This is a genomic window from bacterium (genome assembly GCA_036382775.1).
GTDB lineage: Bacteria > Hydrothermota > Tepidihabitantia > SM23-42 > JAOAFX01 > DASVHD01.
Genome location: DASVHD010000029.1, coordinates 1 through 115,343, shown reverse-complemented (window position 1 = coordinate 115,343; position 115,343 = coordinate 1). Strand labels below are relative to the sequence as shown.

The 115,343-nt window shown below is 52.1% G+C and carries 123 protein-coding genes, 5 tRNA genes and 1 pseudogene (1 of these 129 running past the window's edge); 71 read left to right on the top strand and 58 right to left on the bottom strand.

All coding sequences use genetic code 11. From position 1 onward, the window contains the following. The 6 genes from VF399_05750 to VF399_05725 all read left to right on the top strand — a co-directional run. A protein-coding gene (locus VF399_05750) for a M23 family metallopeptidase (protein HEX7319841.1) crosses the window boundary here: on the top strand, positions 1–598 show its 3' portion. It extends 323 nt beyond the left edge of the window; 598 of the gene's 921 nt are visible here — the last part of the coding sequence; the start codon falls outside the window, past its left edge; it ends in the stop codon at positions 596–598. Positions 599–710: 112 nt separating this feature from the next. After that, the gene (locus VF399_05745; protein HEX7319840.1) at positions 711–1,736 is read left to right on the top strand and encodes a CapA family protein; all 1,026 of its coding nucleotides are present in this window, start codon (positions 711–713) and stop codon (positions 1,734–1,736) included. Then, positions 1,729–2,967 carry a sugar phosphate nucleotidyltransferase gene (locus VF399_05740; GenBank protein HEX7319839.1) on the top strand — a complete coding sequence of 413 codons (1,239 nt, stop codon included), beginning with the start codon at positions 1,729–1,731 and terminating at the stop codon, positions 2,965–2,967. The genes VF399_05745 and VF399_05740 overlap by 8 nt, the downstream gene beginning before the upstream one ends. Next, positions 2,964–4,223 carry a sugar phosphate nucleotidyltransferase gene (locus VF399_05735; GenBank protein ID HEX7319838.1) on the top strand — a complete coding sequence of 420 codons (1,260 nt, stop codon included), beginning with the start codon at positions 2,964–2,966 and terminating at the stop codon, positions 4,221–4,223. Before VF399_05740 ends, VF399_05735 begins: the two co-directional genes overlap by 4 nt. 588 nt (positions 4,224–4,811) lie before the next feature. Next, positions 4,812–5,579, top strand: a complete 768-nt coding sequence (locus tag VF399_05730) for an ABC transporter ATP-binding protein (protein HEX7319837.1) — start codon at positions 4,812–4,814, stop codon at positions 5,577–5,579. Positions 5,580–5,589: 10 nt separating this feature from the next. Then, a complete protein-coding gene (locus tag VF399_05725) occupies positions 5,590–6,393 on the top strand; it encodes an ABC transporter permease (protein ID HEX7319836.1) in 804 nt (267 codons plus the stop codon). A 4-nt stretch (positions 6,394–6,397) separates the two neighbouring features. Here VF399_05725 and purF read toward each other — a convergent pair whose 3' ends face one another. From purF to VF399_05660, 13 genes are all read right to left on the bottom strand, one after another. Next, a complete protein-coding gene (gene purF / locus VF399_05720) occupies positions 6,398–7,846 on the bottom strand; it encodes an amidophosphoribosyltransferase (protein HEX7319835.1) in 1,449 nt (482 codons plus the stop codon). Between the two features lie 52 nt (positions 7,847–7,898). Next, positions 7,899–8,387, bottom strand: a complete 489-nt coding sequence (locus tag VF399_05715) for an HIT domain-containing protein (protein HEX7319834.1) — start codon at positions 8,385–8,387, stop codon at positions 7,899–7,901. A 1-nt stretch (position 8,388) separates the two neighbouring features. Then, positions 8,389–9,342 (bottom strand): tRNA 4-thiouridine(8) synthase ThiI, encoded by a 954-nt coding sequence (locus VF399_05710; GenBank protein ID HEX7319833.1) that lies wholly within the window; start codon positions 9,340–9,342, stop codon positions 8,389–8,391. 6 nt (positions 9,343–9,348) lie between these two features. Further along, positions 9,349–12,039: a DUF2723 domain-containing protein gene (locus tag VF399_05705; protein HEX7319832.1), complete on the bottom strand. Its 2,691-nt coding sequence runs from the start codon at positions 12,037–12,039 to the stop codon at positions 9,349–9,351. 123 nt (positions 12,040–12,162) lie between these two features. Continuing rightward, on the bottom strand, positions 12,163–12,495 hold the full coding sequence (locus VF399_05700; GenBank protein ID HEX7319831.1) for a MerR family transcriptional regulator: 333 nt from the start codon (positions 12,493–12,495) through the stop codon (positions 12,163–12,165). Beyond that, positions 12,496–13,494 carry an NAD(P)H-dependent glycerol-3-phosphate dehydrogenase gene (locus VF399_05695; protein ID HEX7319830.1) on the bottom strand — a complete coding sequence of 333 codons (999 nt, stop codon included), beginning with the start codon at positions 13,492–13,494 and terminating at the stop codon, positions 12,496–12,498. It abuts the gene before it with no gap. After that, a complete protein-coding gene (gene plsY / locus VF399_05690) occupies positions 13,491–14,081 on the bottom strand; it encodes a glycerol-3-phosphate 1-O-acyltransferase PlsY (protein ID HEX7319829.1) in 591 nt (196 codons plus the stop codon). The genes VF399_05695 and plsY overlap by 4 nt, the downstream gene beginning before the upstream one ends. A 38-nt stretch (positions 14,082–14,119) precedes the next feature. Continuing rightward, entirely contained in the window at positions 14,120–15,406 is a 1,287-nt protein-coding gene (gene der / locus VF399_05685; protein HEX7319828.1) for a ribosome biogenesis GTPase Der, read from the bottom strand. After that, positions 15,394–16,695, bottom strand: a complete 1,302-nt coding sequence (locus VF399_05680) for a DUF512 domain-containing protein (GenBank protein ID HEX7319827.1) — start codon at positions 16,693–16,695, stop codon at positions 15,394–15,396. The genes der and VF399_05680 overlap by 13 nt, the downstream gene beginning before the upstream one ends. 9 nt (positions 16,696–16,704) lie before the next feature. Further along, on the bottom strand, positions 16,705–17,424 hold the full coding sequence (locus tag VF399_05675) for a hypothetical protein (protein HEX7319826.1): 720 nt from the start codon (positions 17,422–17,424) through the stop codon (positions 16,705–16,707). 106 nt (positions 17,425–17,530) lie between these two features. Beyond that, a complete protein-coding gene (locus tag VF399_05670) occupies positions 17,531–18,055 on the bottom strand; it encodes a 2'-5' RNA ligase family protein (GenBank protein ID HEX7319825.1) in 525 nt (174 codons plus the stop codon). A gap of 34 nt (positions 18,056–18,089) precedes the next feature. After that, a complete protein-coding gene (locus VF399_05665) occupies positions 18,090–18,803 on the bottom strand; it encodes a class I SAM-dependent methyltransferase (GenBank protein HEX7319824.1) in 714 nt (237 codons plus the stop codon). A 94-nt stretch (positions 18,804–18,897) separates the two neighbouring features. Next, positions 18,898–19,545: a hypothetical protein gene (locus VF399_05660; GenBank protein HEX7319823.1), complete on the bottom strand. Its 648-nt coding sequence runs from the start codon at positions 19,543–19,545 to the stop codon at positions 18,898–18,900. 549 nt (positions 19,546–20,094) lie between these two features. On the opposite strand from VF399_05660, the gene VF399_05655 reads away from it, so the two are divergent. The 4 genes from VF399_05655 (at position 20,095) to VF399_05640 (ending at position 23,478) form a co-directional block, all read left to right on the top strand. Continuing rightward, positions 20,095–20,176 (top strand) — tRNA-Leu (locus VF399_05655). Between the two features lie 83 nt (positions 20,177–20,259). Then, positions 20,260–22,188 (top strand): T9SS type A sorting domain-containing protein, encoded by a 1,929-nt coding sequence (locus VF399_05650; GenBank protein HEX7319822.1) that lies wholly within the window; start codon positions 20,260–20,262, stop codon positions 22,186–22,188. 15 nt (positions 22,189–22,203) lie between these two features. Next, entirely contained in the window at positions 22,204–22,491 is a 288-nt protein-coding gene (locus VF399_05645) for a hypothetical protein (GenBank protein HEX7319821.1), read from the top strand. Positions 22,492–22,590: 99 nt separating this feature from the next. Beyond that, positions 22,591–23,478, top strand: coding sequence for a hypothetical protein (locus tag VF399_05640; GenBank protein ID HEX7319820.1), 888 nt, complete (start codon positions 22,591–22,593; stop codon positions 23,476–23,478). A 125-nt stretch (positions 23,479–23,603) separates the two neighbouring features. On the opposite strand, the gene VF399_05635 is transcribed toward VF399_05640, so the two are convergent. From VF399_05635 to VF399_05600, 8 genes are all read right to left on the bottom strand, one after another. After that, positions 23,604–24,068 carry a hypothetical protein gene (locus VF399_05635; GenBank protein HEX7319819.1) on the bottom strand — a complete coding sequence of 155 codons (465 nt, stop codon included), beginning with the start codon at positions 24,066–24,068 and terminating at the stop codon, positions 23,604–23,606. A 17-nt stretch (positions 24,069–24,085) separates the two neighbouring features. After that, positions 24,086–25,861, bottom strand: a complete 1,776-nt coding sequence (locus VF399_05630; protein HEX7319818.1) for a right-handed parallel beta-helix repeat-containing protein — start codon at positions 25,859–25,861, stop codon at positions 24,086–24,088. Between the two features lie 90 nt (positions 25,862–25,951). Then, positions 25,952–26,245, bottom strand: a complete 294-nt coding sequence (locus VF399_05625; protein HEX7319817.1) for a GIY-YIG nuclease family protein — start codon at positions 26,243–26,245, stop codon at positions 25,952–25,954. Between the two features lie 137 nt (positions 26,246–26,382). Next, positions 26,383–26,453, bottom strand: a tRNA-Gln gene (locus VF399_05620). Between the two features lie 215 nt (positions 26,454–26,668). Continuing rightward, on the bottom strand, positions 26,669–27,913 hold the full coding sequence (locus tag VF399_05615) for a hypothetical protein (GenBank protein ID HEX7319816.1): 1,245 nt from the start codon (positions 27,911–27,913) through the stop codon (positions 26,669–26,671). Positions 27,914–27,928: 15 nt separating this feature from the next. Further along, positions 27,929–28,540: a hypothetical protein gene (locus tag VF399_05610; GenBank protein HEX7319815.1), complete on the bottom strand. Its 612-nt coding sequence runs from the start codon at positions 28,538–28,540 to the stop codon at positions 27,929–27,931. Positions 28,541–28,600: 60 nt separating this feature from the next. Then, complete coding sequence (locus tag VF399_05605; protein HEX7319814.1) at positions 28,601–29,029, bottom strand: thioesterase family protein; 429 nt, start codon at positions 29,027–29,029, stop codon at positions 28,601–28,603. A 12-nt stretch (positions 29,030–29,041) separates the two neighbouring features. Beyond that, a tRNA-Ser gene (locus tag VF399_05600) sits at positions 29,042–29,125 on the bottom strand. Between the two features lie 177 nt (positions 29,126–29,302). Here VF399_05600 and VF399_05595 point away from each other — a divergent pair. The 6 genes from VF399_05595 to VF399_05570 all read left to right on the top strand — a co-directional run bounded on the left by VF399_05595 (position 29,303) and on the right by VF399_05570 (position 34,073). Beyond that, positions 29,303–29,391 (top strand) — tRNA-Ser (locus tag VF399_05595). An 18-nt stretch (positions 29,392–29,409) separates the two neighbouring features. After that, entirely contained in the window at positions 29,410–30,852 is a 1,443-nt protein-coding gene (gene gltX, locus VF399_05590) for a glutamate--tRNA ligase (protein HEX7319813.1), read from the top strand. A gap of 2 nt (positions 30,853–30,854) precedes the next feature. Next, entirely contained in the window at positions 30,855–31,466 is a 612-nt protein-coding gene (locus tag VF399_05585) for a Mov34/MPN/PAD-1 family protein (protein HEX7319812.1), read from the top strand. Between the two features lie 16 nt (positions 31,467–31,482). Then, entirely contained in the window at positions 31,483–31,869 is a 387-nt protein-coding gene (gene acpS / locus VF399_05580) for a holo-ACP synthase (protein HEX7319811.1), read from the top strand. Continuing rightward, complete coding sequence (locus VF399_05575; protein HEX7319810.1) at positions 31,866–32,795, top strand: ACP S-malonyltransferase; 930 nt, start codon at positions 31,866–31,868, stop codon at positions 32,793–32,795. Before acpS ends, VF399_05575 begins: the two co-directional genes overlap by 4 nt. Positions 32,796–32,849: 54 nt before the next feature. Next, positions 32,850–34,073: a hypothetical protein gene (locus VF399_05570; GenBank protein ID HEX7319809.1), complete on the top strand. Its 1,224-nt coding sequence runs from the start codon at positions 32,850–32,852 to the stop codon at positions 34,071–34,073. A 75-nt stretch (positions 34,074–34,148) separates the two neighbouring features. Here the strand turns inward: VF399_05570 and VF399_05565 are convergent, their stop codons facing one another. From VF399_05565 to VF399_05515, 11 genes are all read right to left on the bottom strand, one after another. After that, positions 34,149–34,898: an energy transducer TonB gene (locus VF399_05565; protein ID HEX7319808.1), complete on the bottom strand. Its 750-nt coding sequence runs from the start codon at positions 34,896–34,898 to the stop codon at positions 34,149–34,151. Positions 34,899–35,042: 144 nt separating this feature from the next. Then, on the bottom strand, positions 35,043–35,945 hold the full coding sequence (locus tag VF399_05560; protein HEX7319807.1) for a transposase: 903 nt from the start codon (positions 35,943–35,945) through the stop codon (positions 35,043–35,045). Between the two features lie 95 nt (positions 35,946–36,040). Then, the gene (locus tag VF399_05555) at positions 36,041–37,174 is read right to left on the bottom strand and encodes a M48 family metallopeptidase (GenBank protein ID HEX7319806.1); all 1,134 of its coding nucleotides are present in this window, start codon (positions 37,172–37,174) and stop codon (positions 36,041–36,043) included. Between the two features lie 143 nt (positions 37,175–37,317). Beyond that, positions 37,318–37,587 (bottom strand): 30S ribosomal protein S20, encoded by a 270-nt coding sequence (gene rpsT, locus VF399_05550; protein HEX7319805.1) that lies wholly within the window; start codon positions 37,585–37,587, stop codon positions 37,318–37,320. 169 nt (positions 37,588–37,756) lie between these two features. Then, the gene (locus VF399_05545; protein HEX7319804.1) at positions 37,757–38,518 is read right to left on the bottom strand and encodes an energy transducer TonB; all 762 of its coding nucleotides are present in this window, start codon (positions 38,516–38,518) and stop codon (positions 37,757–37,759) included. A 2-nt stretch (positions 38,519–38,520) separates the two neighbouring features. After that, on the bottom strand, positions 38,521–39,090 hold the full coding sequence (locus tag VF399_05540; GenBank protein HEX7319803.1) for a biopolymer transporter ExbD: 570 nt from the start codon (positions 39,088–39,090) through the stop codon (positions 38,521–38,523). A gap of 1 nt (position 39,091) precedes the next feature. Further along, on the bottom strand, positions 39,092–39,781 hold the full coding sequence (locus VF399_05535; GenBank protein HEX7319802.1) for a biopolymer transporter ExbD: 690 nt from the start codon (positions 39,779–39,781) through the stop codon (positions 39,092–39,094). A 15-nt stretch (positions 39,782–39,796) separates the two neighbouring features. Continuing rightward, positions 39,797–40,633 carry a MotA/TolQ/ExbB proton channel family protein gene (locus VF399_05530; GenBank protein HEX7319801.1) on the bottom strand — a complete coding sequence of 279 codons (837 nt, stop codon included), beginning with the start codon at positions 40,631–40,633 and terminating at the stop codon, positions 39,797–39,799. Between the two features lie 67 nt (positions 40,634–40,700). Further along, a complete protein-coding gene (locus VF399_05525) occupies positions 40,701–42,107 on the bottom strand; it encodes a tetratricopeptide repeat protein (GenBank protein ID HEX7319800.1) in 1,407 nt (468 codons plus the stop codon). A gap of 100 nt (positions 42,108–42,207) precedes the next feature. Further along, positions 42,208–43,152, bottom strand: a complete 945-nt coding sequence (locus VF399_05520) for a phosphate ABC transporter substrate-binding protein (protein ID HEX7319799.1) — start codon at positions 43,150–43,152, stop codon at positions 42,208–42,210. 71 nt (positions 43,153–43,223) lie between these two features. Further along, positions 43,224–43,469, bottom strand: a complete 246-nt coding sequence (locus VF399_05515) for a hypothetical protein (GenBank protein ID HEX7319798.1) — start codon at positions 43,467–43,469, stop codon at positions 43,224–43,226. A gap of 152 nt (positions 43,470–43,621) precedes the next feature. Here VF399_05515 and VF399_05510 point away from each other — a divergent pair, with 152 nt between their 5' ends. The 14 genes from VF399_05510 (at position 43,622) to VF399_05445 (ending at position 55,131) form a co-directional block, all read left to right on the top strand. Then, complete coding sequence (locus VF399_05510; GenBank protein ID HEX7319797.1) at positions 43,622–45,061, top strand: NADH-quinone oxidoreductase subunit L; 1,440 nt, start codon at positions 43,622–43,624, stop codon at positions 45,059–45,061. Next, positions 45,058–46,923 carry a proton-conducting transporter membrane subunit gene (locus VF399_05505; GenBank protein ID HEX7319796.1) on the top strand — a complete coding sequence of 622 codons (1,866 nt, stop codon included), beginning with the start codon at positions 45,058–45,060 and terminating at the stop codon, positions 46,921–46,923. The genes VF399_05510 and VF399_05505 overlap by 4 nt, the downstream gene beginning before the upstream one ends. A 16-nt stretch (positions 46,924–46,939) precedes the next feature. Then, the gene (locus VF399_05500) at positions 46,940–48,421 is read left to right on the top strand and encodes a proton-conducting transporter membrane subunit (protein ID HEX7319795.1); all 1,482 of its coding nucleotides are present in this window, start codon (positions 46,940–46,942) and stop codon (positions 48,419–48,421) included. A 6-nt stretch (positions 48,422–48,427) separates the two neighbouring features. Then, positions 48,428–48,910 (top strand): NADH-quinone oxidoreductase subunit J, encoded by a 483-nt coding sequence (locus VF399_05495; GenBank protein HEX7319794.1) that lies wholly within the window; start codon positions 48,428–48,430, stop codon positions 48,908–48,910. Continuing rightward, positions 48,903–49,211 (top strand): NADH-quinone oxidoreductase subunit K, encoded by a 309-nt coding sequence (locus VF399_05490; GenBank protein HEX7319793.1) that lies wholly within the window; start codon positions 48,903–48,905, stop codon positions 49,209–49,211. The genes VF399_05495 and VF399_05490 overlap by 8 nt, the downstream gene beginning before the upstream one ends. Positions 49,212–49,214: 3 nt before the next feature. After that, positions 49,215–49,553 (top strand): hypothetical protein, encoded by a 339-nt coding sequence (locus VF399_05485; protein ID HEX7319792.1) that lies wholly within the window; start codon positions 49,215–49,217, stop codon positions 49,551–49,553. A gap of 1 nt (position 49,554) precedes the next feature. Beyond that, positions 49,555–49,974, top strand: coding sequence for an NADH-quinone oxidoreductase subunit B family protein (locus VF399_05480; protein ID HEX7319791.1), 420 nt, complete (start codon positions 49,555–49,557; stop codon positions 49,972–49,974). A 12-nt stretch (positions 49,975–49,986) separates the two neighbouring features. Beyond that, positions 49,987–50,457 carry an NADH-quinone oxidoreductase subunit C gene (locus VF399_05475; protein HEX7319790.1) on the top strand — a complete coding sequence of 157 codons (471 nt, stop codon included), beginning with the start codon at positions 49,987–49,989 and terminating at the stop codon, positions 50,455–50,457. After that, positions 50,454–51,665, top strand: a complete 1,212-nt coding sequence (locus VF399_05470; GenBank protein ID HEX7319789.1) for a nickel-dependent hydrogenase large subunit — start codon at positions 50,454–50,456, stop codon at positions 51,663–51,665. The genes VF399_05475 and VF399_05470 overlap by 4 nt, the downstream gene beginning before the upstream one ends. Beyond that, positions 51,653–52,624 (top strand): complex I subunit 1 family protein, encoded by a 972-nt coding sequence (locus tag VF399_05465; GenBank protein HEX7319788.1) that lies wholly within the window; start codon positions 51,653–51,655, stop codon positions 52,622–52,624. Before VF399_05470 ends, VF399_05465 begins: the two co-directional genes overlap by 13 nt. Continuing rightward, positions 52,621–53,025, top strand: a complete 405-nt coding sequence (locus VF399_05460; GenBank protein ID HEX7319787.1) for a 4Fe-4S dicluster domain-containing protein — start codon at positions 52,621–52,623, stop codon at positions 53,023–53,025. Before VF399_05465 ends, VF399_05460 begins: the two co-directional genes overlap by 4 nt. A 156-nt stretch (positions 53,026–53,181) precedes the next feature. After that, on the top strand, positions 53,182–53,676 hold the full coding sequence (gene hycI / locus VF399_05455) for a hydrogenase maturation peptidase HycI (protein ID HEX7319786.1): 495 nt from the start codon (positions 53,182–53,184) through the stop codon (positions 53,674–53,676). Beyond that, the gene (galK, locus tag VF399_05450) at positions 53,666–54,841 is read left to right on the top strand and encodes a galactokinase (GenBank protein ID HEX7319785.1); all 1,176 of its coding nucleotides are present in this window, start codon (positions 53,666–53,668) and stop codon (positions 54,839–54,841) included. Before hycI ends, galK begins: the two co-directional genes overlap by 11 nt. A 14-nt stretch (positions 54,842–54,855) precedes the next feature. Next, the gene (locus VF399_05445; protein ID HEX7319784.1) at positions 54,856–55,131 is read left to right on the top strand and encodes a hypothetical protein; all 276 of its coding nucleotides are present in this window, start codon (positions 54,856–54,858) and stop codon (positions 55,129–55,131) included. An 88-nt stretch (positions 55,132–55,219) separates the two neighbouring features. On the opposite strand, the gene VF399_05440 is transcribed toward VF399_05445, so the two are convergent. From VF399_05440 to VF399_05425, 4 genes are all read right to left on the bottom strand, one after another. Beyond that, on the bottom strand, positions 55,220–55,564 hold the full coding sequence (locus VF399_05440) for a VOC family protein (GenBank protein ID HEX7319783.1): 345 nt from the start codon (positions 55,562–55,564) through the stop codon (positions 55,220–55,222). Between the two features lie 236 nt (positions 55,565–55,800). Further along, complete coding sequence (locus VF399_05435; GenBank protein ID HEX7319782.1) at positions 55,801–56,589, bottom strand: GNAT family N-acetyltransferase; 789 nt, start codon at positions 56,587–56,589, stop codon at positions 55,801–55,803. A gap of 59 nt (positions 56,590–56,648) precedes the next feature. Next, positions 56,649–56,942, bottom strand: a complete 294-nt coding sequence (locus VF399_05430; protein HEX7319781.1) for a type II toxin-antitoxin system HicB family antitoxin — start codon at positions 56,940–56,942, stop codon at positions 56,649–56,651. 131 nt (positions 56,943–57,073) lie between these two features. Further along, positions 57,074–57,952, bottom strand: a complete 879-nt coding sequence (locus VF399_05425; protein ID HEX7319780.1) for an aminoglycoside 6-adenylyltransferase — start codon at positions 57,950–57,952, stop codon at positions 57,074–57,076. Positions 57,953–58,030: 78 nt separating this feature from the next. Between VF399_05425 and atpB the strand changes: the two genes are divergently transcribed. The 9 genes from atpB to VF399_05380 are packed head-to-tail and all read left to right on the top strand — an operon-like array spanning position 58,031 to position 65,160. Beyond that, the gene (atpB, locus tag VF399_05420; GenBank protein ID HEX7319779.1) at positions 58,031–58,771 is read left to right on the top strand and encodes a F0F1 ATP synthase subunit A; all 741 of its coding nucleotides are present in this window, start codon (positions 58,031–58,033) and stop codon (positions 58,769–58,771) included. 41 nt (positions 58,772–58,812) lie between these two features. Continuing rightward, positions 58,813–59,040, top strand: coding sequence for an ATP synthase F0 subunit C (atpE, locus tag VF399_05415; protein HEX7319778.1), 228 nt, complete (start codon positions 58,813–58,815; stop codon positions 59,038–59,040). Between the two features lie 7 nt (positions 59,041–59,047). Continuing rightward, complete coding sequence (gene atpF, locus VF399_05410) at positions 59,048–59,572, top strand: F0F1 ATP synthase subunit B (GenBank protein ID HEX7319777.1); 525 nt, start codon at positions 59,048–59,050, stop codon at positions 59,570–59,572. After that, a complete protein-coding gene (gene atpH / locus VF399_05405) occupies positions 59,547–60,062 on the top strand; it encodes an ATP synthase F1 subunit delta (GenBank protein ID HEX7319776.1) in 516 nt (171 codons plus the stop codon). The genes atpF and atpH overlap by 26 nt, the downstream gene beginning before the upstream one ends. 30 nt (positions 60,063–60,092) lie before the next feature. Further along, positions 60,093–61,607: a F0F1 ATP synthase subunit alpha gene (gene atpA / locus VF399_05400; GenBank protein ID HEX7319775.1), complete on the top strand. Its 1,515-nt coding sequence runs from the start codon at positions 60,093–60,095 to the stop codon at positions 61,605–61,607. Between the two features lie 3 nt (positions 61,608–61,610). Next, the gene (gene atpG, locus VF399_05395; GenBank protein HEX7319774.1) at positions 61,611–62,480 is read left to right on the top strand and encodes an ATP synthase F1 subunit gamma; all 870 of its coding nucleotides are present in this window, start codon (positions 61,611–61,613) and stop codon (positions 62,478–62,480) included. A 9-nt stretch (positions 62,481–62,489) separates the two neighbouring features. Beyond that, on the top strand, positions 62,490–63,875 hold the full coding sequence (gene atpD / locus VF399_05390; GenBank protein ID HEX7319773.1) for a F0F1 ATP synthase subunit beta: 1,386 nt from the start codon (positions 62,490–62,492) through the stop codon (positions 63,873–63,875). A gap of 36 nt (positions 63,876–63,911) precedes the next feature. Continuing rightward, positions 63,912–64,346 carry a F0F1 ATP synthase subunit epsilon gene (locus tag VF399_05385; protein HEX7319772.1) on the top strand — a complete coding sequence of 145 codons (435 nt, stop codon included), beginning with the start codon at positions 63,912–63,914 and terminating at the stop codon, positions 64,344–64,346. A 13-nt stretch (positions 64,347–64,359) separates the two neighbouring features. Continuing rightward, positions 64,360–65,160, top strand: a complete 801-nt coding sequence (locus tag VF399_05380; protein HEX7319771.1) for a tRNA (adenine-N1)-methyltransferase — start codon at positions 64,360–64,362, stop codon at positions 65,158–65,160. A 74-nt stretch (positions 65,161–65,234) separates the two neighbouring features. Here VF399_05380 and VF399_05375 read toward each other — a convergent pair whose 3' ends face one another. Next, complete coding sequence (locus tag VF399_05375) at positions 65,235–66,740, bottom strand: T9SS type A sorting domain-containing protein (GenBank protein HEX7319770.1); 1,506 nt, start codon at positions 66,738–66,740, stop codon at positions 65,235–65,237. 2 nt (positions 66,741–66,742) lie between these two features. Beyond that, the gene (locus VF399_05370; protein ID HEX7319769.1) at positions 66,743–67,288 is read right to left on the bottom strand and encodes a T9SS type A sorting domain-containing protein; all 546 of its coding nucleotides are present in this window, start codon (positions 67,286–67,288) and stop codon (positions 66,743–66,745) included. Positions 67,289–67,542: 254 nt separating this feature from the next. On the opposite strand from VF399_05370, the gene VF399_05365 reads away from it, so the two are divergent. The 32 genes and pseudogenes from VF399_05365 (at position 67,543) to VF399_05210 (ending at position 97,071) form a co-directional block, all read left to right on the top strand. Continuing rightward, positions 67,543–68,415, top strand: a complete 873-nt coding sequence (locus VF399_05365) for an SPFH domain-containing protein (protein ID HEX7319768.1) — start codon at positions 67,543–67,545, stop codon at positions 68,413–68,415. A 92-nt stretch (positions 68,416–68,507) separates the two neighbouring features. Further along, a complete protein-coding gene (locus tag VF399_05360; GenBank protein ID HEX7319767.1) occupies positions 68,508–69,500 on the top strand; it encodes a transposase in 993 nt (330 codons plus the stop codon). A 174-nt stretch (positions 69,501–69,674) separates the two neighbouring features. Then, positions 69,675–71,138 carry an IMP dehydrogenase gene (gene guaB / locus VF399_05355; protein HEX7319766.1) on the top strand — a complete coding sequence of 488 codons (1,464 nt, stop codon included), beginning with the start codon at positions 69,675–69,677 and terminating at the stop codon, positions 71,136–71,138. After that, a complete protein-coding gene (locus VF399_05350) occupies positions 71,119–71,874 on the top strand; it encodes a class I SAM-dependent methyltransferase (GenBank protein HEX7319765.1) in 756 nt (251 codons plus the stop codon). The genes guaB and VF399_05350 overlap by 20 nt, the downstream gene beginning before the upstream one ends. Before the next feature lie 49 nt (positions 71,875–71,923). Further along, complete coding sequence (locus tag VF399_05345; GenBank protein HEX7319764.1) at positions 71,924–73,147, top strand: endonuclease Q family protein; 1,224 nt, start codon at positions 71,924–71,926, stop codon at positions 73,145–73,147. A 61-nt stretch (positions 73,148–73,208) separates the two neighbouring features. After that, a complete protein-coding gene (locus VF399_05340) occupies positions 73,209–73,799 on the top strand; it encodes a polysaccharide biosynthesis/export family protein (protein HEX7319763.1) in 591 nt (196 codons plus the stop codon). Positions 73,800–73,838: 39 nt separating this feature from the next. Beyond that, a complete protein-coding gene (locus tag VF399_05335; GenBank protein HEX7319762.1) occupies positions 73,839–76,163 on the top strand; it encodes a polysaccharide biosynthesis tyrosine autokinase in 2,325 nt (774 codons plus the stop codon). A gap of 28 nt (positions 76,164–76,191) precedes the next feature. Then, positions 76,192–76,443 (top strand): septum formation initiator family protein, encoded by a 252-nt coding sequence (locus tag VF399_05330; GenBank protein HEX7319761.1) that lies wholly within the window; start codon positions 76,192–76,194, stop codon positions 76,441–76,443. A 29-nt stretch (positions 76,444–76,472) separates the two neighbouring features. After that, the gene (gene ricT, locus VF399_05325; protein ID HEX7319760.1) at positions 76,473–77,174 is read left to right on the top strand and encodes a regulatory iron-sulfur-containing complex subunit RicT; all 702 of its coding nucleotides are present in this window, start codon (positions 76,473–76,475) and stop codon (positions 77,172–77,174) included. After that, complete coding sequence (mazG, locus tag VF399_05320; protein HEX7319759.1) at positions 77,131–77,883, top strand: nucleoside triphosphate pyrophosphohydrolase; 753 nt, start codon at positions 77,131–77,133, stop codon at positions 77,881–77,883. The genes ricT and mazG overlap by 44 nt, the downstream gene beginning before the upstream one ends. Next, a complete protein-coding gene (gene rsmG, locus VF399_05315) occupies positions 77,883–78,533 on the top strand; it encodes a 16S rRNA (guanine(527)-N(7))-methyltransferase RsmG (protein ID HEX7319758.1) in 651 nt (216 codons plus the stop codon). The genes mazG and rsmG overlap by 1 nt, the downstream gene beginning before the upstream one ends. A gap of 52 nt (positions 78,534–78,585) precedes the next feature. Next, positions 78,586–79,293, top strand: a complete 708-nt coding sequence (gene uppS / locus VF399_05310; protein ID HEX7319757.1) for a polyprenyl diphosphate synthase — start codon at positions 78,586–78,588, stop codon at positions 79,291–79,293. Then, positions 79,277–80,083: a phosphatidate cytidylyltransferase gene (locus VF399_05305; GenBank protein HEX7319756.1), complete on the top strand. Its 807-nt coding sequence runs from the start codon at positions 79,277–79,279 to the stop codon at positions 80,081–80,083. The genes uppS and VF399_05305 overlap by 17 nt, the downstream gene beginning before the upstream one ends. Positions 80,084–80,106: 23 nt before the next feature. Beyond that, complete coding sequence (locus tag VF399_05300; protein ID HEX7319755.1) at positions 80,107–81,330, top strand: replication-associated recombination protein A; 1,224 nt, start codon at positions 80,107–80,109, stop codon at positions 81,328–81,330. 320 nt (positions 81,331–81,650) lie between these two features. Continuing rightward, positions 81,651–82,802 carry an NAD(P)/FAD-dependent oxidoreductase gene (locus VF399_05295; GenBank protein ID HEX7319754.1) on the top strand — a complete coding sequence of 384 codons (1,152 nt, stop codon included), beginning with the start codon at positions 81,651–81,653 and terminating at the stop codon, positions 82,800–82,802. A 65-nt stretch (positions 82,803–82,867) separates the two neighbouring features. After that, a complete protein-coding gene (tdh, locus tag VF399_05290) occupies positions 82,868–83,905 on the top strand; it encodes an L-threonine 3-dehydrogenase (protein HEX7319753.1) in 1,038 nt (345 codons plus the stop codon). 10 nt (positions 83,906–83,915) lie between these two features. After that, positions 83,916–84,302 (top strand): holo-ACP synthase, encoded by a 387-nt coding sequence (locus VF399_05285; GenBank protein HEX7319752.1) that lies wholly within the window; start codon positions 83,916–83,918, stop codon positions 84,300–84,302. Next, a complete protein-coding gene (gene acsA / locus VF399_05280) occupies positions 84,299–85,999 on the top strand; it encodes an acetate--CoA ligase (GenBank protein HEX7319751.1) in 1,701 nt (566 codons plus the stop codon). Before VF399_05285 ends, acsA begins: the two co-directional genes overlap by 4 nt. Positions 86,000–86,099: 100 nt before the next feature. After that, complete coding sequence (locus tag VF399_05275; protein ID HEX7319750.1) at positions 86,100–86,354, top strand: acyl carrier protein; 255 nt, start codon at positions 86,100–86,102, stop codon at positions 86,352–86,354. A gap of 2 nt (positions 86,355–86,356) precedes the next feature. Continuing rightward, a complete protein-coding gene (kbl, locus tag VF399_05270; protein HEX7319749.1) occupies positions 86,357–87,604 on the top strand; it encodes a glycine C-acetyltransferase in 1,248 nt (415 codons plus the stop codon). Beyond that, positions 87,495–88,720: pseudogene (gene tgt / locus VF399_05265) on the top strand (tRNA guanosine(34) transglycosylase Tgt). Before kbl ends, tgt begins: the two are co-directional and overlap by 110 nt. 76 nt (positions 88,721–88,796) lie before the next feature. Next, a complete protein-coding gene (gene pilM / locus VF399_05260; GenBank protein HEX7319748.1) occupies positions 88,797–89,837 on the top strand; it encodes a type IV pilus assembly protein PilM in 1,041 nt (346 codons plus the stop codon). A gap of 2 nt (positions 89,838–89,839) precedes the next feature. Then, entirely contained in the window at positions 89,840–90,460 is a 621-nt protein-coding gene (locus tag VF399_05255) for a PilN domain-containing protein (protein ID HEX7319747.1), read from the top strand. Next, the gene (pilO, locus tag VF399_05250) at positions 90,457–91,029 is read left to right on the top strand and encodes a type 4a pilus biogenesis protein PilO (protein HEX7319746.1); all 573 of its coding nucleotides are present in this window, start codon (positions 90,457–90,459) and stop codon (positions 91,027–91,029) included. The genes VF399_05255 and pilO overlap by 4 nt, the downstream gene beginning before the upstream one ends. Then, on the top strand, positions 91,007–91,396 hold the full coding sequence (locus tag VF399_05245; protein HEX7319745.1) for a hypothetical protein: 390 nt from the start codon (positions 91,007–91,009) through the stop codon (positions 91,394–91,396). The genes pilO and VF399_05245 overlap by 23 nt, the downstream gene beginning before the upstream one ends. A 12-nt stretch (positions 91,397–91,408) precedes the next feature. After that, positions 91,409–93,007 (top strand): secretin N-terminal domain-containing protein, encoded by a 1,599-nt coding sequence (locus VF399_05240; GenBank protein ID HEX7319744.1) that lies wholly within the window; start codon positions 91,409–91,411, stop codon positions 93,005–93,007. Between the two features lie 106 nt (positions 93,008–93,113). Beyond that, positions 93,114–93,647 (top strand): 16S rRNA (guanine(966)-N(2))-methyltransferase RsmD, encoded by a 534-nt coding sequence (gene rsmD, locus VF399_05235; protein ID HEX7319743.1) that lies wholly within the window; start codon positions 93,114–93,116, stop codon positions 93,645–93,647. A 72-nt stretch (positions 93,648–93,719) separates the two neighbouring features. Next, a complete protein-coding gene (coaD, locus tag VF399_05230; GenBank protein HEX7319742.1) occupies positions 93,720–94,196 on the top strand; it encodes a pantetheine-phosphate adenylyltransferase in 477 nt (158 codons plus the stop codon). A gap of 375 nt (positions 94,197–94,571) precedes the next feature. After that, a tRNA-Arg gene (locus VF399_05225) sits at positions 94,572–94,645 on the top strand. 372 nt (positions 94,646–95,017) lie between these two features. Then, the gene (locus VF399_05220; protein HEX7319741.1) at positions 95,018–95,776 is read left to right on the top strand and encodes a hypothetical protein; all 759 of its coding nucleotides are present in this window, start codon (positions 95,018–95,020) and stop codon (positions 95,774–95,776) included. An 82-nt stretch (positions 95,777–95,858) separates the two neighbouring features. After that, the gene (locus VF399_05215; GenBank protein HEX7319740.1) at positions 95,859–96,317 is read left to right on the top strand and encodes an LEA type 2 family protein; all 459 of its coding nucleotides are present in this window, start codon (positions 95,859–95,861) and stop codon (positions 96,315–96,317) included. 88 nt (positions 96,318–96,405) lie between these two features. After that, entirely contained in the window at positions 96,406–97,071 is a 666-nt protein-coding gene (locus tag VF399_05210; protein HEX7319739.1) for a CPBP family intramembrane glutamic endopeptidase, read from the top strand. A 209-nt stretch (positions 97,072–97,280) separates the two neighbouring features. On the opposite strand, the gene VF399_05205 is transcribed toward VF399_05210, so the two are convergent. The 20 genes from VF399_05205 to VF399_05110 all read right to left on the bottom strand — a co-directional run. After that, entirely contained in the window at positions 97,281–98,927 is a 1,647-nt protein-coding gene (locus tag VF399_05205) for an AMP-binding protein (protein HEX7319738.1), read from the bottom strand. Beyond that, positions 98,920–99,324, bottom strand: a complete 405-nt coding sequence (locus VF399_05200) for a PTS mannose transporter subunit IIAB (GenBank protein ID HEX7319737.1) — start codon at positions 99,322–99,324, stop codon at positions 98,920–98,922. The genes VF399_05205 and VF399_05200 overlap by 8 nt, the downstream gene beginning before the upstream one ends. Further along, positions 99,317–100,294, bottom strand: coding sequence for an HPr(Ser) kinase/phosphatase (gene hprK, locus VF399_05195; protein HEX7319736.1), 978 nt, complete (start codon positions 100,292–100,294; stop codon positions 99,317–99,319). Before hprK ends, VF399_05200 begins: the two co-directional genes overlap by 8 nt. After that, on the bottom strand, positions 100,291–100,608 hold the full coding sequence (gene raiA, locus VF399_05190; protein HEX7319735.1) for a ribosome-associated translation inhibitor RaiA: 318 nt from the start codon (positions 100,606–100,608) through the stop codon (positions 100,291–100,293). Before raiA ends, hprK begins: the two co-directional genes overlap by 4 nt. Positions 100,609–100,670: 62 nt before the next feature. After that, entirely contained in the window at positions 100,671–101,693 is a 1,023-nt protein-coding gene (gene thiE / locus VF399_05185) for a thiamine phosphate synthase (GenBank protein ID HEX7319734.1), read from the bottom strand. 280 nt (positions 101,694–101,973) lie between these two features. Further along, positions 101,974–102,183, bottom strand: coding sequence for a cold shock domain-containing protein (locus tag VF399_05180; GenBank protein ID HEX7319733.1), 210 nt, complete (start codon positions 102,181–102,183; stop codon positions 101,974–101,976). Positions 102,184–102,627: 444 nt separating this feature from the next. Further along, positions 102,628–104,196: a DNA methyltransferase gene (locus VF399_05175; GenBank protein ID HEX7319732.1), complete on the bottom strand. Its 1,569-nt coding sequence runs from the start codon at positions 104,194–104,196 to the stop codon at positions 102,628–102,630. After that, entirely contained in the window at positions 104,189–104,359 is a 171-nt protein-coding gene (locus VF399_05170; protein ID HEX7319731.1) for a hypothetical protein, read from the bottom strand. The genes VF399_05175 and VF399_05170 overlap by 8 nt, the downstream gene beginning before the upstream one ends. A 14-nt stretch (positions 104,360–104,373) precedes the next feature. Then, positions 104,374–105,432 (bottom strand): hypothetical protein, encoded by a 1,059-nt coding sequence (locus VF399_05165; protein ID HEX7319730.1) that lies wholly within the window; start codon positions 105,430–105,432, stop codon positions 104,374–104,376. After that, positions 105,432–107,942: a hypothetical protein gene (locus VF399_05160; protein HEX7319729.1), complete on the bottom strand. Its 2,511-nt coding sequence runs from the start codon at positions 107,940–107,942 to the stop codon at positions 105,432–105,434. Before VF399_05160 ends, VF399_05165 begins: the two co-directional genes overlap by 1 nt. Beyond that, positions 107,939–108,601, bottom strand: coding sequence for a hypothetical protein (locus tag VF399_05155; protein ID HEX7319728.1), 663 nt, complete (start codon positions 108,599–108,601; stop codon positions 107,939–107,941). The genes VF399_05160 and VF399_05155 overlap by 4 nt, the downstream gene beginning before the upstream one ends. Beyond that, the gene (locus VF399_05150; protein ID HEX7319727.1) at positions 108,588–109,397 is read right to left on the bottom strand and encodes a baseplate J/gp47 family protein; all 810 of its coding nucleotides are present in this window, start codon (positions 109,395–109,397) and stop codon (positions 108,588–108,590) included. Before VF399_05150 ends, VF399_05155 begins: the two co-directional genes overlap by 14 nt. 15 nt (positions 109,398–109,412) lie before the next feature. After that, complete coding sequence (locus tag VF399_05145) at positions 109,413–109,691, bottom strand: hypothetical protein (GenBank protein ID HEX7319726.1); 279 nt, start codon at positions 109,689–109,691, stop codon at positions 109,413–109,415. Further along, complete coding sequence (locus VF399_05140; protein HEX7319725.1) at positions 109,688–110,026, bottom strand: hypothetical protein; 339 nt, start codon at positions 110,024–110,026, stop codon at positions 109,688–109,690. Before VF399_05140 ends, VF399_05145 begins: the two co-directional genes overlap by 4 nt. Before the next feature lie 49 nt (positions 110,027–110,075). Then, on the bottom strand, positions 110,076–110,297 hold the full coding sequence (locus tag VF399_05135; GenBank protein HEX7319724.1) for a hypothetical protein: 222 nt from the start codon (positions 110,295–110,297) through the stop codon (positions 110,076–110,078). A 10-nt stretch (positions 110,298–110,307) separates the two neighbouring features. Continuing rightward, positions 110,308–110,853: a phage baseplate assembly protein V gene (locus tag VF399_05130; protein ID HEX7319723.1), complete on the bottom strand. Its 546-nt coding sequence runs from the start codon at positions 110,851–110,853 to the stop codon at positions 110,308–110,310. Beyond that, the gene (locus VF399_05125; GenBank protein ID HEX7319722.1) at positions 110,853–111,857 is read right to left on the bottom strand and encodes a hypothetical protein; all 1,005 of its coding nucleotides are present in this window, start codon (positions 111,855–111,857) and stop codon (positions 110,853–110,855) included. Before VF399_05125 ends, VF399_05130 begins: the two co-directional genes overlap by 1 nt. Positions 111,858–111,859: 2 nt before the next feature. Then, positions 111,860–112,774 (bottom strand): LysM domain-containing protein, encoded by a 915-nt coding sequence (locus VF399_05120; GenBank protein ID HEX7319721.1) that lies wholly within the window; start codon positions 112,772–112,774, stop codon positions 111,860–111,862. Further along, positions 112,771–114,882 (bottom strand): hypothetical protein, encoded by a 2,112-nt coding sequence (locus tag VF399_05115; protein ID HEX7319720.1) that lies wholly within the window; start codon positions 114,880–114,882, stop codon positions 112,771–112,773. Before VF399_05115 ends, VF399_05120 begins: the two co-directional genes overlap by 4 nt. A gap of 91 nt (positions 114,883–114,973) precedes the next feature. After that, positions 114,974–115,343 (bottom strand): hypothetical protein (locus VF399_05110; protein ID HEX7319719.1); only part of this gene is annotated, 370 nt, incomplete at its 5' end.

Here is a 115,343-nt window from a genome sequence, read left to right as displayed (position 1 = left end):
TGTCTGGTCCATGGGTATTGGCGGCATCAGCAGTGTTTTTTCGGTAACAAACATTTCCAAGAACACCAACCGCCTGCTCGGTGATGTCTACGAATCGCTGGCGATCCTCAAATCCCGCTGCCAGTTGCGAAAGAAAAGCCTCGATGAGATCAACGGCCAGATCGACAAAAAATTCGAGTTATGGAGCCACATTCCATCGATCGATCCGATTCCAGGCAAGGCCGTGGGTTCGGATTTTGGATACCGCGTTGACCCCATTACCAAGGGGATCCGCATGCATGAAGGCGTTGATCTCGGCGCGGCGACTGGCACGCCGATCTACGCGTCGGCTGACGGAATCGTGGTGTATAACGGCTGGAACCTGGGTTACGGTCTGGTCGTGGACATAGACCACGGTTACGGATTCCTGAGCCGCTACGCGCATTGCAACAGCATCCTGGTGAAATTGGGCGAAGTTGTAAAACGGGGTCAGGTCATAGCCACGGTCGGCGCTACCGGACGCGTGACCTGCTCTCATCTGCATTACGAAGTTCATGTGTCAGGCGTCAAGGTGAACCCGGAATATTATATTGACCTTACCGATTATATTGTTGATTAATAGACAGGTACGCATCCCGATCAGATCCAGGCAGTTATTACTAAAACCGTCAATTCCCCCGACGGTTAATTTTTTTTACGGAACCGGTCCTGCATGGCGCGCTATTTTGATCGTGATCGCCAGCGCGTTCCTTTTCAATATTGATCACGCATCTGCTGATTCCCTGACAATAATGGCGGTGGGCGATATCATGATGGGTTCTGATTACCCGGATAACCGCCTGCCGCCCAATGAAGGGCAGGACCTGCTCATGGGCGTCGATTTCGTGCTGAGGACCGCCGACCTGACGCTGGGTAACCTGGAAGGGCCGCTGGCCAGCGGGGGCACCTGCACCAAGACGATCGAAAAAGGCAAATGCTATGCTTTCCGGACGCCGCCCGCCTATGTCAAGAATCTCGTCGACGCCGGTTTTGATTTTCTGAACTGTGCCAATAACCACGCCAATGATTTTGGCTACGCCGGAATGACATCGACCCATGAAATCCTTGCCGACAACGGGATCCAGTACGGCGGGCCGGACAACAGCATCGGTGATTTTGAGATCAATGGACACAAGATCGTGGTCCTGCCTTTTTCCGTGTCGTCCGGGATCGGCTCGATCTTTGAGATCGAATCGGCGCAGCGTCTGGTTGCCGAGAAAGCCAGGGATTACGACATCGTCATTGTCTCTTTCCACGGCGGCGGGGAGGGTGTAAGGTATCTCCACACCGTTGATACTTTTGAATATTATATGGGATGGCCGCGCGGCAACGTCGTCCGGTTCGCCCGGGCCGTGGTTGACAGCGGCGCTGATCTTGTATGGGGCCATGGACCGCACGTGCCGCGGGCGCTCGAGATCCACAACGACCGGCTGATCGCTTACAGCCTGGGGAATTTTTGCACCTGGGGATTCAATCTTGGCGACGAACGCGGTTACGCGCCGATCCTGAAGGCAGTGCTGGATTCCACGGGCGCGTTCCGGCACGGCGAGATCATTTCCGCATTGCAGAGAACCTGCACCTATCCCGTCATCGATGACGACAACCTGGCAGCCCTGCTCATGCAGCAGTTGTCCCGGGAGGATTTTCCGGAAACCGCACCGGATATCCTGGATGACGGCACGATCAGGCTCAAGTCGGCACCGGAGCACTATGAATAACGTTGTTGCCATGGTACTGGCCGGAGGCAGGGTGGATGAACTCCTGGCTCTGACCGAAAAAAGACCAAAGGCTGCCCTGCCGGTCTTCGCGACTTACCGCATAATTGATTTTGTGCTGAGTAACATGATGCACTCAGGTCTCTGGAACGTGGGCGTCCTGTCGCAGTTCCGGCCTTACAGCCTGATGCGGCATATCGGCACCGGCGCACATTGGGATTTCATCGGCCGGCAGCGGGGCGTCCGGATACTGCCGCCGTACCAGGGTTTCAAGGAATCCGATTGGTACAAGGGCACGGCCGACGCGGTTTACCAGAACCTTTCCTATATCGATGAATTCGGCCCCGAGCATGTCCTCATTGCCGCCGGTGACCACATATACCGCATGGATTACCAGCAGTTGATGGATTTCCACATTGACCGCAAGGCGGACCTGACCATATGTTTCACCAGGGTTAAAGAAAAAAGCAGTTGGTTCGGCTACGGGATCATCGACAAGAACGGATCCGTCAAGGGTTATCAGGAAAAACCTAAAGAGCCGCGCTCTGCCTGGGCGTCAATGACCGTTTATATGTTCAGGAAAGGATTCCTTGCCGACGTCCTTAAGGACAATACCAGGGCGTCATCGCACGAATTCGGCCGCGATATTATCCCCAAGGTGCTTTCCGGCAGCCGTGTTTTCGGGTTTGAGTTCACCGATTTCTGGGCATATGCCCGGACCATCGATTCATATTATGAAACAAACCAGATTTTATTGCGGCGTGCCATCGATCTGAAAAAATGGCAGATCAGGACTAACACAGCCGAGGGCTGCGGCGGCGGCGACCACATGCCCGCCCATATTGACGGCCGGGTCTCAAATTCAGTCATCAGCGAGGGATGCGTGGTCCAGGGCGATGTCATCAACTCGATCCTGTCGCCCGGCGTTTTGGTCGGACCGGGCGCGGTTGTAACCGATTCGATCGTTTTCCATGATTCCAAGATCGGACCGAATTCAAAACTGACCAAGGTTATCTGCGATAAGTACTGCACGGTCGAGAAGAACGTGGATATCGGCAATTACGGCAAGAGTATCGCGTCGCAGGAATTCGGCCGTCTCCTGAATTCCGGCATCACGGTCCTGGGCCGGGGCTGCCGTATATTGCCGGGCACGAAGATCGGAGCGAATACCGTCGTTTATTCCTCGGCCAAGGTTGATGCCGCCGAAATACCGGCCGGGAGCGTCCTGCGGTGAAGAAACAATCCGTTGCCATGTTGCTCGCTGGCGGTGTAGGCACGCGCCTGGGGATCCTCGCGCGCAAGCGGGCAAAACCGGCAATACCGTTCGGTGGTATATACCGCATCATTGATTTTACCATGAGCAATGTCTCCCGTTCCGGGATCGAGGTCGTCGGCGTACTGACCCAGTACAAGCCATTATCGCTCATGGAACATATTGATAACGGTCATCCCTGGGATCTGTTCGGCCGCACCCGCCTGGTGGAGATCCTGCCGCCCAAGACCGGTGAGGATATTTCCGACTGGTACAAAGGAACATCCGACGCGGTGTATCAGAACCTGGCGTTCATCGATGATTTTTCTCCCGAACTGGTCCTGATCGTGTCCGGCGACCATATCTATCATATGGACTACCGGGATCTCTACGATTTCCATGAGGAGAAGAGATCGGACGTGACGGTCGGTTTGATCCGGGTGCCAATCGAACAGGCCCACCAATTCGGCACCGCGATCTGCGACCGGAACATGCAGGTCGTAAACTGGGAGGAAAAACCGGCTCAGCCAAGATCAAACCTGGTCTCAATGGGGATCTATTTGTTCAATAAAAAATTGCTCGACCGGACCCTCCATGAATCCGCCCGGAAGAACGGTGTTGATTTTGCCCGGCATATCATTCCCCTGTTGCAGAAAAAAAGCCGGGTGTTCGGCTACGAATTCAAAGGATACTGGCGCGACGTGGGGACGATCGATGCATACTGGAACGCGAACATGGATATCATCAGGCCCGGGTCCGGCCTGGACCTGAGGAATTGGGGTATCAAGACCAATCTGTGGGTGAAGGGCGAGATCGGCGACCGTCCCGCAGCGTATTTCAATCCCGGCGCAGTGGTAAAAAATTCCCTGGTATCCCGGGACTGTATTATCAAGGGCACGGTGACCAACTCGATCCTTTCACCCGGCGTTGTCATCGGCAGGGGCAGCGTGGTCGAGGATTCGGTGATCTTTCACGATGTTGTCATCGGCAAGAATTGTGTCATCAAGCAGGCGATCGTAGATAAAAATGTCACGTTCGGCGATTCGATCCGGATCGGGGAAGGAGAGCTTGTGCCTAACCGCAAAACCCCGGAACAGCTTTCGGGCGGGATATCGGTTATCGGCAAGGGTACGAGGATCGGCAGCCAGATCACCATCGGCAAAAGCTGCATCATCGGTCCGGACAACGTCATTACCAGCAAGAAATTCAAAGCGATCCGTTCTGGTACGACGATCTGAGAGCTCTGAACAAATATTCATCGCTCTCAAGATGACGGTGATAAACGGAATGATTCGCCGTTTTTATTATAATTCTATAATGTACAAACGGCACGCAAAATTCATCGCAGTGATAAAAAACAAAATAATATACACCCTTGACAATCTGCAGGTTTTGAATATACTTGCCCATCATGGAAACGATTAACGAAAATGACAGGAAAGGAGCCTGAGTTAACTATGAGTGTGACTAATGGCGATTCGGGCCGTTTCCCCATTGTTCAGGGGGTTAAGTCCACCTGAAGTTCTAACTTTTGTTCTATTAGACGCCGTGGGCTTTAACCCACGGCGTTTTTGTTTTAATCGCATCGTATGATGCGATTAAAATCGATGGCGGTGATAAAAGAATAGATGACCCCGTTTTTCGGCATAATTCTTTAATGATAAACGGGACGCAAAAGTCAGCGCACCATTTTTATTAAATTCTTTTATGTGCAAATAGTACGCGGAAGTCAACGCAGTGATGAAAGGAGAAAGATGGAAGCACCTTCCTATATGTCCCTACCTTGATGGGAGGGAATGGAAGGGAGGGTGAAAAAAGAGGTGATTATGGTAGCAGTCAAATGTGTTGATGTAAGCAAGATGTTTAAAAGGAAAAAGAAGATCATCGCTTTGAATGCCGTGTCGTTCGAGATCCCGCAGGGCGAGATCTTCGGGATCGTCGGACCCAATGGTTCGGGAAAAAGCACGCTGGTAAGGATTCTGTCCACACTGCTGATCCCGGACCATGGCAGCGCGCGCGTCTTTGGTCACGACGTCGTCCGCGAATACAGAAAAGTGCGGCCGCTGATCAACCGGGTAAGCGTGGATGCCGCTTTTTTCAAAGGAATATCAGCCTGGGAGAACCTGCGTTATGCCGGGCGGCTCTATGGGCTGGGGAGCGGAGAAGCCAGGGACCGAGCGATGGAGATCCTGAAAGAGCTCGGTTTTGACGGTAAAAGGTTCCACGAGCCCTTGGAAGATCTTTCGCGGGGCATGCAGCAAAAGGTGGCGATCGCCCGCGCTTTTTTCACGTCGCCGATGCTCCTGCTGCTGGATGAACCGACCACGGGTTTGGATCCGCGTTCAAAGCTCGACGTTCAGGGCTACATTAAAAAAGCCATGAAGAAAAACGGGTTAACGATCGTGCTGACGACCCATGATATGCGCGAGGCCCAGAATCTATGCCATCGGGTCGCGATCATTATCAATGGCCGGTTCGTCGCGGTCGGAGAACCGGCGCAATTAATGGAACAGTTCCAAAAGCCTAATCTTGAGGATGTTTTCCTTCAAGCGACCGGCATGGAATGGAAAGAAGAGGAAAGTGAGGAAGAATAAGGAGACGAACATGGCAAGTGAATATATAAGAAGGCAGGCATACGGTTCGATCGCTTTTCTGGAGCGGAACTTTGCTCTGATAAAAAGGTACATAGGTTGGGAGATCGTTTTTATCGTTTACAGCGTGGTTAATGCTTTGGCCATCGGCTTGATCGGTGTGCGCATGGGCAAGGAAATGATCATGTACCTCGTTGTCGGCGCGATGGTCTGGGGGTTTTTGTCGATCCTTTTCCACGAAATCTCCGAGTCCATTGCCTGGGAACGGTGGGAAGGTACGATCGAATATACCTTCATGGCGCCGATCAGCCGGTTTACGCACCTGATCGGAAACTGTCTGTTCGCCATTGTTTACGGGGTTATCCGGTCCACGCTGCTGCTGATCGCGATCGCCGTGTTTTTCGGCATTTCGATCAAGGGTGCGAATATCGCGGGACTGCTGGTCGTGCTCGTGGTGTCCGGCTTGTCTTTCGTCGGGCTGGGGCTGGTCGCGGCGGTACTGCCCCTGCTGTCGACTGAAAAAGGAGCCTACGCCACCCATATTTTTGAAGCGATACTGCTGTTGATATCCGGCGTTTATTACGAAGTCGAAGTGCTGCCGGTGTGGATACGGCCGCTGAGCGTTATATCACCAGCGACCTATACGCTGAAGGCGATGCGGGCGGCGTTGCTACAGGGCGCGAGCTTCAAGGAGCTGCTGCCGGCAATACTGCTGCTGCTGGCGATCGGCATTGCGTTGATACCGCTGGGCATGATAATATTCAGGCAGGCCGAGTACTACGCCAAGAAAAAGGGTAAACTGAAGAGAAGCGGGTAGGGTGCTACTGCGAGCAGGTTTTTACCCGGCTGCTCATTTTCCGTTCGGCCTCGATATTTTTGAGCATCTGCAGCGGGATGGATGTGGGATAGGTGCCGGTGAAGCAGGCCGTGCAGAAACCACGGGCACCGGCATCAACACCGCGAGTGAGCCCTTCCACGGTTTGGTAGATAAGGGCATCAGCGCCAATGAGCCTGCGGATCTCGTCGACCGAGCGGTTCCGGGCAATGAATTCACCCCGGGTCTGCATATCGATGCCGTATACGCAGGGGAATCTGAGCGGCGGCGAGTAAAGCGCGTAATACACGACCTTTGCGCCGACGCTCCTGACGATCTCGGTTATCTTCCTCGAGGTGTTGCCGCGCACGATCGAATCATCGACCAGCATGACCTTTTTACCCTTGATCTCCGATCGGATGGGGTTCAGCTTGAGCCGGATAGCCTCGATCCGGCTGGACTGGGCAGGCATAATGAAAGTGCGGTACACGTACCGGTTCTTTATAAGCCCTTCGCGATGCTTCACGTTGAGCACTTCGGCGACCATTTGCGCCGCGCCCCGCGCCGTGTCCGGGATCGGAATGACCACGTCCGGTTTGATCCTGTGCTTCAGGCATTCCCTCCCCAGATGCTCGCCCAAACGCAGGCGCGCTTCATAGACACCGATTCCGTCGATGACCGAATCCGGCCGGGCAAAATAAACATACTCAAATATGCACAACGCTTTTTTACCGCGGACTATCTGCTGGTGGTGAACGCCGCCTGTGTGATCGATAAAGTACGCTTCGCCGGGCGCCACATCCGTTTGTTTGTCGAAACCCAGCAGGTCCAGGGCTGTGCTTTCCGAGGCAAAACAGAAACCGCCTTTGTTCCTTCCCATGATCAGAGGTTTAATCCCGTTTTTGTCGCGGAACGCCAGGAGCCCCTTCTGGGCGATAATGGCGACGACCGCAAAACTGCCTTTGATCCGACGATACAGGCCTGCCAGCGCTTGGAATATGTCCTGCGGCGTCAGCCGGTGCAGGTTCATTCTGGTCAGCTCGACCGATAATATGTTCAGGATGACCTCGGCGTCGCAATTCGAGTTCAGGTACCGGTATTCACGTTCGATAAGGTCTTTCTTCAGATCGTAGTAATTGACCAGGTTGCCGTTGTGGGCGAGCGCAATGCCATACGGCGTCGTGATTATGAACGGCTGCGCGTCCTCAACGCCGCCGCCTCCAACGGTCGGGTAGCGGACATGGCCGATCCCGATATTGCCCTGGAGCCGCTCGATATTCTTCGGGCTGAACACCGTTGTCACCAGGCCGTTGCCTTTTTTCATCTGGAATCCCTTGCTAAAGGTCACGGCGCCGGCCGCGTCCTGGCCCCGATGCTGAAGCGCGATCAAGCCAGGATAGATCTTGCTGATGGCTGGTTCATTGTTTCTGTTGAGTACGCCAATAATACCGCACATGTTGGTAGTTAGTAATTGGTAATTAGTAATTGGTAATTGGGCATGGATGGTATTACAGTTGATTCAACTTGACTAAGCCTTCCTTGATCGTTTTGTAGGTCGACGCGAGACCCTCGGAGATGACTTTTGTATCGCCAAGGACCGGCATGAAATTGGTATCACCCTGCCATCTTGGTACGCAGTGGAAGTGGACATGGGTCACCAGCCCGGCACCCGCGGTCTGGCCCTGGTTAATGCCGATATTGTAGCCGTGCGGTTTCATCGTGTGGTTGATCGATTTGATCAGGCGCGACAGGAGCCGGTTGATTTCCAGGACTTCACCGTCATTGAGGAGCTCGAGCGACGCGACGTGACGCAAGGGCGCGACGAGAATGTGACCGTTATTATATGGAAAACGGTTCATGATGGAAAAGGCCAGGGCGCCTTTTTCGATAATGAGACACTGGGCGGGATCTTTCTTTTCCAGAGCTTCGCAGAGGAAGCAGTCGCCGCCGGTCTTACGGATATATTTGACGCGCCATGGAGCCCACATCCTTTCCATGTCAGGCGACTCTCCACTGGGAGAGTTCTTCCTCGCGGATCGGGCTCACCAGCAGTTTTTTGATTTTGCCGCGGTGTTTGTACGCGACCTCGACATGCGGCTCTTTGTTCTTATCGCTGTACCGGGCGGTCACGGCGGCGGCCGTTTTGAGGTATTTCTTGTCGCCAAGCAGCAGGGTGTTGGGACTACCCGTGTCCGGTACATACAATAGGTACATTTTTGATGTCTGCAATTCCTCAAGGATCTCATTTTCCGCCTCCTGCCGGCCGACGACCAGTTTCGTATCCGGCGCGAGCCTGAAGTGGCGGCCTACTTTGAGCAGCTCGATATCATCGGCCGAGATATCTTCCTGGTGCCGCATCAGGTCAGCGAGCCTTTTGGAAAAACCAGGGTCGCAAAGCAGGCATCCGCCCGCGGGCGGGAAAAAATCCGTGATGTTCTTCTTTTTTGCCAGGTACAACTCGAATTTGCGCGAGCGGCCTCTTATCTTGTACATGCCCTCGAGCTTGATCAGACCTTTTTTCAGCGGGATCGTCGGCGGCAGCAGGCCGTCGCTTAGCGGCCGGACGACCATGCCCTCAACCCCGGCTTCGCGTTCGATCGTGATCATCACGTCCAGGCGCTGGGACATGGGCCGCTGGTCAAGGACCTCGCCGGTCACGATGAAATCAGCCTTGACCTCCTTCATGTAGGCTTTGGCTTTCTTCAGCATCATGATGCGGCAATCGATGCAGGGATTAAGGTTCTTGCCAAAACCGAATTTCGGGTTCCGGATGATCTTTAACAGGTTCTTGGTCAGATCGATGACCTTGAGACCAGGGATCTTGGGCAATGATTTTGTCGATAGGAACTTGTAGTTAATGTGGAGCGGGTAAACTTCGGCGCCCCATCCTTTGACGATATCCAGGGCCAGGGTGGAGTCAAGCCCTCCCGAATAGAGCACTACTGTTTTCATCGGTTTTTAGCCTCCGAGCTCCTTCAGCATGCTGATCGCGGTGGTGTCACCCGGGTTCATCCGGATCCAGTCTTTAAGCACGTTTTTCGCTGAATTTGTATCATTCATGGTCGAGTCCAGGTAAACGCTCAAAAGCCCCATGTAACCTTGCGGCAGCCTGGGGTTAAGCTGGATGACCTTGTTGAAGTACTCCAGAGCCTTGTCAAATTGTCCGACCATCCGGTAGACACCGCCGATCTGCGTCAGGATCTGGGGGTCCTTCACATTGATCCGGGAGAAGTAGAAATCGGCCGAGTCCGTAGCGCCAAGCTGGGCATACAGCAGCCCCAGATTGAAATAGAAAGTGTGGCTGCCTTCGGGTTCGAACATCAGGCCGAAGCGCCAGGCATTAAGCGTCCCCTGGATATCGGCGCGTTCTTTCAGAACAAGACCGAGGTAAAAAAGCCCGGCCGCGTAGTTGCTGTAGAGCCGCTGGGTGTTCTCGTCTTTGACGATAGGGCGGTCCAGGAACTCCTGTTCTTTCTTGCGCCGGTCAAAATCATTCAATATCGTTTTCAATGCCTGCTGCTTTTGGGGTTCGAATACGCCAGTGTAGCGGTACGTGGTGTAGAAAAAATCCTCGGTGCGCTTGATATCGATATGATAAGGGAACGGAATGCTGTCGCCGACCAGCCGGTAGACCAGGCCTTCCAGCTTCAGGTACGGAGCGAACCCCTGGTAGTTGTCAGCCGACACGGTCGAGGCGAAATAGATCGGCCTTTTACCGCGGTAGCCTTTCAGGTACTTGGCCGCGAACTCCGGCTGGGAGCTAAAGTAATCCTCGTCCTTAAGTTCAATGCCGGCATTCACCGCGATGATATGTCGGATCATGATGTCCTTGACGTAAATGATCCGGCGGTCCTGGGTCATGAACGGCTGCAGTCGTTTGATCACGTATTCGCTGAATTTTACCGGGGCGCCCCACTCCTTGAGCTGGCGGATATACCAGTCGGTATTGATGAGCGAGAGGTTCGCGACGATCACGCGGCGCTTGAACCCCAGCACTTCCTGCACGAACCACAGGGGGAACGTGTCGTTGTCGCCGTTGGTGAAAATGACGGCTTCGTCATCGCAGGATATGAGCATGTTGTATCCGTAATCCCGCGGTATGAAGTTCTTGTAGCGGTTGTTGACGTGCAGGTTGGTGAAGAGCGGCATGATGGCAAAGACCACGGTACCGCCCAGGGCGCCGGCTTGTGCCAGCCGGTTTTTCTTTGATTCTTTGTCCAGCCACTCGACCATGCCGAAAAGCCCCATCCCCATCATGATCCCGAACATGACGTGGCTTGAATGGAAGAAATAATCGCGCTCTCTGACCTCGCGCGGCTGGTGCTTGGCGTTGGCATCGGACGGCGAGAATTTCAGGTTCAGGTAACCGACGATCCCAAAGGAGAGCATGAACAGGGCCAGCATCATCAGGATGAACAGTTTCTTTTCCCGCTTGAAGAGCTCGACCGCTCCCCAGATGCACAGGGCGTAGAATAAAGTCAGCAGAACGGCCCGCAGGAGCCGGTTGACATCCTCGGGCGCGACCTGCCACGACATATAACGAATGAACAGGAAGATCTGCTCGGCATAACCCTGGATCAGGTTGAAACCGGTCTCGTCCTGGGTCTGGCGCGGTATGATCCTCTGCGGTCCATACTGGGCGCGGTGCAAAACGTTGTTGAATGCGGCAAAGTTCTCTCCGGGTTCGCATTCATTGATGCGCGGGGCTACGTTCTTCCCAGAAAGGTATTCTGTCGTCGCCTTGGGATCTTTATAGAGTTTGGTTAGCACTGCCGAACGGATAGGCATATACAATTCCGAGGAACTGCCGATGATGACCAACGCCACTCCGATCCAGAAGAAACTCCAGTTATGGTACTTAATATGATTATACAGGGGAAAGACTATTCCGGCGAAGAGGATGATGCCGAGGACGATCAAGATGGGCGTGTAGAGGGTCGGCTGGACTAGGAATAACAGCGGAAAATAAAGCAGCTGGAAAATGCCGAGCAGGAGGAGGAGCGGATCTTTCAGGTATCGCCGCTCGACGACAATGATGAACACGTAGATCGGCACAAAGAGCAGGAACGGCATCAGGCCGATGCCGGTTGACATGAAGATGAGGTAGAAAACCATCAGTAAAAAGTGGTTTTTAGCGGCGCCGTTCTTCACGGATTCATACCAGAGTACGACCAGATAGAGTATCAAGAGCACGAGGAATGACGATGCGCCGTAAATTTCGGTCTCGATGGCGTTCCCCCAAAACGTGTTGAAAAATGCCACGGCAAGCGCGGTGGCGAAAGCGATGATCGTCGAGATGATCGGATTGCCGTTCTTATGCCAGAGGCTGAAGATCTTCAGCATGAGCTTGAAAAGCATATACAACGCGCCCAGCGAAAAACCAATGCAGAGAAGGTTCATGTGCCACGCTACTTCCTTGGAAATAGGCAAGATGGCGGCGAACAATCCGACGAAAAGTATCCAGACCCGGCCCAGGACCACGTAAAAGGGTGTTCCAGGCGGATGGGGTACTGCCATGGTATAGGCCGACGCGATAAATTCACCGCAATCCCAGAAGGAAAGCGTGGGCGCGACCGTGTACAGATAGATAACTCCGGCGAGCACTAAAAGGATGGCAAGCAATATTTTCTGTAATTTCTTAGGGTCCATTAAACCTCCAATCACGATTATATTTAAGTAATATCTAAAGTCAAGATAAAGTTCAGAGAACAGCTGATAATAATATGATTTAGATCGTTATCGGGGCCGGCAGTTTACCTTATGGCGCTGCTCCTAGGCTAGAAGATCCCGGATCGCGTACAGCTCGTCCTTGATCTCCTTGAGGATCTTGGCCGCGTTGTGCAGGGGCAGGGAGAGCTGCTCGGGACCTTCGGTGATCATGGCCAGCTTCTTTTTGGCGCCGGCGATCGTGAAACCCTGGTCGTAAAGGATGGTCTTTATTGTCTTGACGATGTCAATGTCTTTTTTAGTATAGAACCTCCGGCCGACCCGGTTTCTCCGGGGTCTTAACATCGCGAATTCCTTTTCCCAGTAACGCAGGATATATGGTTTCAGACTGAACATCTCCGATACTTCATTGATGGAAAAAAATTCCTTCTCGATCATTTAACCCTCCTTTCGTAAGGGTCGTGTCATCAGCTCCTTGATCCCTTGCGGCGGCGGCTTGTTCCGGTATAAAATATCATAGACCACGCCGCAGATCGGCATTTCGATCCCGTGCCTGGCCGCAAGTTTATGAACTGCCCGGGCCGTGGGCACGCCTTCGGCGACCATCACCATGTCCCGTTCGATCTTCGCGCGCGATAGGCCCTGGCCGATAAGAGTGCCGTAGGCATGGTTCCGGGATTCCCGGCTGAATGAGGTCGTTATCAGGTCGCCGATCCCGGACAATCCCAAGAACGTCAATGCCCGGGCTCCCATGCGCACGCCCAGTCTCTGGATCTCCTTGATCCCCCGGCTGATCAGGGCGCCTTTAGTATTGGCGCCCAGGCCCAGTCCGTCGCTGATGCCGCAGGCGAGCGCCAGGACGTTCTTCAAAGCGCCGCCCAGCTCCACGCCGACCAGGTCCCGGCCTTCATAGATCCGGAACGATCTGGTCGCCAGTTGTCCCTGCAGGGACCGAGCACGGCGCGCGTTGCGGCCGACCAGGACGACCGCGGTCGGCTCGCCGCGAATGATCTCGTTCGCGATCGAAGGTCCTGAAAGGACGAACATGCGATCGCGGCGGACCGGCAGTTTCGAGATGATCTCCGAAGGCCGCTGCAGGGTTTGGATGTCGATCCCCTTGATCAGGCTGAGCACCAGGCTGGACCCAAGGTTTGTTCTCAAAGCGCGAATATCGCTTATCACTTTTCGCACGACCTGGGAGGGTAGAGCGAAGACCACCAGGTCGGCGCTTTTCAGTACCGGTTCGATCTCCCAGTAGATCCCGATCTCATCAGGTAGCTTGCACTGCGGCAGGAACGGCTGATTATCTCGTGTTTTTTTGACGCGCTGGGCGCGCGGTTTATCGAACTCCCAGATCCTGACTGTATGCCCGTTGCGGGCCTGTATTATGCCAAATACCGACCCCCAATTGCCGCAGCCAAGGATTCCGATCTTCATTTTTTTCCCCAGAAAATGGTCTTTGGTTCGGTGCCATTGATGAGGCGCTTGATATTCTTATTATGGGCGACGATGATCAAAATACAGATCACGATCATTAGAATCCGCGCCATGGTATCAGCTTCCTTTAATATTATTATAATTACCGGCAGCATAAATGCAAGACACAGGGATGCCAGCGATACGATGAACGTTGCCAGATAGATGATCAACCAGACCGCGATCGCCAGCAGGAAAGATTTAGGCGTCAGGCCGAGTGCCACGCCAACCGTGGTGGAAACACCCTTGCCGCCCTTGAACCTGAAAAACGGGTTGAAAATATGCCCGGCAATGGCGCCGGCTCCAGCCAGAGCAGGGGTGAACGAGAGGGATCGGGCCAGCAAGACTGGAGCGAGACCCTTAAGCGCATCCAGGATGAACCCCATGATGAAAAAAGGCATGCCCAGTTTGCGGCCGAGGTTGGTCGCGCCGATATTGCCGCTTCCGGACGTTTTCAGGTCGACGCCTTTGATCCTGCCCAGGATATAAGAAAAAGGGATCATGCCGATGGCAAAACCAAAGGCAAAGGAAACAAGATAGATGATCACGATATTAATATGGGCCTCCTTCCGGTCGCAGCGCTAGTTCACTCGGCGCTCCCCCTCCGGATCTTTGTTCGCATCAGGATCGGAACCCCCGTAAAACCAAAATATTTTCTTATGAAATTGCGCAAGTATTCAAGGTAGCTCTCCCGCACCGGTACCGTCGTGCTGACGTTGAATACGGGTGGTTTTTTCCCGACCTGGACAATGGAATTGATCGCACCGCCGGGCGGGGGCTTGATCTGGGGTACGATACTTTCGAGCACCTGACGGTCGGCAGTTTTGTTCAACTCCGCGTAAACATGCATGATATGGTTGAGTAATGTATCGACATCTTTGCCGTCTTTGGCCGACATGGGAATAACCGGCGCGAAGTCAATGAAATCGAGGGACTTCTGGACCGACGGGAGGATCTTCCGGCGGTCCTTGGAAGGGACGAGATCGATCTTGTTGGGCACGATGACAACACCCTTTGCTTTTGATAAAGCCAGGTTGACGATCCGGCAGTCTTCTTTCACGACGCCCTGGCTGATATCGAAGATGAGGATGACGATGTCGACCTGTTCGATATAGTGAAACACCCGCATCATAGAGTAAAACTCGATCGATTCCTTGACCCGCGATCTGCGGCGGATCCCGGCGGTGTCGATTATTTCAAAAACGCGGTCTGAGTGCTTGAAGCGCGCGTTTATCAGGTCCCTGGTCGTACCGGGTTTTTCATCGACGATCGCGCGTTCTTCGCGTAATATCGCGTTGAACAGGGTTGATTTGCCCGCATTGGGTCGGCCCACGATCAAGAGCTTGATCACCTGTTCAGCCGAACCTGCGGGCGCGAGTTTTACCTTCAGTATTTTAAGCGTGGCATCGAGGACTTCGCCGAACCCAAAACCGCCTTCTCCGGAAACCGGGAATATATCGCGGTACCCGAGCTTGCCGAATTCGAACGCTTTACTATCGTCTTTCCGGTTATCGATCTTATTGATGAGGAGGAACACCGGCTTGCCGGTCCTACGCAGCTCTTTGCTGATGTCCTCGTCGCTCGGCGTCAATCCTGATTTGGCGTCGACCACGAAGTAGATCAGGTCGGCTTCGCGCAGGGCTAGTTCGATCTGGCGCGAGATCTTCCGCGCCAGAGGAAGCTCTTCGTCAGGGAAAAAGCCGCCGGTATCAATGATGTCGAGGTTCCGGCCGCACCATATCATCTCACCGTAAAGCCGGTCCCGCGTGACCCCGGGTTCTTTGTACACGATGCTCAACCGCATACCCATAAGGCGGTTAAAGATTGTTGACTTGCCGACGTTCTTGCGGCCGACGATGGCTATTGCAGGCATTTTATCAACTCGGCTACGCGATAGGGTGATACTTTCACCTTACCGGTGAAAAGGGGATGCGATAAGGATCGAGGATGGGAAGCTATGAGGTTATGAGGATATGAGAAAGAATGGGGAACGGATTCGTCGAGGAAAAGGCCGTTTTGGTTCACGCAGTTTGGCGGCAGGAATATCTTATCATAACCATGGCCGTATTTTGAAACAGCATTTCTATAGTCTCGCGAGCCGATCAGACCCGATACCGTTATTGATCGGCCAAAAAGCGTGTTCTTCACAGGTGTAACGGTGACCTTGATCTTCGGGCTGGCGTTTTCAAGTTGGTCTCCAAACCATTTCAGAGACCGCGCCGCCAAATGTCCGGTGAGAAAAAGATATTTGCCCCGTAATTTCTTTACTGCCTTCGGTTTGAGCTGGCTGACTTCGTCCTGAAAATGTCTGATCATTCCGATACCGTTCTCATACTGGGGAAATCCGTCGTAGTATCCGGAATCCGGCATGCGCCAGCCGGCCTTGATAAAGAATTCATCAGCTAGATAAACAATGCCTTTGCCATGATAAGCCCGGAACCGGTTCTGCATGGCCATGCATTTTTTCACGATCTGTTGGGCTTGTTTTTTGCTGACCGGTTTTAAGTGTTTATTGAATTTGGTAATCCCGACCGGTACAACGCCGATCGATCGCACTGCGGGATAGAGACGCGCCAGGTCATCGATCGTTTTTTCCATCTGCCGGTCATTAAGGCCCGGCACGATCACGATCTGGGTATGGAGTTCAATGTTATTGAGGGCGAGCGCGCGCAACTGTTCCAGGATCAGACCGGCTTTTTTATTGGCGAAGATCTTCTGTCTAAGTGCGGGATCAGTTGCCTGGACCGAAATGTAAAGAGGGGTCAGACGCAGTCTGGAGATCCGGTTTACGTCATCGTCCGTGACATTGGTCAGGCTCAGGAAATTGCCGTGCAAGAATGAAAGGCGGTAGTCGTCATCCTTGAAATAAAGTTCCTTGCGCAGATCTTTAGGCAGGCCGTTGACAAAACAGTACGCGCAGTCGTTCTCACACCGGCGGTATTGTGGTTCTTTTATTTCGATCTTGATCTTTTCGCCGGGCTTGAACACGATATTCTTTTTGCGGCCATCCAGCGCGATCGAGATCGTACGTGCCGCCTCCACGTCATTGTGAAATTTGAAATCAAGAAAATCCTCGACCAGATGTTTGTTAATCGAGATCAGCCCCGAGCCGGCCGGGATCCTCTCGTCGCGCGAACTGCTGACTATTGCGGCCATGGTCATGGGTCGATCTCAGGGTTTGTTTTTAAATAATCCTGAAGTACGCCCCAATTCCCTGATCAGCTGTACCAGCAGTTGGTATTTTTTAGCCAAGACTGCATGTTCATTTTTGGGATCAATGCCTTCAGAAGGCTCAGCCGGAGCTTCAGCCTTTTTTTCTTCAGTCACTGATAAAAGACGCCGAATCAAGCACAAAATTTTGTCGGTTTCGTCGACATTAAAGATAGTTTGTTTGTCAGCTTTATGTCCATCTGTTTTAATGAAACCATGTTCTGTCAGCCATTCCTTCGGGACAACCCGAATTTCAACATCACCGCGCAGCCAGACGTCAGTGGCAGTTTTTACGTCGGCAATGATATCCGGGTAGAGTTCCCTTAAGGCTTTAACATACCTTTCCGGAAACATGGTGTCATCGGGGTCATAGTCCAAACATTTCAGTTCTTTGTCTTTTTCTGTCAGCTCTTTATGGATTGCTTTATCTCCCTTACGGCATAGCGCGAGTATAGGCGGCATCTTGATATAGAGACGGTCGCACAAACGGTAGATGGCTTGATGTTCCATGATTTCCTGGAGGATGCGGATATAAGCAATAATAAGATTTATGTCATTTTTGAACTTGCACAGCATTTCCAGAGTTTCATTGTAGGTGGACACGCCGATTATGCGTTCCCGGCTGACCATATCGGCAAGCCGTTTACGCAGCTGTGCGTTCGGTTCGATGAGCAGGATCATAGGTTATGGATTGATTATAGAAAAAATCGCCCTAAATGCAAGTGGCAAGCATGGGAGCTAATATATTATGAAGCTGTCGACACAATTTGTGACTAGTTTAAAATTATCAAATTTGTTTTAAAAACAACCGCTCAATCGGTCTAAATTTAATAAACTCGATTCTCTCGATCGTTACATCCAATGGTTCAAAATTATTCTTTAATACTTTGACCGCTTTAATAAAATCATCATCGGTCAGATCCAGCGCCACCGTGCAATGCGGCACCCAATTTTCCGGCAGGTAATAGTTCCACTCGCTTTTGATGAATTTCTTGAATTCTTTGTGATATTTTTTATGCAGATCCAGTAATTCGGGATCTATTTTGGGGCTTAAAAATATGGCGTTCTCTTTAGAACAAAAATAGCCGATGTTTTTAAAACTGATATTCAATTTATTTAACTGAAAGATTTCCAGTTTTTTGATTAATTCCAGGTGATCTATGCCATCGTTATATACTGCCAGGGATATGTGCGGCAGTGCGCCAAGATCATAAAAAGTATTTTTAATATCTTCTTTGTGGATCATATCGATGTATTCTTTGATTTTGTCTTCCGAATTTTTATCGAAAAACAATTCGGTAGAATAATTCATTTCAGTTTTCTCGCTGCCATATTATATGAGGTTTTTAAGCGAAGTCAATGTAAACAATAGCGGCAAAAAATACTTTACCCATATGCAGTGAATTCAGCTTCAATCCGTGTCTTTTGCACATCCTGGTTATATCGGATCTTGTGAAATACCGTTTGTAAATATTGAATTTACGTCCGTCATTTAAGATCCTTTCGTGATAACCTTCTTTTGCCCTGATGCCTTTTCGTATTGGACTCCAGGTCGAATCAAATATTAAAACCTTGCCATTGGGTTTTAAGATCCCCTTCAATTTATCGAAAAACATATCCTCATCTTCCGGGATCAGATGGCTCACAAGAAATCCAATAAACGCGCTATCGTAAGAATCTTTGGCGATTTTGAATTTGAAAAAATCGCCGCCGGTCAATTTGCATCTTTTTCTTAAGGCCAATTTATTGATCCGTTGGCGGCAAACGCGAAGCATCTTTTTTGACCGGTCTATTAGTGTTATATGTTTACAATTTCCGGCATAATACTGCAGCCAAAAACCGGTCCCACATCCGATGTCTATCAAATGCCCCTGTCCGAATTTCCCGGCAATCTTGATTAGGTTTTTGACGTCTTTTCTGTTTAATCTGACGATCTTGGCGGCGACCCGGTTGTATGACTCCTTATACATGCGCGGGATATTACCAAAATAAACTTCATCGTACTCTTCTGCTCGCTCGTCATAGTACCGGATCATTTTCTGTATTTTTTTTCTTTTCATGTAATATTAACTACTTATCATGCAACAAAAACCGACCTATCCACCATATTCCCCAGTTTCAAGAACTGATCCCAAATCAACTCTCTTGCCTTTTTCACTTTCTATACATCGTTCCGTGGAGAGAGATATGATCCCAATCACCTTCCTTGATTGCTTCGCCTTCGTACCAAAATTCGACACCATGGATCCAAGCACCGGTGTAATTAGGCTGTAGGAAGGTGTTCTTTAGAATATACGTGGTCTCACCGCCTCCACAGGAACCCTGAAAATATAGTCCCTTCCAGGCAAAAGGGCATTCCTTCGTTTCGTGCAAATTAACGATCGCAATTTTCTTGTCTCCCCGCTGTTCGATGCGCATTAACTCGATCATTCCTTTGTTGAATTTATATTTCATGAGAAATGCGACAATCAGTTTGAGCTTTTGGTTCACTGAATACTCATTCGGCACCCAAATGCAAAACTGGACTGTTCCCACATTAACCTGAGCATTGTATGAATAAATTTTCAATAGATCACCTGGTAACGCCTCTGGCGTCCCTGAAATTTCATTCTCGAGTGCTGTAACGCGGGCTTTCAGGTTGCCGATAAGCATCTCTTTTGATTTAAGATTTTTATCGGACAAACGTTGATCGTATTCAAGTTTCTTCACTATGGATGTATGCCACGCGTACATCGCGATGGCAACAACTACCGCAGTCGCTGAGACTGTAATGCCGATACAAATCTTATTACGTAACTTCATAATAATATGTTAGTATTCAGCGAGAATTGGTAATGGCAGTATTTACCTAATGTCTTCATATTACTTTTCCTCAATGTCATATTATATGAGGTTTTTAAGCGAAGTCAATTGATTCAGAGGAAATATCGAATTTCGAGGACCGACTTCATAATACCTTTGTTGTCTTTTTTAAAACGATCGGTTTTTCGATGGCTATAATTCTTAAAAACAAAAGTTTACAACAATTTTAATTTCACATTCATTGAAAAATAAGTATTGAAATATCGGAAGAAATAAGGTCTGAAAGTTTACAAACAATGGCAGCTGCCTTTTATCTCTTTTATCTCGGCTGATTATCGCCGGCAACTTCCTCTTCTGCCATTCCAACAGAATTGTTTTAATTGTTCTATCCATGGAACGATTTTATATATTTTTTGTTCCATGTCAATGTGAGTTAAAGAACTCCTTATTCGTCTGTGATATTGACATTTCTAATTTTTGTGGTATTATTGCGTGATAAAGTGATATAAGTTAATAGCTGTAATAATAAAATAATAAATAGAGACCAAAGCCGGGGTGGTGGAATTGGCAGACACATACGTTTGAGGGGCGTAGGCCTTCGGGCATGGGGGTTCAAATCCCCCCTCCGGCATAACTTCATCATATGATTAAAATGACAAGAAGAAGAGATGAAGTGATGACACGGAATGGCTGCACATAAAAAAGGGGGGTGTTATGACAGCAACAATATTGTTCGCAATTTTACTGACTGCACAGAACGCGGCTGAAAATATAACAGCCGACCTCAATGGCGCCACATACGTTGACCGCAATGGGAACCGCATCCAACCGGAAATTATCATCAACGCGCCGCCCCAGCAGATGCCAGGCTGGCCCAAGGCCATAGGCGTCAACCCGAGTTACGCGCCGAGCGGCGTCGCCCTGGTCGATATCGATAATAACGGTGCGCTCGATATCATCGTTGGTTCCACAAGCAATATGGTGTATGCCTGGGATTATCATGGCAGCGCGCTGACGGGATGGCCCATAACCCTGCCGGCGATGGTGCAGGCAAAGGTGGCGGTTGGCGATCTTGACAATAACGGAGACCTGGAGATCGTCATTGCTTGCCGCAACGGTTACGTTTATGTATATAACCACGACGGTACTGTTTTTTCCGGCTGGCCCCAGAACGCGAACGGCGTGATCGGTTTTGTTTCACCCGCGCTTTTTGACCTTGACCGCGACGGCGACCTGGAGATCATCATGGTCCAGATGCAGTCGGGACAGCCCGGGCACGTGTATATCTGGCATCACAACGGTACCGTTTATACCGGTTGGCCCAAGGATCTTGATTATCTCGGCGTCGCGACCGCGAGCGTAGCAGACATTGATAATGATGCGTTGTTTGAGATCGTGGCTCTGGCATACCGGTCAGTTTACGTATGGGACCAGAACGGCAATACCGAGCCCGGATGGCCCAAGCTCAATGTCGCAGGCGGGATGAGCTACGCTCAACCGGTGCTGGCAGACCTGGATAACGACGGCGACCTGGAGATCCTTCATTCTTATTATCTCAGCAACGTCGATTATATCGGTATCTACCACCATGACGCGGGTAATTACTCGGGCTGGCCCCAGACCTTTCCCGGCCCCCAGACATATACCACGCCGGTGACCGGTGATATCGACGCGGATGGAGATCTGGAAATTTTCGGCGGCGGGCACGTTTGGGGCGGTCCCAACCTGCTGGCGCGCCATCACACTGGCGGCCAGGTTCCAGGCTGGCCGGTCGACTGCGAGATGATGGAGTGCTCACCGATCGTCTTTGACGTGGACGATGACGGAGTGCGCGAAGTGATCATCGGTGATAACCTGACCGCGGGCAACTTGTGGGCGTATGAAGGCAGCGGGTCGGTCGCGACCGATTGGCCGGTAACTTTGACGGGTTCGGCTACGGTCAACAGCCCGGCCGTGGCTGATGTGGACAATGACGGCGACATCGAGATCGCGCTGGTCACCAATGACGGTGCGGTCAACCTCTGGACCCTGGACAGCGTGCCATATAAAGGATACATGAACGACTGGGGGACTTTCTTTCACGATTCCTGGAATACCGGCTGGTTCCATCCCAAAGCGCCGGTCAATCTCTCCGCGGTTGGCGCTTCCGATCATATCGATCTCGTGTGGGCTAAGAACGATGAACCGGATATTTCCGGATACAACATTTACCGCGGTCTGATAACGGGTGGTCCCTATACAAAGATCAATGCGCTGCTGGTCGCTGATACGTTCTATGCGGACTATTCCGCGGGACCGGGGATCCTCTATTATTACTGCGCCACCGCTAACATCAAAGCGTTCACCGAATCAAGACTGAGCAATGAAACCTCAGCTATGATCGGGATCGAAGAAGCCGATGGCGTTAGCGTGCTGGCGCCAACCAGCACAGCCGCGCCCAATCCATTTTCCGCATCCATCAGGTTCGTCAGCAAGACCGGGGAGATCATTTCGGTCAGGATCCTCAATGTGAGCGGCGAGGTGGTTGCGGTTACTGATGACCCTCAATGGATACCCGATAGATTGATGCCAGCCGGTGTTTATTTTGCTGAAATAGAAACTTCGTACGGGAAAGAAATAAAAAAGATCGTTAAAACCCGGTAGGATATCGCAATATCCATGCATTTATTTTTGCTGCTTTTTGTATCGGGGCTTGATTTCCCGGTCGCGGTCGACACCAATGACCAAAATCTCCCTGCGGTCGTCTATGCGTGTGGTCAGTATTACATTTTTTGGAACGATCTCAGATATTACTCGCCCGACCGCTCGGTCTTTGCCGCGCGTGTGACCACAGACGGCCAGGTCCTTGACCCGCAGGGGATCGAGATCTTGCGCGACCGAACCGAGTTTGTCGATGCCGCGTTCGACGGCATCAATTTTCTGGTCGTGCTGCAGGACAGCTGCTGAAGCAATGCCGACGTCTGGGGACTGCGGGTCAACCCCCAACTTGAGATCCTCGATACCGTATTTATCAGCAATGTCGACGGCGGCCAGAATATCCCGTCCGTGGTCTTCAACGGTTCTGATCATATCATCGTTTTTGTAGATACGCGCCTGACCAAGGGCATTGTCGCTTCGCGCGTGTCGCCCCAGGGTGTAGTCATGGATACCGGTTACACCGTCAATGACGGCAACAATTATCCGGACGTAGCATCGGACGGGATTAATTCAATGGCCGTCTGGTCCAGGGAATATTCCGGGGTGTGGGCGCGGTTCGTTGACGCCCAGGCAATTCCCATGGATACTGCATTCTGCGTCGGCGCGATCCTGGCATCATCCGCTGACCCTGCGGTCGGCTGCGGGGGTGGCGTTTACCTTGTCGCATGGTCGGATTTCAATCTGCCGGGCGGTGATCTCGATGTTTTCAGCCAGACCGTGTCTTTATCGGGCCAGCTGATCGGTGATAAAACGAGTATCGTGCGCAAAGATGACACGCAAAAAAATCCCGCGGTTACTTTCAATGGCAGTAATTTTCTTGTCGCCTGGCAGGATGATTTTGACCAGGTCTATTGTCGTTATGTCGGTATCGACGGTAAACCGATCGGCGATCCTTGTCTGGTTTCGGATACGGCCCTGTCCTGCGAACGGCAGAATCCCGCGATCGCGGCTTCTGCTTCAAGATTTCTTGCGGTCTGGGCAGAATACCACGATGGTTTTGACCTGTACGGCTCGGTCGATGACCCGATCACGGTCGCGGAGAGACCGGCCATGACGAAACCGGCGGTCACGCGGCTGCCGACGGTATTGTTTTCAGCTGAAATGCTCAAGCGGTATGAAAAAAGTACTTTCTACGACGCCTGCGGGCGGCGCGTGAAGCCGGGACAGGCCGGACCCGGCGTCTATTTCATGACTATCGATGAAGGAACGATCTTAAAAGCTGTAAAGATAAAATAAAGATCAACCGTCCTGTCGGACAACGGCGTTCGTCCCGTTAGAGAAAACCGCCAATATAAATCGGCGGTAAATTTTAGAAATCAGAGAAATCTCCGTTAGAGGACGCAGTTCTCTAACGGGAATCACTAGTTCAACGGATATTTGAACTTGCCCTCTTCCCAGATAATAATGACCTTGCGGCCCTCTTCAGCGCGGTTCCGGTACTGGATGCGCAGGTCCGTGAGTTTTTGGATCTCGATCCCGGTCGCGCTTTTGAAGAACGGGAAATAATCTGTTATCAGCAGGCTCAGGAAATAGCTGATTGCGACCTGAGCATCCTCGACCTTGTCTTTCAGTCCGTAGATATCTATTACTAATTTTGCCTTGTTGCGGTCGAACATCGCGAAGATCTGCACATCGTACTGCTCGCAGTTGACACGCCAGCAGACCGGCGCGTATAGATTTAGCTGGATCGCCGCCATGTCACCCTTGGAAACGGCGGTCAGCTCGGTGAGCGTGCTGACCGGTGCGGTCTGAGTTTGGGCCGGCAGCAACGCGGCCATCGACAGCACTGCGATCAGTATTTTTGCAAAATTTTTTGTCGTCATCATTTTTCCTCCTATGGTTGTTATTTTACCAGGATCATGCTTCGTCCGGAAACGAGATGCTCGTCGTCCGTATAAACAACAAAATAACTGCCCGCCGGGACATTTGATCCGGTCTTATCTTTGCCATCCCAGTATATTTCCTGCTGATGTTCGCAGAACGTAAATTCACGCACCTGCCGTCCGCTGATATCAAAAACGCGCAAACGGCCGGCTGAGTTCGGGTACGAACGTTTTATTTTTATACCCTTTGACGATGGGTTTGGCTCTGTGAATATTTGAGCCGCAAAGTTCGCTAATCCAGGATGATATAGCTCAGAAGCGCCAAAAATGGGGTATTCATAAGCGCCGATATCATAACCGGGGCCAAGCGGCCGTGGTCTGCCGTCGTAATCTTCCGCTGAAGCATTGACGGCCGTACCCGCGTCTATGCAGTCGCTGCCTGACACCAGGCTCAGGTCTTCGCTATCAGGATCGGCAAAACCGGGGATGCTGTCGATGTTGTTGGACTGACCCGACGCGACCTGCCATTCAGCCAGGCTGTTATACGCGATCCCGTTCCAGCGATACCTGCCGACCGGATTTTGGGCGTAAAGATCATTGAACTGGATAAACTGACCGCTGTCCGTGACCGCGTTTGGAAATACATTTATGCAGGCGACTCCGATATCGCAGTCAATGGCGTTATTGATCACAATGTTATCGCCGCCGTCGTACAGCGCGATGCCGCCCGTGCCAAAACGGATCCCGCTGTTGTGCCGCACCGTGTTGTAGCTGCCGTTCACGTAAATAAAAGCGTTGTTGGTGTAACCCGAGCCGGTCCTGAACCCGATATTGTTCTCGACCAGGCAGGAATCGCAGAACAGGCCGATCGGGCCAAGCCACATGTGCGCGCCGTTCCCGCCCCGGCCGTCACCGAGGTCGATGGCGGTGAATTTATTTCTTTTCACGGTAACGCCGTTGGAGCGGGCAAGTTCGATCCCGCCGTGGCCGTTATCCCAGAATAAGCAGCGTTCGATCGTGCAATAACGCGAGTAGTCGGTCAGATAAACGCCAGTGATGAAATTACTGTAAAGTATCAGATTCTTGAACTGGCAGTAGTTCGAGCCGATCGAATGGATCGCGTTGTCGTTGTAATCGCGAAAGGTCAGACCATCAACGACCTGGTAATCCTCGCCTCCGTCCAGATCAAATCCCTTGCGGAACCGGCCGAGCAACATTTCGTAATTGTTCGGGTCATAACCCTGGCCCAGGTCGCGGATGTATACGTACATTGTGTACGGAGGTCCCATGCTAGACGAATCGTTCATGTAGTAATCGCCGGGCGAATCAACCGCGGCGGGGCTCGTGGACATCGCGTAATCCATCTTTGCGCCGTCCTGCAGAACAAGCCCGCCGAGATTGCCCGACGGGTCACGCGACGAACTGAACCGGGGTGAAGGAGTGAAACTGACGCTCGCGCGGTAGCGGTTGCCGGCATCCTGGATCCAGCCGGTCACCGCTTCGCCGCCTTCGACAATAACTTCCTCGTTGTCGTAATTCGCGTAGGTGATGGGATCAGAAGCTGTGCCGGAAACACCGGCATAGATATTTTCCTTGTATATTCCGCTCCGGATAAAGACCGAATCACCGGCGATCATGGTCGCGGCGGCTTTATTGATGGTTTTCCAGGGTTTGGTAAGAGTGCCCGAGGAATCGTCGCTGCCCCAGGTGGCGACGTAGTACGTGTTGGCGCTGATCAGACTGATGAACAATATTTGGAATACAAAGAAAAAAACTATTGAGATCCTAGATTTCATTTCCACCCCCTCTTTTAATTGTATTGTAAGCAATGGATGCGGATTGTCAAGATTTAAGTACAAAAATATTTCATTTTTACCTTTCTCTGATTAATCTCTCAAAACCTCTTTGCTGTTGTTCGAAATTTCTTTTATACTTCTTTGAAGCATCAATTTAAGTGTCCTCTTCCCGGCAGTAGTTTTAAAATACCTCTCCCGTCTTAAGGCATCACTCTTGGAAAAGTAATATTCGCAAAAGATCAAACGGAAAGGACGACGGGAGGCGGTGCTGGCAGATTTTCCGCTTGCGTGCTCAGCAAGGCGCTGCTCGAGGTTGGAGGAAAAGCCAATGTAAAAATGGCTGTCAATTAAACTGTAAAGTACGTAAACACAGTGCTTGAGCATAGAAATTGTCAATTCGTGAGTGCCCATAAAGTTGTTATAAGCCACATTCATTTATCCATGAAGTAGAGCCTCGCCAAGCGAGGCACACTTCACGATCATGAACCGTGAAAATCTGCAGGATTTTCTCTGGTTCAGGACTGGGGGACAGGGATTCGAACCCCGATCAATTGGTCCAGAGCCAATCGTCCTGCCCTTAGACGATCCCCCAATAGACCTTGCTGTACAAGGTAAATTCAAAATACTAAATCCTAAATCCCAAACAATTTCAAATTATAAAATACCAAATTCAAAACTACAATCAATTTTATTGAATGCAGGCAACTGAAACTATGATATTATATTCAGCAGTGAAATCAAGTCAAGCCGTGCGTGGAGATGGAAAATAGAAAATGGAATGAGTGTGTAAGTCGGAACGAAGCCGATTTATTCTATGATTACGATCTTTTGGGTGAAAGACCGGTTGTCTTTTTTACCGACCAGAAAATATACGCCCTCAGGCAGTGCGGATATCGTATTAATCGATAATGCCTGGCCGTTATTGTTATACAAAACTGCGTCGTTATTGTTTTTCAAAACCGATGATAATGGCGCCAATTCCCGGGCGCGGATCGGATTCGGGATCAGAACTGGCGACAAATAATTCTCCGCGCATTTGCCCTCTTCAACGTGCGGGCCCATTTTTATTACTTCCATGCTGTCGATCTTGAAATTACCCGCCGCGTCATAAGCGGTTATAACGATCCAGTAGTGACCGGCAGGAATGCCGGTGGTGTTCCATGAATAACTCGCGTCACCGGATTCAACCAGGCTGTCGCCGTCGGTATTCGTCACGATAAAATAATATTCGCGGTATTCATAATCACCCTGGGTGTTGCAGGTCGCATCATCTTTGTATATGGTCGTTACGTAACTGTCATAATTAAAATATCCCTTGAAAACGAACGAGAGCCGGTTCGCGACATTCTGCGGCCCGTGGATCTCGTACGTGATCCGGAACGGGATCAGTCTTTCCCAGACCGGATATTGGGGCAGGGCCAGACCGGTCTTATCATGGATCCTCGCGATAACATCAATGCTCCCCGTGATATTTGTCGGGCTGATGTAAGTGCTCGTGTTATTCGTGCATAACGCGAACTTGTACGCACCATAAGCGTTTTCGAAAACGGGTTTCGCCGTATCGGCATAGGGAGTGATGATCACCAGGGGATTTTGAACGAACGCCCAGTCGGCATAGTCCCAGACCGTTCCGATATCCTTGATCCGCGCGAAATGGCAGTGGTCAAAGCCAGGAACCGGCCATTCAACAAGGTATCCGATAAGTTCGCCTTCAGCAACATTATCACCGACATTTTTATGGTATTGGTTAGCATCAATATGCGCGTATAACCAGGCTTCAACGGAATCGGTTGAAATATTCGTGTCAGCGATGGCCAGACGCCAGTGCCATTCAGCCTGGGTCGTCAGCCATGCTTTGACTGTGCCCTTGTGAACCGCGTAAACCGGCCGGCCGATCGACATGCCCATGACATCGATACCCGGATGGGTGTAAGGGAAACCGCCGTAGTCCTGGTATTCACCCCAGTTGTTGCCGAGCGGGTGCGTGGTATTCTGCGGGTCAAGAGGCCAGCCAACGCTGAGCAGGGGAAGGATAAGCAAAAAGGCGTTCATTGCCGCAGGTCCCTGTTAATCCTTTTCGCCGCTACCGGTTAAGCAGTCGAACCGCTCGATGATCAAAGGTTCTTCAACCGATACAGTATGGTCATCGATAAAGGAGAGCGCGCGTACGAACGGCGTTTTGAGAAGCATTCGGTTCAGCAGATCTCCGGTGCGTATGTCCTGAACATACAGCGTGTCCGAGGAAACGGAAGCGACCAGCGAATTGTGATCATTGACGGCGAACAGGCGGCAGGGAAGCAGGGTCGCAATCTGGTCTCCCCGTGCTGAAAAGACGTACAGACTATTTTTATCCGAAGCAAAAAACAGAGAATTGTCATGGCTGAACGCAAAACCATTGGGATAATCCAACTCCGCCAGCACGCGGGAAGCGCCCGACCGGTCATAAAAATACAGGCGCTGCTCATTGCACGCGAACACGGTTCCGGAATTACTTATAAAATAGGTGATGGCAGCAGGGTTTTCAAGCGCGTAGAGAACCACGCCGTTGTGATGAAGCGTGAATGATTTCGTCTTTAGTTCGTGTGCGCCCGTGTAATCGACAATACCCGTGAATTGTCCATTGTTTGAACTGACGGTGTGCATCGTGACCAGGGCGACTAGAACAATAAAATGGCTCATAACCGGTAATTGTATTTCATCGCAGGTATAAAGTCAAGGACTTTGTTGACGCGCGGGCTTTTATGCAGTGGCGAACAGCTCTTTGAATTTTACCGGCATTTCAACGGTCTTATTGATCTGGTAATCGAAGAACACGACGGCGGTTTTCGCCCTCGCGACCTCCGTGCCGGTCTTGGTGTTGGTCAGGCGGTAATAGAAATCACATCCTAAACGCGTGGGGTCCTTAACCGTGACTTCGATCATCAATTCATCGCCGTAAAACCCTTGCGATTTGTACACGATGACCGCGTCGGTCATGATAATACCCCTGCCTTCGACATTGAATTCGCTGAACCCGTACTTACTAAGGAAGCGGACACGCGCTTCGTGGATCAGGGAAAGGATGGAGTCGTTGCCAAGATGCCCGCCGTAGTTGATATCGGAGACGCGCACATGGACAACCGTGGAAAAAATGAAAATTTCGGGTAGATCAAGCTTGATTCTTGCCATAAATGATCCGAACGGAGAGCGAGGGACTCGAACCCCCATGGGATTGCTCCCGGCAGATTTCAAGTCTGCTGCCTTACCAATTAGGACTAGCTCTCCTTAAACCATATTAATATTGCTATTTAGAATTATACTGATTTTTAATTACCAGTCAACTGATGGAAAATAGCGATTAGATCACTCAATGGTGATTGACATCGCGCCTTTTTATGCTAAAATATCCCCCCGGCACATAAAGATATTGGCTATGTGCCGCGATGTTTAACAACATCGCAAGGAGAGGTGGCCGAGCGGTCGAAGGCACCCGCTTGCTAAGCGGTTTCCTGTCGAAAGATGGGACGGGAGTTCGAATCTCCCCCTCTCCGTTCATGGATCATAGTGATATGCAAATCCGCGTGCGCATGGCGCCCAGTCCGACCGGGTTTTTCCATGTCGGCAGCGCGCGGACGGCGCTGTACAACTGGCTTTTTGCCCGGCATAACAGAGGCAAATTCATTCTGCGCGTGGAGGACACCGACGCCAGCCGTTCATCCCGGGAAATGATCGACGTTATCCTTGAATCTCTTAGCTGGCTGGGTCTGGACTGGGACGAAGGCCCGGAAAAGAGCGGCGATTACGGTCCGTATTTTCAATCCGAGAGAAAAACAATATACCGAGAATACGCTGACAGGCTCGTAGAGCAGGACAAGGTCTACTGGTGCTACTGCACCCAGGAGGAGATCGAGAAAGAACGCGATGACCATTTTAAGAGAAAGGTCAATTGGCACCACCGCTGTCGCGACCGGTACAGTGTGGAAGAAACAACCAGGCGCAAGACGGATGGTTTATCGCCGGCATTACGCTTCGAGGTGATGATAGACAAAAAAGTAGTTTTCAATGATATGATCCACGGCGTTGTTGAAAAAATGGGCACGGATCTGGAAGATTTTGTCATTCTCAAGTCCGACGGCATGCCGACATACAACTTCGCCTGCGTGATCGATGATTCCCTGATGAAAATAACCCACGTGATCCGCGGTGTTGAGCATATCGCCAATACGCCCAAGCAAATGCTTCTCTATGAAACGCTGAATCTGCCGCCCCCGTTCTTCGCGCACCTGCCGGTGATCCTCGGCACCGATAAGAAGAAACTTTCCAAGAGACTGGGCGCGCGGTCGGTCATGGATTACAAGAACGACGGCTACTTGCCCGAAGCGCTGGTTAATTTCCTCGCCCTGCTTGGCTGGTCGCCGGGCAAGGATGAAGAGATAATGGCGAAGGCAAGAATGGTCGAATTGTTCTCACTGGAGCGCATCAATCCCGCGAACGCGGTCTACGACGAGGCGCGGCTGGATTGGATGAACAACCATTATATTATAAACCAGATCAACGATGAGAGGTATGCGGCATTGGTCAAACCGTTCCTGATCGGCGCCGGGCTGGTGGATGAAAGCGAATACCGGGAAAAGGACAAATGGGTCCAAAAGGTGTGCGCTTTGATGAGACCGCGGCTGAAAGTACTGAGCGATATCCGCAATGCAAGTTATTTCTTCAAGGATGATTTTGCCGGCGATGAAAATGCCGTGAAAAAATTTAGAACGGAAAAATCTCTTGAGGTCATTCGCTCTTTCAAGGCCATACTCGCAGAGCTCGCCGATTTTACGGCTGGTGAGATCGAGAATGCTTTGAGAAAATTCGCCGGGGAAGGGAATATCAAGGCCAAAGATGTCATCCACCCATTGCGCATGTTCATTACCGGCACCGACAGCGGGCCGGGTCTTTTTGAAACCATGGAACTGATCGGCCGGGAGCGTTGCCTGCGGCGCCTTGATAAAGCAGCCGGGTGATCATGAAGAAAAGATCAGCGGACAATAACAAGATCGATAACGGCACCGGTGCAGCAGGCATGAAAGAGGCAGCTCCGCATATCGAGGCGTACCTTAACCTGCCCGCTTTCCTGACGATCGTTACCTCGGCCGTCGAGGTCTTCAAGAAAGAAACGATCGGATACTTGATCGGCATCAAGGGCGAGAACAAGTTCGTCGTTGAGTACGCGATCCCCTATCAGACGGCGGAAAGCGGCTTTGCCCACGCCACGGTGGATCTAAAGAAAGCGGAAAAGGTTAACGCCATACTGCGAAAGATATCCGAAGGCCTTGAATATATAGGCGATTTTCATTCGCACACTGTTTTCGGCGCGTCGGCAGCCAAGGTGGTGCCTTCGCGCGACGACCTGGTCACTTCGGTCATCGGCGAACTGAATATTATCGTAGCCGTGAATGCCAACAAGCGTTCGGTTAAATGGCATGAAAGCGACCGGGGGATCCTTGTTGGTACGGTCGGCGACTACCGGATCGAGATCGGCGGATCCTATATAGCGGCATTGGCGATCGGGAAGAAATATCAGCGCGTCAAGATCCGATGTCCGGCGATCACCGGGCTTGGCATTTTGAAAAAGTGATACGGCGGGGAACAAGATGGACATAATCGGCATCGGCATTGACATGATCGAAGTACCGCGCATAAAAGAGGCGGTAGAGCATACCGAGGATTTCATTAAAAAGATATTCGACGATCGCGAGCTGAGGCTATCGGAACGCGGCGTGCTGCTTTATGAAGAACTAGCCGGTCGGTTCGCGGTTAAAGAGGCCGTTCTGAAGGCGATAAAGACCGGATGGCGGCGCGGTATCCAGTTCAAGGAGATAACGGTCCTGAACGAAAAGACCGGCGCGCCGTATGTTGTTTTGAGCGGCAAAGCCAAAGAGGTCGCGGACGCGCTTGGCGTGAAGGAGATCTTTGTCAGCATCAGCCATACCAAGGAGCTCGCGATCGGGATGGTCATACTGGTAAGGGGTGATAAATGAAAAAGATCGTATTCATGTTTGACGGACAAGGCGCTTTCAAACCGGGCGTGGGTAAGGACTTGTATCACCGATACGCGTCGGCCAAGAAACTGATCGACAATGCCGGCGCCGTGCTCGGGTTCGACCTGGTAAAACATCTCTGGGGCGAAGAAGCGGCCAAAACCAGCGGCCAGACCAGCATTGCCCAGCCCGCGATCAGCGCGGTCTCGCTGGCGTACGCGCAGGTCTTGAAAGACCTGGGCGTGGAAGGTGAAATAAGCCTTGGCCACAGCCTGGGCGAAGCAACCGCGATCGTTTACTGCGGGGCATTGCCGTTCGATGAAGGTATCGGGATGATCCAAAAACGCGGCTTGCTCATGGAAAAAGGCGGTAAGGATGGCGGCATGATGGCGGTCATCAATATTGATACCGCCATGCTCGAAAAAGAGTGCGCACGCGTGAGCGAGGAAACGAAACAGCCGGTGGTCGTTGCCAATATAAATGCGCCCAACCAGGTCGTGATCTCGGGTTCAATGGAAAGCATAAAGTTGATCGCGCAGTTCGCCGCTCAGAATCACGGCCGCGGCATACCGCTCGATGTCGGAGGCGCCTGGCACAGCCCGTACCTGAATTCTGCCTCGCATGAATTCACGGGGTTCCTTGATACGCTGAAATTCGGCAAGACCACGGCCAGACTGTACTCGGTGGTGGAGCATAAGGTCCAGACCAGCGGCGCGGAGATCCGCGAATCGTTTAAAAAGCAGATGCTGTCCCAGGTCAACTGGGTAAAGGCGGTCGAAAGCCTCAAGGGATTAGGGTATACTACCATCCTTGAGATCGGGCCGAGTAAAATATTGAAAGACCTGATCGCCAAGATCGATCCCGGCATCCGGGTCGAATCGGTTGCGCTCTTCACCGAGCTGGAGACTTTTATAAAAAATCTTTAGATATAATAACATAATCACTTAATAACTAATATCATAAAGTGGAAGGGAGAAACAATGAATTATCTTAAGCTGTTTGTGAACGCCAGTGTATTGCTGGTCGTTATTTCCAGTCTGCCGGGGTGCTCGAAGAACGAAACAGTTATTCCTGAAAAAGGAGTGCCGTTCACGGATTCCCTTTACAGTACCACGATCGTACGGATCACGGACAAAGAGACAGACGGGTATTCCGGCCCCGGGATCCAGAACGAGTATGCCCGAAACGACGCGTATAATTACGATGATTCGCGCATAATGATGCGGGGGAATAGCGGGACCTGGTATGTCTACGATGCCTCCAATTACCAGCTGTTGAGCGATGTCAGCAGCGTCGCTAACCAGGAGCCAGAGCCGCGCTGGGACGCGGCTGACCCCGATATTTTTTACTACGTGAACCAGGCCCGGTTGATGAGTTATGACATCGGCACTGGTTCGTCCGCGACGATCCATGATTTCAGCGGGGACATTGCCAATGCCAGCTATATAAGGAACCGCGGCGAAGGCGACGCCTCGCTGGACAGCCGTCACTGGTGCTTCATGGTCGAAGATTCGTCATGGAACCTGATATCGGTGATCGTTTACGATAAACAGACCGACAGCATTGTCGGACAGAAAACGAGTTTCTCCGAGGGTCTGGACTGGGTGAGCATGGACATGTCCGGGAACCACGCGATCGTCGGGTATGAAAGCCAGACCGCGGAAGTTTTTTCTCTGGATTTAAACGCCTCCGTGGTTCTGCCCGAGCGGGCGAACGGCCACATGGACCTGGCGCTTGATGCCGGTGGCAACGACGTCATGGTCTACCAGAATACCGCGACCGACTGGATCGCGATGGCCGACCTCGCGACCGGGACCGAAATACCGCTGGTGCAGATCCCGTTCGATATCAATACCGATATCGGTCTGCATTTTTCCGGCAACTGCGATGCCACACCCGGCTGGGTCCTGGTTTCGACCTATGGCGCCAAGAACCCGCCCGCTGGCGAAGAGCATTCATGGATGGATAACCTGCTGTTCATGGTCGAGCTCAAGGCTAACCCGCGCGTCATCAAACTTGCCTATACGAATTGTTTTACCGCCCAGAACGCGGACGACGTGGAAAAGAACTATTTTGCCGAATGTTTTGCCAGCATTAACCGCGCCGGCACCAAGGTGATCTTCGGCTCTAACTGGGGGGATGTGTCGCAGGCAGAATATAGCGACGGCTACCAGCTGACCATGCCGTCGGGCTGGAACCAATAGGATCTTCAGAAGGCGCCGGCTAACAGTCGCGCTACCGAATATAAGTTTTATGCTGGTTAAAAGTGCAGGCGCCGGCTATTTCAATTTAAATTTTATATTAGTGCCCAGCCATACCCTCACCGGCCTGTTGTTCTGAATGGCAGGTGAAAATTTCCAGTCCAGGACGCATTTAACCGCGGCGGTGTCGAGCTGCGGAAAACCCGAGCTCTTCAGTACCGCCACGCGCATGACCGAACCGTCAAGATCGAGGAGCATTTTGACGAACGTCGTTCCTTCCATGCCGACTTTCCTGGCGATCTCCGGATATTCTGCCGGTTTCTGGACGACCGGTTTTGGCGGAATGTCATATGGAACATACTCGCCGATATCCGGGATATCATCCTTGACTTTGATCACTACCTGACCGTTGTCAACTTTTGCGGTTAAGTCGTTTATACTGGAGCCGACAATGTCAGTTTGATCAGGCGATGTTTCCACAAGCGCGTCAGCATCTGGTACCGGCACGGGATTACCCCGGACTACGGGCGCTGGGGATTTGGGAACCAGGGCGTTGATATTATCATCAGGTAGAATTGACCGTGGTGGATCTAATTTATAGTACGGTATTTCAATGACGATCGGGCCATTGTCCTTACCGGTTATTCTTTTCAGCTCATCAAGGCGCCATTCCTGGTATTTGACGTAGCCGAAGATCCCCAGTATCAGAACCAGCAACGCGAAGTTCGTGAGGTAATAAGCGAGCCGAAGATTAACCTGATAGAAGCGCAGTATCGGGCTGCGCCCGCCCAAGGAGGGTAGGGCTATTTGGTGAGTTATGTTATTCATGATTGCCCTTCCTTTCAGCTAGCCCTTTGAGGCCCTGCTACTTTATATACATTGAGGAGTGTCTTTTTATTCCCGAATTGAGCGAAAAAAAACACCAAAATTAGGGGCAGGCGTTAACCGTTAACCATATTGAGTTCTCTTATATTACGTGAATGATTGTTTACCGACTGCTTTGTAGACGGCTGGTGCTGAGATATGGAACAGCCGCCCGATGGTCCGTAATGATAAATGATATTCATTGATCAGGATATCATAAACCTGTCTGCGTAATTGCCGATCATCTTTATTGGTCGGATTGACCAGGCGTTTCATGTCGATATCATACTGCGCGCTGATTGCCTTAAGCAAATCCTGTAGGTCGCCCTTAAACGACGGTTTTGCAGAGGTACCCATTTCCGTCTCTTTATCAATACGAGTGGCAATTCGTTTAATAAAAGTATGATCACCAATTATCGGCGTTGTTTTTTTACCCCAATCAACCGGTCCGTCATCACCGTCTATGATAAAATCTGCATATCGTCGAAAGATCAAAACCTTGCTTTTCCTATCCTTAGTACTTCCGAACTGCTCCCAGATTACGCCTGGCTGCAGAAAATTCAAAGGCTGTAAACCGATGTAAGCCCGATAGCTTGTCCAAGGGTAATTTTTAGGATCTTTCACAAGCCGGGCCGCTACCGCTTGGCGGTGAATATATCTTGATAACCATAAACCATATGGATTAGCCTGTACGATTTTATTGTTGTATCGCTCGCCAAAAACATGCCCAACCCGTTTGATGGTCTTGTTGAAATATTGCGCGTACTCGCCATGCAGACTGTTCATGAAACGTGAAATTTCTTCATGATTATCATGCACAAAGAGATGCACGTGCCAGTCCATCAAGGCATAAGCTATAATGTCCAGATCATAATGCACACTATATCGAGCTAATAAGTTCAGATACTTTTGATAATGATCATCATTAGTGAAAATCAGATGCCGGTCATTGCTCCAGGCATAGATATGATGATAGACTCCCCTTCCTTTCAGACGCGGTCTTTTTGCCACGGATCAGTATATACAAAAAATAGTCATAGTCAAGTATATGGTTAACAGTTAACGCCTGCCCCCATTCAGATTTGGAAAAAAATGCATCGCGCAATTTATAGCGTGTTCGTGGTCTTCCAATTCTCGGCGAATCCGATCCGCCGGCCCGGCGACGGGTGTGAATACTTGTACCATTCCACCAGGCGGTTCGGGTAGGCAATGATCAGCTGCTCGTTGCAGAATTTCGCCATGAGGCTGATGAACGCGTCCGCGTTCCTGGTCAAAACGAGCGCGCCCAGATCGCTGCGTCTTTCGTAATATCGCGAGATCCCCGAACCCAGTGGTTTGACCGCGGCTGAAAGCACCACGAATATCACCGCGAACAGCGGAAAGGCGGCGATCTCGGAAACGTCACCGAATCCAGCCCAACGGTATACGTATGGATAGATGCGTGAAAATACAAAGAACATGCCGATCGAGATCAGCGCCTGCCACAGGATCAGCCACCAGATGTGAGATTCTCTATAGTGAGTGATTTCATGGGCAACGGTGGCGACGACCTCATTCTCGGTGTACTTCTGCATGAGCGTATCGCCGATCAAGATCCTTTTGGTGTTGCCCAGGCCGACCACGGCCGCATTCGCCTTAGTGGATTTGCTGCTCAGGTTTATACTGTAGATACCCTTTAATTTCACCGATGCCTGATCACAGAGAGCGGTGATCCGTTCTTTTAGCGATTCGTTCTCGATCGCGGTTGTTTTGTAAAAGAGCGGGAGGAGTACGACCGGGAACAGGTTCGCGAGGATGACGCTGAAAAGGATCATGATCAAGGAGAGCCAGAGCCACCAGAGCAGCGGCGTATGATAGGTGACGACGTAGACCGTCTCGAATACCAAAGTTCCCAGCAGCAGCCCGACCAACAGGGATTTAATGTAGTCGGTCAACCACTGCGCGAAGTTCTGGGTAGAAAACCCGTATTTATGTTCTGTCGCATGCTCGGAAAGATAACTGAAGGGAAACGACAAGATCGTGTAGGCGATATAGAAGAATGCAAAATACACCAATGCCAGGACAAAACGGCTGGATACCAAAACTGCGAGCCGAGCGACGAGATCCCTGGATATGTTGAAATACAGGAGTACGAACAGGAAACATGCGGAAACGATCTGCGAGGGGATACTGATCTTGAGGTTCGCCCGCTTGTATTTTTTTGCCAGTCCTTGCTTATCCTGGTCGATCAGCGGATGCACAGGGCGTTTCAGGCGGCAGCCTTAAATGCTTCCCCTCCCTTGATGGGAGGGAGTAAGGGGGAGGGTGTTATTCATATGATAAAATTCCCCCTCACCTATGTCCTCTCCCACAAGGGGAGAGGTTTCATATTTAATATTGATACTTATTTCTTAGTCGGCGCCTGGATCGCCCTTAAAAGTTTAGATTTCATCCGGCCGGCGGTCTTTTTATTGATGATGCTGTCCTGCACCAACTTGTCGATCTGCGATTGAAGCGGCCGGTACAATTTCATTGCTTCGGTCTTGGATTTTGCTTTTTTTAACTTCTTGACCGAAAGTCTCAACTTCTGCTTCTTCGCAGTATTGGCCGCGTGCCGGCGGCGCGCCTGCCTGATATTCTTAAGGACACTCTTTGAACGTTTTTTGATTGCCATGGGATATTATATATGAAAATGATTAAAAGTCAAGACGCCGACTAACAGTCGCGTTACCGATTAAGAGTGTTATATTGGTCAAAAGTAAAGACGCCGACAGCTTTACTTCCTTGCTGCCGGCGTCTTTTTTATCGTTAGCCGTTCGCGTGCGGTAGCTTCGGTATCCTGGCTACTCGAGTTTGAACTTAACCGGCGCGCCCAGCCATACCCGGACCGGCTTTTTGTTCTGTATCGCCGGCGAGAATTTCCAGTCGGACACGCAAACCACGGCCGCGGTATCGAGCTGAGGGAAACCGGAGCTTTTCAGGATCACGACGCGCATTATCGTCCCGTCAAGATCAAGGAGCATTTTGACGAAGACCGTGCCTTCCATTCCTACCTTCTTGGCGATCTCCGGATAGATCGGCCGCCTTTGGACAATAGCCTTGGGCGGGATATCGACCGGCACGTAGGCGTTGATGTCCGGGATGCCTTCATCGACCTTGATCTCGGTTGCCATGCCGCTTTCCCCGCCGGTTCCCGCATCGAGTGCGCTGGTGCCGGATATCATGGATTGATCCGGCGATGTTTCCATCACCGCCTCTGCATCAGGCACCGGTTTGGGCACGCCGACGACCGGAGCTGCTGGCCGTGCGCCGGCAGCTGCCTGCGGCGCGCCGGCCGCGTCGGCGCCCTGAATGGACGGCGGCGGACCGAGCTGCGCATAGGTCAGGGAGATGATCTTCTTGCCGGAGTCAGTCATGCCTTTCCTCTTAAACTCCTCGAGACGCCATGCCTGATACCTGATGTAACCAAAGATCAAGAGGATCAAAGCCAGGAGTCCGAAGTTGGTCAGGTAATAAGCCAACTTCAGGTTCCGCTGGTAGAACGTCAGGATCGGGCTTCTTTTACCCAAAGAAGGTAATGCGATTTGAGCAGTTATGGGGTTCATGATTACTTACCTCCCTTCGGTTTCGTGGTTGGGATCTCTTCAATATGGGGAACAATACTGAAACGAGCCATCTTTGCCTGCTGCACCTGGTCCATCACCCTGACCATCTGCTGGTAAAAGGATTTTTGATGGACATCGATGAGCACAACAAGCTTGGATACTCTTTTCTTGATGAACCGTTCCAGACTGTCGCGTAACCGGCCGGGTTTCAGTTGATCGTACTGCTGCAGGAATTCCTTACCCATGTACTGTTTTTCCACGTTCTTGCGTTCTTCCGCGAGCAGGTACGGCTTGATCGAATCCATGGCGATAGGCACCGGTGTCGAGTCCGATAGCTGCCGGCTGGTTTCACCCAGGGAATCGATGTAAAGGATGATAACGTTCGATTGCGCCGTGGGCACCGTGCCTTTGGGTGGCAGCGATACCTCGATCGCCTGCGGTTCCCTGAACACCGTCGTCGTCATGAAGAAGATCACCAGGAGGAAGGCGATGTCGACCATGGGCGTCAGGTCGTTGATAATGCGCCCTCTTCGTTTTTTCCCGCCTCGGGAAGCGCCTTCAACTTGCGACATGTTAGCCTCCTTTTTTCTCCTTGGCGACGAACATCTCGGCACCGCTCGCTTCGAGCATGGTCATCAGGCTGAAACGCAGCATGTTGACGCGCGGGTCCTGGAGCATGTCCATGAGCCTTAAGATCACGCCGGATTCGACCTTCTGGTCGGCTTTGATGATGAGCCTTAACCGCGGATTGCGAATACGTTCGTCCACGATCGCGATCGGGAGAACGTCCAAGTTTATGGGTTGCGACGATTCGCGACCCAGGTTCCACCATACCATCAGGCTATCGGCACGCGCCTTGCGTTGATCCTCGGTGAGGGTTGCCGCCTCAGCCAGCGCCGCCTGGATCTTTTCCAGCGTTTTCATCTCATGGGCGGCTTCTTCGATCGCCTGGGTTCGCTTCAACCCTCTGCCGCCCTGGTCTTCAGGCAGCTGGTAGCGCGAGACCGAAGAAACGAAATCCGTGGGATTGACGCTGTCCGACAGCGAGATCGCCCTGAAGGGCGGTAGTATGGTTATGATCATAACATCGGATTCAGGCACTTTGAAAGGCGAACGTGATAGTGGGAGGTCAACGGTAACTGTTTCCGGCGGGCGGGCGTGATATGTGCTCATGAAGAATATGACCAGCAAAAAGCCGATATCCACCATTGGTGTCATGTCGATGCCGATGTTGACGCGCAGTCTTTTCTTACGTATTGCCATGATTGGCCTCCACCATTACTTTTTCTCGGACATCCTTTCAAAAACATCAACGGTATCGTAGACCAATTCATTGATCTCGTAGGTGAACCGGTCGACACGGTTGACAAAATAGTTGTTGGCGATGATACCGATGATCGCGTTGCCCAGTCCGCCCGCAGTGTTAAAGAGCGCTTCCGAAATACCGGTGGCGAGCATGATCGCGTCCGGGGCGCCGGCGTGAGCCATGGCCTGGAACGCGCGGATCATGCCGATCGTCGTACCAAGAAGACCGATCATGGTCGCGATGGACGCGATCGTGGTAATGGCAATAAGGTTCCTTTCCAGAAGCGGTGTTTCACGGGACACGGCTTCTTCAAAGATCCGCCGTATTTCGAGCGGTGTCTTCAGGATGACTGCTTTGTCGCCCGAACCGCGGACCACCTGCTGAATGGCGCCTTTGAGGATCGTGGCCGCCGAACCGCCCTGGGCATCGCAGTCAACGATCGCGGCGTCAAAGCTCTTGTCGCCGATGTGATGCATGTAACTGCGGGTGAATTCCTGCATTGAACCTTTGCCTTTGGACCGGCTGAGCGTGAAGAACCGTTCCACGATGTAGGTGATGAGGAGGATGAAGACGAAGATCAAGGCACCGACCAGGGGTCCGCCGGCGCGCACAAAATCAGGCAGAACCTGGAAGATGATAAATGTAATGATCAGGTTGCAGATGTAGAGAAGCAAGGTGAGCAATCCGACTTTTTTAACAAACGCAAGAGCAATACCGATACCGATAGCCAGTGCAGCGGGGATACCGAGTGACAGGATTAATTTTGCGGCTACTGGCGCATTGCGCAGTCCTTCAAAAGCTCCAGACATTCTTACCTCCTTTTTGGATTGGTTTCAGTTCGAGCGCACATTTCAACCACCAAGGTCATCATTGCGATCATGGCTGCAGAGAATCGCCTGACGTGTATATTTCATCGTCAATGTAATCATTGTAATCTTCGACCGGTGGCCGCGCGACTGCTGCGAGATCTCTCAATGCTTTTTTGGCATCCTTGTTTCCGGGATCCAATTTCAGAACTTTATTAAATTCGGCCCGGGCTTTGGCCTTGAGATTTTGATAGGCATAGATCCCGCCCAGCCACAGATGTGCCTGGGTATGATTGGGTTGGATCTTAATGCCTTTTTCCAGGTCGGCCCGCGCCTTATCGTATTTATTGAGCTGAATATAGGCAAGAGCCCGGTTGATATAGGCTCCGGCGGCAAGGGAATCGAGCTCAATTTTTTTAGTGAACATTATGACTGCCGAGTCATATTTTGCGATCTGGTAATAAGCAAGACCAAGCGTGAACGACAGGGTCGAGAGCTTGGACGGATCCAGGCCCAGGACCCGGTTATAGGCGTCGATGGCAAGCTGGGCAGAATCTTTTGTGAGCGCGTACATTTTTGCCAGCTCCATCCAGATGTTCATGTCATCGGGTGCCCGGTCCAGAATTTTCTTCAGGACCTCCTTGTTTTCCAGGAACCGCTTGGAGCGGTTGTACAGAAAACTCATGACCCGCAGCGCGTTAGTGCTGGTATCTCCATAGGCGATAGCGTACTGCATGTATTTGATGGCGTTATCGTAATCCTTGGTGCGTTCATAGATCTCGGCGATCTTGGAGTACCCCTTGGGATCGCGCGGCGCCAGGGTTATGTATTTACCCAGTTCGGTGATCGCTTTGTCATATTCCTTTTTTTCGATCCACACCAGGCCCAGCTGCATGTATGTTTGGGCGTATCTGGGATTTATGACTTTCGCTTTTTCGTACTGGGCGATCGCCTGGTCGGTCTGCCGGAGATACTTGTAATAGTTGCCCATCCCCACGATCGCCGGGACGAACGCGGTGTCCTGTTCCAGTGCCGTGGTGTACTCATTCTGCGCCAACCCGGCGCTGCCGCTTCTCTGCAGGTATGCGTCGCCCAGCAGGGTATGGAGCTCAGGGTTTTTAGGCAGCAGTTCCAGGGCTAGCTGGTACTCGATGATCGCCTCCTGTCCCATGCCGCACATCTGGTACGAATTACCAAGGGTGATGTGGACCTTGAGTTCGTTGTAACCGTATTTGGAGGCATTCTGGAGGTAAGGGACCGCGTTCCCGCAGTCGTATTTTTTGTACAGCGTAAGTCCCATTTCGAAATTCGCTTCCGCGTGCTTTGGCTTTGCTTTCAGGGCTTCCTGGAACTGGCTGATGGCTTCTTCGTATTTGCCGGAATCTCTGAGCGCGATGCCGTGTTTTACTAGCTTATCCACGGACACGGAACAGCCGAAGCCCAAAAGCAGGACAACGGCTAAAGCGGTTCTTTTCATTTAAGCCTCCAATCAATAGCTATAATATAATACAAAGAAAACGTATTAAATATTCCATGTTTTTCTTTAAATTGCCGTGAAATTTCGTTGATTTTCAAGGTCATAGGCTGTCACCCGTGTCGTATTTGACAGGAATGGTTATCGGCACCAATCCATTGGCGGCGATAGTTCTCTGGCCCGGATTGGCTATAATATATGTGATAAAGCCGGAAGCAAGCCCTTTGGGTTCATTGGCCGTATACAGATACACGAAACGGCTGAACGGGTATGTCCCGTCGTGCACAGTATACTCGTCGGGAAGGACTGGGTCGGACTTGGCATCGCGGCGGATCGCCAGTGCCTTGAGCCTTGTTTCTTCGATCAGCGGGCTCCAGGTCCGGTACAATCGCGCCATTGAGATCATGCTGACCGCGCCTTTTTCCTCATACATCGCGCGTACGAGCGCCTCCGTGTATTCGAAACGCCGGCTTTGCCGTGCATAACTTTCGCCGCCCAGTATGCTGTCCTGGAAATAATTGAATGTTCCGGCGGTTTCGTTCCAGATGCATACACGAACCGGCCAGTTCGGTCCCTTGACCGCTGACCAGTTGGTGATCTTGCCGGTAAAGATCTTTTTTACCTGGTCGATTGTCAAGTTGCTTATCGGGTTCACCGGGTTAACCACGATCGCAATGCCGTCCTTGGCGATCTTGTATTCATTAACAACGAACATGCCCTTCTTGGCGCGGTCCATTTCGTCGGCCGTGATGGCGCGCGTGGTATAAGCGATCTGCGCCGAGTCAATGAAAATGGACATCAGCGCATAGTTGGACCCGCCGTCCAGGACCAGGATCTTCGCTTTTGCGTAGAGGTCCATGAACGCGTACGCCTCGTCCATCATCATGGGCAAGAGCTCTTCCTCGCCCTTGACGGTGATGTATCCGGCGACCGCGGATTCCTTGGTTTCGCTGCAGGTGACACTTAAGGCGCATAATACCGCGATAAATGCCGCCAGAAGACCGCGGCGCGACCCGGTTCGTGAGATAGTACTGAAAGATGATCTCATGAAAATAATTCCATCGTAATTATATATTTTTTATATTAAAAGTCAAGGGTCGTCCTGTCCTATGCCCGGCGTTAAGGCCCGTTACCATTGCCGGGATCGCGCAGTTCCTTGCGGAGGAGCCAGGTAAACACGATGAATCGGTACACGGCGTAAGCGAACAAAAGGATGCTGAACAGCCGGACATTGAAAAAAGTCACGAGCCGGCCCGACCAGAAGAACAACGTGACGCTCAACGCCAGGAACATGAGCCCGGAAAAAAAGTGATAGACGAGCCGGCGCTGAACCATGATCCGTTTAAGGATCTCGATTATCGGCATCTTACTTGCGTTCCATAGATCGGTTTATCATCATATCCCTGGTTTACAAAGGGAAACATTATATTACTTTTTACAGCCGTGTCAATGAGCAGTCGCTCAGCTGTTTTTTGTATTGACATTCTTTAATGGCTGATTATAATAAATACTGATTTATGAACATTGAAACACTAACCCTGTTAACAATATTCGTCCCCATCATCGGCTCGCTTACCATCCCCTTCGCTTCATTGATATCAAAATCATTCCGGTCCCTGTGGTCGGTCCTGATCGCGCTGGCGACGGCGCTCTTCCCGCTGCTGCTGATCCCGTTCGCGCTCAGCGGCGGCGAGCTGGTCATCCACCGGTCATTGGTCCTGGGCCTGGATTTCACGATCATCATTGATTCCCTGGCCATTTTAATGTCGATCGTTTCGTCTTCGATCGGCGCCCTGATCGTGATCTATTCCATCGGCTACGTGAGCCATGACGATGCCCAGAACGAATACTATCTGATGGTCCTATTGTTCGTCGGCGCGATGATGGGGCTCGTATTCTCGGCCAATTTAGTCTTCATGTACCTGTTCTGGGAAATAACCGCCATCTGCAGCTGGCGTCTGATCGGTTTTTACCGTTTGAAAGAACACATCATCAAGGCCGACAAGTCATTCCTTGTGACCTTCTTCGGCGCAGTCGTCATGCTGCTGGGTTTTATTCTGATCTACAGCCAGACCAAGACCTTTGACCTTACGCTCATGCGCGGGGTCGCGATCCCGGGGATTGCCGTGCTTTGCATCCTCATCGGGATGTTCTCGAAATCGGCCAGCGTGCCCTTGCATACCTGGCTGCCCGATGCCGGTATCGCGCCCTCGACCGTCACGTCGCTGCTGCACGCCGCCGTGCTGGTAAAGATCGGCGTGTACGCCTATGCCCGGCTCTTCTGCTACACATTCCAGCTGCCGGCCGGATGGCTGCAGGCGATCCCGTGGATCGTCGCGATCTCGAGTTTGGTGGCGGCGGGCGCGGCGATCGTGGAGCACGATATGAAAAGGATCCTCGCCTATTCGACCGTGAGCCAGCTGGGCTATATTTTCCTGGGGCTGTCGTGCAATAACCAGCTCGGAGTCAGCGGCGCACTGGCGTTCTTGCTCATGCACGGCCTGGCCAAGGCCGGTCTGTTCCTGTGCGCGGGCGTCGTTGAGCATACGGCCCACAAGCGCGATATCCGGGAACTCGGCGGTCTGATCAAAGCCATGCCTTTGACCGCGACCGCTTTTATTTTCTGCGCATTATCCGTTATCGGGATCCCGCCGTTCGGCGGATTTTTCTCCAAACTCATGGTCATCATGGGGACGGTCGACGCCCATAAGATCCCGATCGCGGCGCTGGCATTGTTCACCGCGGTCATGACCATGTTCTACCTTTTCCGGCTCTTCCATGGTATATTCCTGGGTGAGCCGAAGCCGGGCATTGGTAATAATAAGGAAGGAACCAATTCCATGCTGTTCGTCGTCGTGACCCTCGCCGTGCTGTCACTGCTGGCCGGCATCTTCATCGCGTATCCAATGAAGATCGTGTCGATGGCGACCATTCAGATACTGAGGTGGGTGCAATGAGCGAGAGTTCATTACTGCTACCGATTCTGATCCCCGCGGCCGTGGCGCTGCTGGTCTTTTTAATCCCCAGGAACGTGAAACTGGTGCGGGAAGTCCTGACGATCGTGGGCGCACTCGTGGTCTTTTATGTCGCCTGCGTGCTGTTCAAGGTAAAAGACCTGGAGTTCACGGTTCCCTGGGTGGACGACGGGATCGGTTTTGACCTGCGGCTTTATCATTTCAGCAGCTTTATCCTGCTCGCGATCAACAGCTTTCTGTTGCTGGTCACGGTCTATTCGTCGTTGAAAATGGCGGGCCACGCGCGGATCCGCGAATATTACACTTATCTTTTCCTCACCGCGGCCCTGGCCAACGGCGCGGTCCTAGCCGATAATTTCATTGTCCTCATATTTTTCTGGGAAGGCCTGCTCGTGACCTTGTACGGTCTGATCACGCTCGGCGGCAAGGAGGCGTACAAGACCGCCGTGAAGAGTTTCATCATCGTGGGGTTGACCGATTTTTGCCTGATCTTGGGTGTTTCAATCCTCTGGTACCTTACCCGGACCGTCAGGATGTCACAGCTTCATATCGAGCCCGTCGGCCTAGCCGCCGCGAGTTTTATCCTGATGATGATCGGCGCCCTGGGCAAGGGCGGGTCCATGCCGTTCCATACCTGGATCCCCGACGCCGCGCTGGACGCGCCCGTGACGGTCATGGCGTTCCTGCCCGGCGCGCTGGAAAAACTATTGGGCATTTACCTGCTGACACGCGTCTCGCTCGATTTCTTCGTGCTTAAGGCGAACAGTGCCCTGTGCGTCGTGATGATGACGATCGGCGCCGTGACCATTGTCTTGGCCGTGCTCATGGCGTTGATCCAGAAAGATTTCAAGAAATTGCTGTCGTTCCACGCGATCAGCCAGTTCGGTTACATGGTGCTCGGCGTGGGTACCGGCATACCGATCGGTATCGCCGGCGGCATCTTCCACATGCTTAACAATGCCATATACAAGAGCGGTCTGTTCATGTGCGCCGGTTCGGTCGAGCATCGGACCGGGACCACGGAAATGAAAAAGCTCGGCGGTCTGCGCCAGGACATGCCCATCACGGCCATCGGCTACCTCGTGCTCGCCGCGGCGATCTCCGGGATCTGGCCGCTCAACGGGTTCGTCTCGAAAGAGATGATCTTCCACGGTTCCTTTGAGACCGGTTTCAAGATTTTCACCATCGCGGCATGGGTCGGCGCGATCTTCACTTTCGCGTCGTTCCTTAAAGCCGGGCACTCGATTTTCCTGGGGCCTCGGTCGAGCGAAATAAAGGAAGTGAAAGAGAGCGAAAGCCCGTACCTGATTCCGATCCTGATCCTGGCTGTACTGTCCATTCTCTTTGGCGTATACAACGCCCTGCCGCTCAAACTTTTCATCCAACCGATCCTTGAAGGCCACGTGAGCGCGGGAGAGCATATTGAATTTTCATCGCATGCACTCAGCCTGGCGTCCCCGATCGCCCTTATCTCGATGGGATGCCTCCTGATCGCGCTCGGGCTGCATTTCTACGGCTGGAACCGGGGCGGAAAAAAGGCGTACCTGGCCTCGGAACCGATCCACAAGCTGCCCGTGTTGAAAACACTGTATGACTGGTCTGAAGCCCGCGTCTTCGATATCTATGAACAGGGCGTCAAATTCCTGCGCCTGCTGGCAAAAGGGCTGTATTACAGCCTTGACCGGACGTTCGATTATTTCCTTGAAAAGATCGTCACTTTTACGGGCCAGGTCTTCACCCGGCTCCTGCAGTACGCGCACAACGGCCACTACGCGAACTACCTGGCGTGGTGCATTGCCGGCCTGGTCGCGATCGTGTGGGCGATCAGCGCCCTGCTGAGATGAAAATGGGGAGACCAGAATGATCGTTTTATTTATCGTGGTGCCATTGGTGGTTGCCAGCTTGCTGCCGCTGATCGGCAAGATATCGCGCCGGTTCCTGCCGGACCTGCTCGCGAACCTGACCATGGTCTTTCTCCTCGGCTACGCGCTGACATCGGGCCGGCAGCTGGTGGCCGCGGGTTCCGCGGTGCACCGCATATTCTTTATGGACCAGCCGGTCAATATCGTCCTGGCGCTTGACGCGTTCAGCCTTTTCATGATCGTGACCATTGCTCTGGTGAGCTTGTGCGTGACGCTGTTCTCCATTGATTACATGGAGCATTACGGCGCCAAGGCGAATTATTACGCGCTCCTCCTTATTATGATCGCCGGCATGAACGGGCTGGTGCTGACCAACGACCTTTTCACCATCTACCTTTTCCTGGAGGTCGCGGCGGTCGCCTCTTACGGGCTGGTCGCTTTCGGCTTAGGTCATGACGAACTCGAGGCATCGTTCAAGTACCTAATGCTTTCTTCGGTCACCTCGGCTTTTATCCTGGTCTCGATCGCGGTCATCTTCGGTTTCACCGGCCGGGTCGACATCAGCGGCGTCGCGGCGGGGTTTGCGGACCTGAAGGCTAAATACGCGGTTGGGTTCTGCACGGCGCTTTTCCTCGCTGGGTTCGGCCTGAAAGCGGCGATCGTGCCGTTCCACGCGTGGCTGCCCGACGCGCATCCTTCGGCGCCCGCGCCGATCTCGGCGATGCTGTCCGGCCTGCTCATCAAGGTCTCCGGGATATATGCAATGACCAGGATATTCTTTAACGTGTTCGGTTTCAATGCGGCATTGTCCCAGGTAATGCTGTACCTCGGAACGATTTCGATCCTTGCCGGCGCCCTGCTCGCCCTGGGGCAGAACGATCTCAAGCGCATGCTCGCTTACTCTTCGATCAGTCAGATCGGCTACATCGTCCTGGGGCTTGGCCTGGGGACGCCGCTCGGGATCCTGGGCGCGTTGTTCCACGTGCTCAACCACGCGGTCGCCAAGTCATTGTTGTTCTTGAATTCGGGGTCGGTCCAGCAAGCCACCGGCACCAGGGCGCTGGACGCCATGGGCGGCCTGGGGAAACGCATGCCCTTTACCGCAGCCACGACCGTCATCGGCTCGCTGAGCATTGCCGGCGTGCCGCCCCTGGGAGGGTTCTGGTCCAAGCTTATTATCGTCATCGCGCTGGTCGAGGCACGGCAGTACGGATTCGCGGTGATCGCGGTCCTGGCAGGCATCCTGACATTATGGTATTACCTGCTGATCCAGCGCCGCGCGTTCTTCGGCAAGCTCAACGAAACCTGGCAGAATGTCAAGGAAGCCCCGTTCTGGATGACGTTCTCGACCGTGATCCTGGGGTTGCTGTGCATCGCGATCGGGGTCTTCTTCCCGCTGGTGATGAAAACCTGGATCCAGCCCGCGGCCGCGGTTTTGAGCGCGGGGATCATCAATGCCCTGCACGGGATGGGGTTTTAGGAGACGATGATGCATATCGCACTGCTTGCCGGCCTGGTGGTCTTTTCCGTCGTTGCGGTCTTGCTGAGGGACCTACTCAAAGCCGCGATCAGCCTGGCCGTGGCCAGTATTTTCCTGGCCGTCGTATTTTTCACTTTCAACGCACCGTACATCGGCGTCTTCGAGATCTCAGTGGTCGCCGGTCTGATCACGGTGCTGTTCGTTTCCACGATCGCGCTCACCAAGGACTCCGGCGACGTGAAGGAAAGCAAGCTGCCGGTGATCATTTTCCCGCTGTTTTTTGCCGCTTTCCTGATCGTCGACTTTTTGGTCATGAGATCGCTAATTGGCAGATTGATCAGTATCCCGGGTGCCGCCGAGCAGCGGACGTTCGGGGACGTTTTCTGGTACCAGCGGACGTTCGACCTGGTCGCGCAGATCGGCGTCATATTTGCCGGCGTTTTTTCCGTCCTCGCGCTCTTCCGGAAGTCGGGGAGGAAAGATGAATAGCGCCTGGTACCTGGATATGAGCTTCGTGGCCGTGCTGCTGTTCATCGGCATCTATTGCCTGCTCACCATGAAGAATCTGATCAAGCTTTTCATCGGCATCGAGGTGATCGCCAAGGGCATCACGCTGGCGCTGATGGCGACCGGCTGGGCAAGACAGAGCGTCCTGTTCGCGCAGAGCCTCGCCATCACCTTCATTGTCGTGGAGGTGAGCGTCGTGGCGACCGCGCTGGCGATCATCATCAATATCTACAAGCATACGGGCAGTCTTGATATCAGGAAACTGACAAAACTGAAAGGATAATGCATGATCCAGAGCGCCATTGAATTTCTCATTTCCCCGCCGGTCGCGTTTGTCGTTTTCCTGCTGTTCTTTTACCTGCTTTACTATATCGGCAGCCTCATGGCGCCGAAACTGAAAAATGTCGGCGGTAAGCTGACCTCGTACGCGTGCGGCGAGGATGTCCCGGGTGTGAAGGTGCAGTTCGGTTACCGGCTGTTCTTCTTCATCGCCCTGTTCTTCACCATGATGCACGTGGCCGCCCTGGTCGTGGCCACGCTGCCGACCGGCCCGATCGTCATCTTCGGCCTGTTCTACCTGGGGATGATCTTCCTTTCGGTTCTGGCGTTGATCACAAGGAGTTAAGATGCTGCAAAGATTAGTGCGCTGGTCACGGATTAAATCGCCCTGGATCCTGCATTTGAACACGGGCGCCTGCAACGCGTGCGATATCGAGATCCTCGCGGCTTTGATGCCGCGGTTCGACCTGGAACGGTTCGGCGTGCTTCTCAAAGCCACGCCGCGTCATGCCGACGTTATTATCGCCACGGGGCCGGCGACGCTTCAGACCAGGGACCGGGTGATCAGGATCTACGAGCAGACGCCGGATCCGAAGTTCGTCGTGGCCGTGGGCGCATGCGCATGTTCCGGGTGCGTGTACCGGGGCGCGTACAGCATGCTGGGCGGCATTGACCAGATTATACCGGTCAACGCCTATATCCCGGGATGCCCGGTGCGGCCCGACGCGGTCATTGACGGCGTGGCCAAATTGTTAGGTTCATTATGACAAGGATAATGTATGACGGACAATGAGATCGTATCCAGGGTTCAAAAAGACCTTGGCGGGAAGATCGGTGAGATCGCCAACCCGGCGCCGCGCCGGATCTTTGTCAGCGTGGATGCGACGAACCTGATCGATGGACTGAAATACCTGAAAGACCAGCTTGAATTCGCGCACTTATCGACGATCACGGGCATTGACAAGGGTGAAGTGTTCGAGATCCTTTATCACCTGGCGAATCCTTTTACATGTTTGACCGTGCGGACGACCATACCGCGCAACTATCCCCATATCCCGACGATCACCGGCGTCATACCCGGTGCGATCCTGTACGAACGCGAGTTGCAGGACATGTTCGGCATAGTGGTCGAGCAGATCCCTGACCCGCGTCCCCTGGTGCTGCCCGACAACTGGCCGGCCGGTGTATACCCGCTGCGCAAGGACTGGAAATTCGAGCGGCCTCCCGAGAAGATACCGGGGGGTGGATGATGGCGGAATTTAAGGTCCCGATCGGCCCGCAGCATCCGGCGCTTAAGGAGCCGATCAGCCTGCGCATGACGTTCGAAGGCGAGATCATCAAGGACGCCGACGTGCGCCTGGGGTATAACCACCGCGGCATTGAAAAGCTTGCCGAACAAAAGACATTTATCCATAACCTTTATCTCACGGAACGGATCTGCGGTATCTGCTCGCATTCGCACACGACCTGTTATGCCCAGGGTGTCGAGAAGCTCATGGGCATTGAACCGCCCAAGCGCGGGCTTTATATCCGGACCCTGATCGCGGAACTGGAAAGGGTCCACAGCCACCTGTTGTGGTTGGGCGTGGCCGGTCACGAGGCGGGGTTCGACAGTTTTTTCATGTACACCTGGCGCGACCGCGAAGTGGTCATGGATATTCTGGAGATCATTTCCGGCAACCGCGTGCACTACGCGATGAACGCTTTAGGCGGCGTGCGCAGGGATATTGACGAAGTGCAAAGAAAAAAGATCCTCGATTCCCTTGACCTGCTCATCAAAAGGACCGGGTACTACGCCAATATCGGTACCAACGAGCCGACATTCGTCGCCCGTCTGGCAAACGTCGGCGTGCTGTCCAAGCAGCAGGCGATCGACCTCTGCGCGGTCGGTCCCACGATGCGCGCATCCGATATCTCCAGGGACGTGCGCAAGGATGACCCCTATGCCGCCTACGCGGAATTGCCATTTGAAGTTTGTACCGCCGCTACCTGCGACGTGCTGGGCAGGACGATCGTTCGGGTCAAAGAACTCTTCGAGTGTTACAAGATGATAGAATTCATGCTCAAGAACCTGCCGGCCGGAGAGATCCGGGTCAAGGCGCCCCGCAGGGTCAAGGAAGCTGAGGTCGTGAGCCGGTACGAGGCACCGCGCGGAGAGAACATTCATTATATCAAGAGCAACGGGACGGATAAGCCCGAACGGCTTAAGGTGCGCGCGCCCACGCTCGCGAACTATCCGGCGACGCTCGTGATGCTGAAGAACGGTTATATTGCCGATATTCCCTTGATCTTTGCCGCCATCGATCCCTGCATCTGCTGCGCCGAGCGGCTGGTGGAAATGACCGACGCGCGCTCGGGCGAGACGCACGTCGTGACCATGGACGAACTGAGGAAACGGTCGGTCGAGCATTACAGGAAGGTTGGGATCAGCCGAAAGGACGCGGTATGGCAGTTGTAAAAACGCTTCTGTACCTGCTGGTTTATCCGGGATTGCTATTTTTGTTCTTTTATTCCACATTCGCCGAGTGGTTCGACCGCAAGATATATGCCCGGATGCAGAACCGGATCGGTCCCTTGCATACCGGACGTTCCGGTTTATTGCAGCCCATCGCTGATTTTATTAAACTTATGGCCAAAGAAGATATCGTACCGGAAAAAGCCGACAAGGGGATGTTCTCGGCGCTGCCCGTTTTCGCCCTCGCGATCGTCTGTACGGCCGCCATGTACATTCCGTTATGGCATTACCAGGCCAGCAAGGTGACCTTTAATTCATTCCCCGGCGACCTGATCGTGGTCGTGTACCTGCTGAGCCTGCCGACGTTGATCTTCTTCCTTGCCGGCTGGCATTCCAGCAACTTTTTCTCGACGATCGGCGGGTTCAGAGTGCTCACCATGCTGTTCGGATACGAGGTCCCGTTGATGCTGGCGGTCTTGAGCCCCGCGATCCTGGCCGGATCGTGGCGGCTCGTCGAGATCGCCCAGTTCTACCAGGGAAGACCCTTGCTGCTCCTGCCGAATATCCTGGGGTTCGTGATCGCGCTTATCTGCCTTCAGGCCAAGCTTGAAAGGGTGCCGTTCGACATTCCCCATGCCGAGACCGAGATCGTCGGCGGGACATTCACCGAGTATTCGGGCAAAAAACTGGCATTCTTCAGGCTCCTGTCCGATATTGAAATGGTGGTCGGCGCCGGTCTGATCGCCGCGGTTTTCATGGGTGGTTTTCCCGGCGGCTTGATCTGGGGGTTCATTTATTTCATTATAAAGACGCTTATCGTGATCTTCCTGCTCGCGGCATTGCGGGCGGCGACCGGAAGGATAAGGATCGACCAGATGGTCCATTTCTCATGGCATTACCTGGCGCCCCTAGCAGTCCTGCAGCTGTTGATAACCATTATCATCAAAGGATTCCTGCTGTGAAGATACTGCCTTTCCTGCCGGAATTGATCAGGCATATCTTCAAGAAACCGGCGACCGTAAAATATCCATTCGAAAAACTTGCCGTGCCCAAGCGATTCCGAGGCACGCCGATATTGATACCGGCGCGCTGCACCGCCTGCAAGATCTGCCAGCTTGACTGCCCGGCCGAAGCGATCGAGATCGTGCCGGTGGCCGAGGCGGAAAAGAAATTCAAGATGACGATCCATAATGACCGCTGCGTTCATTGCGAACAATGCGTGGAGTCGTGCCCCTTTAACGCGATGACCATGAATCAGGAATTCGAACTGGCGGTGTTTGACCGCCGCAAGCTGAAGATGGAATATGTATATACTAAAGCCGCGCCGGTACCTAAGCCCAAGACCGAAACAACTCCTTCGTAGAGTATTTTAGATGTTGTTTTCATAAACGCTATGGTAGATAATCATTTTTGCAAACCTGAAGGGTTGCCCTACATACATAATGGTGATTTTATCGTAGGGCGAGGTCCTGATCCTGCGCAGCGGGACTTTAGCCTTGCGTAAAAAAGTCAAAGCATCATGTCCTGGTCGTCCGAACTTAGAAAATTTCTGAAAAACAAGACGCGGCTTTTGATCCTGGGGGTCGGCAATATGCAGAAAGGCGATGACGCGGCCGGCGCGCTCTGCGCCGAGCGGATCGGCCGTCAGCTCAAGAAAAAACGCCGAGCCGGCGTCACGGTCATCAATGCCGGCGAAGTTCCCGAGAATTATACCGGTGTGATCAGGAAATTCAAGCCCACCCACATGGTTATCATCGATGCCTGCTATTTTGGCAAAAAAGCCGGGGCGATCCATGTCATCGATCCCCGGTCGATCGCCGACGGCGATGTATCCACGCACCGTATGCCGCTTTCTATGCTGGTCCGTTTCCTTGAAGAAACGATCGGGGGTAAGGCCATGGTCATCGGCATTGAACCAAAAACCGTTGATCCCAACGCGCCCCTTTCCCCGGCCGTGAGCCGGGCCATCGAAGCACTGGGCAGTACGCTTGAAAGGTTGATCTATGGGAGCTGAACACCGCGTCGCGCGCGTGCGGGAAGAATTCCAAAAGCGGTTTTCATCAGCCCATATCGTGCGGTTTTTCGAATCGCCCGGTCAGGTGAACCTGCTGGGCGACCATATGGACTACAACGGCGGGTTCGTGCTGTCTTGTTGCATTGACCGTTCCGTGATCGCCGGCATACAGCCGAACGATAAGGCACTATTGCGCCTGTATTCTATCAATCATGACGCGGCTTGCGAATGTCCGGTCGAAAGCATTGCGAACCGGTCTGAACAAGGATGGGCTAATCGCCCGCTTGGCATTGCCTGGGCATTGGGGAAAAAGGGCATTGCCCTGTCCGGTTTTGACCTTACTTTTGAAAGTGATATCCCGTCAGAAAACAGCCTTGCGTCACCAGCCGCGTTTGAAACCATAGCGGCTATGGCGCTCGCGGTATCTCTCCATCAAAGTCTTGACCTGAACACGCTCGCTTTAGTGTGCGCGTATGCCGAGAACGAATTTCTAAAAGTGCAGCGCGGGATCACGGATCAATTCGCGATCGCGCACGGCAATAAAGGAAAGGCGGTTTTTCTGGACTGCCGGAGCCTGAAGCACGAGCTCATCGCGTTTGAAGATCCGGATGTATCACTCGCGATCTGTTGCCCCGCCGTGAAAAACGATCTTACCGATCCCGTGTATAATGCCCGGCGCAGCGAATGCGAGGAGGGCGTCAGGCAGCTCATCAATTACGTCGGGTTCATCCGGAAACTGCGCGACATCAGCGTCGAGCAGTTCGAAACGCTCAAGTACCACCTTCCCGAGAAGATCATGAAACGCTGCAGTCACGTGATATACGAGAACATAAGGGTTCTGCAAGCCCAGGAATTCTTACGAAAAAAAAGGTTCAGGGAGCTGGGAAAGCTCATGAACGAATCCCACCGTTCACTCAAGAACCTGTACGAGGTGAGCACGCCGGAACTCGATTTCCTGACAGATACCGCCGGGACAATCGAGGGCGTATATGGTTCAAGGATGACCGGTACCGGACCCGGCGCCAGCGTCGTGACCCTGCTAGAAAAGAAGTGCATGGTCGAATTTGAAAAACGTATCACCGAAAAATACCGGGAAAAATTCGCTGACTCCCTGAACGTTTTCGCTTCCGGGTCAGCCGATGGTGTTCACGAAATAACATCCTAAAAGGACCGGGCACGGTGCGTTACAGCCAGCACTCGGGCGGATCGATCCAGGACGCGATCGCGATCACGGGCGCAAGGACGCACCAGGAAAGCGTAATGGCTGAATATGATTATATCAAGCGGCTCTGCGTGGGGCAGAAAAAGGATTTTGTGATAAAAGGACAGGAAGAACTAAGGGTTAGCACCAAATACTATGATGTTTTCAAGATCGGCTTTTCCGACGGCAGCGAAGGGATCATTTTTTTCGACATCACGGAAGCGCACGATAAGTTCGTGATCTATCCGCAGTAATCAGAAAATGCAAATCCCCCTCTTATCCTCCTTTATTTATTTATTATAAAGGGGGAAGCAGGGGGATTGTTTTTTTCTTTTTATCTAACTAACGGTTGCTCCACAGACCCATGATATTGCCTGATGGGTCGGTAAAGAGCGCGTAATTACCGCTTTGGTCCTGCAAAAGGGTCTTTCCCTTCACGATCTTGCCACCAGCATCTTCGACTTCCCTCAAATTCCGGTCAATATCAGCGACCTCGATGTAAAGGACCACGCCATCGGTGCTCGGCTTGCTTTCCGTCGTGAACCCGCCGCTGTTCTTTTCCGGGGTCGAGAATATCAGATAACCCGGCATGCCTTCGACTATCTTCCAGCCGAAGATCTTATAGTAAAATTCCTTGGATCTTTTTGCGTCCGTCGTGGGGATCTCAATGTGGCAAAATCCGTGCATGCAGCCTCCTGTTAAGGTGGGTCGGCATTGCCATTATTCTATTTATTTTTTTCCAAATGTCAAGAAGTGAAACACAAAAAAGATGAGATTGCTTCCCCTCGTACCTCGGGACTCCAGTATCTAGTCTTTTAAAGTTGCGCACAAAGAGGGCTCGCAATGACAGAATTGACGAATAGGAATTTGGAAATTTGTCATTTGATATTCATTTGTAATTTAAAATTTGATATTTAGAATTTTTATTTTAACTTTTTAACCTTTTTTTCTATCATCCCTTTGATCTTTTCAAACGACGGCGGCGGACCGGTGCGGACCTTCTTGCCGTCGATGTAAAGCGCGTCGGTTATGCCCCATTCATTAAAGTTTTTCGAGTCCAGCGTGTCGATCGTCTCGAACTTCACTTTTTCGCCGAACTCTAAAGCGGCGCGCCGGGCCCGCTCAAAGACCATGTTCTGCGCCGGGCACCAGCCGTTCTTGAACGCGGTCACGCAGACCCTTGTTTTATCAGTGCAACCGGGTTTTTTCTTTTGCCGGTTCCATTTTGGCGGCCGGGCGTCAGGTGTGAACGGTTTCCAGAGCAAAGCTGATATGCCGTCGCGGTCAACCTGTTTGTATCCGTGCTTCTTGAACCACGAAGCTTTCATCCAGAATGGCAGGATAACGCCCCAGGCCGCGATCCCTTTTGCGCCCAATGAACGCGCGTCCTGTTCCGCGGCTGTAAGCAGGGCTTTGCCCATGCCTTTTTTCTGAAAATTACCCCGTCCCTGTTTGTAGCCGTGCACGTGGATGCAGGCGATGAAGTACAGATCTTTGCCTTGAACAAAATGATTTTCACCGGGCAGGTATTGGATCATGCCGCCGATCACGCCGTTGTCATCGGTCGCGAACTTTACACATACACCCTTGTCCTTCATTTTCTTATACCATTGCGCCTTGTGATCGCCGGCTTCCTTTATTTCTTCGGACCAGTCCTCAAGGCAGACAAAATATAATTTTTTATTCTGCTCATCCAGATCAATGATCTTCATGATGTCTGTCTCTATTATTATGAAAGTGAATTATAACATCATGCCGGGTAGTTTGGGACTCATACAGTTATCTTTATAGGGTTTATTGTGATGTCCTCGTCAGGGATTGGTTCGTGATGCGCTTTTAGACTTTTAAGATAAAGTTTTACGGCTTCCTTGATGTTTTTAGTAGCCTCATCGTAGGTTTCGCCCTGTGAATGACAGCCTGGCAGAACAGGGCAAAAAACGTGATAGCCGCCATCCTCCTCTTTCTCAAAGATGACGGTGAAGTTATATATTCTTACGGCATTATTCTTTTCGTAGGTAATGGTTGGTTCTTTCACTTTTTTATGTGATTTGCTCGATTTCCTCATGAAATGATTATATATGGAAATTTTATCTTGTCAAATAGGATACGGGCTAATATGTAATTTGGCATTTGACATTCATTTGTCCGCCATATTGTGTGGCGGATTGGAATTTGGTATTTTAAATTCTAACGCCGTTAACGTTCCAACTCCAGTTGCAGCACCAGCGCAGCCGCGTATTTGTCCGCGTCCTGAGGGTACTTATACCCGAACCCTTGCGCCGTTTCCATTGCCACCCACCGGAACAATTCCATGGTGTTGACCAGGCCGCGCCAGATATCGGTCTCATTATAGTGCGCATAGATTTCGGAAAGTTCTTTCACGGCTTTGGGATCCGCCCATTCTTCTAAAAACCGTCCGGTTGTCCAGGTGTCATGTCTTTTGCCTTTCTTGACCCGGGCGTGCCATTCCAGCATGGTGACCAGCAGGTCTTTCATGTGGCAGTCACAGCATGACTTTGCCCGCCATGTTTCGCCGCGGCGCAGATGCTTGGCGACCCAGACCGAGCGAAACAGAAAGTTGTGGACGCAGCCGAGGAATTCCTCTTTTGGCGGCGCTTTATAAAAGATCTTCTTGATGCCCGACTTCACGTAGGTTTCGATCAGGCCGTCCTTGTCGAACAGGATCTTCACGCCCCGGGTCATGATATCATACATATCCTGAGGAGCCGTTCCATCCAGGATATTGCTGATCGATTCTAAGGGGAAGAAAGTAAAATCAACCTCCAGGCCGCCCTCGTACATGACCTGACGTTCCCAGTAGGTCCCTCCGGAAGCGCGTTCGACGAATGTCAGCAAAACCTTGCCGAATTTCTCGACCCACAAACCCGGGAAAATATATCCTTGAGGGTTGTCGGCGAAGATGATAAAATCAAGGTCTGCCCACTGGTCTGCCGGGTGGTCCTTGGAACGCGCGCGCGAACCAATGATGGCGCAGCATCGGATATTAGTTTCGCTTTTAGCCCATTTAAAGAACTGCTTTATGATCTGATCATAGGTCAGGTCAGCGTCGTCCATATGGATTTATTATATAAAATTAAGTACAAGAAGCAAGGAGCACACTTGATTTTTATGCCATTATAAGTATAATCGCCTATGCACGTATCGATTGCCGCGGAGACCCTGTTCTATATCGGTCCTTTCCCCGTAACCAACTCCATTCTCGTGACCTGGATAACCATCGTGCTGTTCATCATCGCGGTCGTGCTCATCCGGATCAAGAAAAATATCGTTCCCACAGGCATCCAGAACGTTTTTGAATACGTGCTCGAAATGTTCTATAACATGGTCGTCGATGTTTTTGAAAGCGAAAAAAAAGCGCAGCGGTTCTTTCCTCTGATCGTCACGATCTTTCTGTTCGTCCTGATAATAAACTGGCTGGGCCTCCTGCCTGGCGTCGGCTCGATCGGGTTTTTCCGCCACGAAGGAGAACAGACCGTCTTCGTGCCCTTGCTGCGCGGCGCTTCGGCCGATCTGAACACGACGATCGCGCTGGCACTGATATCAGTGGGTTTTACGCAGGTCTTCAGCATCCGGGAGCTCGGCGTGATCGGTTTCTTGAAGCGATTCATCAAACTGAAGAACCCGATCATGTTCTTCGTCGGCGTCCTGGAATTCATCGCCGAGATCGCCAAGATCATATCATTCTCTTTCCGTCTTTTCGGAAATATTTTTGCCGGCGAAGTGCTCCTGGCCGTCATGTTTTTCCTGATCCCGTTCATCATTCCCCTGCCGTTCATGTTTCTGGAGATATTTGTCGGCCTTATCCAGGCGATAATATTCGCATTGTTGACGCTTTTCTTTATCAAGATCGCGGTAACCGAAGAGGAACATTAGTTTTTTAATTTAATGATGGGTAATTCATGTAAGGAGGCAAAATGGAACAAGGCGCATTGAAAACAATCGCAGCGGCGCTGGCGATCGGACTGGGCGCGATCGGTCCGGGCATCGGCATAGGGCTTATCGGCGCCAAGGCCACCGAGGCGGTGGGCCGCAATCCCGAAGCCGCCGGCAAGATACAAACACTGTTCATTCTGGGTCTGGCGTTCGCCGAGGCGATCGCGATCTACGCGTTGGTCGTCGCGTTGATCCTCAAATTCTTGTGATCCGGTCATGGAAGCACTGGGCAAGTTAGGCATCAACCCCCTGCTGCTGATCGCGCAGATCGTCAACTTTCTGATCCTGCTCTTCATTCTCCACCGGTTCCTGTACAAACCGATACTGAAACTATTCAAGGACCGTTCGCAGAAGATCGAGGAGGGTTTGAAGACTGCCGAGGACCTGAAACGCCAGGCTGGCGAGTCGGAGCAAAAACACAAGGTGTACCTTGACGAGGCGAAGAAAGAAGCGCACCGGATCGTCGAACACGCGGCAAAGCTGGGGGATGAGGAGAAGAAAAAGATCATCGAGATCGCCAACGAGGAATCGAGAAAGATCGTTGACCGGACCATGCAGGAGATCAGTCAGGAAAAGAAAAATATCATGGCCGATATCAAAAAGGAAGTCGGCGAGATGGTGGTCGCGCTGTCGACATCCATGATCAAAAAGACGCTGGATGAACAGGCACATCGGGCATTGCTGGATGAAGCCGTGAAGGAAGTGGAGAAAGAGCTTGAAAAAGCCGGCAAGCAGAACTGAAGATCAATTGACCGGGCAAGACCTGGACCCCGTATTCAACGACCTGGAGCTGGTTGAGTCATCCATCCACTCGTCCCTGAGACTCCGCGGCTATTTCGAGAACCCCCGCGTGCCGTTTGAAGAAAAGGTCAAAGCATTAAAGAAATTTTTCAAGGATTATATCAGCAACCAGGCTTATGATTTTATTTTCTACCTGGTGCGCGGCAACGCCCTGAGCACGCTGACCAGTATCATCCGCAATTACCGCCGGACCAGGGAGTCCAGCGGGATCCTGGAACTTGAGGTTAAAACCGCCTTCCCGCTTTCACCGGACGAAAAGGAACGGCTGGCGGAGAAGTTCAGCGCGAAACTGAAGCGTCCGCTGGTCATCCGCAACATCGTTGATCCCGGCATCATTGCCGGCATGGTCATTACCGCCGGCGATATCATGATCGATGTCAGCATCAAGGCCAAAATGAAGACACTTGCCAAACAGCTGCAGCAGGATTAAAGATAGAATGTTCTCAAACCAAGGAATATAATGGGTGAAGACAAAAAGATCAGGATGTTAAGCGACCTGCGCAAGGAACTCGTCGATTTTGAAAAGAAAGTATCGGTCGAACGGGTGGGAACGGTCATTGAACTCGGCGACGGCGTGGCCCAGATCCACGGCCTGGGCGATTGTTTCATGTCCGAGATGCTCGAGTTCCCCGGCGGCGTGTACGGGGTGGCGTTGAACCTGCTCAATGACCGGATTGGAGCGATCGTACTGGGCGATTACGAGAACATCAAGGAAGGCGACCAGGTCAAAGGGACCGGCCGGATCCTTGAGGTCGGCGTGGGACCGGAATTGCTGGGACGGGTGATAAACCCCCTGGGCAAACCTCTTGACGGCAAGGGACCGGTTAAAATAAAAGCCTATTATCCGATCGAGAAGATTGCGCCCCGCGTTGTCCAGCGGGAACCGGTCAACCGCCCGCTCCAGACCGGCATTAAAGCGATCGATAGCATGTTCGCCATCGGTCGGGGCCAGCGCGAGCTCATCATCGGCGACCGCCAGACCGGCAAGAGCGCGCTCGTCATCGATACCATTATCAATCAAAGAAAAGAAAATGTTTTTTGCATTTACGTTTCGATCGGGCAAAAAGAATCCAAGCTGGCACGGATCGTGAACGAGCTCCAAAATCACGGCGCCATGGATTACACGATCGTCGTGAACGCGGGATCGTCAGATTCCGCGGCTCTCAGTTACATCGCGCCCTATGCCGGGTGCGCGATGGGCGAGTATTTCATGGACCAGGGAAAAGACGCCCTGCTGGTCTACGATGACCTGTCCAAGCACGCCTGGTCGTACCGCCAGATATCGCTGCTGCTGAGAAGACCGCCGGGCCGCGAGGCTTATCCGGGCGATATTTTTTACCTGCACTCAAGACTGCTGGAGCGCGCGGCCAAGCTCAACAAGGCGCACGGCGGCGGTTCGCTGACCGCCCTGCCGATCATCGAAACGCAGGCCGGCGACATCACCGCCTATATCCCCACGAATGTCATTTCCATTACCGACGGGCAGATCTATGTCGAACCCGAACTTTTCTACCAGGGGATCAGACCGGCGATCAATGTCGGGCTTTCGGTGTCGCGCGTCGGCTCGGCAGCCCAGCTAAAAGCGATGAAAAGGGTCGCGGGTAAACTGAAGCTCGATCTGGCGCAGTTCCGCGAGGTCGCGGCATTCGCCGAGTTCGCCGGCGATCTGGATGCCGCTACCCGCCAGCAGCTGCAGCGCGGCAAGGTCATGACCGAGATCCTCAAGCAGGACCAGTACGTGCCAATGCCGGTGGAAAAACAGGTCATGATCGTCTTCGCCGGTATTTCCGGAATGATGGACGATATCGCAATCGAACGCGTGAGAAAATTCGAACAGGATTTCTTGAAATACATGGATTCCATGCACCAGGACATCGGCCAGGATATCAAGCAGACCGAGGACCTGAGCAAGGAAACCGAGGAAAAGCTGCGGGCTGCGGTCGAGGAATTCAAGTCCTTATTCAGCGCGGGATAAAAAATGGCGTCGGTTCGGGATATACGCAGACACATACGCTCGGTCTACAACATCAAGAAGATAACTAAGACGATGGAAATGGTCGCCAGCGCCCGCATGCAAAAGACTTCAAGTGCCCTCCTGGCGTCACGTCCCTATGCCCGGCTGGCCTGGACCCTGCTCAAGGACCTGTCGTCCAAGACCGAACGGGAACTGCATCCCCTGCTCCGCAGCCGGCCCGAATGCCGGCACTGCATGGTCGTTCTTTTAACATCGGACCGCGGTCTGTGCGGCGCGTTCAACATGAACGTGATCCATGAAGCGCTGAACCTGGCGGGGGACAAGGAACACGCGAGCTTCATCTGTATCGGTAAAAAAGGAAGGGATTACCTGATGCGCCGTGGTTACAATGTCATCGCCGAGTTCAGCAGCCTGAGCGCGCCCGTGAATTTCCTGCAGGTCGGACCGATCGCCCAGATTGTGATCAAGGAATATACGAGTGGCAATGTTGATGAGGTAAACGTTGTGTACGGCGACTATATCTCCCATATGGTGCAGAAACCGACCGTGCTGAAGTTATTGCCGCTGCAAAAAGTTAGCGGCCGGGTTGAAGGTCCCGAAACCGCGGCCGGCGAGTACATCTACGAGCCAACCGCCCAGGAGGTTGTTTCGCAGCTCGTACCGCGCATCATCGAATACCAGGTTTACGCTTCGATCCTGGAATCACAGACCTCGGAATTCGCGGCCCGCATGATCGCGATGCGGAACGCCACGGACAACGCGCAGCAACTGATCAAATATCTGACCCTGACCTATAATAAAGCCCGTCAGGAAGGGATAACCAAGGAGCTCACCGAGCTTTCCAGCAGCAAACTGGTTATCGAGGAGCAATGAGCTATGACCATGAATAAAACGGCAAAGGCGAACAACAAAGGAAGGATACTACAGATCATGGGACCGGTCGTGGACGTGGAATTCGGCGAGAAATTGCCGGAGATCTACGGCGCGCTGACCGTTGCAACCGATAGCAGCAACCTGGTTCTGGAAGTACAGCAGGATCTGGGTTGGAACACGGTTAGGACCGTCGCCATGGGACCGACCGAGGGACTAAAAAGAGGCATGGATGCGGTCGATGCGGGCCAACCGATCACGGTGCCGGTCGGCCCCGAGACGTTAGGGCGGCTTTTCAACGTCCTCGGCGAGCCGATCGATGAAAAAGGGCCGGTGATAACCCAAAAGAGAATGCCGATCCACTGCAAACCTCCCGCATTCAAGGAACAGTCGATCCAGGTGGAGATCCTGGAGACCGGGATCAAGGTCATTGACCTGATCGCGCCGATCATCAAGGGCGGCAAGGTGGGGCTGTTCGGCGGGGCGGGCGTGGGCAAGACCGTGGTGGTCATGGAACTGATCAGGAACATCGCGCTCGAGCACGGCGGCGTGTCGGCGTTCGCCGGTATCGGTGAAAGGACCAGGGAGGGCAATGACCTGTACCTGGATATGACCCGTTCCGGCGTGATCGACAAAACCGTCATGGTGTTCGGGCAGATGAACGAGCCGCCGGGCGTGCGGTTACGGGTCGGGCTGGCCGCCCTGTCCATGGCCGAATATTTTCGGGATACGGAGAAAAAGGACGTGCTTTTATTCATCGATAACATTTACCGCTTCACCATGGCTGGTTCCGAGGTCAGCGCGCTTTTAGGCCGGATCCCGTCCGCGGTCGGATACCAGCCGACCCTGGCCACGGAAATGGGCGAGCTTCAGGAACGGATCACTTCGACCAAGCACGGGTCCATAACCTCGGTCCAGGCGGTCTACGTGCCGGCGGATGACCTGACCGACCCGGCGCCGGCAACGACATTCGGCCATCTTGACTCCACGATCGTTCTTTCCCGCCAGCTCACCGAACTGGGGATCTACCCGGCGGTCGATCCGCTCGATTCGGCGTCCACGATCCTCGACCCGCGGTTTGTCGGCGAGGAGCATTACCAGGTCGCGCGGGGCGTGCAGAAGATCCTGCAGCGCTACAAGGATCTCCAGGACGTCATCGCCATTTTAGGGTTCGAGGAACTTTCCGAAGAAGATAAATTGATCGTGACCCGCGCGCGCAAGATCCAGCGGTTCCTTTCCCAGCCGTTCTTCGTGGCCGAGAAATTCACGGGACGGCCCGGAAGGTACGTGCCGCTCCACGACACGATCAAGGCTTTCAAGGCGTTCCTCGAGGGCGCCTGCGACACGGTCAACGAGCAGTCATGCTATATGATGGGGGATATCGCCGACATTTTGTAGACCGGTCAAAGGCTTTAAAACCAAGGTCATGACATCATGAAATTCAAACTGGAGATCGTAACACCCGAGCGGCTGATGTTTTCCGACGACATCGACGTATTGACGACGCCGACCACGCAGGGTGAGATCAGTATTATGGCGCATCACGTGCCCCTGGTGACCATGATCGCGCCGGGCGAGATCAAGATCAAGAAGAACAAAGAAATAAGTTTCATGACCGTCACCGGCGGGTTCATCCAGGTCGCCATGAACAAGGTGACCCTCCTTGCCGATGCCGCGGAGCGGGCCGAGGAGATCGATGTTGACCGGGCCGAGCGCGCGCGCGAACGGGCGCGGAAAATGCTGGCGGAAAAGCACCTTGATAGTATAAGCCACACCGATGCTGTGGCCGCGCTGCAGCGTTCACTGCTAAGGCTCAAGGTCGCACGCCACCGGACAACGCGGGGCGGGGACTACGGCTCCGCGCAATAAGGTTATTTAGATCATGGCCCGGTCAGACCGCACGATCCAGGCGCAATCGTTGATCCTTGTCTATCTTGATGAAAAACGCGAGTATCTGATACAGGCACAGCCCCGGTTGAAGATCTCGACCGACTACGGCGACATTAAACATGATGACATCATCGGTAAACCATACGGATTCGCCGGTCGAACGCATCTGGGCACGCCGTTTTACTGCCTTAAACCCAGCACGAGCGAAATGATGATGAGGGTCAGGCGGACCACGACGATCGTCTACCCCAAGGACTTTGGATACCTTCTACTGGAGACCGCGGTCGGTCCCGGCTCGCGGGTCATCGAGGTCGGCACGGGTAGCGGCGCCCTGGCCTTGACCCTGGCAAAATTCGTGGCGCCGGACGGAATGGTATATTCTTATGAACGGAAAGAAGAATTCCTGGAAAACGCCAAGAAAAACATTGTAAGGGCGGGCTGTGAAGCGAATGTCGAGTTCTTTTGCCGCGACGCAGGCTTGGAAGGTTTTATCCAGGACGATGTTGACGCGGTCTTCATCGATGTGCCCGAGCCCTGGGAGATCGTCCCGCACGCCGCGCGGGCGCTCAGGGACGGGCATCACCTGGTAAGTTTGAGCCCCAACATCGAGCAGGTGAAAAGGACCGTTGATGCCATGCTGCAGAATGGTTTCGTGAAGGTCCGCGTATGCGAGAACCAGCAGCGCGAGATGCTGGTCCGCGAGCGCGGGGTCAGGCCGCGCGAGCGGGGGATCACCCACACTGCGTACCTGATCAGCGGATACAAGGCGCAAAAGCCGGAAAACATTGAGTAGGGTATTGAGACACTACGGTGTCTGTTTTTTCCAGTTTGTATACTGCTGATCCGGTAGTAGTGTACAAGAAGATTCTACCGGAGTAAAACAACCTTTTTTGCGCATTTATAATTATTCGTTTCAAGTTGTATAAAATATATGCCGGAGGGCACAGGCAGTTCGTTTTGGTTAGTACCTGACCATATGATGTGTGTTGATTGTTTGACCGCCGGCTCATTCCATTGTTTCACTAAACAGCCGGCAGCCGAATATATTTTTAGTGCAGCGGCAGTATGACCCGATTCTGGAATCCTCGGTTCGCCAATTTCCTCCAAATTGTAATATATATGCAAATGCGAATTAAAAGGATTCGGAGAAGCATTGATTACCACGCGGTCTTGGCTGCATCTATCCTTGAGAAGGTGCTGATCGTCCTCTGCGATTGATGTCTCGGCTGCCAGCCTGATCAACCAGATATCATAGTTTCCCGACGCATAATAATAATCTCCGGCACAGATATATCCGCCATCCCGGGTCTGGCGGATCGATTGGCCGTATTCATGAAAGCCATGCCCGAGCGTTTTGGTCCACGAACAGTTGCCCGTGGAATCAAGTTTCATAATCCACAGATCGTAAATCCAATTGGTTTCTTTATAGCCGCAGGCAATGAAGCCGCCATCGGCCGTCTGAACGCCTGACTCGGCATATTCGTAACCGGTATCGCCCAAGGTTTTGGTCCACAGCGTATCGCCCAAGGAATCGGTTCTGATAAACCAGGCGTCCGCATGCCCGTTGCCAAAGCTCATAGTCATACCGGTGATGAAATAACCGTGATCCTGCGTTTCAACCATTTCATAGACAAAATCATAATTTGTACCGCCATATGTTTTTGACCACTGAGCATTCCCTTGGGAGTCAGCTTTTATCATCCAGCCATCTGACTGACCAGCACCATAAGAATACGTACCGCCAAGAATCATGTAGCCTTTGTCTGATGTTTGAAGAACCCTCGTACCACCGTCATTCAAAGAACCACCGTAGGTTTTTGTCCATATAGTGTCACCAGCTGAATCGACTCTCAATAACCAAAGATCATTCAAACCGGAACCAGAGGAATTAGTAAAACCGACAACGATATATCCGGTATCTGTAACCTGTTTTGCCATGGATGTGCCCTCTGTACCGTCGCCACCAAAGGTTTTCGTCCACAGCGTGTCGCCTAAGGAATTGATCTTTATCAGCCAGACATCCGAGTTACTACCACCGTCATTGCCGCGCCGACCGGCGATCATATAGCCACCATCGACAGTGCATTCGATCCATTCACTGCCATCATTGTAGAAGCCGCCGTAGGTTTTTGTCCACAGCGATTCGCCCAACGAATCAGTCCTGATAATATAAATGTCCATATCACCAGCACCATAGGAAGCCGTGCCGCCAGTCAATATGAAACCACCGTCATTAGTTTGCTGAACGCAGCGTGCAATGTCGCCATTAAACCCGCCGTAGGTTTTCGTCCATAACGTATCCGGTTGGGCAGAGAGCAGAAAAACGGTGATACAGACCACTGCGAGAGCCCTTGTCAGTCCATGCATCCCCATGGCTACCTCACGACCACGATTTTTTTAGTGACAACAGCACTGTCTTGCCGTAGCATGAGTACATATATGCCACCTGGAATGCCGTGCGCATCAAGACGCCGGTAGTAATAGCCAGGTTTTAGGTCGTGCATGACCATCCTTGAAACTGCAGTTCCGATCACGTTGTAAAGGATTAGCTCGGCATTACCTGCTGCGGGAATGCCGAATTTAACAGAAATGTTTTTATCGGCCGAGACAGTGGGCAAGAAAATGGTCAGTTGCCGCGGTCGTGGATTATCGGTCTGCTGGGATTGCCCGCCGCCACCAGTAACAACCTGGCAGGTGATCTGTCCGGGATGCGTAACCTGCATGGTGCCCGGCCAGTTGGTCCAGACTTCGGTATGCGGTGAACCAAAGAGGTTGTTGCAGTAACACATATGTCTATAGTTCCATTGATCCCAGATAACGGTTGTGCCGGTCTTGGATAGGGCTTCAGCATAGCCCAACCGTGCATAAGGATAACTGCCCGACATGAATATGAGCTTGTAGAATTCGTATTCTAAGTTCAATCGTATACCCTCCTCTAAGTATGATGGGGATAAAGATCAACAATATGATGCTATTTATTTTGCTCATTTCTACGTCCTTGATACTTATCATATTCTAAGCACCAGACGAAAAATGTCAAGGGTAGCAGCGCATCCACTGAAATTCTAAGAATATGTTGATTTGCTATCGAATGAAGATTCTCATCCTTCCGGATTGACATCAGGAATTATTGCGTTATAATTGATGGCAATTAAAAATAAAAAGGGGGAATAATATGCACTGGTGGATATGGCTTATAATAGTACTTTTTTTCTATTTCCTGATCGGGATCAGGATCGTGCGACCCACGCACCGGGGTTTGATCGAAAGGCTGGGCAAATACGTGCGTTTTGCCAACCCCGGATTTCACTGGATCGTGCCGATCATCGAAAAAATGTACCGGATCAATATTACGGAACTGATGGTCGATGCCGAACCCCAGGAGATCATCACCAATGACAACCTGAACGCACGCGTCGACGCCCAGGTTTATTTCAAGGTCAAAACCGACGAAGAAAGCGTAAAAAGCTCGTTATATAATGTCAATAACTACAAGTGGCAGATCGTTAACCTCGCCCGCACGACCCTGAGGAATATCATCGGCACCCTGACCTTGAAATCAGCCAACAGTGAACGGGGTAAGATCAACTCCGAGCTCCACAACACCCTGCGTGAAGAAACCCAGAGTTGGGGCATCGAGATCGTCCGGACCGAATTGAAGGAGATCGACCCGCCCAAGGACGTTCAGGACACGATGAACAAGGTCGTCAAGGCCGAGAACGAAAAGATCGCCGCGATCGACTACGCGACGGCGCGCGAGACATCTGCCGACGGCGAAAAGCGCGCCAGCATCAAGGAAGCCGAAGGTATCAAGCGGGCGCGGATCCTGGAAGCCGAAGGCGAGGCCGAGGCGATCCGGCTGGTGAACGAAGCCGCGGACAAGTATTTCATTGGCAACGCTCAGCTTTTGAGAAAGCTGCAGGCGCTGGAATCGTCCCTGGCGCACAACGCGAAGATCGTGCTGCCGGCCGGGTCAGAACTGGTCAACGTCATCGGCGAAATGGCCGGGGTCCTGCCTTTGAACCGCAAGTCAAAGGAAAAAGAATAACTGAATAAATGAAATAAACTTGGGGTCAAATCTTCACATTATACATTAATACATAAGGCTTGACTTTCTACCAATGTTGAATAAACTCCGGCGTGGCGAGATCATTAAGGATTCAATACCCTGGAGCATACTATCATATTACATGCCGGGGGATCGAGCGCAGAAATATCTTCCTGTGTGATGGAGACCGCCAGCGTTTTCTTACATTACTAGAAGGATCACTTAATACATATAAGGTAGTATTGCATGCCTATGTCTTGATGCCCAATCACTTCCATTTGCTAATTCAAACGCCGAAAGCGAACTGTGCAGAATTTATGCGTCATTTCAACATCTGTTATACGGGCTGGTTCAATTGGCGCTATGGTCGCTGCGGTAATCTTTATCAAGGTCGTTATAAGGCATTTTTAATTGATGTAGACTCCTATTTTTTGGAGGTATCGCGCTATCTTCATTTAAATCCAGCACGGACGCAAAAAATAACAACAGAAAATTACCAAAAGCAGTGGATTTTTACGAGGGATTATCACTGGAGTAGTTTAAAGGGGTATCTGGATGAAAAGAAAAAAGAGCGTTTTGTAGAACACAGCATACTATTGTCTATGATTAAAGACCGCCGGCAATACGCTGAGTTCATAGCCGATGGATTAAAACGGGATATAGAAAATCCTTTTAAAAATGCGCATGGCGGATTGATTCTTGGCGATGAGGACTTTGTTACAAGAGTAAAGCAGTTCGTCGAACACGAATCTTTACGTGAGCAACCTGCTTATCGTGAATTACACCTTGCTTCACTGGAACCTCTGCAGGTGATAGACATCATTAAACATGAGTGCGGGATCAATGAGGATATATTGCATGCGCGTCATCGCCATGGTGCGCTGCGGGGCATGGTTGCAGAGTTGTTATACAGGCATTGCAGTATAACGCAATCGCAGATCGGTGAATTGTTAGGCGGCATTGACTATATCTCTGTGCATATGATGCGCAAACGCCTGCAGGTCAAGTTGGCGAAAGAAAAAAAGTTGAAGGAACAATTCATCAAGCTTGAAGCCAAGATAAAAGCGAATCTGAAAAATGTATAATGTGAAGATTTGACCCCATTGCCCCATGAATCATATATCCCCCTGCGGCATACATGTAATTCTTATTGAATATTTTATGGTTTCCATCGAAGGAGGATTATTATGGGCTTTTGTGATGAAAAGGAGAATAATAAATTGCCCTTGACGGTATTGAAAAAATCTGTATAATAAACAATGGTAACCATAAAACTTCAGGAAGGCCTTACTTTTGATGATGTTTTATTGATCCCACGCTATTCCAGCATAATCCCAAGAGATTGTAACGTAACCACCCAGTTCACGCGGCACATAAGTATGAACATCCCCCTGGTCAGCGCGGCGATGGACACCGTGACCGGATCGGCCATGGCGATCGCGCTGGCAAAAGAAGGAGGCATCGGCGTAATCCACAAAAATACCGGTATCGACGAACAGCAGGCCGCAGTAAGGAAGGTCAAGCGCGCCGAGAGCGGCATGATCAGCGATCCGATTACGGTGACTGAAGATACGGAGATCGGCCTGGCGCGGCGGCTCATGGACAAATTCGGGATCTCCGGCGTCGTGGTCATTGATAAGGACAACCGGCTGATCGGTATTCTGACCAACCGCGATATCATTTTTGAGACGCATGGGAACCGGAAGGTGCGCGAGCTCATGACCCGCGAAAAGCTGGTCACGGCGCCCGAAGGGACGACCCTGGAGCAAGCAAAACAGATACTGAAAAAACACCGGATCGAAAAACTGCCGATCATTGACCGGACCGGCCGGCTCAAGGGTCTGATCACGACCAAGGATATCATCAAGAAAATGGAGTACCCGCGGACGATCACGGATAAGCGCGGCCGGTTGCGTTGCGCGGCCGCGATCGGGATCGACAAAAGAACGATGGACCGGGCCGCGGCCCTGGCCGAAGCCGAGGTTGACGCGATCGTCATCGACACGGCGCACGCCCATTCCAAGGGCGTTATCGAAACCATTAAAAAGGTGAAAAAGGCGTTCCCCCGGGTTGAACTCGTCGCCGGCAACATCGGCACGGCCGAAGCGGCGCGCGAACTCCTGCGGCTCGACATCGACGGCATCAAGGTCGGGATCGGGCCCGGTTCGATCTGTACGACCCGCGTGATCGCCGGGATCGGCATGCCACAACTGACCGCGATCATGGAGTGCGCGGGTGCGGCAAAGCGACGGCAGGTCCCGATCATTGCGGACGGCGGGATCAGGTATTCCGGGGATATCGTGAAAGCCCTGGCCGCTGGAGCGTCATGCGTCATGATCGGCAGCCTGTTCGCCGGGACCGAGGAAAGCCCGGGTCAAACCGTGCTCCTGGAAGGCCGGCGTTACAAGGAGTACCGCGCGATGGGATCCTTAGACGCGATGGCTAAGGGCTCGGCCGACCGCTATTTCCAGGAATCGGCCACAAAGTTCGTACCCGAAGGAGTGGAAGGACGGGTGCCTTACCGGGGGTTGGTGAAGGAAGTGATCTTCCAACTGGTGGGGGGACTGAAATCCGGCATGGGTTATTGCGGGGCAAAAGACCTGACCAGGCTTCGCGGCCGGGCGCGTTTCATGAAGATCAGCCCGGCGGGCTTGAGGGAAAGCCACCCGCATGACATTACCATCACCAGGGAAGCGCCCAACTATGAAATCCGAGGATTATAGCAAGCCGTTCACGTTGATCGGTCCGTACTATGATAAATTGATGTCATTCGTGAACTATCCTTCATGGATCAGTTATATCGAAAAGATCCTGAGCCTAAATGCGATCCGCGAAAAACGGATCTTTGACCTGGCCTGCGGGACCGGCGTCTGCCTCGAGCTCTGGTTGAAAAAAGGGTATGAAGTGATCGGCCTGGACGTATCCGCCGCCATGCTTGAGACATGCCGGAATAGGCTTACGCAGTATTCGAATTTCCGACTGATCCAGGGCGACATGCGCGATTTCCAGCTGGATGCTGCGGTGCCGGTCATAACCTGCCTGTACGACAGCTGTAATTACATGCTGGAACCCGACGACCTGTACCGGTGCTTCAAGTGCTCGTACGAAGCGCTTGTCCCCGGCGGTATCTATATTTTTGATATGAACACGCTGCACGCGCTGGAGGACGAATGGGGCAACCAGACCTTTACGCGCAAGGACAATTCGGTCTATTCGACCTGGTCGAACACCTTTGATAAGCAGCAGCGGATATCGTCGTTGAAGCTGACGCTGACCGTTTACGAAGACGGCCGCGAGGTCGCGCTCAAGGAATTCCACCAGGAACGGGCGTACACGCTGACCGAGATCAGCAACGCCCTGTCGCGCGCCGGGTTCACTTTTTCCCTGTACCGGCATTTGACGTTCAACCCGGCGAGCGAGCATGACACGCGGATCATGGGCGTAGCGCTGAAGTGGTGAGAAGCAATGGGGATAAGGGGATTTGTGGATAAAAGAAGGGATTAAAAAAATGATGATCGCTGACCTGCATATCCATTCGCGGTATTCGAGAGCTACATCCCAGGAGATGACGATCCCGAGGATCGCTGAATATGCAAAACAGAAGGGTATCGGCATGGTCGGGACCGGCGATTTCACGCATCCCGAATGGCTGCGGGAGCTGAAAGAATACCTTACTTTCAAGGATGGCGTATATCATTATGGAGACGTCAAGTTCGTGCTGACGGTCGAGGTCAACAATATCTACACGCGCGGGGGAAAGGGACGACGCATCCATAACATCATTTTCGCGCCGGATTTCGAGGTCGCGGAGAAAATAAACAAATATCTTCAGCGGTATGGCAAGCTTGAGGCTGACGGCCGGCCGATCCTGTCGCTCGACACCTGTGAAATGTACCGGAACATAATGGACATAAGCGCGGATGCCTATCTGATCCCGTCCCATATCTGGACACCATGGTTTTCCCTGTTCGGATCCAATTCCGGTTTCGACGCGATCGAGGAATGTTTTGCCGATCTGAGCGATAAGTTCTTCGCGGTCGAGACCGGGTTATCATCGGATCCGGCCATGAACTGGCGCCTTTCCGCGCTGGATCCGTACACGCTGGTTTCCAACTCCGACGCCCATTCACCCAGCCGGCTGGGCCGGGAAGCGAACGTTTTTGCGCAAGACCTTGATTACCGCGGGCTGCGCGATGTGCTTAGAGCCAAAGACCGTTCAAAATTCCTGTTCACGATCGAGTTCTACCCGGAAGAAGGCAAGTACCATTATGACGGGCACCGGAAATGTGATGTCCGGCTTTCACCAAAGGAATCGCGGTTCAACAATAATCTTTGCCCGGTATGCTCGCGCAACCTGACCATCGGTGTTCTGCACCGGATCGAGGCGCTGGCTGACCGGGACGAAGGGTACAAACCCGAAAACCCGATACCGTACCGCAATTTGATCCCGCTGGAGGAAATAATCGCCGAAGCGCTCGGTGTGGGCCGCGATACGGTCGGTGTCAAGAACGAGTACCGGAAGCTGTGCGATCATTTTGGCAACGAATTTGAGATCCTGCTCAACGCCTCGATCGCGGATATACAATCTTTCTCCCACGAAAAGATCGGCATCGGCGTCGACCACGCCCGCCGGGGCGAGGTCATAATCAACCCTGGGTACGACGGCGAATTCGGGACCGTAAAGATATTCCAAGAAGAAAAAAGCTCCGAACCGCAGCTGGGTTTGTTCTAAAAGGACGCGGCCGGTCTTGTCAGCGTCTTGACATCTTTATTTTTTTCTGTATACTTTTATAATGATTAGTGTCGTTTATTTCATTATTTGTTCTTCCCAGGCAGCGCTTTTGCCTTATGACGCCGTGGATATCGTGATCTGGCGCCAGCCCGATTTGAGCGGGAAGTATTTCGTGGATACCGATACTTCGCTCAATATCCCGCTGATCGGCAAGTTCAAAGTGAAAGACATTTCGATCGACTCGCTGGAGACCCTCCTGGATAACGAATTCCATAAGTATTACGGCGATATATTCTTGAATATCTATTTTCTCTATCGCATAAATATTTTCGGTGAAGTCAAGATACCCGGTTACTATTACATGAAAAGCGGCGATAACCTGGCGGACCTGCTGGCGCTGGCCGGCGGTCCAAGCGTACAGGGTAACCTGAACAACCTGCGGATACTCAACGTGGGATCCGTGCGCGCGGTCAATCTGGAAAAGATCCTCCGGAGCGGCAGGGATATTGAAAAACTGAACCTCAGACCCGGCGACGTGGTCATGGTACCGCGCCGTTTCATGTCCGCCCTGCAGGAATGGGGCGTGATCTTTACGCTCGGCACTTTTGTCCTTCAGGTATACACCACGTATCTTCTCGCCACCCAAAATTGATGACTCGTAACACCTGATGAATCAGTAAAGGATGACGCAGTGATCAAGCGCGAACCGACATTCCAGGATTATTTCGATATCGTCTACAAACGCCGGGTCCTGATCATTATCTGCGTGGTTATTGCCGCGCTTAGCGCGCTCATCGTGAGTATACGCCTGCCCAAGGTTTATGAAGCAAAGGTTAAGTTCAAACTCGATCTGTCCGAGAACCAAACCACGTTCTTCGGTGAACTTTATCTGCCCCGGTCCGTTGACCCGGTCGAGAACGAACTTGAGATCGTGCGCAGCCGCGCGATCGCGCAGCTCGTAGTCATAAAGCTCGGCCTGTGCCTGGTCCCGGTTGAATTAAAGCCCGACTATTTCGACTCGGTCAGTGTCAGCGATGATGCATTGATCGGCAGGTACTTGATCCGGGTTGCCGATACAGATTTCACGCTGCTGTCGGCCACCGGAGCTGATCTCGGCAAAGGCCGGGTCGGCAGCCTGTTTGACAACGGCACGATCAAGTTCCTGCTTAAAGCAAGGCCGAAGGCCGATATTGAATTCACGATCCAAAAATTTGACGAGACCATCGACGACTTCATGGCCAATATCAGCGCGGCCCAGATCAAGAATACGTCCCTGGTGCTGCTCAAGGCCCGTTCGTACAACGCCGTGCAATCTTCGCGCATTGCCAATGCCGTCGCCCAGGAATACATTGATTACTCCCTGATGAGCCTCAGGGAATCGGCTCGCGGGTCAAAGGAATTCATCGAAACCCAGATCGCAACGTTCGGCTACGAATTGGACAGCGCCGAGGAAAAGCTGCGGATCTACAAGGAGAAAACCGGGATTTTCCTGCTGACCGAATCAGCCAAGGAGATCATCACGTCCTCAGCCGACTTCGAGGTGGAGAAGGAGAAGGCGATCATCGAATTGACCGAAGCCCAGCGCGGCATCGAACAGATGGAGGCAGAACTGTCAAAGGACGAAGCCACCTACGGTGCTTACAAAAGAATGGCATCGTTCCCCACGATCTCGAACAGCCCGATGATCGTTTCGCTCCGGGAAAAATTGAAGGGACTGGAACTGCAAAAACAGGAACTGCTTGCCAATGGTTCGAGCGACGGCGAGATCGCTCTGCTCAACGGCAAGATCAAGGCCACCGAAGAAGAGATCAGCAAAGCGACAAAGCAGATCGCCATGGCCGGACCGTCAGTGGAAGATCCGATCTTCCAGTCGATCATCAGCAATATCATTACCGATGAGATCCGGGTGATCACGATGCAGAGTCGTATCGGCGCGCTGGATTTGATCATGACCCGCCAGAACCACCGGTTGAAACAGCTTCCCGAAGCCGAGGTTAATCTCGCCCAGCTGGAACGGCAGAAGAAAGCGAACGAAGAGATTTACACCATGCTGCTGGGCAAGCTTGAAGAATCAAAGATCGCGGAGGCCATGCAGATAAGCCAGGCGCGAATTATCGATTATGCGATCACGCCTGAATATCCGGTCGGTCCCAAGACCAAGCAGAACAGCCTGCTCGGATTCTTGCTCGGCCTGATCCTGGGGCTGGGCGGTGCGTTCCTGATCGAATATCTTGATACTTCCCTCAAGAGCGCCCGGGAGGTCGAGGACCTCACCGGGATATCGGTGCTGGCTTCCATCCCCGTGGTGCGGGATAAGAGCACCACGCAGATCCCGACGATCCGGGAACCGCATTCGGATATCGCCGAGGCGTATCGGATATTGCGCACCAACCTTTCATTCAGCGCGGCCGCGCGTCCTATAAAAGTGATCCTGGTTACTTCCACGCTGCCCCAGGAAGGCAAGACCACGACCTGTATCAATCTTGGTATCACCTTGGCGCAGCAGGGGCACCGCACGATCATGCTGGATTGCGATTTCCGAAGGCCGATGTTCCACGTGTATTTCAAGGATTTTGTAATGGACAACCAGCACGGTTTGTCCGACGTTCTGATCGATAAGCTGAAACTGAAAGAAGCGATCGTCAAGAACAGTTTCGGCGAACTATTTTTCATGACCAGCGGCACGATACCCACCAATCCGGCTGAGCTTCTGGGATCGGTCAAAATGCACAAGATCCTGGAAGAGCTGCGCAATGAATATGACTTCGTTCTGATCGATGCCCCTCCGGCTCTGGGGATCGCCGATGCCCGGGTGCTGGGCAAGATATGCGACGGGATCGTGGTAGTGGTCATGGCGAACAAGACGAACCGCGACGATCTCATCGAGGTCAAGGAAGAACTGGAACGGGCTGGAGAAAAGCTCGTGGGGTTCGTTTTCAACGGTCTGGACATGGGTTACCGCCGGTACCGCCACCGTTATTACCATTACCACAGTTACTCGGCCAAGGCAACTTAACGTGGCTTTCAAGCGCTCGCGGAAAAAGATGCGATGGCTTTTGGTGCTCGCGATCATCATCATACCCATGATCTATTTTTCCCGGCGAGCGGTCCGTTTCATTTCCGCCCTGAACGAAGAACACCGGTTGCAGAAGAACATCCTCGTGATCCGTGCCGAGAACCAGGCGACGCAGCAGCGTATTGATGATTACCGCAAGGGCGTACTGCTGGAGACAAAAGCGCGGGATGAACTGGGCATGATCAAAAAAGGGGAGAAGGTATACCTCATAAAACGGTAATGGACCGCAGCAGTTGACGGGGCGCCGACGTGATCTACCAGGTTGAAATAACTCCATTCCGGCTTGAACTCGTAAAATGGGATGTTAATTGCCGATCCGGCGAACGGGTCATCTTCAAAAGCAAGGAAGGGATCGATACCGGACGGGTCGTCAGATTCCTGCCGTGCCTGACCGAGGAAGAGACCTGTTACGGCGAGATCATCAGGAGCGCCACGGCCGAGGACGCGGAAAAGAGCGAGGAACTGAGGGAATACGAAGAGTTCTGCATGATCGAGCTCAAGCGGGCGATCCAGGAGTTCAGTATCTTCATGAAACCGGTGTATACCCATTGCCAGTTCGATGAAGAACGCCTGGTGTTCTACTTCACGGCTGAGAAAAAGGTGGAATTCCGAAAGCTCCACCGTTTCATATCACAAAAGTTAAACAAGCGGGTGGTCATAAAACAGATCGGCTCGCGCGATTTCACCAGGATCTTCGGCGGCGTCGGCGTCTGCGGCCGGAATCTCTGCTGCGCGACTTTTCTCGCTGATCTCAAATCGATCTCCCTGCGCATGGCGCGGGAACAAAAGCTGTATGTATCACCAAGCAAGCTTTCCGGCATCTGCGGCAAACTGCTCTGCTGTTTGAATTTTGAAGAGGATTTCTACACTGATTTTCAGAACGAAAAAACCATGAAAAGCACAGCGGATGATGACGCCGCGGAAGCTGGAGAAGAGCCTGTCATTTACTGAACTCATTAAACTCGTGCGGACACTGCGCCGGAAGTGTCCGTGGGACCGCCGTCAGACCCTGCGTAGCCTAAAAAACAACGTGATCGAAGAAGCTTATGAACTGGTCGACGCGATCGAGGCCCGGCAGGCCCCCATGATCCAGGAGGAGATCGGCGACATCCTCCTGCTCGGGGTATTCCTGGCTGTCGTGTTCGAACAAGAAAGGAAGATACCTTTTGAAAAGCTCGTGGCGGCAACGGTCCGTAAATACCGGCAGAAACACCCACACGTTTTCCGCGGTCAAAAACTCCGAACCCCGGACGCGGTGCTGAAGTTCTGGCAGAGCAGTAAGAAGGATATCCACCGCGGGATCGCGAAGACCCTTCCCGCCCTGCTGGCGGCCCGGATCATCCAGGAACGCGCGGCCAAGATCGGATTTGACTGGAACTCGCGCCGGGGACCCATGAAAAAGATCAACGAAGAGCTGCGCGAGATCCAGAGCGCCAGGAGCGCGCCCCGGGTCTTTGAGGAGTCCGGGGACCTGCTTTTTTCCTGCGTCAATCTCTGCCGTCACCTTGGTGTTGATCCCGAGGATGCATTGCGCCACGCCAATAAAAAATTCGTAAAGCGTTTCCGGATCATGAAAACAACCATCGAAAAAAACGGCAAAAAGCTTCAGGACGTACAGCTTAAAGAGATGGACCGGGTATGGAACATCATTAAGTCCTGATGGATCCCGGGCCGGAACTGGATATCATGCATCAAGGTCTCGCCGAGCTGGCGCTGACCTGCACGGCCGGGCAAGAGGCATGCTTTAAGCGCTACCTCGAAATGTTGTACCGGTACCGCAACAAGGTACACCTGATATCCCATGCTGATTATCACCGGATCGCGTTGAAGCATTTTTTGCCATCGCTGCTCGCGCTGCCTGACCTGGCGGGCAAGCGTTCGTTCGCGGATATCGGCGCGGGCGCGGGTTTCCCGTCGATCCCGCTCAAGATCATGATCCCCGAGATCCAATGTACGATGTTCGAATCGGTCGGAAAAAAAGCGCAATTTTTAAAAAATTTGGTCGGCGAGCTTAAATTGCCGAATATTGAGGTCGTCAATGATCGAGCCGAGAGGCAAGCGCACCGTTCATTCGACGTCGTTCTGGCTCGGGCCGCCGGCACCGTGTCCTTCCTGGTGAAGACCGCCGCCTCCATGATCGGCCATGACGGTCTGATCGTCCTTTTCAAATCCCCCGATATCGACGATGAATTGAAGCGCGCTCGCGCGACCGTCCTTGATAAAAATTGCGTTTTGACCTCAGACCGCGTTTACACGCCGGTCGAGCACGCGCCCATGAACCTGGTGCGCGTCCGGGCATGCCGCGTCTGACCAGGCAAACGGGCTGTCCTTGACATCAGGGGTTTATATCATATAATACGCTATGATCGAAGGTCTGCATGTCGCGATCATCATGGACGGAAGCGGCCGGTGGGCCAAAAAACGCGGATTACCGCGGGTGTTCGGGCACCGGCAGGGCGCCGAATCGATCCGGGACATGGTAAATACCTCTCCGGACCTTGGCGTCAAGTACGTCACGCTTTTCACATTCAGCACTGAGAACTGGCAGCGGCCCAAGGATGAAGTCGATTACCTCATGTCCATGCTCGAGGAAATGCTCTATAAAGAAACCCCAGAACTTCACAAAGAGGACGTGCGGATCAACGCGATCGGCCGCATTGGGGATCTTTATGAACCGGCCCGCAAGGCTCTGGGCAAGGCCCTGGAGACGACAAAGAACAACTCCGGGCTGGTGTTGACGTTCTGCCTGAGTTATGGCGGCCGCGGCGAGATCGTCGATGCCGTGAAAAAGGTTATCTTAAAGGACCGGACAAACAGGATCGATCTTGATGCCTTTGGAGAAGAAGATCTGGGTGGTTTTCTCTACGACCCAGCGCTTCCCGCGCTGGACCTTTTGATCCGGACCGGGGCTGATAACCGCACGCGGATATCAAATTTTCTGCTCTGGGAGATCGCCTATGCCGAACTGTATTTCACCAAGACGCTCTGGCCCGATTTCCGTAAAAAAGAGTATGCCAAAGCCATCGATGATTTCCGGACAAGGGAGCGGTTGTTTGGCAAAATTAAATGATTTTGTCCAGCGGGTGAAGACGGCGTTTTTTCTGATCACCGCGATCCTGATCGTGCTGTTGGTGGACAACGTCCTGCTGCCGCTGGTTGTTATGCTGTTCATTACTTTTGCCATGAACGAATACCTGAGGTTCTGGCACCGTAAGGACATATATCCCCACACGCTGGCGGTCTTGCTGCCGGCCTACACCATACCCTGGCTCTATTTTTTCAGGATCCCCGCTATATTCACCGCTTTTCTGCTTTTCATGTTCATCGCGCTGCTGTCGGTCATGCGCTTCCCCGGTTCGCGGTACATTCCGAATTTCCTCGCCGAGATGTCGGCGACGGTCTTCGGGATTATATATATCGCGGTATTACCCTCGGCGATCATCCCCCTGCGCAAGCTGGGGTTTACTTACGCGCTGTGTCCCCTGATCCTGACCTGGCTGTTCGATACATTCGCGTACATCGTCGGTTCGTTTATCGGCAAGCACAAGTTGTGCGAAAAGGTCAGTCCGAAAAAGTCCGTTGAAGGACTGATATTCGGGATCATCCTGACCTTTCCCTGCACTTATTATTTGAACAGGCTGTGGTTTCCCTATTTCAATGTCGTGGACGCGATAATCCTCACGCTCGGCATCGGGATCCTCGGCACGGTGGGCGATGTCATGGAATCCGGCATGAAGCGCGAAGCCGGCTTAAAAGACGCCTCGAACATTTTCCCCGGCCACGGGGGGTTCCTGGACCGCCTGGACTCGCTGATCTTCAATATCCCATTTTTCTATCTTTACGCTATTTATTATGGCTAGAGGCGCGCGGTCAGGCAGGAATCGTGCACACGACGCCGCTCGCTGACCGCATCCGGCCGGACAGCTTCGAGGAAATACTCGGCCAGCGGCATCTGCTCGGACCGGGCGGTCCGATCGCGAGGCAGATCGAAGAAGGCCGGCTCTTTTCCATGATCCTGTTCGGACCGCCGGGCAGCGGCAAGACGACGATCGCCCGGCTGTTCGCGAAAAGGCTATCGGCTGATTTCGTATCGTTCTCGGCCGCCACCAGCGGTATCGTCGAAATAAAGAAATTCATGGAAGAAACCGAGAAAAAAAATTCGCTGTTCAAAAGAAACACGATCATCTTCATCGACGAGATCCACCGGTTCAACAAGGCCCAGCAGGACGCATTCCTGCCGTACCTGGAGACCGGCGTGATCACGCTGATCGGCGCCACCACCGAGAACCCCTCGTTCGAATTGAACTCGAGCCTGCTGTCGCGGGTCAAGGTCTACATGCTGTACCCGCTCGCGCTTGATGACATCAAGCAGCTCATCAACCGCGCCCTGGTCTCGACGCGGGGTCTTGCCGGTTCCCATGAGATATCGCCTGAGGCGCTGGAATTCATCGCGCACAGCTCGGACGGCGACGCGCGGGTCGCGCTTAACGCGCTGGAATTATCTGCGCTGGCGGCGACGGGTAAGGTGATCGACCTGAAAACCGCTGAGGAAGTTATCCAGAAAAAAGCCCTCAAGTACGATAAGACAGGCGAGGAACACTACAACCTGATATCAGCGCTGCACAAATCGTTGCGCGGCTCGGACGCGGATGCCGGTCTGTACTGGCTGGCGAGGATGCTGGAAGCCGGCGAAGATCCGCTTTACATCGCGCGCCGTCTCGTCCGTTTCGCGGTCGAGGACATCGGCATGGCCGATCCCCAGGCGCTCGTGATCGCCATCGCGGCCAAGGACGCGATCGATTTCATCGGCCGGCCCGAGGGAGATCTTGCGCTGGCCCAGTGTGTCGTGTACCTGGCCCGGGCGGTAAAAAGCAACGAGGTCTATGTTGCCTATGGCCAGGCGCAGGAGGACGCGCTCAAGACCCTTGCCCAGCCCGTGCCCATGCATATCCGCAACGCGCCCACGCTGCTGATGGAAAAACTCGGTTATGGCAAGGATTATGAATACCCGCACGACTACCCGGATGCCAAGGTGGAGCAGCAGTACCTGCCGGACAACCTCAAAGGCAAGAAGTATTTACGTCCTAAAAAAGAAAGTGACAAATAACTATTATTTCACCCTCCCCTTAATCCCCTCCCGTCGAGGGAGGGGAATTGTGTGGTGTGCGTTGTTATTTTTCATTTTCCTCTCCCCTTTGTGGGGGAGGGTAAGGGTGGGGGGTAATAACTGGTGTCCCGAGGAACGAGGGGAAACCGAAAAAAGAAAACGAGAAATAATAGTTTTATGGCTCTTGTCATTGCGAGGAATCTGCTTCATTTATTTCCATTATGATGCAAAGCGGGAGACGAAGCAATCCCATTCTTTTTTATACAAAGAAAGATCGCCACACCCCGCGCCATTAGGCGCGGAGCTCGCGATGACAAACAATGATTGCAAAACCTGAAACCTTCGACGTCATCGTGGTCGGTGCCGGTCCGGCCGGGAGCAGCGCGGCGGCCGCAGCCGCGACGGAAGGTGTTTCGGTCCTGCTCCTTGAAGAGCACGAGACCGTGGGTGTGCCGTTGCAGTGCGCCGAAGGCCTGTCGCGGAGCACGATCAACGGGTATCTGGACATAAAGCCTGATTGGACCGCGGCCGAGTTAAAAGGTTCGGTGGCGCGCGGTCCGGACGGCGATGAGTTCACGATCGAATATCCTAAAGTGGGATGGGTAATGAATCGCAAGGTGTTCGATCCGGCGCTGGCAAAAATAGCACGGGACCGGGGCGTAGTCTTGAAGACCAGGGCTAAAGTCATAGGTTTGGACGCCGGGAAGGTAATTATAAAAGAAGGGGATAGCAAAAAGAAATACGGATATCGTTTTTTGATCGCCGCCGACGGAATTTCTTCAAAGGTCGGCCAATGGCTGGGCATTGACACGCGGCTGTCGCTTGCCGAGATCGAGGTTTGCGCGCAGTACAAAATGGAAAATATCAAGGTCAAAGCCGGTTATACTCATCTGATCTTTGGCCGGTCGTACGCGCCCGGCGGATACGCCTGGATATTCCCCACGTCAGCAAATTCAGCCAATATCGGCCTGGGCATTTCACCACTGCAGACAAAGGTGAGCGCCCGGGACCTGCTGGACGCCTGGATCCGGCGCGAGTTTCCGCATGGCGTGATCAAAGAAAGGATATTCGGCGGCGTTCCGGCAAAGGTCCTAAAACGTTTCTCCGGCAACGATTTTTTTCTCATCGGCGACGCAGCGCGGTTCACCGATCCCTTAAGCGGCGCGGGGATCGCCAATGGTATAAAATCCGGCGTGATCGCGGGCGTGAGCGCGGCATCGCGGCTGCGCGGGAAAAAGGACACGTTCGAAAAAGACATCAAGCGCGAGATCATGAAAGAAGTATCGTTCCACAAGAAAGTGCGGGAAGCTTATTTCAAGTTGTCGGACGAGGATTATGTAAAGATCTTCAAGGTCGGCAGGAAAATATTTTCGGGCAAGACCATTACCGATATCAACACGCGCAAGATGGTCGGCGAAATCCTCCTGGCCTTGCCGCACCTCATGCGGCTGGGTATCAAGATCGTCTTTTAGGTCAAAACCGGGTATAATTATCATTGACTCAGGCTGCAATCTGGCTATAATAGAGGGAGAATTTTATGCCCAAAATGAAAGCGGTCGTAAAAGTCAAGCCCGAACCAGGTGCCGAACTCCTTGAAGTCGATATCCCAACGCCAGGTCCAGACGATGTTTTAGTTAAGGTCATCGCAACATCCATTTGCGGGACTGACCTGCATATCTACCAATGGAACGACTGGGCGAAAAAAAGGATCAAGAAGATCCCCCAGACCATGGGGCATGAGCTGTGCGGCGAGGTCGTTGAAACGGGCAGCAGGGTTCAAACCGTCAAGGTCGGCGAAACCATATCGGCCGAGACCCATATCGCATGTGGGTATTGTTTCATGTGCCGGAACGGTCTGGCACACATATGCGAGAACGGGCGGATATTCGGCGTTGATGTCGACGGCGTGTTCGCCGAGTATGCCCTGGTTCCCGCGGCCAATGCCTGGTCAGTGCAGGAAAAGATACCCAAAGACTATATATCGGTCATGGAACCGCTCGGCAACGCTATCCATACTGCTCTGGCCGGCGAGATCGCGGGTGCCGTGGTCCTGATAACCGGTTGCGGTCCGATCGGATTGATGGCAGTTGCTTTATGCCGGACGTGCGGCGCAACCAAGATAATCGCCACGGAGATCAACGAGTACCGCCTCCAGCTTGCCAAAAAAATGGGGGCGGATTTTGTTATTAACCCCCTGAAAAATAACGTGGTGGGTCTTGTTAAAGAGGAAACGGGCGGTTTGGGAGCGGACGTCGTGCTTGAGCTGTCCGGCAACGCGACGGCGATCCAGGACGGCATCAAGGCATTGAGACCAGGAGGACGGTTCACGATACTGGGACTCCCCGAGCATCCCGTTAAAATGGATCTGAACGAAATAATATTCAAATACGTTACCATTCAAGGCATAAACGGCCGTCTGATGTTTTCCACATGGTATAAAGCAACACGGTTCTTAAGTTCAGGACGGCTTGATCTGGAACCCATTGTCACGCACCGGTTACGGCTTGAAGAGTTCAAGAAGGGCATGGAACTCATGGAAAGCGGTAACTGCGGGAAAGTTCTTCTTTATCCATAGATAATAAGCAATGATCCATGGTATTGGCATAGATATAGCGGAGTGCGAGCGTTTTCGCACTAGGGCCGATACTGGATTTTTGGATCAGATATTCACCGGTAGCGAAATGCCGTGCCATGAGGATCCGGTCATGGCGACCGCAGGGTTCGCCACCAAAGAGGCGGTGATCAAAGCCCTGGGGTGCGGTCTCGGCCGTGGTTCTTGCTGGCACGATATCGAGATCATCGGGAATTCCGGCGACGGCATAAGGATTTCCGGGCGGTTACACGACGAACAGACCGCAGGCCAGGGTCGGAAATTCCACATCGCGACCGCGCAAACCAGAGATCTCAGCATCTCGTTCGTTCTGATCGAAGGCCCAGAACGTACAGGACCAGGCAAGGAGGATCTGTCATGAGCAATATCGGTTCGTATGACGAACAATATAAGAATTTCGACTGGAAATTCTCTGCGGATGAATTGGAGTTCGGTTTGAACGGCATGTACAATATCGGTTATTACTGTTCTGACCGGATCTGCGAAAAGGGATTGGGAAGCAAGATCGCGTTGTACTGGCAGGGGTTTACGGGTGAGACAAAAGAATACACCTACGATGATATCCGCGTTCATAGCAATACTATCGCCAAGTTCCTTTCTGACCAGGGTATCGGCGAAGGTGATCGGGTCTGCATATTCATGGACAAGATCCCCGAATTGTACATTTCCTTTATCGGCATCCTTAAACTGGGCGCGATCGCACAGCCCCTGTTTTCGGCCTTCGGCGAAGAAGCGCTTTTCACCCGGCTCGACGATGCCAAGACCAAAGCGATCATGACGACGCGCAAGCACCTGGGTAAGGTCCGCCGGATAAAGCAAAGGCTGCCCGAACTGAAAAAGATCGTCGTGGTCGATGCGGAGAATAAACCGCTTGAAGGCTGTGAGGTCGCGTTGGCCATGGAAAAAATGCCGCGGGTCGATAAATTCACGATCAACAAGGTCGGCCAGGAAGTGCCGTCCGTGATGCACTATACGTCGGGCACGACCGGCAAACCCAAAGGCGCGCTCCACGTGCACTCTTCGATCATCGCCCAGTACATCACGGCCCGCTGGGTGCTGGACTTAAGGACCGAAGATGTCTACTGGTGCACGGCGGATCCGGGCTGGGTCACCGGGACTTCGTACGGGATCATCGGCGCCTGGTCGACCGGCGTGACCCAGTGCGTGATGGATATCGGTTTCAACACCGACAAATGGTACGCTTTTATCGAGAAGTACAAAGTGACGGTATGGTACAGCGCGCCCACGGCCATCAGGCTGCTCATGAAAGAGGGCGTAGAGGCCGTCAAGAAACACGATCTTTCTTCGCTCCGGCACCTGGTCAGCGTCGGCGAGCCGCTCAATGCCGAGGCCGTGATCTGGTCGGAAAAAGCATACGGTTTACCCTTTCATGATTCCTACTGGCAGACCGAGACCGGCGCGATCGTGATCTCGAATTTCCCGGGCATGAAGATAAAGCCTGGTTCCATGGGCAAAGCCGTGCCAGGGATAGTGGCGATCGTGGTCGATCCCAGGACCTATGAACCGATAAAAACACCGGGCACGGTGGGACTCATCGCCCTGAAACCCGGCTGGCCGTCAATGATGAGGACCTACTGGAATAACAAGGAGACCTATGACGGCAAGTTCAAGAACGGCTGGTACATATGCGGCGACCGTTCGAGCATTGATAGTGAAGGATATTTCTGGTTCGTCGGCCGTGATGACGATGTCATAAATACGGCCGGTCACCTGGTCGGACCGTTCGAGATCGAATCCGCCCTGCTCGAGCACAAGGCGGTAGCAGAATCGGCCGCGGTCGGAAAACCCGATCCGATCAACATGGAAGTGGTTAAAGCGTTCGTGGCTCTGAAACCGGGTTTCGAAGCGAATGCCGACCTGGAACTTGATATCATGAATTTTATAAGAAAAAAACTGTCGCCCCTTGCCATGCCGCAGACAATCGAGTTCGTTGCCTCCCTGCCCAAGACGAGAAGCGGAAAGATCATGCGGCGGCTGCTTCGGGCCAAAGAGCGGGGCGAGGAGATCGGCGACATCTCGACGCTTGAAAATGATTAAGGACAAGGGAAGCGAAAATGATTTTTTTGGAATTTGTCATTTGAAATTCATTTGTAATTTGGTATTTGGTAATTAGGATTTATTCTAGGAAGGAGGTTTTATGGCCGATGATGCGAAAAAAATGATCATTGATTACGTTAAAAAAGAGTACCTGGATGAGGATTCTGACCAGGAGATCGACGAGAATACCAAATTGATCTCGAACGGCATTGTCGATTCCTTTTCCATGGTTTCCCTGAAAACCTTTCTTGAAAAGAAATTCCAGATCAAGATACCGGATGAAAAAGCCACGCCTAAGGCGTTCGATTCGGTCAATAACATCCTGGCGCTGCTGAAAGAATTCGTAAAGGAGTAATAATGGCCTATAGCGGTAAAGCACGCACTTTCTATGCGGATGAATTGACGGGCATCAAGGGCGCCGGGCTATATAAAGAAGAACGATATATACGCTCGCCGCAGGCTGCCCATATCAAGGTCGAATTTCCTCAGGGATCCGAGGTTAAAGAGGTTATCAATTTTTGTGCGAACAATTACCTGGGGCTCTCGAGCCACCCGGAAGTAATCGCGGCTGCGCACAAGGGACTGGATGAACGCGGCTACGGGATGTCATCGGTCCGTTTCATCTGCGGCACGCAGGATATCCACGCCGAACTGGAAAGAAAGCTCTCCGCCTTTCTCCGTACCGAGGACACGGTCCTTTTCCCGTCCTGCATGGATGCCAATGCGGGCCTGTTCGACGTCGCCCTTGATAAATCCGACGCGATGATTTCAGACCGGCTTGTGCACGCGTCCATTGTTGACGGCATGCGTTTATGCAAAGCGCAGCTCTTCAATTATAAACATTCCAACATGGAGCACCTTGAGGAAAAGCTACAGGAAAGCCAGTCATGCCGGTTCCGGATGATCATCACGGACGGCGTGTTTTCAATGGATGGCGATATTGCTAAACTCGACAAGATCTGCGGCCTGGCGGAAAAATACGATGCGATGGTAATGGTGGACGATTCACACGCGACCGGGTTTGTCGGGAAGACCGGCCGTGGTACTCATGAGTACTGCGGTGTTATCGATCGGATCGACGTGATCACGACCACCCTGGGAAAGGCCATGGGCGGTGCTTCAGGCGGCTGCGTGAGCGGCAAAAAAGAGATCGTCGCCCTGTGCCGCCAGCGCGCCCGTCCCTATCTTTTTTCGAACACCATCCCGCCGGTAGTCGTATCCGCCGCCATAAAGGTCGTTGATCTGATCTCCAAGACCACGGACCGCCGGGACAAGCTTGAATCCAATGCGAAATACTTCCGGGAAAAAATGACCAAAGCCGGGTTCGATATCAAGGAAGGCGTTCATCCGATCGTGCCGGTGATGCTCTATAACGCGAAGCTCGCTCAGGACATGGCGCGCGACCTATACGCCGAAGGTATCTATGTCATCGGTTTTGCATTCCCGGTCGTGCCGCAAGGGCAGGCGCGGATCCGGACCCAGGTCTCGGCCGGCCATGAACAGGAGCACCTGGACAAAGCGATCGCGGCCTTCACCAAGGTTGGTGCAAAATACAAGATCCTGGGTAAGAAAAAGGATGAGATCATCGCCATGTATGGATTATGACCGTACAATGATCCAATTCAAGATCAAAAAACAGGATAAAAAGACCGCAGCCCGGTGCGGAACTATGAAAACCCGCCATGGCACGGTCGAAACCCCCAATTTCATGCCCGTGGCCACCCAGGCGACCGTCAAAACCATGTCGAGCGCCGATCTTGAGTCCATGGGGGTCCAGATCATCGTGTGCAATACCTACCATCTCATGCAGCGGCCTGGCGCCGCCCTTGTGCGGTCATGCGGCGGTCTTCATGAATTTATGGGCTGGAAACACGCTATCCTCACTGATTCCGGGGGTTTCCAGGCTTATTCCCTGGCCGAGCTGAAAAAAGTCGCCGATGATGGGATCATGTTCTCGTCGCACATCGATGGCGCCAAGATCCACCTGACCCCCGAAAAAGCGGTTGATATCCAGCACCAACTGGGCACTGATATCGGTATGTGCCTGGATATCTTCACGCCCTATCCATCACCTTTTCTCGAAGCCCGCATGGCCGTTGAACGGACCGTCCAGTGGGCGCGCCGGAGCGTTGAGGTAAAAAAAAACCGCCTTTGTTCGGCATAGTCCAGGGAGCGACATACAAAGATCTGCGGCGCGAGTGCGCTGACCGGCTTTGTGAGATCGGCTTCCCTGGTTATGGTATTGGCGGATTGATGATCGGCGAGCCCAGCGCCGTGACCAAGGAAATGGTCGCGGCCACCAACCAGATCATTCCCCAGCAAAAAGTACGATACGTGATGGGCGCTGGATATCCCGAAGACATCCTGGAACTGGTCATGCTCGGGGTCGACCTTTTTGACTGCGTGCTGCCCACGCGTAACGGTCGGACCGGAATGGCTTTTACCTCGGAAGGCAAGATCATAATCAAGGCAGGCCGTTATGCGCAGGACCAGGGACCTCTGGACCGGCACTGTAAATGCCATACCTGCCAGAACTACTCGCGCGCTTATCTCCGGCACCTTTTTAACACCGGCGAAGCGCTCGGACCCCGGCTGGTCAGCTATCATAATATACATTTTTACATGGAACTGATGGCCGGGATACGCCGGTCTATTCGGGACGGCGACTTAAAGAACTATGCTAAAAGAGTTAAGAAAACCTTTGACTTTCTAAAGGGTTAATTTCCCTCTTGACAGTTAACGAATTATATATATAATATTAAAATTGTGGTGTAAAATAAAATAAAAAGGAGTGAATATGTTTGGGAAAAAGAAAAGAGTGATTGGTCTTGATATCGGGTCAAGTCAAACTAAGATGGTTGAGTTGAGTCCGGGCAAGGCAAAGAAATTGGTTACATATGGAATTTCGAAGGTTCTGCCCGATGCGATCGTGGAAGGCGAGATAATCGACCGCGAGGCGGTATTAGATTCCATACGTACGCTTATTGAGACGAAAGGGGTAACGACCAAGGATGTGGTCATAGGTCTTGCCGGAAGGGATGTGATTATCAAGCGGATCATTATGGACCGGATGAGCGAGGCGGATACGAGGGAACAGATCAAATGGGAAGCCGAGCAGTACGTTCCTTTTGATATAAACGAGGTCACTCTTGATTTTGACATCGTAAACCCCAATTTTGGGGAAAAACAGCAGGAAGTGATACTCGTTGCCGCAAAAAACGAACTGGTCAACAATTTAACGACGCTCTTGAAGGAACTTAACCTCAATCCGGTCGTCATCGAAGCCACAGCATTCGCGCTGCAAAACGTTTATGAATACAACTTCCAGAGCAGTCCGGATGAAACTATTGGTCTCATCAATATCGGTGCCGGCATGACGGTCATGAACGTGATCAAAGCCGGTTCTTCGCTTTCTGCGCGAGATGTGTATTACGGCGTCAATGCATTCATCAGCAAGCTCCAGAAGGAGATCGGGTTCAATTATGATGATGCATCGAACGCGGTAAAAGGTGCGATCCCAGTTGGTGCCTCCCAGGATTCCATCCAGGGTGTATTTGAATCCTTTGTCAGTGATCTGGGTACGCAGATCGAAAGAAGCCTGCAGTTCCTGTCTAGCGTCACGGGCGAAGAGAAAGTAAATCGAATTTATCTCTCTGGGGGCGGATCATTAATACCAAATCTTCTGGAAAATCTGAAAAGACGGCTTAATCTTTCCATTGAACTCCTTAATCCCTTCAAGAATATCGTGTATGATCCCGCGATCTTCGCGCCTGAGGGGGTCGATGTTGTTGGACCTATTTTAGCCCAAGCCGTCGGGCTCGCTCTAAGGGGGGAGTGATTATGATAAAGATAAACTTAGCTTCAATCGCAAAAAAGGGCAAAGCTCCCAAGCCTAAAGCCGCAAAAGCAGCTGGACCAGGTTTGAAACTGCCGCCCATCAAGACAACCGCCGTTTATATTGTGGGCATCGTTGTGGTTGTCTTGATCGTCGCAGTTTTACTAGTCATCCAGTCAATGCGCTCGGGTAACCTGAACAACGATATCAGAACGCTGAACACGAAGCTCGATGAGCTGAAGATCTACGTCACAACGGTCGACAGCCTCAAGAACCGCGAGCGTCAGCTCTTGTCCTTGATCACGCCGATAAAAGAGCTGAACCGGGACCGGTTCTTGATGGCCCACGTCCTGGATGAGATCTCCACACGGATTCCGGAATTCACCTGGTTGACGTCGGTTGATCTCAATGCCTCGAGCATGGGCATCAAGGGCACGACCGCATCGAACCTGCTCGTTGCCGATTTCATGAACCGGCTGGAGGAATCGCCGTACATCAGCAACGTTGACCTGACCGTGCTGGAGAAGAAAACGGTCGAAAAGCAAGAGATGATGGAATTCACGCTGACCGCGAGTATTACGCCGGTGATCGAAGTGGCCACGGATACAACGAGGGGGGTAAAATGAACTTGAGAGAACCAAAGACCCAGCAAATGATCGTATTCATTGTCGTGCTGATCCTCATCCTGGTGCTCTTCTTCAGATTCCCGTACTCGTCCAATGCCAAGCGGATCACGACGCTGGAAGCCCGGCGGGATTCACTGCGGATAAAGGTTCAGGAAGCGGAAGCGGCCCGGGCGAGGCTGCCTGAGCTGCAGGCCCGCATCGCGCGCCTCGAACTTGAATGGGAGAAAGCCAAAGAAATGCTGCCTCAAGAAAAGGAGATCCCGTCACTGATCCAACAGATCTCCAATTCCGGCACCAAGGCAGGGGTAAGCTTCACGCTCTTCAGGCCGAGCGGACCGGTTGCCAAGGCTACCTATCAGGAGATCCCGGTACAGATAAAGGTTTCCTGCGGGTACCATCAACTCGGGAAATTCCTATCGAACATCGGCAACCTATCGCGGATCGTGAATGTTCCGGCCGTGAAACTGGTGGCCGGTAAAGAGAGGACCGTTGAAGCTGAACTAAGTGCGATAACCTACACCGTCGCAAAAGGAAAGGAGGTGACTCGTGGCGCTCCACCTCGTCAGTAGTATCGTTTTTACAGTGCTTATGCTGAACCAGGCGCCAATGGTTGATTCCCTTGTTCAGGTAAAATGGAACTATGAACCGGCCGGCCGAAGGGACCCTTTTACTCCGCTCATTGGTCTGGAACTGGGCGGCGGCAAGACCGGTCATTTAAGCCCTGAGAACCTGAAGTTGATCGGTGTTCTATGGGGCGATAAAGGCTACTACGCGCTGGTGAAAGATGGCCTTGACAACGGGTATATCCTGAAACGAGGCGACAAGGTTGCCGGCGGTCATGTGAATGAGATCAATAGACAAGCGATAATTTTCGAAATAGTTCATGCAGGTGTAGTCACGAAGTACGAATTGCGACTACAAGAAGAGAAAAAGTAAAGGAGGTAAGATATGAAATATGTAATGAGCATTCTTTTATTACTCTCTCTCGCAGGCGCGACGGTGATCAGCGATATCGTAGTTTCTACTGAAGGTGTTAATACGAAACTTACCGTCAACGCCGACGCTCCGTTCGTCGCGAATGCTTTTACGCTCAGCGACCCGGCGAGATTAGTTATTGATTGTTCCGGTGTTACCTCAGCGCTTGTGGGTAAGACATTCACGGTGAATCGGGGCGGGATAAAAGAGATCGCGGTGACCGGTTTTACCGCGCAGCCCGATCTGATCAGGGTTGTGGGCAAGCTGAACCAGGATTATTCCTACTTGACACTGAACGAGAACAATAATTTTGTGGTAACCCTGCTGACAACGCTGGTGGCGCCATTCCCGACATGGCAGGCGACGACCGGTGAAGCCACTACGACGACGACAGTGGAAACACCGCCGCCAATTCTGACCACGGGCAGGCCTCCGGCCAGCATTACGGGCCGACCGATTTCGATCGACCTTGAGAACGCCGATATACTCACTGTGCTCAGAGCCTTGTCCGAATATGCAGGCGTTAATATCGTTGCCGGAAAAGACGTTAAAGGCACGGTGACGGTGCGGCTGCACAATGTCCCATGGCACCAGGCGCTGGAAATAATATTAAAAGCGGCCGGTTTCGCATACCGCGAGGACCCGGGCGTGATCAGAGTCGATACGGCTGAGAACCTTGATAAACAGGATTATGATCTGCCGTTGAGCTCGGTTATCTACAAGCTGGAGTTCGCTGATCCCGACGAGATGCTCAACAAGATCACCGCGATGCTGTCGCCCAAAGGCAAAGCGAATGTCGATGAGCGGACAAACTCGGTCGTAGTAACGGAAGTTCAACCGATCCATGACAAAATAAAGCAGCTCATGAAATTGCTGGATACGCCGACGCCGCAGGTCGAGATCATGGCCAAGGTCGTGGATATAGATGCTTCCACTTCCCAGGGATTAGGCATTGATTGGACCCTCAAGGGGCTTGAAACCAGGCTGATCAGGGGTGATGTGTCAATGAACGAGCAGCCGCAGGTCGTCGGCTACGGGATCTTCAATGTCGGAACGATTCCATCGCTGGCTCAGGTTACGGCGACAATCGCGCTCCTTGAAGAAAAAGGCAAGGCGCAGACCATTTCTTCACCGCGAGTATCGGCGGTCGACAATAAGAAAGCTTCGATCCTCGGCGGCCAGAAATTCGGGATCCCAACGCGGGATATGGCGGGAAACACGGTCATTACCTTCTACACGGTCGGTACCAAGCTGGAAGTAACACCGCATATCAATTCGCTTGAAGAAATAACCATGGAGATTAAGGCGGAAGTCAGCGAACTTGATCGTGCCAGCGCACTTGCCGGCAGGCCGATTATCACGACCTCCGAGGCTGAAACGAAGATCCTGGTGAAGGACGGGAACACGGTCGTTATTGGCGGATTCATCAGGAAGAAAGAAGCAAAAACGGTCCGAGGAATACCGATCCTTAAGAGCATTCCCATTCTGGGTGCTCTGTTCCGCGAGACAACAACGACGTATGAAGACAGGGAACTGCTGATATTCCTGACGCCGACGATCATCAGAGGATAATCAGCCGGCGGTCGTAAGCATCTATTAATGATTGGGATGCTGGGATGCCAGATCGATGTTCCAGCATCCCAATCGGCTTTTTAAAATCAATTGATAAACCACATCCATGAGAATCATCAGCGGAACGAATAAGGGCAGGCGGATACGCGTGGCCGGCAAGGGGATCAGACCGACCAAAGGTCTGGTGCGCGAGGCCCTATTCGATATGCTCGGCAGCAGGATACAGGGCGCGATCGTGCTCGACATTTTTGCCGGTACCGGCGCGCTCGGCCTGGAAGCGTTGTCGCGCGGAGCTTCATTATGTTTTTTCATCGAGAAAAGGTCGAAATCCCTGTATGAAAATGTCCTGAGGTGCGGGTACCGGGAATCGTCTAAGATCATCGCGTGCGATTTCAGACCGGCTTTGAAAAAACTGCAGGGATTGAGGTGCAATATCATTTTCCTGGATCCGCCCTATAAGAAAGGCTATGTGTCAAAAACCATCCAGTATATCATGGCGAACAATGTCCTTCATGAAAAGGGCATACTGGTGGTCGAACACGCGCCAGGGGAAGCGATCGCACTGTCAGGCGATCTGCGGATAACGAAAGTGCGCCAATACGGAGATACGGCGCTGTCTTTTATCAGCCATGGAACATAAGAGCCCAGACGCTATTGCCGTTGACAGGCCGGGCGAGGAGCAGAAATCATGATGATCACTAAAAAGGCGACATTGAAAAAAGCGATCTATGCCGGTACTTTCGATCCCATAACGTATGGCCATATGGATATTGTAAAGCGGGCATCAAGGATCTTTGACCGGGTCATTATCGGCGTCAGCGCTCGTCCCAAGAAGACGCTGTTCAGCCAGGCCGAGAGGATTGCGCTCGTGAAAGCCGCGTTGTACGATAAAAAAAATATTGAGATCGCGGGGTTTTCCACTTTGCTCATAGAGTTCGCCCACCGGATAAAGGCGACGACGATAATCAGGGGCATCCGGGCGGTCTCCGATTTCGATAACGAATTCCAGATGGCGCTGATGAACCGGAAACTGGACCCGGGGATCGAGACGGTCTTCCTGATGACCTCGGAGAAATACATATTCATCAGTTCGTCACTGGTCAAAGAAATAGCGGCTTTAGGCGGCGATATTTCCAGCCTGGTGCCCCCGGTGGTCGCAAAAACGCTCCTAAAGAAGCTCAAACACTAAGAATTGGCAATTAGGGAAAAAACTACGTAACATATTTGGTTCTGGTAGCGCAAAGAATTCGGAAGTGGCATAGAGTGCTAGGACAGCAGATGGAGGAATTAAAGGCATCCATGAAGTTTTTGATTGTCGTGTATCAAAAAGTGAATGGATAAAAGTCCCGCATTTGTATCAAAGACACATGAGGGTGCGGGATTATAAGGGGCATGCGCCCCAGATAAAGAATAGTCGTACAACCGATTCAGTCCTGGTAGCGCAAAGAATTCAGAGTGGCAAAATGTAAAAGAACAGCCGCGGGGGGATCCGTGGCCTCCGCGCAATTTTTAATTGTCGTGCATTAAAAAGTAAGTGGAGATAAGGGGGGTGGAACCCCCCTTAGCGCCTGTAGCTCAACTGGACAGAGCGACGGGCTTCGAACCCGTAGGCTGGGTGTTCGAGTCACCCCAGGCGCGTCCAATTCGGCCGCTGAGTGTCGACACGCAGTGGTGGCAGGAAGCGATGCCGAATTGAGATCCCGTATTTTGCTGCGCAAAATACGGGAGTACCTTGAAAGAATCTGCCCACATCTTATGTGATGTGGTGGAAAATTGAGATCCCGCATTGTTGTGTGTGCGGGAATCATTGAAAAACAGCTGAGATTGCTTCGCACGCCACCCTGCTTGGCGGGCTCGCAATGACATATAAGAATTTGTTTATCCGGGTTTTTGAACTAAAAAGACGAAAAAGACTAAAAAGACCAGATAAACCAATTCCGTTGGGATTTTTCCCACTTGACAAGAGACTTAATCTTATTATAATTTCTCATACTAAACTAAGGAGGTTACATGAGGAAAAGTCTTGTGGTATTTGGTCTGGCGGTGCTCGTAGCCATGCTCGGTTGCGGCAACAAGACCGACCAGGATGAACTCAATAATGCCAATACGCTGACCGACGGCGTATTGGGTATGATGACCAATGTTGATGCCTACAGCGGATATAGCGGAGCTTATCCAAAAGCCGGTTTTACTGCGCCGCCACTCTTCCCTCTGGGAGTTTTCCATGTGCCATGGAGCACGACAGACACACTCTATTACTACATAAAATGGGCATTCACAGATTCATTGGGACCAGATACCACGGCAATACTGTTAATGCTGACACCGGATGTGTGGGATACACTTATTGATGATACCTGTTTTGTCACAAAAGTAGATCTGGGTTTGTGGCGGCTCGTGAATCAGGAAATCTGGTGGCACGGTAACCTGCTTATGGAACCAACAGATACAACGCATATCAGTGGTGCACTCAGGTGGAATTTCTACGATACCTGGTTGGATTATGCGTTCACAGATATGGGTACTGATACCCTTGTTGATCAATCGGGAGTTATCGACGTCACAACCTCGGATGACATCAAACTTTCCGCCCACTTTGCGTTCATCGCTGATGGATCAGGTACAGGCTGGGGCAAATACCAGACTTTTGAATTTGTCCATTTTATATTCTTCGACAAGGAAGATGCCAACGGGTACAAAGGCTACTATACTTTGGCGAGTGAAGGCTGGAAGGTCGATCACTACTTCCCTGAACAGCCGGGAGCATAATAGCAAAACGCATTATTCGTTTATAAGAGGGGGAGTAGAACTCCCCCTCTTGATTTTTAAAATATCATCATTATACTTTCTTATGAAGATAACAAAAATAATGCACATAATATCATTGACAGCCGTAATTTTGCTCGCGATCTCCTGCTCGGCAATAAAAGAGCGTCTTGCTATAAAAGAGTGCAAGTTCGCGCTTGCTTCCGTGACCCCGTACGATTTCAGCTTTTCCGATCTGAAACTTGATTTCGACATCAAGGTTACCAACCCGAATGACGTGGACGCGGTCCTGGATAAGCTCGATTACACGTTCTTTGTCAACGAGACCGATGTTTTTTCAGGGACGACCGGCAAGGGGTTCAAGGTCGCGGCGGGTAAATCGGATGATATCGTCACGACGATCACCCTGCAGTACACCAAGATCGGCCAGACGATCGTGGATGCACTGAGACTGAAGAAAGCTGACTACAAGGTCAAAGCCAAGGCGTATATCAACACGGTCCTCGGCGAGATCAGCTATCCTGTGGAAATCACTTTAAAGTAATTTCCACATGGAGGAGAGTGATAAAGGCATGGATTGCCCCGTTTTTCTTAATTCCATAATGATGAAACGGGACGCATAAGTCGGCGCAGTGATCAAGACATTCTGGGCGGAACTCAGGAAATTCGATCCAGAACCCGCCCTGATCATCGTATATTCCACTTTTGTCCTGCTTTATTCGTTATACTTTGGCCGTACCCGCATTTTTCTACCCGGGGAACCTTTCCTGGAAAAGCTTCTGGTCATGGGTATATTGTACGGTTTTTCGCCGGTCATACTTATGCTCATTTTCCATCGGAAACCGGCGGACTACGGGATCAGCATCGGCATACCACGAATATGGCTGAAAGACATTGGTTTTCTATTGCTTATCATGCTGGTCATTCTGGTCGTTTCCTTCAAGTTCACGGGCTTCAAGACTTTCTACCCGCTGTATAAAAGGGCGGGCCATGATTTTAATCAATTTTTGATCTACGAGGCGATCCAGTTGTTCCACATGTTCGCCTGGGAATTCTTTTTCCGGGGTTTCATGCTATTCGGGCTTTCCAAAAAAATGGACCCGCGTCTGGCGATCCTGATTCAGACCATACCATTCGCAATGATGCATTTTCGCAAGCCGCCGCTTGAGGCGTACGGCTCGATATTCGCCGGCGTTTTCCAGGGCGTAGTCGCAGTGCGAGGACGAAGTTTCCTGCCCTGCGCGATCCTGCATTTTTCTGTGGCGCTCGCCGCCGATGTACTTGGGATGATTTTTTAAATCCTAAACAAATTGGTATTTCGTTATTCGTTATTCGGCGTCGCGGCTCGTATCGTCTGTCGTTTATCGTAAACCGCGGTCTTTTACCGTATAACCACGCCGTTTAACGATACGGGCTGCGCGGACGTAAAACGATTGACGTTTTTTTTGCAAGGATTTATTTGATATTTGGAATTTGTTTGGAATTTGAAATTTGGTACTTAGATTTATTATACCCTTATCCCTCGGTCCACGAACATGTGGCGTTTTATCTTCTGGGTCGTGGTTTTTGGGAATTCCTCTTCACGGATCTCGAACTGGGTTATTTTTTTGTAGATCGGCAGACCGTCATTTACCTTTCTGACCTCTTCCTTGAATATTGACTGCACTTCTTCCTGGGAAAGAGAGACCTTTTTGCTGATGCTGTATTCCTCCAGCAGTTCGTAATTCGGGTATATCAGGGCGCAGACCTCTTCTTTCCTGGTTCGTGGATTGACGCGCGGGATGACCAGGACTTCATTGATCAACTCGCTCTTGATGAGGAGGTCTTCCAGTTCTTCTGGATAAATGTTCTTGCCGGTCTGGGTGACGATCAGGCTTTTTTTACGCCCGGTGATGTAAACATATCCTTCGGTATCAATGTAGCCGAGATCGCCCGTATAGAGCCAACCGTCTTTGATCACTTCTTCGGTCGCTTTCTTGTTATTGTAGTAACCCATCATAATATTGGGACCACGGGCGATGATCTCGCCGATGCCCTGCGCATCCGGGTCACTGATCTTTATTTCGATATTGGTGAGGGGGATCCCGACCGACGCGTTTTTCGGTTTTTTCATGGGATTGGCGGTCAGTACCGGCGCCGATTCGGTCAGACCATAGCCCTGCAAAAGCGGCAGTCCGAGCAGTTCCAGGCCTCTGGTCACTTTTTCCGGAATGGCAGCACCGCCCGAAACGGTGAGTCTCAGGTTTCCCAGCCCCATTTCCTTCCGGACCCGGGCGAACAGGGGCTTGCGCAGGAATGAAAATACCGACCCCACCCCGCTGATCGTGGCGAAGACCATTTTGGTCGTTAGCGGGGAATTGGCGACTTTCCGGTGCACCCCCGCCAGCAGTTTTTCAAAGAGCAGGGGAACCGCGATCAGGCAGGTCACATTCGCTTCTTTCAACGTGGCGATGAGTTCGTTGGGCTTGAGGCTGGGCGGATAGTGTATACTCGCGCCGCAGAGCAGCGGGTATAGGAACCCGCAGGTGCCTTCAAAGGTGTGGTGCATGGGGATGATCGAGACGAAAGAGTCGTTCTCGTAAACGGGGATCGCGTTGGAGATCGCGTCGACATTCGACAGGAGGTTCTGGTGGCTGAGCATTACCGCCTTGGACGTGCCGGTCGTGCCCGACGTGAATATAAGGACCGCCAGGGCACTTGGATTCATCTTATCGTCAGCGTACGTCTTCGTGACCTGAAGGCCGCGGATGCTGTTCATCGGAATCACCCACTTCAGGTGCTTCAGTTCACGCCGGATGCTTTCGATCCGGTCCATCTGCCCCTCGGACGCGAACACACCGCGCGCCCCGCTTTCGCGCAGGATGTGGAGCAGTTCGCCCTCGGACAAGAGCGGATCGATGGGCACGACAACGAGATTGGCGCGGAGGATCGATAGGTAGCTGATCGCCCACTCTGGCCGGTTCTCTCCGGTGACCGCAAACCTTTCGCCGTGCGTAAGGCCCAGGCTGCGCAGATGGTTCCGGAGCTTGATGACTTCTGTCTTCAACTGCGCGTAGTTATATTCGGTCGGTCCTTTTTTAAGCGCCCTTTTATCGGGACAACGCTTGACCGACGACTCGAATATCTCGCCGACCGATCTTATATCGCTATTCATTTTCGCTGCCCACCTGGAAAATGTTATTGGTCGCCTTTTTTATCAGGATTTCAACGAGTTCCCGCGCCGGGAACTTATGGCGCAGGATGAAGAACTCCAGCAGCATGGGAAGGTTCATACCGCATAAGATATGCACGTTCTTTTTTTTCCTGAGCACCTTCATGCATGAGATCGTGCAGCTGCCGCCCGGCAGGTCCACGAATACGATCTGTTCTTTCCGGCTTTTTTTACACAGCCGAACGATCTTGCCGCACAGCGCGTCGCCGGATAACCCGACATTGGATAAAGTCTCCACGTCGTCCTGCGGACCGATTATCTTTTCAGCCGCTTCCAGCAGCGCCTGGGCGAGCCCGCCATGACCGATGATGATCCCTTTGATCGTTCGTCCTTTATTCAAAATCATCCTCGGCGTTGCCGGTGCGCTGTGGTTGCGACAGTATTTTTTTCAGTTCCTTGTCATATTCCTTGGCCGTGTAGATGCCGCGCAATTCGAGAAGATAATTCATGGCAATGACTTCCGCGATCACCGAAATATTCTTGCCCGGGGTCAAGGGGATCACGATATAAGGCGTCTTGACGCCGAGTACATCCTTGCGTTTATAATCCAGCCCGACCCGGTCATATTCCCCTTTTGCTTCGTTCCAGAACACCAGCTCGATGATGATCTCGATGCGCTTTCTCATCCTCACGGACTTGACACCGAAGATCCGGTAGATGTCGACCAGGCCGACACCTCGTATCTCAAGGTGATGTTTCAGGCGCTCGCTTTTTTCTGCTCCCGATCCGATCAGCAGTTTGCCTCTCCGGACAATGCGGATCAGGTCGTCAGCGACCAGGCGGTGCCCGCGTTCGATCAGATCCAGCGCGCACTCGCTTTTTCCCGTTCCCGCCTTGCCCGTGAACAGCACGCCGACACCGTACACGTCGACCAGCGTGCCGTGCATGTACTCGGTCGGCGCCAGCTTGTAGTCGAGGTAGCCGGAAAGAGCGTGGATGAAAGGGGTGGTGGAGAGGGGCGTCCGCAGGATGGGGATCCTGCGCTTTGCGGCTTCAACTTTGAGCATCGGGTCGACCGGCAGTTTTTTGGTGACTATGATGCACGGCGTGCCCAATCTCATGATCGTCGCCAGCCGTTTGTTCTTGATGCTACGGCTCAGTGTTTTCATATAGGATGTTTCGGTCTTGCCGATGATCATGATCCGGTCGGTGAGAAAATACCCCGTGTACCCGGCTAGCGCCAGACCCGGTCTGAAGACATCGCCGGTGGTTAGCTTACGGTTGCCGAGATGATCGCGTCCGCCGATGACCTCCAGCGAGAAGTCCTTCTCTTTTTCCCGATGGAGCATTTCAACGGTCATCGCGTTCATATATTTCTCTTTCGCGCCGCGATCCGCTTTCTTTCCCTGAATTTTGCTTCGTATTTCTCGAGCTGGCGCTCGATTTTTTTAACGACCTCGCTGATGCCGATATACAGATCATTGTTCGTTACTTTGCTGTTGATGTCGGAATGCTTCACCAATAAGGTCAATTCGGTAATGCTTACCGATTTGTCCTTTTCCAGGACGAGATGACCGCTGGTGATGACGTGGGCATAGCGTTCTAGTTTTTCCAGTTTGCTTTGCGCGTATTTCTCCAGCGCTTCGGTTAATTCAAAATTTCTCGCGGATATGGTGAGATCCATGCTTCCTCCCTTATTTTGGTCATTGGACAGTGCCCTTGAGCAACCGGTGCGATAGATTATATTTAAATTTCATCTTTTGTCAACGAACGCAGCGCGCGCCTCATGTCTCCGGCATGGAGATAGGAGGCGATCGCGATGCCGTCAGCCCCGGCTTTAAGGACGGCGCGGTAATTTTTGTTATTGATCCCGCCGATGCCGATGACCGGGATCGTGACGCTGCGGCTTATGCGTTTCAGCATCTCAATACTGCACGGCCGGGCGTCGGGTTTCGTATGGGTCGGGAACAGCGCGCCCACGCCCAGGTAGTCGGCTCCGGCCCGCTCCGCGCGCCGGGCCTCCGCCACCGTCCGCGCCGAGGCGCCGATGATAAAGCGGGGTCCCGCGATCGCCCGCACCGTCGCCACCGGCAGGTCGCCGTGTCCGACATGAACGCCATCCGCGCCGACGGCCATGGCGATATCGCAGCGGTTGTTGATGATGAACGCGAGTTGCGAACCATGGAGCAGCTTTCTTATGAACTTGGCGCGACGGATGAATTCGGCGTCGGTCGCCTTGCCCATGCGCAGCTGGACCATGGTCGCGCCGTGGTCCCTGAGCGTCCGAACAGACCGGGCGACCTGGGCACGGTTCATGGAAGCGATATATTTTTCATCCAGGATGGCATGAAGCCGGGGATCGAAGGGCCGGCACAGGGAAGTAAAAAATTCCTTTTCAATGTCGTAGAGCTGGAACCTGAGCTTTTTGACCGCGCCTGATAGTCTCTTATCGGTCAGTTTCAGCAGTTCTTCAAGGATGCGCGATGATTCCTTGGCCCGCGTGAAGTTTGCGATAAGCAGTTCCTGGATGGTCCGGTGACCGGCGCGGTCAAAGGTTGTGGGTCTGCCGGTATCGTGCTCACTGTCGCGGTATACCGCAAGCTCAGTGATGGGGAGTTCCTTCTTTACAGACTTGTATTGAGCCCGGATGCGCCGGATAAGCCCTAGCAGATCCTGTCTATCGGTCGAGAACCGGACATAATCTTCGATGAATTTTAACGATTCGCTGAGTCGGTTTAAGTTTACATCTGCGATCCGTTGCCAGTGCACGCTGGATTATATACCAAAGAAACATGGTGTCAAGTGCAGACAACAAAAACGTGGATGCAAAAACTAAAATCCTCTCCCCTTGTGGGAGAGGATAAAGGTGAAGGGTCATAAAATTATGTAAAAATCACCCTCTCCCTGACGGGACACCAGTTGTTATAGAATGATGATTTTAATGTTGCCATCAAGGGAGGGGACTTATTTGTTTGATTTTTAGATAGTTATATGATAAAGAAAGAGCCCGCCACATAAAATGGCGGGCTCTTTTTAACGATAATATCGTTTATTCAGTGGCGCGTTCGACTTTAATGGCTTTGTCACCCTTAGGGCTCTGTGTGATCTCAAACTTAACTCTTTCGCCTTCTCTAAGGACCCGGTAACCATCGCCGATTATATCCTGATAATGGACGAAAACATCACCGGTTCCATCCTCTTTTTCAAGGAAACCATAGCCTTTCTTGCCATCGAACCATTTAACTTTTCCGTAGACCAAGATTCCTCCTTTCGAGCCTTTGTCCCTTAAAATTTGATGTAAGGGCAGACCTCTACGGTTAAAGCATCGGGTAAGTATATTTATTCGCCCAGATTTGTCAATAGGGATTTCTGAAGAACGAAAAAAATCCTCGATTATACCATTTTTTATAATAGCGTAAAAATGATGAGACGACCCCTTGTACGGGATACCCTTTATTTTTAGTTAATTTGAGAATAAAGTAAGACGTAAACGTAAGCGCAATAATGATATTCTGTAAAATTATCACTTTTTTATTACCATGGCAACGGTCTGGTTGGCTGGGATGTTGCTGATTGCGAGAAGATAATTCCGTGATCGTGTCATTTGGTCTGAAAACGGGTGGTCAACCAAAGGTCAAAAGTGTCAACTTTTCGCACAAAATTAGTGCTTTTAGCCCCAAAAGTTGACAGCTAAAAATTCAATCTAAACAGCCTTTTTCAAGGGTTGGGCGATCCTTTGATTCGCCATTTTAACATAGTCTGGGTTTATCTCAATCCCCGAATAACTCCTACCTAATCGTAATGCGACGACCGCAGTTGTACCTGAACCCATAAAAGGATCCAAAACAAGACCGCGATGCCAGCCGGCATTACATCCGCAGTCGGTCCAACCTTTAGTTATGTGCTGGCCAAACGCCCGGCCATATTTCATGCCGGCGGGACCCGCAAATGATTTACTTTTCTGCGCAGCCATACTGAGCATCTTGCCATCGAGACTTTTACCGCCATCGACAATATAGGATGCCTCTGATATTCGTACGCGAGGCTTACCGCAGGCATTATATATCTCCATGGGGCATCCTGCTTTGATCATCGGCTCGATAAGCTTTTCAGGATAGGTAGCAAAGTGCTTTCCATGGAAGGCATACGTCGGTATAACCCATACGTCGCCGGGGTTCTTGCCCATTGCATTCAGCTCAAGCATCTTCCCTGGGATATTGCCTTTTTTTGTACCGGTCATTTTGCAGCCGATTCCTTTGCCACCATCGCCATAAGGAGCCGTTAGATATTTGATTCTCTTGAAAGTCGAGGGTGAATGAGGCACCCTCACGGCATCCAAATCGAACCAATAATCCAAACCATGCCAGAAGGTTTTTTTAACTCGACCATTGCCTTTACATCGAGAGCATACGATCGTTCTTTTTCCGCCCGGCAGTTTACCTTGCCCATCACATCGTGGGCATGTCTGCCATTCCCAATCTATGCCGCGCTTAAGATCATCGGGTATAATGTCGATCACGCTCATAGTTTTTTCATTATAATAAAATTGAACCTCAGTGTTTTTGACCATCATAAAAACCGAATCGTAAGCAGTGGCAAATCGGTCTTTTACGCTCGCCGGCATGTGATTGGGTTTATGCCAGATAATAACATTTCTCAATACGCTTTCCTGCTCATCGATCATCCTTATTATCAGACGGTAATTTTGTAGCAGCATACTTTTCGTCGGGTAATCAGATGTCCGCGCCTTTCCGCAATGCTTTTTTGATAACCCGTGATAGTCAATGCTTTCGAATCGCTGAATACCACCGGAGGCATACGCATCGCCATGATTCCAAAACATGACGCCGGTAGGTTTGAGCACTCTTTTCAATTCAGCTACGATCTGCATAACATGGTCAAGGAACATATCCAGCGATGGTTCCAAACCCAATTGACCAAACCAGGCCCCACATTTGATGCAAAAACACGATTGATCCAAACCGAGTCCCTGGGAGAGTTTGTATCTGCTGTTTTTTCTCTCCCAGATACGGCCAGCTCTCTGCATACCCTGTCGGTATTCTTGGATCAGTTTTGAATTACCCACCAGCCATTCGTGTGCACAATCAGGCGTACCGTCAAATACAGTCCGTGTTGCCGCACCATAATTCCGTAATCCCCAATATGGCGGGCTTGTTATGATAGTATCAATACATTCGTCAGGGAACTTCTTGAGCTCAGTTAACGCATCGCCATTAACTATGAAATTCGTGATTTCGTGGAGCTTATACATGCGGGTTACTCTTCATTTGATTTCTAATGTTATTCAGTTTTTCAAGTTTTTCCCGTTTTAGCTGATCCAGTCGCTGATGCTCGTGATTCAAAATCTCCTGGCGTTCCAGGATATCAAAAATTTCTATTTTTAAGTGATTGACGATTCTTTCGTTTTTTGTCATGTTACTCCTTTCGATCACCACGCAATCGCTGCTCGTTTCCAAGTATCCGTGGCAACACAGATATAAATATAATTACTGTCCCAGCAGATATCGCCGGCGTTACCTGAAGCTTCTGCGCTCGCTGGAGTCTTGGAGGTTCTTAACCGCAAGATGTCCGAATTTATATCCAGCAAGGCTGTTGGTACAGCACCAATGCCTAATTTCCCATCGCCTTTTAGTATTAATGGATAAGTATCATCAGATTTTCTCACAGCCAAGAGATATCCATTCGATTCCCAGTAACTTGTTGTGTTAAAACAATATGCTGCACCAGGATTCTGCCAGCCGCCAAAACAAACCATGCCCGCACCGGTTGTGGGACTGGGTTGGATCTCTATCCCGGTTGTTCCTCCAGCAGAAAATCCTAATTCCCCTTCAGTCATGTCGCTGCTTAACCACATCTGGATATTACCTGCATTCCCTCCATGATAAACTCTAAAAAAAGCCGAAACATCGCCGCTTTCCAATTGAAATATTGCTGCGCCCGGCTCGGTAGTGCTACCCGCGATATTTCTTAATTTCATTAACTTATTATCGTAACCGGTTTTGTTCACGTTGATATCGAGATATTGATTCGTAGTATCCCAGAACAGCCGGGGCGTCTGTACTAATTCGCCGTCAGTTTTTGAGTATAAAAGCTGGCCGCTGCCAATGAGAGTCTTCAATTGAATATTCTGGAATTCGGGTGTGCTGTTTTTTTGGACGCTCTGGTCAAGATGATAGCCATCAACCGAATCCGCATCGATTCCCAATACATCATGATTCGCTTTATTATGATCCGTGAGAAGGTTTGCGATCGTATTTGGTAAGTGTAATCCGTCAACAGTATCCGCATCCTTGCCGGTGAGGATATCGGGAATTTGAGCCAGTGGAACATCCGTCCCGTCATTTTGATCCAGCCGTATTTTACCAAGACTTGCTTTCTCAAAGCTCAATCCGGGGAAGTCATCGGGATTGAGGTGAAAATTCCGTACGCTTTTGTCTCGGAGATCGAGGATTCCGTGATATCGTTTGCGTTCTTTAGGTATCGCCATTATTCCGGCCACTCATCGAACATCGATAGATCATCCACGTCGAATAACACGTTGCTTTGATTGCTCAGCGTCCCATAATCATAAGTTCCGCCGGCTGGCACCGTAGTATATCGGATATGTGCCACTTTTATATCGGCACTGCTGGCGCGCATACAGGGAGCGGCATTCTCAGCTCCGAACGAGCAATCGAACACATGACCTTTCTCTTGTCCGGCGGCAAACTCGACGACTTGCCCGGTTGTTACGTTGGGGGTAGCTGTTCTGAAATCAGAATGCAATAATTTGATTTTCCCTTCACCCGCAGGCGTACCGAAAGAAACGGCCGAATTTCCACCCGCGGCCCGCACGTAAGTATTCTTGATCATATCTCGTCGCATGCCGGTAAGTTTGACCGCCATATCGCCGGAATACGTGCTGGTATTGATGATCACGCAGTTTCGTATTTCCAGAGGTGTGTTATCATTGGCCGCGCCTACTAAATCAATATTGCGACGATTACTACTGCCCGAGCCGGCTACGGTATTGTACATCCTTAAGCCATCGATCAAAATTACGGTTTGATATAAATCACCCGAGGCCGAAGTATTGTAGAGGATCCCTTTCAGCGTCGCGCCGGCACCCATGAACATCAGGTTCCTTTTGCCTTGGACGTTAACATCCTCCTGGTAGATCCCCGGCATAATCCAAATAAGATATTTAGGCGGCACCGTGGATTCATCCGCGACGTTCGAAACGCTGTTGACAGCCAACTGAATGGTCTGGAAATTACCGCCACTTTTTGCGACGACTCGCACATATTGTAAATTGAATCCGGCCGCCGATAACGCCGCGAACCGTTCGCCGATCGTCCCAAAAGTACCCCGTCCATCCGCCATTTCAGATTCCACCTCGGTCATAGCGAGACTCCGGCCGTAGGTATCCATGTTCATGCTCAATCGTGCAGCCAAAGACGCGGCAGCGCCTCGAGCGGTTTTCATTTCCGTCACGATGTCCGCGATATCGCCAATGTATTTCTTCGCGATCACGGGCGTGATTGAGATCGGCGTCACGCAATGTCGACCGGCTTTGTCCACGGCGCGAATTTTCGCTTTGACCGTGATGTTCGAAGTATCGATCGAGTGCTTGGCTGGCAGCACGATCGCCTTGCGGTCGGTATAGACTTTTTTATGCCCCAGCGTGTCGAATTCCGGTTCGGTACCGTCGTCGGTGTATACGATTTCAACGCCGGCGACTTCAGCAGCGTATGCGGTTTCAATGTCCCACGATATTCGGATGCCATCGTCTTCGGCCGAGACGACCACGTTTTTGATCGTACTGGCGCAGTTATCAGGTATCACCTTGGCGCCGCCAGCGATGATCGTCGACGCCGTGCAGAAAGCCGACCATTCGTCCTGGAACCACCCGCCCCGGCTGGCGACTTTGATGCTGTATTTGATATCCGGCGTCAAACCGTGCCAGACATATTCCATTTTCACCGGCGATTCGATCAGCGCGGCTTCCGCCTCCATCGTGCCCTTCACCGTCTCATCCGTAGGATCCAGAACCTGCTTGATGAATTTGTAGCCGGTTGCGTTCGGTCCGAGCCAGAAATTACCGGTTACCGGCAGCGCACTCGTTTCCAGCGTCAGCGTATTCGCGGTGTTGGATACGACCTTCCACGAATTGCCGTCGGAGCAAGTCAGGTACTGGTTCGCCCATTCGTTGGTCGTCCAGTTGCCGACCCGATTGCTCGTCCAGGTGAATGTATTGCCCGAAGCCGTTCCCGCACCCTTGTCGCCGAATTCCGCTTTAATAAATGCCGGTCGGAAACTGACCAACCCAGCCGCGGCGCCGGTCTTGCGGAAAGCGTCATCCCATCCGGTCGTCAGCGTCAACCTCGTCGGCGTCGGTGGCGCGGCTTGTTTGACCAAGACCTTGCGTCCGGTCCCGGCCGGCCCGCCCACGTAAAAATCATTTTCATTGACATAGTTTGACCAGACATCGGCATTGATCTTCAGGAACGGCCGGTAATCATGCGTAACGACGAGCTGGCCCGAGACCTTGGCCACACGCGCCAGCTTAATTTCGTTGATCGATTGGATATACTGCGATTCTTTCGTCGCGCCCAGCTCGAACGAATCTTCCTTCCACACGATGTAAGGTTGTCCGGTGATGTAATGATTGCGCACCGCATCGGGATCACTTGAGTCTATTAGTAAATATTTGAGCCAGATTATATTTGCCTCGGTCTCGACTTCAGTCAGTTCGACCGTCTGCTCTTCGACGATCTCGATCTTCTCACCCTGGAGGTAAATGTCGCCGGTTTTTATTTTGACGTTCACGAACTGCGCCGGATTGTCCACGTAGACCTCGAGCTCGTCGAGCACGCCTTTGAGAATGCCACAGCCCGCGATCAATCCCTTGGTCAAATCCAAGATGTGCTTTTTAATATGCAGTTCTTTGGCGTCCCGCTCGAAATGAAAATCCTCTTTAGCCGGCTTAAATCCGGAAAAATGTTCCCAATGTTTCATACGACCTCCTCGGCAACCTGGAATCCAGGGAAAAACACATAACCCTTTGTGTACGGCGGCTTAGTCTGTTTCAAAATTGTCTTTATATCTTGTTTCGAATATGAGCTGATGCCCGACAGCCGCACCAGGAATTGAAAATCCTCGCTGTCCTCGATGCCGTAAGTGCGATCGCCCCGCACCGAAGGATCCTCGGCATCCAGATCGAAAACGTGCGACAGCTGATCCTCGGGTTTCCCGCACTGATCCGCCAGAGATAAAATGATGAACCGGTACGGTTCGTCCCGTAGTTCTTCGATCGAATCCACGGTCAAGCCGGTGCGTTCCAATTCCCGAATGATCCCGGCTTCGGTCCCGAACCACCATACGTCATTAACGAACTGCTGCAACCTGGTCTCATAATCATCCCATGACTCGTCGTCGCGCTTGAATACGAATCTCGACGAACCGATCAAATTCAAATCCGCCTTGCGCTGATCCGAGGCGTAATATTCGTCAAAGCCGGTCAGCCGGTTCGCCATGAGCTGAGCCTTGAGTTTTTGCGCTTCCTCGATGATCTCATCCAGGGCTTCGCCGATCGCCAGGCAGATATCGTAGATACCGTTCTTGATCCGTTTTAGGAATCCGGGTAGAAACTGCCAGATCCGATCACCAAGTAACATATTGATTCTCCCAGGCTTTGGTCGTAATGGCGACTCTGCCCAGCATAATCTTCTCCAGTGCGGTGCAGCTGACATTGTCTTTCGGTTTCCCGATCTTGATGTCCTTCACGCCCGTCACCGCCATACATGCCGCCAGCAGTTTTGCCACGATCAGATCGTCGCCGACATCCAGGTCGTCGAAGAACGCCATGACCGCCGCTTTCACGTTTTCACTGATTACGGCAAAGGTATAGCCGGATTCCACGTCGAGATAGATGAAGACGTCCTGTAATACTCCCGTAGGCTGTGCCACCAAAACTTTGGTGCATATCGGCTTGTATTCGTCCAGATAATCCTGCACGGTTTCAACCAGGGTATCAGACGCCGGCACCAGGCTGCCGGTTTCATTCCGGCTCCAGATCAGGATTTTGACTGTTCCCGGTCCTGCATAGCACGCCACGGCCTGGGCTTCAGCCACGCCGGTCACTTCGAGCGCCATGGATCGAAACGATTCCTCGCAGCCGCCATAAGCGACACCGTACCAGCGTAGCACGATTCGCTTGCGGAGGGTGTCGTCGTCCTCTTCCTCAGTACCGCCAGCGATCGGATTCGGATTCGTAATCGTAATATTGGGAATCTCCTGGGGCAAGTAAATGACTTTTCCTGCTTCGACGTTTCCTTCCTCACCGGCATTTTTCGCTTCAACTGGAATATCGGCATAGCTGCCGCCGATCACGGTTTTTTCTTCGGTAGTCAAAAATTCCACCACCGGCTCGACCGCCGGATCCGTCGAACATATCGTCCCGACCGGGATCACAGTATCCGGGCCGATTCAACAACCGGAGAACCGCACGTAACCCGTCGCCTTCTGTGCGGCTCTCCGATTCACTCCCAGTTCTAATGCTCTCAAATCAAGATCGTCTTCCCGCGCCGTCGCCGCGAACAGCCCCTGGTACATCGCATCGATGCGGAACCAGATTTCCTCGATCGCCAACGACGCGGCTTCGAATATCGATCGGATGCGCGATCCGACGTTGAAATTAGTGATCGTCTGGTTCAGGGTGAGAAACTTATCTCTGATCGTTTGATATATGTCGCTTGCATATTTCATGCTGACTCCAGTTCAAAAGGAAAAACAAAGTTGCCCACGACTTGGCCGGTGGCGAGCTTCAGCGTCGCCGTGACGTATAAAAATCTCTGTTCCTGAACCGCGGAGATTTCCGTAACTTCGGAGACGCGTGGATCCTTGAGCAATTCGTGCTTGACCGTAATGACGATGTCGTTTATCTTCTCTTCGGTCACCGGCAGGCTCACCTTGTCGTAGAATCCCGCGCCGAAATCTTCATGCATTAACAGGTCGCCCTTGCTGGCGAGTATCCGGTCGAGTAGATTACCGGCGACGCAGTCGAGACCATCCATGATTTTGATATCCCCAGTGTCGACCATCAAGCCGCCTTCGGCATCCAGTGCGATATCGCTGCCCAGGTATTTCATGTTACGAATCCAGTTGACAATCGATCGGCGCAGGATTAAAAACCGGCGCTGTGGCACCCACTAAAACTTTGGTGCTTGGAATTTTAACCTGAAGACCGTTCAGGATCGCGTTCTCGATCGCGGTCGCCAGCTCATCCGCCTTCTGATTGGCGGTTTTATTGGGATCCAGATCGGCGAAGATCTGGTTCAAACTTGTTTTCAAATTATCCTTGATTGCGCCCATAGTGTCTCCTTTAATCCAGCGTGACCTGCTGCGAATTTACCTGGCTATCCAGGATAATCACCACCGGTTTACCTGAAGGCCCGTTCGGTGTCGGATGAACGTGATTTAAATGAGCCTGCAGGTGTGCATCGCCCCATGCTGCTTTATGACTGCCAGTTTTGCCCAGCTGGATTTTATCCGCTTTGATTTCCACCTTGCCGTCCTTTTTGATCACGACGATCGTGCCGCTCTTGTGTGTCAATACGATCTCATCCTCGGTCGCCACCGGCGGTGCGTCTTTGCCGAAAAGGCGGCCGACCACAAACCCATGGCCCGACGGATTCCCGTCCGGGAAACAAACCAACACCTCGTCCCCGATGTTCGGCGCCAGCACGAACCCGAATCCGGGTCCCGAATAAGGAGTGCAGATTCTCAGCCAGTTGGTGGACATGCCGGTAGTCAGGATTTTAGCTTTGACCCGGTATGACGGCAGATCCGTCTTCGTAACTTGCGCGATCGCATAAAATTGCAGTTTAGCCAGCGCCTTTTCGATTTCCGCTTTGATCTCTCTGATCATCATTCCTCCACGGTTTTGGCTTCGGACAGCACCTTGCTCGCGAATCTGACCTCGGTCGTTTTGCCCGCCACGCCGTAATCGTGGATCACGTCGGTCACGTAATATTTGCCGGCCAATTCGATGCCCTTGATTTCGATGCCGTCGCCTTCGTCGACCCCGGGATCGAGCGGCGCGCTCAGCGAACCGGTCACGAGTTCCTTGGAATATTGCCGCAGCAGGGCTTCGGCCCGCGCTGCCGCTTCCTTCTTGCTCTTCAGCGTATTGTCGCGGACCGTCACAATCTTGTAATTTATCCGTTTGCGATCGCTCGATTCGGCGGTGTACACGATCTTCTCTTTGGTTTTGGGATCGTAGCTGATTACACGGACTTTGAGCGCCGAAGACAGCGTTTTATCCTGTTCAATATTCAGGCTTGCCGGCACGATGCCCTCGTCCGGTTTCAGCGCGTATACCCGTTTGATCTGCGTCGGGATCTCGCGCTTCTTGAATACGAGTTTCTTGTCCTTAGTGACGTAGGAATCCACGCCTTCTTTTTCCGCCAATCCGCGGATGACATCCCAGGCCGAACTGCCTTCCGCATACGACTTGTCTTCCAGATACATGCTGCCGGTCGCCTGCAGATCGGTTTCGAATTTGTAATGATCCGCGATGATCTTGACGATCTGCGAGGCGGTCTTGCCGTAGAATTTTATCGCCAGATTCGCGGTCACGATCTCGTCGATCAGGATCCCCGTATAATCCCGGCCCGCGATGTCGATCGTCTGTTGGGGATAATATGTGAAACCGGCATTGTCGACAAAACCGCGGAAACAGACGATGCCCGATATCCCCACCTCGATCAATTCGCCGATCGTCTGATAGAATATATCCGTATACCGGTCACAACCGTTTTCGATCTTGAAATTGAAAATATTGGCTTCGGACTGTGTATTCTTCTCGATGTGCAGGCTTTGCACTTTAGTGATCTCCTTGTCGTCGAGCAGGATTTGGATATCGTTATCCATGGTTACACCGGTATCAGTAGCTGCTGCCCGGCTGCGATCGTCGTCGGATCGATGATGTCATTGGCGCCCGCGATGTCGGTCCAGCGGTTCGCGGTTTGATAATATTTTATGGATATCGCTTGTAGCGTATCGTCTTCCTGGACGATATAGGTCTGTTCTTTTTTCGGTACCATCTGCGCCGCCGTGTACATCACGCCGGCCTCGTTGGTGATCAGCTGGCAGTACTGGTAGACGTACTTCAACATCTCCTCGGCGGCTGAATAATTGCGTTGCGGCGCGTCCAGGATTTTCCTGGATTCCTGCTTGATCACATCGCATTGCAGCAGACACAAGCCCAGCTCGAATTTGAGCAGGTTGAGTTCATTATATGGCAATTCCACGAGCTGCCGGATCGCGCGTACCCGGCTTTTGATCTTGCTCAAGGTCTCTTCAAGTTTCCAGATCGCATTATGCACCGACGCCAGCGCGCCTTGTAGTTGAAAGCCCTTTGCCTGCGCCTTCAAGAGCGCCACCCAGGCCGCCATTCGATCGGGCGCGTAGATCTCCGGCTGGGGCATGAATACGAAAGGCTCCGGCTCCGAGACTTCGACGAGTTCGATGCTATAGCGCACGTTGCCCCGCCGCAACACGTCAAAATTGAAATTCTGGATGCGCACCTTCCAGGAAGCATCGCCATCGATGGAAAAAATTACTTCCTCGCCCTGACGTTTGACATCGTCCAGCCTGAGCGCCTGGTCGATTCCTCCGTCACGGCTGCGCAGGATCCCGGTCAAGGAGAATCGCTTGGGTCCGGATCCGAAGTCCTGAAACACGTTCTGCATGTTGGGGAGTTCGATCTCGGCAATTTTCTGCGGTGACTGCACGGCCAGGCTGTCCGGCACCGGATCCAAAACGATATCGCCGATCTTAATGTTCATGATCGCCGCGCTTCCATCTTCAGCTTGCGATTCAATTTTTGCATGACTAATTCCGCGATATTCTCCGCATCGATCATCGTCGAACCGCTCGATTTCAACATGATATTGATTCCGCCATTAAATGTATTTCCGCCGCCGGATCGATTCGCCATTGCCTTGTTTTTGATTTCCTCACCCTCGTGCACCAATACCATGCCCGTGCGTGCCACCCTTGCCGTCCCGCGCTGCATCTGCGGTACGGGCATCCCGCCACCGCCTGGCGTTCCGCCGATCACCGGTACCGAACTGCCGCCCGATGCGCCGCTGATCACCGCCGGCGATGGTTTTTTTATCCCGCTGTATCCGCGCGCCTGCTCTTCGCTGAGACCACCGCGCATCATCATGGCGACGAATTCTTCGCCACTTTTGCCCGCTTTTTGACTACGCCATTCGGTTTCTACATATAACTTTATCGTCGCTTCTGGTATCTCCACGCCTTCCTTGATCTTCGCCCGGATATCCGACAATTGTTTGTATACTTGATTTTCCTGGTCCTCACTGAGCCAATATTTGCCCATCAAATGCGCATAGAATTGTTGCACCGCTTCATCCAGTCCTTTTATTTTTCTCAAGTTCGTGCCGATCTCCCAGCCGATAAAAGCAGCGGTCGCGACTCCAGCCAATGTCTGTAGCTTCCCGGCCAGCCCGGTCGTGCTTTTTCCTAAATTCCCTATCTGCGTATTGAGGCTCCCCGCCGGCGCGGCGCCTAAAGTCATTGCGTTGTTTAATCCCACTTGCTCCATCTTCGCCAGATAGGCCTGGAGTTTCCACATCTTGAGCGTGCCGATCAAAGTTACCAGGGGACCCGCGATCGTCGCCACGGCGCCGCCGATCCCCACGATCGCGCCCGCCACTCCGAGAATTCCGGCCGCCAGTTTATTTTCCGTTATCCATTTCGCCACGCCGCCCAGTGCGTCGCTGAAGGCTTTGGTCAAAGGCAGCAATGACGTCGCCAGTGCTTCCTTGAGCTCGCCCAGCCGGGCATTCAATATTTTCTGGGTCTCCTCCCAGTTTTTGCTTTTCTCCTGGGCGTCTTTGAATATCCCCGCGTCTTTCTTCGTTTCTTTACCCAGGTCTTCGAGCGTTTTTTTCTGCGCCTTCAGCTCATCGAGATTGGCAATGAAGTACTGCACCATATCTGCGCTCGAACTGAAATATTTTGCCAGGAAATTTAACTGCTGCTGTGCATCTTTGATCCCGAGTTTCGCCATCGCGTTTTTCATATCGCCCAGGAAATCTACAAAATCGCTGGATTTTTTGAAATTTGGCATTAGGTTCACGAGTCCGGGTGCCTTGCCTCTCAACTTGGTCATCGTATCGAGGATCGAATCCATGGCCGCGCCGCCCATTTTCAGTTTCACTGCATCCTTACCCAGCACCGCCGCGGTCGCCAGCACCGTCTCCATGGATTGTCCCGCGCTCTTCGCTTTGATCGAGGTCGAGCCGAGATAATTATTCAAGCCTTCCCAGTTATTGCCCAATCGCTTCATTACCTCGGACAGAACGTTGCCGGTGCCGATCATTTTTTCTTCGTCGGAAAGGTTCTTATCCATCCGGTCGCCGAACTGCGAAAAGGTCGTGGTCAGCATATTCGTCGCCGAGCCGAGATCGATGCTGCGCGCCATCGCCAGCACCGCCGCGACGCTGGTCGCCTTGATCCCCTTGGCATAATCATTGAACCGGCCGCCGGCCGCCCGCATGGAATCCGATATTTCCGTATCGGTCATGCCCCAGGTCGTCTTGATTTCGGAAAAGGCTTTCTTGATCATTTCTTTGGAAACGTTCGCCGACTCGCCCATATCGGTCAAAACCCGGCCGATCGCCGATTCGGTTTCGCCCGCCTGCGCCAGCGCGCCCTTCATAAAGCCGGTAATCGCGACGCCGGTCGCGGTAATGCTCAAGCCGATCGCCCCGATCTTTTTCGCGCGCTCGAAGCTCTTGGTAAACTCGTCCGCGGATTCCTTCGATGTTTTCCTTAAAATTGACAGGTTGCGTTCGGCTTTCGCCACGACGCCCGAATACATGTCTTTGGCGAGCAGTATGACGCCGACTTCGAACGCGGTTCTCATGCGTCTTTATTCTCCCGGATCTTTTCGATTTTTTCCGCCAGCAGCTTTTCCATCAGTTCCCGTTCGGTGACCGGCATGGCCAGGATGTCCTCTATGGAGTAGCTGAATTCTTCGCCGAGGATTTTGAGCCCGGCGCGGAATCGAAAAAACTCTTCAGGTCCTCGATTTCTTTGGGATTCAGGGTGTTGAGTTCGTTATACGCCAATAGGAGCGCGGTCAGATCTTTGTTCGACAAGGTCAGCAGGTCCTCGTAACCCTGGGGTTTTTTCATGCCCTCGATCTCCACGATGCACAGCGCGACTTCATTGAACGTCTTGAGCTCTTTTTCCTCCTCGCTCTTGCCGATGAATTTTCTGATCGTGGCGACCTGGTCCAGTCCGATCATCTCCCGCATCTTGACTTTCTTGCCGCTCGGCAGCGTAAGTTGTATTTCATTCATGCTATCGGCTCCTTTTGACTGC

What these genes read in the sequence shown, in the direction of transcription:
- pilO (HEX7319746.1), top strand. Translation starts at nt 90,457, where the DNA reads ATGAACTTGAGAGAACCAAAGACCCAGCAAATGATCGTATTCATTGTC.
- VF399_05575 (HEX7319810.1), top strand. Translation starts at nt 31,866, where the DNA reads ATGAAAAAGATCGTATTCATGTTTGACGGACAAGGCGCTTTCAAACCG.
- VF399_05385 (HEX7319772.1), top strand. Translation starts at nt 63,912, where the DNA reads ATGAAATTCAAACTGGAGATCGTAACACCCGAGCGGCTGATGTTTTCC.
- VF399_05520 (HEX7319799.1), bottom strand. Translation starts at nt 43,152, where the DNA reads ATGAGATCATCTTTCAGTACTATCTCACGAACCGGGTCGCGCCGCGGT.
- VF399_05275 (HEX7319750.1), top strand. Translation starts at nt 86,100, where the DNA reads ATGGCCGATGATGCGAAAAAAATGATCATTGATTACGTTAAAAAAGAG.
- kbl (HEX7319749.1), top strand. Translation starts at nt 86,357, where the DNA reads ATGGCCTATAGCGGTAAAGCACGCACTTTCTATGCGGATGAATTGACG.
- purF (HEX7319835.1), bottom strand. Translation starts at nt 7,846, where the DNA reads ATGTGCGGTATTATTGGCGTACTCAACAGAAACAATGAACCAGCCATC.
- rpsT (HEX7319805.1), bottom strand. Translation starts at nt 37,587, where the DNA reads ATGGCAATCAAAAAACGTTCAAAGAGTGTCCTTAAGAATATCAGGCAG.
- VF399_05160 (HEX7319729.1), bottom strand. Translation starts at nt 107,942, where the DNA reads ATGAAACATTGGGAACATTTTTCCGGATTTAAGCCGGCTAAAGAGGAT.
- VF399_05510 (HEX7319797.1), top strand. Translation starts at nt 43,622, where the DNA reads ATGAACATTGAAACACTAACCCTGTTAACAATATTCGTCCCCATCATC.
- VF399_05135 (HEX7319724.1), bottom strand. Translation starts at nt 110,297, where the DNA reads ATGGGCGCAATCAAGGATAATTTGAAAACAAGTTTGAACCAGATCTTC.
- VF399_05535 (HEX7319802.1), bottom strand. Translation starts at nt 39,781, where the DNA reads ATGGCAATACGTAAGAAAAGACTGCGCGTCAACATCGGCATCGACATG.
- VF399_05650 (HEX7319822.1), top strand. Translation starts at nt 20,260, where the DNA reads ATGACAGCAACAATATTGTTCGCAATTTTACTGACTGCACAGAACGCG.
- VF399_05710 (HEX7319833.1), bottom strand. Translation starts at nt 9,342, where the DNA reads ATGAAAACAGTAGTGCTCTATTCGGGAGGGCTTGACTCCACCCTGGCC.
- VF399_05285 (HEX7319752.1), top strand. Translation starts at nt 83,916, where the DNA reads ATGATCCATGGTATTGGCATAGATATAGCGGAGTGCGAGCGTTTTCGC.
- raiA (HEX7319735.1), bottom strand. Translation starts at nt 100,608, where the DNA reads ATGGATCTCACCATATCCGCGAGAAATTTTGAATTAACCGAAGCGCTG.
- VF399_05680 (HEX7319827.1), bottom strand. Translation starts at nt 16,695, where the DNA reads ATGACCATGGCCGCAATAGTCAGCAGTTCGCGCGACGAGAGGATCCCG.
- VF399_05170 (HEX7319731.1), bottom strand. Translation starts at nt 104,359, where the DNA reads ATGACAAAAAACGAAAGAATCGTCAATCACTTAAAAATAGAAATTTTT.
- VF399_05175 (HEX7319732.1), bottom strand. Translation starts at nt 104,196, where the DNA reads ATGTATAAGCTCCACGAAATCACGAATTTCATAGTTAATGGCGATGCG.
- VF399_05140 (HEX7319725.1), bottom strand. Translation starts at nt 110,026, where the DNA reads ATGGTCGACACTGGGGATATCAAAATCATGGATGGTCTCGACTGCGTC.
- VF399_05505 (HEX7319796.1), top strand. Translation starts at nt 45,058, where the DNA reads ATGAGCGAGAGTTCATTACTGCTACCGATTCTGATCCCCGCGGCCGTG.
- VF399_05670 (HEX7319825.1), bottom strand. Translation starts at nt 18,055, where the DNA reads ATGAATTATTCTACCGAATTGTTTTTCGATAAAAATTCGGAAGACAAA.
- hprK (HEX7319736.1), bottom strand. Translation starts at nt 100,294, where the DNA reads ATGAACGCGATGACCGTTGAAATGCTCCATCGGGAAAAAGAGAAGGAC.
- VF399_05635 (HEX7319819.1), bottom strand. Translation starts at nt 24,068, where the DNA reads ATGATGACGACAAAAAATTTTGCAAAAATACTGATCGCAGTGCTGTCG.
- VF399_05515 (HEX7319798.1), bottom strand. Translation starts at nt 43,469, where the DNA reads ATGCCGATAATCGAGATCCTTAAACGGATCATGGTTCAGCGCCGGCTC.
- VF399_05125 (HEX7319722.1), bottom strand. Translation starts at nt 111,857, where the DNA reads ATGGATAACGATATCCAAATCCTGCTCGACGACAAGGAGATCACTAAA.
- VF399_05145 (HEX7319726.1), bottom strand. Translation starts at nt 109,691, where the DNA reads ATGAAATATGCAAGCGACATATATCAAACGATCAGAGATAAGTTTCTC.
- mazG (HEX7319759.1), top strand. Translation starts at nt 77,131, where the DNA reads ATGATGACGCCGCGGAAGCTGGAGAAGAGCCTGTCATTTACTGAACTC.
- atpB (HEX7319779.1), top strand. Translation starts at nt 58,031, where the DNA reads ATGCACGTATCGATTGCCGCGGAGACCCTGTTCTATATCGGTCCTTTC.
- VF399_05120 (HEX7319721.1), bottom strand. Translation starts at nt 112,774, where the DNA reads ATGAACATTAAGATCGGCGATATCGTTTTGGATCCGGTGCCGGACAGC.
- VF399_05430 (HEX7319781.1), bottom strand. Translation starts at nt 56,942, where the DNA reads ATGAGGAAATCGAGCAAATCACATAAAAAAGTGAAAGAACCAACCATT.
- VF399_05675 (HEX7319826.1), bottom strand. Translation starts at nt 17,424, where the DNA reads ATGATCCTGCTCATCGAACCGAACGCACAGCTGCGTAAACGGCTTGCC.
- VF399_05165 (HEX7319730.1), bottom strand. Translation starts at nt 105,432, where the DNA reads ATGGCGATACCTAAAGAACGCAAACGATATCACGGAATCCTCGATCTC.
- VF399_05695 (HEX7319830.1), bottom strand. Translation starts at nt 13,494, where the DNA reads ATGAAGATCGGAATCCTTGGCTGCGGCAATTGGGGGTCGGTATTTGGC.
- VF399_05525 (HEX7319800.1), bottom strand. Translation starts at nt 42,107, where the DNA reads ATGAAAAGAACCGCTTTAGCCGTTGTCCTGCTTTTGGGCTTCGGCTGT.
- VF399_05615 (HEX7319816.1), bottom strand. Translation starts at nt 27,913, where the DNA reads ATGAACGCCTTTTTGCTTATCCTTCCCCTGCTCAGCGTTGGCTGGCCT.
- VF399_05630 (HEX7319818.1), bottom strand. Translation starts at nt 25,861, where the DNA reads ATGAAATCTAGGATCTCAATAGTTTTTTTCTTTGTATTCCAAATATTG.
- VF399_05490 (HEX7319793.1), top strand. Translation starts at nt 48,903, where the DNA reads ATGAATAGCGCCTGGTACCTGGATATGAGCTTCGTGGCCGTGCTGCTG.
- hycI (HEX7319786.1), top strand. Translation starts at nt 53,182, where the DNA reads ATGTCCTGGTCGTCCGAACTTAGAAAATTTCTGAAAAACAAGACGCGG.
- rsmG (HEX7319758.1), top strand. Translation starts at nt 77,883, where the DNA reads ATGGATCCCGGGCCGGAACTGGATATCATGCATCAAGGTCTCGCCGAG.
- atpG (HEX7319774.1), top strand. Translation starts at nt 61,611, where the DNA reads ATGGCGTCGGTTCGGGATATACGCAGACACATACGCTCGGTCTACAAC.
- VF399_05740 (HEX7319839.1), top strand. Translation starts at nt 1,729, where the DNA reads ATGAATAACGTTGTTGCCATGGTACTGGCCGGAGGCAGGGTGGATGAA.
- atpD (HEX7319773.1), top strand. Translation starts at nt 62,490, where the DNA reads ATGAATAAAACGGCAAAGGCGAACAACAAAGGAAGGATACTACAGATC.
- VF399_05570 (HEX7319809.1), top strand. Translation starts at nt 32,850, where the DNA reads ATGAATTATCTTAAGCTGTTTGTGAACGCCAGTGTATTGCTGGTCGTT.
- der (HEX7319828.1), bottom strand. Translation starts at nt 15,406, where the DNA reads ATGCCTGCAATAGCCATCGTCGGCCGCAAGAACGTCGGCAAGTCAACA.
- VF399_05240 (HEX7319744.1), top strand. Translation starts at nt 91,409, where the DNA reads ATGAAATATGTAATGAGCATTCTTTTATTACTCTCTCTCGCAGGCGCG.
- VF399_05665 (HEX7319824.1), bottom strand. Translation starts at nt 18,803, where the DNA reads ATGAAAAGAAAAAAAATACAGAAAATGATCCGGTACTATGACGAGCGA.
- atpE (HEX7319778.1), top strand. Translation starts at nt 58,813, where the DNA reads ATGGAACAAGGCGCATTGAAAACAATCGCAGCGGCGCTGGCGATCGGA.
- VF399_05730 (HEX7319837.1), top strand. Translation starts at nt 4,812, where the DNA reads ATGGTAGCAGTCAAATGTGTTGATGTAAGCAAGATGTTTAAAAGGAAA.
- VF399_05700 (HEX7319831.1), bottom strand. Translation starts at nt 12,495, where the DNA reads ATGATCGAGAAGGAATTTTTTTCCATCAATGAAGTATCGGAGATGTTC.
- VF399_05610 (HEX7319815.1), bottom strand. Translation starts at nt 28,540, where the DNA reads ATGAGCCATTTTATTGTTCTAGTCGCCCTGGTCACGATGCACACCGTC.
- VF399_05215 (HEX7319740.1), top strand. Translation starts at nt 95,859, where the DNA reads ATGAAGATAACAAAAATAATGCACATAATATCATTGACAGCCGTAATT.
- VF399_05365 (HEX7319768.1), top strand. Translation starts at nt 67,543, where the DNA reads ATGCACTGGTGGATATGGCTTATAATAGTACTTTTTTTCTATTTCCTG.
- VF399_05705 (HEX7319832.1), bottom strand. Translation starts at nt 12,039, where the DNA reads ATGGACCCTAAGAAATTACAGAAAATATTGCTTGCCATCCTTTTAGTG.
- VF399_05130 (HEX7319723.1), bottom strand. Translation starts at nt 110,853, where the DNA reads ATGATCAGAGAGATCAAAGCGGAAATCGAAAAGGCGCTGGCTAAACTG.
- VF399_05565 (HEX7319808.1), bottom strand. Translation starts at nt 34,898, where the DNA reads ATGAATAACATAACTCACCAAATAGCCCTACCCTCCTTGGGCGGGCGC.
- VF399_05530 (HEX7319801.1), bottom strand. Translation starts at nt 40,633, where the DNA reads ATGTCTGGAGCTTTTGAAGGACTGCGCAATGCGCCAGTAGCCGCAAAA.
- rsmD (HEX7319743.1), top strand. Translation starts at nt 93,114, where the DNA reads ATGAGAATCATCAGCGGAACGAATAAGGGCAGGCGGATACGCGTGGCC.
- VF399_05485 (HEX7319792.1), top strand. Translation starts at nt 49,215, where the DNA reads ATGATCCAGAGCGCCATTGAATTTCTCATTTCCCCGCCGGTCGCGTTT.
- VF399_05660 (HEX7319823.1), bottom strand. Translation starts at nt 19,545, where the DNA reads ATGAAGTTACGTAATAAGATTTGTATCGGCATTACAGTCTCAGCGACT.
- VF399_05380 (HEX7319771.1), top strand. Translation starts at nt 64,360, where the DNA reads ATGGCCCGGTCAGACCGCACGATCCAGGCGCAATCGTTGATCCTTGTC.
- VF399_05345 (HEX7319764.1), top strand. Translation starts at nt 71,924, where the DNA reads ATGATGATCGCTGACCTGCATATCCATTCGCGGTATTCGAGAGCTACA.
- VF399_05605 (HEX7319814.1), bottom strand. Translation starts at nt 29,029, where the DNA reads ATGGCAAGAATCAAGCTTGATCTACCCGAAATTTTCATTTTTTCCACG.
- VF399_05255 (HEX7319747.1), top strand. Translation starts at nt 89,840, where the DNA reads ATGATAAAGATAAACTTAGCTTCAATCGCAAAAAAGGGCAAAGCTCCC.
- VF399_05465 (HEX7319788.1), top strand. Translation starts at nt 51,653, where the DNA reads ATGGCAGTTGTAAAAACGCTTCTGTACCTGCTGGTTTATCCGGGATTG.
- atpF (HEX7319777.1), top strand. Translation starts at nt 59,048, where the DNA reads ATGGAAGCACTGGGCAAGTTAGGCATCAACCCCCTGCTGCTGATCGCG.
- VF399_05725 (HEX7319836.1), top strand. Translation starts at nt 5,590, where the DNA reads ATGGCAAGTGAATATATAAGAAGGCAGGCATACGGTTCGATCGCTTTT.
- VF399_05340 (HEX7319763.1), top strand. Translation starts at nt 73,209, where the DNA reads ATGATTAGTGTCGTTTATTTCATTATTTGTTCTTCCCAGGCAGCGCTT.
- VF399_05350 (HEX7319765.1), top strand. Translation starts at nt 71,119, where the DNA reads ATGAAATCCGAGGATTATAGCAAGCCGTTCACGTTGATCGGTCCGTAC.
- gltX (HEX7319813.1), top strand. Translation starts at nt 29,410, where the DNA reads ATGCAAATCCGCGTGCGCATGGCGCCCAGTCCGACCGGGTTTTTCCAT.
- VF399_05425 (HEX7319780.1), bottom strand. Translation starts at nt 57,952, where the DNA reads ATGGACGACGCTGACCTGACCTATGATCAGATCATAAAGCAGTTCTTT.
- guaB (HEX7319766.1), top strand. Translation starts at nt 69,675, where the DNA reads ATGGTAACCATAAAACTTCAGGAAGGCCTTACTTTTGATGATGTTTTA.
- uppS (HEX7319757.1), top strand. Translation starts at nt 78,586, where the DNA reads ATGATCGAAGGTCTGCATGTCGCGATCATCATGGACGGAAGCGGCCGG.
- VF399_05220 (HEX7319741.1), top strand. Translation starts at nt 95,018, where the DNA reads ATGAGGAAAAGTCTTGTGGTATTTGGTCTGGCGGTGCTCGTAGCCATG.
- VF399_05440 (HEX7319783.1), bottom strand. Translation starts at nt 55,564, where the DNA reads ATGCACGGATTTTGCCACATTGAGATCCCCACGACGGACGCAAAAAGA.
- VF399_05470 (HEX7319789.1), top strand. Translation starts at nt 50,454, where the DNA reads ATGATGGCGGAATTTAAGGTCCCGATCGGCCCGCAGCATCCGGCGCTT.
- atpA (HEX7319775.1), top strand. Translation starts at nt 60,093, where the DNA reads ATGGGTGAAGACAAAAAGATCAGGATGTTAAGCGACCTGCGCAAGGAA.
- VF399_05295 (HEX7319754.1), top strand. Translation starts at nt 81,651, where the DNA reads ATGATTGCAAAACCTGAAACCTTCGACGTCATCGTGGTCGGTGCCGGT.
- acpS (HEX7319811.1), top strand. Translation starts at nt 31,483, where the DNA reads ATGGACATAATCGGCATCGGCATTGACATGATCGAAGTACCGCGCATA.
- VF399_05545 (HEX7319804.1), bottom strand. Translation starts at nt 38,518, where the DNA reads ATGAACCCCATAACTGCTCAAATCGCATTACCTTCTTTGGGTAAAAGA.
- VF399_05375 (HEX7319770.1), bottom strand. Translation starts at nt 66,740, where the DNA reads ATGGGGATGCATGGACTGACAAGGGCTCTCGCAGTGGTCTGTATCACC.
- VF399_05475 (HEX7319790.1), top strand. Translation starts at nt 49,987, where the DNA reads ATGACGGACAATGAGATCGTATCCAGGGTTCAAAAAGACCTTGGCGGG.
- tdh (HEX7319753.1), top strand. Translation starts at nt 82,868, where the DNA reads ATGCCCAAAATGAAAGCGGTCGTAAAAGTCAAGCCCGAACCAGGTGCC.
- VF399_05715 (HEX7319834.1), bottom strand. Translation starts at nt 8,387, where the DNA reads ATGGAAAGGATGTGGGCTCCATGGCGCGTCAAATATATCCGTAAGACC.
- VF399_05585 (HEX7319812.1), top strand. Translation starts at nt 30,855, where the DNA reads ATGAAGAAAAGATCAGCGGACAATAACAAGATCGATAACGGCACCGGT.
- VF399_05645 (HEX7319821.1), top strand. Translation starts at nt 22,204, where the DNA reads ATGCATTTATTTTTGCTGCTTTTTGTATCGGGGCTTGATTTCCCGGTC.
- acsA (HEX7319751.1), top strand. Translation starts at nt 84,299, where the DNA reads ATGAGCAATATCGGTTCGTATGACGAACAATATAAGAATTTCGACTGG.
- VF399_05435 (HEX7319782.1), bottom strand. Translation starts at nt 56,589, where the DNA reads ATGAAGATCATTGATCTGGATGAGCAGAATAAAAAATTATATTTTGTC.
- VF399_05540 (HEX7319803.1), bottom strand. Translation starts at nt 39,090, where the DNA reads ATGTCGCAAGTTGAAGGCGCTTCCCGAGGCGGGAAAAAACGAAGAGGG.
- galK (HEX7319785.1), top strand. Translation starts at nt 53,666, where the DNA reads ATGGGAGCTGAACACCGCGTCGCGCGCGTGCGGGAAGAATTCCAAAAG.
- VF399_05330 (HEX7319761.1), top strand. Translation starts at nt 76,192, where the DNA reads ATGCGATGGCTTTTGGTGCTCGCGATCATCATCATACCCATGATCTAT.
- VF399_05625 (HEX7319817.1), bottom strand. Translation starts at nt 26,245, where the DNA reads ATGCTCAAGCACTGTGTTTACGTACTTTACAGTTTAATTGACAGCCAT.
- VF399_05500 (HEX7319795.1), top strand. Translation starts at nt 46,940, where the DNA reads ATGATCGTTTTATTTATCGTGGTGCCATTGGTGGTTGCCAGCTTGCTG.
- VF399_05155 (HEX7319728.1), bottom strand. Translation starts at nt 108,601, where the DNA reads ATGTTACTTGGTGATCGGATCTGGCAGTTTCTACCCGGATTCCTAAAA.
- VF399_05115 (HEX7319720.1), bottom strand. Translation starts at nt 114,882, where the DNA reads ATGAGAACCGCGTTCGAAGTCGGCGTCATACTGCTCGCCAAAGACATG.
- VF399_05495 (HEX7319794.1), top strand. Translation starts at nt 48,428, where the DNA reads ATGATGCATATCGCACTGCTTGCCGGCCTGGTGGTCTTTTCCGTCGTT.
- VF399_05480 (HEX7319791.1), top strand. Translation starts at nt 49,555, where the DNA reads ATGCTGCAAAGATTAGTGCGCTGGTCACGGATTAAATCGCCCTGGATC.
- VF399_05205 (HEX7319738.1), bottom strand. Translation starts at nt 98,927, where the DNA reads ATGAATAGCGATATAAGATCGGTCGGCGAGATATTCGAGTCGTCGGTC.
- pilM (HEX7319748.1), top strand. Translation starts at nt 88,797, where the DNA reads ATGTTTGGGAAAAAGAAAAGAGTGATTGGTCTTGATATCGGGTCAAGT.